This is a genomic window from Pseudorhizobium banfieldiae (assembly GCF_000967425.1).
In the GTDB taxonomy this organism is placed as follows: domain Bacteria; phylum Pseudomonadota; class Alphaproteobacteria; order Rhizobiales; family Rhizobiaceae; genus Neorhizobium; species Neorhizobium banfieldiae.
In genome coordinates this window covers 3177859-3292500 of sequence record NZ_FO082820.1, presented here as the reverse complement: position 1 = coordinate 3292500, position 114642 = coordinate 3177859, and the positions used below count along the sequence as shown (strand labels likewise).

Annotated in this window: 89 protein-coding genes, 1 tRNA gene, 2 rRNA genes and 6 pseudogenes (1 of these 98 only partly in view); 58 read left to right on the top strand and 40 right to left on the bottom strand. The window is 59.0% G+C overall.

From position 1 onward, the window contains the following. The first annotated feature begins 272 nt into the window (after positions 1–272). The 3 genes from NT26_RS16020 to NT26_RS16010 all read left to right on the top strand — a co-directional run bounded on the left by NT26_RS16020 (position 273) and on the right by NT26_RS16010 (position 3882). Positions 273–3175, top strand: a 23S ribosomal RNA gene (locus tag NT26_RS16020). A gap of 291 nt (positions 3176–3466) precedes the next feature. Next, positions 3467–3581: ribosomal RNA gene (gene rrf / locus NT26_RS16015) — 5S ribosomal RNA — on the top strand. Positions 3582–3805: 224 nt separating this feature from the next. Beyond that, positions 3806–3882: transfer RNA gene (locus NT26_RS16010), tRNA-Met, on the top strand. An 825-nt stretch (positions 3883–4707) separates the two neighbouring features. On the opposite strand, the pseudogene NT26_RS23175 reads toward NT26_RS16010, so the two are convergent. Then, a pseudogene (locus tag NT26_RS23175) lies at positions 4708–4927 on the bottom strand (winged helix-turn-helix transcriptional regulator); the annotation flags it as partial. A 51-nt stretch (positions 4928–4978) separates the two neighbouring features. Here NT26_RS23175 and NT26_RS16000 point away from each other — a divergent pair. The 4 genes from NT26_RS16000 (at position 4979) to NT26_RS22455 (ending at position 8265) form a co-directional block, all read left to right on the top strand. Then, the gene (locus NT26_RS16000; RefSeq protein WP_052640234.1) at positions 4979–5176 is read left to right on the top strand and encodes a hypothetical protein; all 198 of its coding nucleotides are present in this window, start codon (positions 4979–4981) and stop codon (positions 5174–5176) included. Positions 5177–5402: 226 nt separating this feature from the next. After that, on the top strand, positions 5403–5984 hold the full coding sequence (locus NT26_RS23430) for an FkbM family methyltransferase (protein ID WP_425287737.1): 582 nt from the start codon (positions 5403–5405) through the stop codon (positions 5982–5984). Positions 5985–6564: 580 nt separating this feature from the next. Next, positions 6565–7761 carry an IS256 family transposase gene (locus NT26_RS15985; protein ID WP_052637467.1) on the top strand — a complete coding sequence of 399 codons (1197 nt, stop codon included), beginning with the start codon at positions 6565–6567 and terminating at the stop codon, positions 7759–7761. Between the two features lie 114 nt (positions 7762–7875). Next, positions 7876–8265 carry a Ros/MucR family transcriptional regulator gene (locus NT26_RS22455; RefSeq protein WP_244467631.1) on the top strand — a complete coding sequence of 130 codons (390 nt, stop codon included), beginning with the start codon at positions 7876–7878 and terminating at the stop codon, positions 8263–8265. Between the two features lie 253 nt (positions 8266–8518). On the opposite strand, the gene NT26_RS23425 is transcribed toward NT26_RS22455, so the two are convergent. Both NT26_RS23425 and NT26_RS15975 read right to left on the bottom strand, forming a co-directional pair. Then, complete coding sequence (locus NT26_RS23425; RefSeq protein ID WP_052640228.1) at positions 8519–8779, bottom strand: DUF982 domain-containing protein; 261 nt, start codon at positions 8777–8779, stop codon at positions 8519–8521. 177 nt (positions 8780–8956) lie between these two features. Further along, a complete protein-coding gene (locus NT26_RS15975; protein WP_244467630.1) occupies positions 8957–10483 on the bottom strand; it encodes a hypothetical protein in 1527 nt (508 codons plus the stop codon). Between the two features lie 317 nt (positions 10484–10800). On the opposite strand from NT26_RS15975, the gene NT26_RS15970 reads away from it, so the two are divergent. Both NT26_RS15970 and NT26_RS15965 read left to right on the top strand, forming a co-directional pair. Further along, complete coding sequence (locus NT26_RS15970) at positions 10801–12168, top strand: O-antigen ligase family protein (protein ID WP_162197796.1); 1368 nt, start codon at positions 10801–10803, stop codon at positions 12166–12168. 130 nt (positions 12169–12298) lie between these two features. Then, positions 12299–13267, top strand: a complete 969-nt coding sequence (locus tag NT26_RS15965; protein ID WP_152338632.1) for a hypothetical protein — start codon at positions 12299–12301, stop codon at positions 13265–13267. A 14-nt stretch (positions 13268–13281) separates the two neighbouring features. Here NT26_RS15965 and NT26_RS15960 read toward each other — a convergent pair whose 3' ends face one another. Then, entirely contained in the window at positions 13282–14253 is a 972-nt protein-coding gene (locus tag NT26_RS15960) for a glycosyltransferase family 2 protein (protein WP_065814550.1), read from the bottom strand. A gap of 75 nt (positions 14254–14328) precedes the next feature. On the opposite strand from NT26_RS15960, the gene NT26_RS15955 reads away from it, so the two are divergent. Together NT26_RS15955 and NT26_RS23340 are read left to right on the top strand one after the other, a co-directional pair. Continuing rightward, on the top strand, positions 14329–14577 hold the full coding sequence (locus NT26_RS15955) for a hypothetical protein (protein ID WP_052640222.1): 249 nt from the start codon (positions 14329–14331) through the stop codon (positions 14575–14577). Between the two features lie 160 nt (positions 14578–14737). Beyond that, a pseudogene (locus NT26_RS23340) lies at positions 14738–15853 on the top strand (glycosyltransferase); the annotation flags it as partial. A gap of 47 nt (positions 15854–15900) precedes the next feature. Here the strand turns inward: NT26_RS23340 and NT26_RS22450 are convergent. The 4 genes from NT26_RS22450 to NT26_RS15935 form a co-directional block, all read right to left on the bottom strand. Continuing rightward, complete coding sequence (locus NT26_RS22450; protein ID WP_082077737.1) at positions 15901–16941, bottom strand: glycosyltransferase family 2 protein; 1041 nt, start codon at positions 16939–16941, stop codon at positions 15901–15903. After that, positions 16938–17405 carry a P-loop NTPase family protein gene (locus NT26_RS15945; RefSeq protein ID WP_152338631.1) on the bottom strand — a complete coding sequence of 156 codons (468 nt, stop codon included), beginning with the start codon at positions 17403–17405 and terminating at the stop codon, positions 16938–16940. Before NT26_RS15945 ends, NT26_RS22450 begins: the two co-directional genes overlap by 4 nt. Positions 17406–17795: 390 nt before the next feature. Next, positions 17796–19223, bottom strand: coding sequence for a GumC domain-containing protein (locus NT26_RS15940; RefSeq protein ID WP_052640216.1), 1428 nt, complete (start codon positions 19221–19223; stop codon positions 17796–17798). After that, entirely contained in the window at positions 19223–20437 is a 1215-nt protein-coding gene (locus tag NT26_RS15935; protein ID WP_280136230.1) for a polysaccharide biosynthesis/export family protein, read from the bottom strand. Before NT26_RS15935 ends, NT26_RS15940 begins: the two co-directional genes overlap by 1 nt. 522 nt (positions 20438–20959) lie before the next feature. On the opposite strand from NT26_RS15935, the gene NT26_RS15930 reads away from it, so the two are divergent. The 6 genes from NT26_RS15930 to NT26_RS15905 all read left to right on the top strand — a co-directional run bounded on the left by NT26_RS15930 (position 20960) and on the right by NT26_RS15905 (position 26720). Continuing rightward, complete coding sequence (locus tag NT26_RS15930; RefSeq protein WP_152335988.1) at positions 20960–21790, top strand: hypothetical protein; 831 nt, start codon at positions 20960–20962, stop codon at positions 21788–21790. 170 nt (positions 21791–21960) lie between these two features. After that, positions 21961–23007: a glycosyltransferase family 61 protein gene (locus NT26_RS15925; protein WP_052642268.1), complete on the top strand. Its 1047-nt coding sequence runs from the start codon at positions 21961–21963 to the stop codon at positions 23005–23007. After that, positions 23007–23639 (top strand): serine O-acetyltransferase, encoded by a 633-nt coding sequence (locus NT26_RS15920; protein ID WP_082077735.1) that lies wholly within the window; start codon positions 23007–23009, stop codon positions 23637–23639. Before NT26_RS15925 ends, NT26_RS15920 begins: the two co-directional genes overlap by 1 nt. After that, the gene (locus NT26_RS15915) at positions 23636–25258 is read left to right on the top strand and encodes an AMP-binding protein (protein WP_052640209.1); all 1623 of its coding nucleotides are present in this window, start codon (positions 23636–23638) and stop codon (positions 25256–25258) included. The genes NT26_RS15920 and NT26_RS15915 overlap by 4 nt, the downstream gene beginning before the upstream one ends. Next, entirely contained in the window at positions 25255–25488 is a 234-nt protein-coding gene (locus NT26_RS15910; protein ID WP_052640206.1) for an acyl carrier protein, read from the top strand. The genes NT26_RS15915 and NT26_RS15910 overlap by 4 nt, the downstream gene beginning before the upstream one ends. Beyond that, complete coding sequence (locus tag NT26_RS15905) at positions 25488–26720, top strand: type III PLP-dependent enzyme domain-containing protein (protein WP_052640204.1); 1233 nt, start codon at positions 25488–25490, stop codon at positions 26718–26720. Before NT26_RS15910 ends, NT26_RS15905 begins: the two co-directional genes overlap by 1 nt. On the opposite strand, the gene NT26_RS15900 is transcribed toward NT26_RS15905, so the two are convergent. Continuing rightward, positions 26717–28156 carry an exopolysaccharide biosynthesis polyprenyl glycosylphosphotransferase gene (locus NT26_RS15900; protein ID WP_082077734.1) on the bottom strand — a complete coding sequence of 480 codons (1440 nt, stop codon included), beginning with the start codon at positions 28154–28156 and terminating at the stop codon, positions 26717–26719. The two genes, NT26_RS15905 and NT26_RS15900, sit on opposite strands and share 4 nt — an antisense overlap. Positions 28157–28413: 257 nt before the next feature. On the opposite strand from NT26_RS15900, the gene NT26_RS15895 reads away from it, so the two are divergent. Beyond that, positions 28414–29991: a GMC oxidoreductase gene (locus NT26_RS15895; RefSeq protein WP_065814549.1), complete on the top strand. Its 1578-nt coding sequence runs from the start codon at positions 28414–28416 to the stop codon at positions 29989–29991. A 75-nt stretch (positions 29992–30066) separates the two neighbouring features. On the opposite strand, the gene NT26_RS15890 is transcribed toward NT26_RS15895, so the two are convergent. Beyond that, positions 30067–31269: a glycosyltransferase family 2 protein gene (locus NT26_RS15890; protein ID WP_152335984.1), complete on the bottom strand. Its 1203-nt coding sequence runs from the start codon at positions 31267–31269 to the stop codon at positions 30067–30069. A gap of 272 nt (positions 31270–31541) precedes the next feature. On the opposite strand from NT26_RS15890, the gene NT26_RS22445 reads away from it, so the two are divergent. Then, a complete protein-coding gene (locus NT26_RS22445) occupies positions 31542–32333 on the top strand; it encodes a WecB/TagA/CpsF family glycosyltransferase (RefSeq protein WP_082077732.1) in 792 nt (263 codons plus the stop codon). Here NT26_RS22445 and NT26_RS23420 read toward each other — a convergent pair. Both NT26_RS23420 and NT26_RS15880 read right to left on the bottom strand, forming a co-directional pair. Next, complete coding sequence (locus tag NT26_RS23420; protein ID WP_052640198.1) at positions 32297–32995, bottom strand: 4'-phosphopantetheinyl transferase family protein; 699 nt, start codon at positions 32993–32995, stop codon at positions 32297–32299. The genes NT26_RS22445 and NT26_RS23420 overlap by 37 nt on opposite strands. After that, complete coding sequence (locus NT26_RS15880; RefSeq protein WP_065814548.1) at positions 32982–37586, bottom strand: MupA/Atu3671 family FMN-dependent luciferase-like monooxygenase; 4605 nt, start codon at positions 37584–37586, stop codon at positions 32982–32984. Before NT26_RS15880 ends, NT26_RS23420 begins: the two co-directional genes overlap by 14 nt. Before the next feature lie 243 nt (positions 37587–37829). Between NT26_RS15880 and NT26_RS15875 the strand changes: the two genes are divergently transcribed. The 5 genes from NT26_RS15875 (at position 37830) to NT26_RS15855 (ending at position 49358) form a co-directional block, all read left to right on the top strand. After that, complete coding sequence (locus NT26_RS15875) at positions 37830–44309, top strand: type I polyketide synthase (protein WP_052640196.1); 6480 nt, start codon at positions 37830–37832, stop codon at positions 44307–44309. A 76-nt stretch (positions 44310–44385) separates the two neighbouring features. Next, entirely contained in the window at positions 44386–45867 is a 1482-nt protein-coding gene (locus NT26_RS15870; RefSeq protein WP_052640194.1) for an oligosaccharide flippase family protein, read from the top strand. Positions 45868–46135: 268 nt separating this feature from the next. After that, complete coding sequence (locus NT26_RS15865; protein WP_162197794.1) at positions 46136–47551, top strand: glycosyltransferase family 4 protein; 1416 nt, start codon at positions 46136–46138, stop codon at positions 47549–47551. A gap of 100 nt (positions 47552–47651) precedes the next feature. Beyond that, positions 47652–48431 carry a LuxR C-terminal-related transcriptional regulator gene (locus NT26_RS15860; protein ID WP_052640189.1) on the top strand — a complete coding sequence of 260 codons (780 nt, stop codon included), beginning with the start codon at positions 47652–47654 and terminating at the stop codon, positions 48429–48431. 648 nt (positions 48432–49079) lie between these two features. After that, entirely contained in the window at positions 49080–49358 is a 279-nt protein-coding gene (locus NT26_RS15855; RefSeq protein ID WP_142589511.1) for a hypothetical protein, read from the top strand. Positions 49359–49969: 611 nt separating this feature from the next. Here NT26_RS15855 and NT26_RS22440 read toward each other — a convergent pair. Continuing rightward, the gene (locus NT26_RS22440; RefSeq protein WP_082077823.1) at positions 49970–50230 is read right to left on the bottom strand and encodes a DUF982 domain-containing protein; all 261 of its coding nucleotides are present in this window, start codon (positions 50228–50230) and stop codon (positions 49970–49972) included. Positions 50231–50465: 235 nt separating this feature from the next. Between NT26_RS22440 and NT26_RS15850 the strand changes: the two genes are divergently transcribed. Continuing rightward, the gene (locus NT26_RS15850) at positions 50466–51638 is read left to right on the top strand and encodes a glycosyltransferase (RefSeq protein WP_052640184.1); all 1173 of its coding nucleotides are present in this window, start codon (positions 50466–50468) and stop codon (positions 51636–51638) included. Between the two features lie 320 nt (positions 51639–51958). Here the strand turns inward: NT26_RS15850 and rfbA are convergent, their stop codons facing one another. The 5 genes from rfbA to NT26_RS15825 form a co-directional block, all read right to left on the bottom strand. Further along, a complete protein-coding gene (gene rfbA, locus NT26_RS15845; protein WP_082077730.1) occupies positions 51959–52906 on the bottom strand; it encodes a glucose-1-phosphate thymidylyltransferase RfbA in 948 nt (315 codons plus the stop codon). Then, the gene (gene rfbD, locus NT26_RS15840; RefSeq protein WP_052640182.1) at positions 52903–53805 is read right to left on the bottom strand and encodes a dTDP-4-dehydrorhamnose reductase; all 903 of its coding nucleotides are present in this window, start codon (positions 53803–53805) and stop codon (positions 52903–52905) included. The genes rfbA and rfbD overlap by 4 nt, the downstream gene beginning before the upstream one ends. Further along, positions 53793–54869: a dTDP-glucose 4,6-dehydratase gene (gene rfbB / locus NT26_RS15835; RefSeq protein ID WP_052640180.1), complete on the bottom strand. Its 1077-nt coding sequence runs from the start codon at positions 54867–54869 to the stop codon at positions 53793–53795. The genes rfbD and rfbB overlap by 13 nt, the downstream gene beginning before the upstream one ends. Beyond that, positions 54860–55441 (bottom strand): dTDP-4-dehydrorhamnose 3,5-epimerase, encoded by a 582-nt coding sequence (gene rfbC, locus NT26_RS15830; protein WP_052640178.1) that lies wholly within the window; start codon positions 55439–55441, stop codon positions 54860–54862. Before rfbC ends, rfbB begins: the two co-directional genes overlap by 10 nt. Positions 55442–55684: 243 nt before the next feature. Continuing rightward, a complete protein-coding gene (locus NT26_RS15825) occupies positions 55685–56167 on the bottom strand; it encodes a hypothetical protein (protein WP_052640176.1) in 483 nt (160 codons plus the stop codon). 608 nt (positions 56168–56775) lie between these two features. On the opposite strand from NT26_RS15825, the gene NT26_RS15820 reads away from it, so the two are divergent. The 4 genes from NT26_RS15820 (at position 56776) to NT26_RS15805 (ending at position 64084) form a co-directional block, all read left to right on the top strand. Next, positions 56776–58476 (top strand): hypothetical protein, encoded by a 1701-nt coding sequence (locus NT26_RS15820; protein WP_052640174.1) that lies wholly within the window; start codon positions 56776–56778, stop codon positions 58474–58476. A 106-nt stretch (positions 58477–58582) separates the two neighbouring features. Beyond that, on the top strand, positions 58583–60565 hold the full coding sequence (locus NT26_RS15815; RefSeq protein WP_052640172.1) for a hypothetical protein: 1983 nt from the start codon (positions 58583–58585) through the stop codon (positions 60563–60565). A 12-nt stretch (positions 60566–60577) separates the two neighbouring features. Further along, positions 60578–62740: a type I secretion system permease/ATPase gene (locus tag NT26_RS15810; protein WP_244467628.1), complete on the top strand. Its 2163-nt coding sequence runs from the start codon at positions 60578–60580 to the stop codon at positions 62738–62740. A 9-nt stretch (positions 62741–62749) separates the two neighbouring features. Next, positions 62750–64084: an HlyD family type I secretion periplasmic adaptor subunit gene (locus tag NT26_RS15805; protein WP_052640168.1), complete on the top strand. Its 1335-nt coding sequence runs from the start codon at positions 62750–62752 to the stop codon at positions 64082–64084. Positions 64085–64115: 31 nt separating this feature from the next. On the opposite strand, the gene NT26_RS15800 is transcribed toward NT26_RS15805, so the two are convergent. The 7 genes from NT26_RS15800 to NT26_RS15770 all read right to left on the bottom strand — a co-directional run bounded on the left by NT26_RS15800 (position 64116) and on the right by NT26_RS15770 (position 72308). After that, positions 64116–65564, bottom strand: coding sequence for an efflux transporter outer membrane subunit (locus NT26_RS15800; RefSeq protein WP_052640167.1), 1449 nt, complete (start codon positions 65562–65564; stop codon positions 64116–64118). A 928-nt stretch (positions 65565–66492) separates the two neighbouring features. After that, complete coding sequence (locus NT26_RS22975; protein ID WP_244467627.1) at positions 66493–67335, bottom strand: GNAT family N-acetyltransferase; 843 nt, start codon at positions 67333–67335, stop codon at positions 66493–66495. After that, a complete protein-coding gene (locus NT26_RS15790; protein WP_052640164.1) occupies positions 67332–68081 on the bottom strand; it encodes an aspartate/glutamate racemase family protein in 750 nt (249 codons plus the stop codon). Before NT26_RS15790 ends, NT26_RS22975 begins: the two co-directional genes overlap by 4 nt. A gap of 8 nt (positions 68082–68089) precedes the next feature. Then, the gene (locus NT26_RS15785; protein WP_052640159.1) at positions 68090–68908 is read right to left on the bottom strand and encodes an ABC transporter permease; all 819 of its coding nucleotides are present in this window, start codon (positions 68906–68908) and stop codon (positions 68090–68092) included. After that, on the bottom strand, positions 68909–69826 hold the full coding sequence (locus NT26_RS15780) for an ABC transporter permease (protein ID WP_052640157.1): 918 nt from the start codon (positions 69824–69826) through the stop codon (positions 68909–68911). A 53-nt stretch (positions 69827–69879) separates the two neighbouring features. Next, positions 69880–71172, bottom strand: a complete 1293-nt coding sequence (locus NT26_RS15775; RefSeq protein ID WP_052640155.1) for an ABC transporter substrate-binding protein — start codon at positions 71170–71172, stop codon at positions 69880–69882. A 47-nt stretch (positions 71173–71219) separates the two neighbouring features. Further along, a complete protein-coding gene (locus NT26_RS15770) occupies positions 71220–72308 on the bottom strand; it encodes an ABC transporter ATP-binding protein (RefSeq protein WP_052640152.1) in 1089 nt (362 codons plus the stop codon). A gap of 239 nt (positions 72309–72547) precedes the next feature. On the opposite strand from NT26_RS15770, the gene NT26_RS15765 reads away from it, so the two are divergent. Further along, on the top strand, positions 72548–73258 hold the full coding sequence (locus tag NT26_RS15765; protein ID WP_052640150.1) for a GntR family transcriptional regulator: 711 nt from the start codon (positions 72548–72550) through the stop codon (positions 73256–73258). A gap of 45 nt (positions 73259–73303) precedes the next feature. On the opposite strand, the gene NT26_RS15760 is transcribed toward NT26_RS15765, so the two are convergent. Both NT26_RS15760 and NT26_RS15750 read right to left on the bottom strand, forming a co-directional pair. Further along, complete coding sequence (locus NT26_RS15760) at positions 73304–73615, bottom strand: Gfo/Idh/MocA family oxidoreductase (protein ID WP_052640148.1); 312 nt, start codon at positions 73613–73615, stop codon at positions 73304–73306. A gap of 370 nt (positions 73616–73985) precedes the next feature. Continuing rightward, positions 73986–74936 carry an AraC family transcriptional regulator gene (locus NT26_RS15750; RefSeq protein ID WP_052640144.1) on the bottom strand — a complete coding sequence of 317 codons (951 nt, stop codon included), beginning with the start codon at positions 74934–74936 and terminating at the stop codon, positions 73986–73988. 211 nt (positions 74937–75147) lie between these two features. Here NT26_RS15750 and NT26_RS15745 point away from each other — a divergent pair, with 211 nt between their 5' ends. The 6 genes from NT26_RS15745 (at position 75148) to NT26_RS15720 (ending at position 82080) form a co-directional block, all read left to right on the top strand. Then, positions 75148–76029, top strand: a complete 882-nt coding sequence (locus tag NT26_RS15745; RefSeq protein WP_052640142.1) for a carbohydrate ABC transporter permease — start codon at positions 75148–75150, stop codon at positions 76027–76029. Positions 76030–76031: 2 nt separating this feature from the next. Then, on the top strand, positions 76032–76937 hold the full coding sequence (locus NT26_RS15740) for a carbohydrate ABC transporter permease (protein ID WP_052640140.1): 906 nt from the start codon (positions 76032–76034) through the stop codon (positions 76935–76937). Between the two features lies 1 nt (position 76938). Beyond that, entirely contained in the window at positions 76939–78054 is a 1116-nt protein-coding gene (locus NT26_RS15735) for an ABC transporter ATP-binding protein (RefSeq protein WP_052640138.1), read from the top strand. Between the two features lie 82 nt (positions 78055–78136). Then, the gene (locus NT26_RS15730; protein WP_425287736.1) at positions 78137–79336 is read left to right on the top strand and encodes an ABC transporter substrate-binding protein; all 1200 of its coding nucleotides are present in this window, start codon (positions 78137–78139) and stop codon (positions 79334–79336) included. A 51-nt stretch (positions 79337–79387) separates the two neighbouring features. Further along, positions 79388–80953: a polygalacturonase PglA gene (gene pglA, locus NT26_RS15725; RefSeq protein ID WP_052640134.1), complete on the top strand. Its 1566-nt coding sequence runs from the start codon at positions 79388–79390 to the stop codon at positions 80951–80953. Further along, entirely contained in the window at positions 80950–82080 is a 1131-nt protein-coding gene (locus NT26_RS15720; protein WP_052640132.1) for a glycoside hydrolase family 88/105 protein, read from the top strand. The genes pglA and NT26_RS15720 overlap by 4 nt, the downstream gene beginning before the upstream one ends. A 50-nt stretch (positions 82081–82130) precedes the next feature. Here the strand turns inward: NT26_RS15720 and NT26_RS22435 are convergent. From NT26_RS22435 to araD, 4 genes and pseudogenes are all read right to left on the bottom strand, one after another. Further along, positions 82131–82451: pseudogene (locus tag NT26_RS22435) on the bottom strand (TOBE domain-containing protein); the annotation flags it as partial. A gap of 419 nt (positions 82452–82870) precedes the next feature. Continuing rightward, positions 82871–83581 (bottom strand): ribonuclease activity regulator RraA, encoded by a 711-nt coding sequence (locus NT26_RS15710; protein WP_052642260.1) that lies wholly within the window; start codon positions 83579–83581, stop codon positions 82871–82873. A gap of 65 nt (positions 83582–83646) precedes the next feature. Further along, entirely contained in the window at positions 83647–84543 is an 897-nt protein-coding gene (locus tag NT26_RS15705) for a dihydrodipicolinate synthase family protein (RefSeq protein ID WP_052642258.1), read from the bottom strand. A 12-nt stretch (positions 84544–84555) separates the two neighbouring features. Continuing rightward, entirely contained in the window at positions 84556–86298 is a 1743-nt protein-coding gene (gene araD, locus NT26_RS15700) for an L-arabinonate dehydratase (RefSeq protein WP_052640128.1), read from the bottom strand. A 231-nt stretch (positions 86299–86529) separates the two neighbouring features. Here araD and NT26_RS15695 point away from each other — a divergent pair, with 231 nt between their 5' ends. From NT26_RS15695 to NT26_RS15680, 4 genes are all read left to right on the top strand, one after another. Further along, complete coding sequence (locus NT26_RS15695; RefSeq protein WP_052640126.1) at positions 86530–87573, top strand: type 2 periplasmic-binding domain-containing protein; 1044 nt, start codon at positions 86530–86532, stop codon at positions 87571–87573. 70 nt (positions 87574–87643) lie between these two features. Continuing rightward, the gene (locus NT26_RS15690; protein ID WP_052640124.1) at positions 87644–88063 is read left to right on the top strand and encodes a tripartite tricarboxylate transporter TctB family protein; all 420 of its coding nucleotides are present in this window, start codon (positions 87644–87646) and stop codon (positions 88061–88063) included. An 18-nt stretch (positions 88064–88081) separates the two neighbouring features. After that, positions 88082–89593: a tripartite tricarboxylate transporter permease gene (locus tag NT26_RS15685; RefSeq protein ID WP_052640122.1), complete on the top strand. Its 1512-nt coding sequence runs from the start codon at positions 88082–88084 to the stop codon at positions 89591–89593. 78 nt (positions 89594–89671) lie between these two features. Continuing rightward, positions 89672–90649 (top strand): LacI family DNA-binding transcriptional regulator, encoded by a 978-nt coding sequence (locus tag NT26_RS15680; protein WP_052640120.1) that lies wholly within the window; start codon positions 89672–89674, stop codon positions 90647–90649. 137 nt (positions 90650–90786) lie between these two features. Here NT26_RS15680 and NT26_RS22815 read toward each other — a convergent pair. Next, positions 90787–91379: pseudogene (locus NT26_RS22815) on the bottom strand (hypothetical protein); the annotation flags it as partial. On the opposite strand from NT26_RS22815, the pseudogene NT26_RS23415 reads away from it, so the two are divergent. After that, a pseudogene (locus NT26_RS23415) lies at positions 91377–91592 on the top strand (IS91 family transposase); the annotation flags it as partial. The pseudogenes NT26_RS22815 and NT26_RS23415 overlap by 3 nt on opposite strands. Before the next feature lie 404 nt (positions 91593–91996). Here NT26_RS23415 and NT26_RS15670 read toward each other — a convergent pair. After that, positions 91997–92674: a GntR family transcriptional regulator gene (locus tag NT26_RS15670; protein WP_152338675.1), complete on the bottom strand. Its 678-nt coding sequence runs from the start codon at positions 92672–92674 to the stop codon at positions 91997–91999. Between the two features lie 124 nt (positions 92675–92798). Here NT26_RS15670 and NT26_RS15665 point away from each other — a divergent pair, with 124 nt between their 5' ends. The 3 genes from NT26_RS15665 to NT26_RS15655 are packed head-to-tail and all read left to right on the top strand — an operon-like array spanning position 92799 to position 95645. Next, positions 92799–93365: a TRAP transporter small permease gene (locus NT26_RS15665; RefSeq protein ID WP_082077728.1), complete on the top strand. Its 567-nt coding sequence runs from the start codon at positions 92799–92801 to the stop codon at positions 93363–93365. Continuing rightward, a complete protein-coding gene (locus NT26_RS15660; protein ID WP_052640115.1) occupies positions 93365–94630 on the top strand; it encodes a TRAP transporter large permease in 1266 nt (421 codons plus the stop codon). Before NT26_RS15665 ends, NT26_RS15660 begins: the two co-directional genes overlap by 1 nt. A 25-nt stretch (positions 94631–94655) precedes the next feature. Then, entirely contained in the window at positions 94656–95645 is a 990-nt protein-coding gene (locus NT26_RS15655) for a TRAP transporter substrate-binding protein (RefSeq protein WP_052640113.1), read from the top strand. Between the two features lie 188 nt (positions 95646–95833). Here NT26_RS15655 and NT26_RS15650 read toward each other — a convergent pair. The 5 genes and pseudogenes from NT26_RS15650 to pqqB all read right to left on the bottom strand — a co-directional run. Then, positions 95834–96712 (bottom strand): annotated as a pseudogene (locus NT26_RS15650) (proline racemase family protein); the annotation flags it as partial. Positions 96713–96813: 101 nt separating this feature from the next. Continuing rightward, on the bottom strand, positions 96814–97923 hold the full coding sequence (gene pqqE, locus NT26_RS15645) for a pyrroloquinoline quinone biosynthesis protein PqqE (protein ID WP_052640111.1): 1110 nt from the start codon (positions 97921–97923) through the stop codon (positions 96814–96816). Next, positions 97920–98213 (bottom strand): pyrroloquinoline quinone biosynthesis peptide chaperone PqqD, encoded by a 294-nt coding sequence (pqqD, locus tag NT26_RS15640; protein WP_244467703.1) that lies wholly within the window; start codon positions 98211–98213, stop codon positions 97920–97922. The genes pqqE and pqqD overlap by 4 nt, the downstream gene beginning before the upstream one ends. After that, positions 98213–98971, bottom strand: coding sequence for a pyrroloquinoline-quinone synthase PqqC (gene pqqC, locus NT26_RS15635; protein WP_052640105.1), 759 nt, complete (start codon positions 98969–98971; stop codon positions 98213–98215). Before pqqC ends, pqqD begins: the two co-directional genes overlap by 1 nt. Further along, the gene (gene pqqB / locus NT26_RS15630; RefSeq protein WP_052640103.1) at positions 98968–99906 is read right to left on the bottom strand and encodes a pyrroloquinoline quinone biosynthesis protein PqqB; all 939 of its coding nucleotides are present in this window, start codon (positions 99904–99906) and stop codon (positions 98968–98970) included. The genes pqqC and pqqB overlap by 4 nt, the downstream gene beginning before the upstream one ends. Before the next feature lie 402 nt (positions 99907–100308). On the opposite strand from pqqB, the gene NT26_RS15625 reads away from it, so the two are divergent. From NT26_RS15625 to NT26_RS15600, 6 genes are read left to right on the top strand one after another with little or no spacing between them, the layout of a single operon-like run. After that, positions 100309–101514, top strand: a complete 1206-nt coding sequence (locus NT26_RS15625; protein ID WP_152335951.1) for an ABC transporter substrate-binding protein — start codon at positions 100309–100311, stop codon at positions 101512–101514. Between the two features lie 23 nt (positions 101515–101537). Further along, on the top strand, positions 101538–102515 hold the full coding sequence (locus NT26_RS15620; protein WP_052640101.1) for a YVTN family beta-propeller repeat protein: 978 nt from the start codon (positions 101538–101540) through the stop codon (positions 102513–102515). Between the two features lie 28 nt (positions 102516–102543). Beyond that, entirely contained in the window at positions 102544–103032 is a 489-nt protein-coding gene (locus tag NT26_RS15615; RefSeq protein ID WP_052640099.1) for a cupredoxin domain-containing protein, read from the top strand. A gap of 21 nt (positions 103033–103053) precedes the next feature. Continuing rightward, the gene (locus NT26_RS15610; RefSeq protein ID WP_052642254.1) at positions 103054–103839 is read left to right on the top strand and encodes an ABC transporter ATP-binding protein; all 786 of its coding nucleotides are present in this window, start codon (positions 103054–103056) and stop codon (positions 103837–103839) included. Beyond that, positions 103836–104708 (top strand): ABC transporter permease, encoded by an 873-nt coding sequence (locus NT26_RS15605; protein ID WP_082077726.1) that lies wholly within the window; start codon positions 103836–103838, stop codon positions 104706–104708. Before NT26_RS15610 ends, NT26_RS15605 begins: the two co-directional genes overlap by 4 nt. Then, on the top strand, positions 104705–105340 hold the full coding sequence (locus NT26_RS15600) for a hypothetical protein (protein WP_052640097.1): 636 nt from the start codon (positions 104705–104707) through the stop codon (positions 105338–105340). The genes NT26_RS15605 and NT26_RS15600 overlap by 4 nt, the downstream gene beginning before the upstream one ends. Position 105341: 1 nt before the next feature. Here the strand turns inward: NT26_RS15600 and NT26_RS15595 are convergent, their stop codons facing one another. Next, positions 105342–105704 (bottom strand): c-type cytochrome, encoded by a 363-nt coding sequence (locus NT26_RS15595; protein WP_162197812.1) that lies wholly within the window; start codon positions 105702–105704, stop codon positions 105342–105344. Positions 105705–106211: 507 nt separating this feature from the next. Here NT26_RS15595 and NT26_RS15585 point away from each other — a divergent pair. From NT26_RS15585 to NT26_RS15575, 3 genes are read left to right on the top strand one after another with little or no spacing between them, the layout of a single operon-like run. Then, positions 106212–107204 (top strand): ABC transporter substrate-binding protein, encoded by a 993-nt coding sequence (locus NT26_RS15585; protein WP_052640093.1) that lies wholly within the window; start codon positions 106212–106214, stop codon positions 107202–107204. Continuing rightward, the gene (locus NT26_RS15580) at positions 107201–108016 is read left to right on the top strand and encodes an ABC transporter permease (protein WP_082077725.1); all 816 of its coding nucleotides are present in this window, start codon (positions 107201–107203) and stop codon (positions 108014–108016) included. The genes NT26_RS15585 and NT26_RS15580 overlap by 4 nt, the downstream gene beginning before the upstream one ends. Beyond that, a complete protein-coding gene (locus NT26_RS15575; protein ID WP_052640091.1) occupies positions 107985–108734 on the top strand; it encodes an ABC transporter ATP-binding protein in 750 nt (249 codons plus the stop codon). Before NT26_RS15580 ends, NT26_RS15575 begins: the two co-directional genes overlap by 32 nt. 36 nt (positions 108735–108770) lie before the next feature. Here the strand turns inward: NT26_RS15575 and NT26_RS15570 are convergent, their stop codons facing one another. After that, positions 108771–109118 (bottom strand): hypothetical protein, encoded by a 348-nt coding sequence (locus NT26_RS15570; RefSeq protein ID WP_052640089.1) that lies wholly within the window; start codon positions 109116–109118, stop codon positions 108771–108773. 437 nt (positions 109119–109555) lie between these two features. Between NT26_RS15570 and NT26_RS15565 the strand changes: the two genes are divergently transcribed. The 5 genes from NT26_RS15565 to gfa form a co-directional block, all read left to right on the top strand. Further along, positions 109556–111460, top strand: coding sequence for a methanol/ethanol family PQQ-dependent dehydrogenase (locus NT26_RS15565; protein ID WP_082077724.1), 1905 nt, complete (start codon positions 109556–109558; stop codon positions 111458–111460). Positions 111461–111588: 128 nt separating this feature from the next. Continuing rightward, positions 111589–112110, top strand: coding sequence for a c-type cytochrome, methanol metabolism-related (locus tag NT26_RS15560; RefSeq protein ID WP_052640087.1), 522 nt, complete (start codon positions 111589–111591; stop codon positions 112108–112110). A 1-nt stretch (position 112111) separates the two neighbouring features. Continuing rightward, positions 112112–112972 (top strand): substrate-binding domain-containing protein, encoded by an 861-nt coding sequence (locus NT26_RS15555; protein WP_052640085.1) that lies wholly within the window; start codon positions 112112–112114, stop codon positions 112970–112972. A gap of 90 nt (positions 112973–113062) precedes the next feature. Continuing rightward, the gene (locus NT26_RS15550) at positions 113063–114190 is read left to right on the top strand and encodes an S-(hydroxymethyl)glutathione dehydrogenase/class III alcohol dehydrogenase (RefSeq protein ID WP_052640083.1); all 1128 of its coding nucleotides are present in this window, start codon (positions 113063–113065) and stop codon (positions 114188–114190) included. An 85-nt stretch (positions 114191–114275) separates the two neighbouring features. Further along, positions 114276–114642: the 5' portion of an S-(hydroxymethyl)glutathione synthase gene (gfa, locus tag NT26_RS15545; RefSeq protein ID WP_052640081.1), read on the top strand. It continues 209 nt past the right edge of the window; the window shows 367 of its 576 coding nt (coding positions 1–367); the start codon lies at positions 114276–114278; its stop codon lies beyond the right edge, outside the window.

Sequence of the window (114642 nt, the reverse complement as noted above, 5' to 3'; positions counted from 1 at the left end):
CTTGTCACTCTGGTTAAGTCGTTGTTGGCGCCCTTGTGGTGCTTCTGACGATTTGATGGATGGCCGTTGCCTGACCGCGCGGTCCCGGATTTAATCTCGAGAAGCTGGTCTTAAGATCGGCCGCAAGCGAGCTGCTCGGCGTAGCTCCAATAAAGCGGACCGATCGAACACGTCGATGGCATTGTTGAGTTGGCTGGGTTGTTAAAGGTAGCCCGGTCTGTTGCTCGTTCTGAGGAACGGTCGACTAGATGATGAGCATTGGCAATGAGAACGATTAAGTGTCGTAAGGGCATTTGGTGGATGCCTTGGCATGCACAGGCGAAGAAGGACGTGATACGCTGCGATAAGCCGTGGGGAGCTGCGAATGAGCTTTGATCCATGGATCTCCGAATGGGGCAACCCACCTTAGATGCTTGGGAAATCTGTTTAGTTGGCTAGATGGCTTGTGTGGGACTTCCCGTACAGGGGCTAGCCCGTCGGCGCTGATGCGCCGCGCCGTCCGCAGCGAAGCGATCGAAGATCGCGGCAGCGTGAGGACAGGGCCAAACAGGTTTCCAAGCATTGTGATAAGGTATCTTATTCTGAATACATAGGGATAAGAAGCGAACGCAGGGAACTGAAACATCTAAGTACCTGCAGGAAAGGACATCAACCGAGACTCCGCAAGTAGTGGCGAGCGAACGCGGACCAGGCCAGTGGCAATCAGGAATAAAGCCGAACAAGTTGGAAAGCTTGGCTATAGTGGGTGACAGCCCCGTAGGCGTAGAACACTGATTGTCCTTGAGTAGGGCGGGACACGTGAAATCCTGTCTGAACATGGGGAGACCACTCTCCAAGCCTAAGTACTCGTGCATGACCGATAGCGAACAAGTACCGTGAGGGAAAGGTGAAAAGCACCCCGACGAGGGGAGTGAAATAGAACCTGAAACCGGATGCCTACAAACAGTCGGAGCCCGCAAGGGTGACGGCGTACCTTTTGTATAATGGGTCAACGACTTAGTGTAACATGCAAGCTTAAGCCGGTAGGTGTAGGCGCAGCGAAAGCGAGTCTGAACAGGGCGATTGAGTATGTTGCATTAGACCCGAAACCGAGTGATCTAGCCATGAGCAGGCTGAAGGTTGGGTAACACCAACTGGAGGGCCGAACCCGCATCTGTTGCAATAGATTGGGATGACTTGTGGCTAGGGGTGAAAGGCCAATCAAACTCGGAAATAGCTGGTTCTCCGCGAAATCTATTTAGGTAGAGCGTCGACCGAATACCCCCGGGGGTAGAGCACTGGATGGGCTATGGGGACTCACCGTCTTACTGATCCTAACCAAACTCCGAATACCGGGGAGTACTAGTCGGCAGACACACGGCGGGTGCTAACGTCCGTCGTGAAGAGGGCAACAACCCTGACCTCCAGCTAAGGTCCCCAAGTCATGGCTAAGTGGGAAAGGATGTGAGGATCCCAAAACAACCAGGATGTTGGCTTAGAAGCAGCCATCATTTAAAGAAAGCGTAACAGCTCACTGGTCTAAATAAGGGTCTTTGCGCCGAAAATGTAACGGGGCTAAAGCCATGCACCGAAGCTGAGGATTTGCAGTTTACTGCAAGTGGTAGCGGAGCGTTCCGTAAGCCTGTGAAGGAGGACCCGTGAGGGCCTCTGGAGGTATCGGAAGTGCGAATGTTGACATGAGTAACGACAAAGAGGGTGAGAGACCCTCTCGCCGAAAGACCAAGGGTTCCTGCTTAAAGTTAATCTGAGCAGGGTTAGCCGGCCCCTAAGACGAGGCAGACATGCGTAGTCGATGGGAACCACGTTAATATTCGTGGGCCTGGTGGTAGTGACGGATCTCGTGTGTTGTTCAACCTTACTGGATTGGTTGTGCAGCGAAGAGGTTCCAGGAAATAGCTCCATCATTATAGACCGTACCCGAAACCGACACAGGTGGTCAGGTAGAGTATACCAAGGCGCTTGAGAGAACTATGTTGAAGGAACTCGGCAAATTGCACGCGTAACTTCGGAAGAAGCGTGACCCCTTTTTGGGCAACCAGGAAGGGGTGGCACAGACCAGGGGGTAGCGACTGTTTATCAAAAACACAGGGCTCTGCGAAGTCGAAAGACGACGTATAGGGTCTGACGCCTGCCCGGTGCTGGAAGGTTAAGAGGAGAGGTGCAAGCTTTGAATCGAAGCCCCAGTAAACGGCGGCCGTAACTATAACGGTCCTAAGGTAGCGAAATTCCTTGTCGGGTAAGTTCCGACCTGCACGAATGGCGTAACGACTTCCCCGCTGTCTCCAACATAGACTCAGTGAAATTGAATTCCCCGTGAAGATGCGGGGTTCCTGCGGTCAGACGGAAAGACCCCGTGCACCTTTACTATAGCTTTACACTGGCATTCGTGTCGGCATGTGTAGGATAGGTGGTAGGCTTTGAAGCGGGGACGCCAGTCTTCGTGGAGCCATCCTTGAAATACCACCCTTATCGTCATGGATGTCTAACCGCGGTCCGTCATCCGGATCCGGGACAGTGTATGGTGGGTAGTTTGACTGGGGCGGTCGCCTCCGAAAGAGTAACGGAGGCGCGCGATGGTGGGCTCAGACCGGTCGGAAATCGGTCGTCGAGTGCAATGGCATAAGCCCGCCTGACTGCGAGACTGACAAGTCGAGCAGAGACGAAAGTCGGTCATAGTGATCCGGTGGTCCCGCGTGGAAGGGCCATCGCTCAACGGATAAAAGGTACGCCGGGGATAACAGGCTGATGACCCCCAAGAGTCCATATCGACGGGGTTGTTTGGCACCTCGATGTCGGCTCATCGCATCCTGGGGCTGGAGCAGGTCCCAAGGGTTTGGCTGTTCGCCAATTAAAGCGGTACGTGAGCTGGGTTCAGAACGTCGTGAGACAGTTCGGTCCCTATCTGCCGTGGGTGTAGGAATATTGACAGGATCTGTCCCTAGTACGAGAGGACCGGGATGGACATATCTCTGGTGGACCTGTTGTCCTGCCAAGGGCATAGCAGGGTAGCTATATATGGAAGGGATAACCGCTGAAGGCATCTAAGCGGGAAACCCACCTGAAAACGAGTATTCCCTATCAGGGCCGTGGAAGACGACCACGTTGATAGGAGGCGTGTGGACGTGCAGCAATGCATGAAGCTTAGCCTTACTAATAGCCCGATCGACTTGATCGTTCTCATTGATCATGCTCATCACGCGTCGCAAGACGCCAAGATGAAGCCATGACGTGTTCAACAAGACCATCGCCAACTGTTGGCGCCCTTGCTCGATAAGAGCGCGGGGCAGCCATACAGGCCAAAGGCCGTCGCCAATCCCCGGGTCAAGCCCGAGGACTTTGGCGACCGTCCGCAGGGCCGCGACCGGCAGGTCACGATCAGCCCGTCAGGACAAAGCAAAGGCGATGAACCAAAATCCAGCTTCTCAACACATGCCAACAGAAATGTTGGTTCATTGCCCTTAATCGACCTGGTGGTCATGGCGGGGCGGCCGCACCCGTTCCCATTCCGAACACGGCCGTGAAACGCCCCAGCGCCAATGGTACTTCGTCTCAAGACGCGGGAGAGTAGGTCGCTGCCAGGTCTATTAAAGGCAATGCCGCAAAACAAAAGCGGACAATACAATCTTCTCAGAAACACGAAAAACAAGCATCCCTTCCGGACCAGAAAAGTCCGTATCCTTGGTGACGCGGGGTGGAGCAGCCCGTTCGGCCTAATATCGATCCACTGGATCGATATCTTGACGGCCTCACCTCATCAGGCTACGCCTGACTTCGCTCCCGGGCCCAAAACCCGGACTCTTGGTGACGCGGGGTGGAGCAGCCCGGTAGCTCGTCAGGCTCATAACCTGAAGGCCGCAGGTTCAAATCCTGCCCCCGCAACCAACGAGACTTGTAACCGCACCCACTCAGCCTCCTTCTCCGCAAGGAGCGCCTGACACCGGTTCAGATACTTCACCTTCTCCTGCACAGTCTTGAACTCACCAGCAGCCCGCTTGCGGACGAACCCGGCCGAATGCTGCTCACGCAGTTCCCGTGATGCTTCCCGCCACGCTTCCTGGGCTGCCAGGATGGCGGCGAGGTGGCCGTGGATCGAAAGGTCTGCCGACTTGCCATCAGCTGAGGGCTCGATGACAACCTTGCTGATGATCCGCCGCATGAAGTCGATCCAGATCTGGCTTCCACGGTCGCCGGTGTAGGAGAGCCTTGTATGCTTTAACGCTCGGATCGGCGCCTGCAGCACGCTGGAGTTGATGACGGGCGGAATGCCGCCAGATGACGTCGCTCCAGGTGGGAGTTGATCCAGTCGCTCTTGCAGGGCAAGGCGTTGCTTCTCCAGTTCATCGAGCTTGGCATCGAGCGCCGGAATCTTTCGATGGCCCGCCATCATCCGCTCGACGATCGTCTCCCCCAATGCCCTTTGCTTGACCTCAAGAGCCTTGATCTCTGCCGCCAGCCTGGTTGGTTCTGCCGAGGCTTCAATCCGCTTCTGTCCGAGCGAAGCGGACATCTCTCGGTTCAACCGGTCAACGTTGTCCGCTCCGAGGAGATTGTCCGGTATCGCCGCAACGACCCGCTTCTCCAGCTCCGGACGGCTAATCGTCTTGCTGTTGGTGCAGACGATCTTGCCCAGGTGCTCGATTGGCAGCTTCTGCTGGCGATTGGTACAGCCATAGCGGTCTTTGGGCTGTGTTTCGGCGTGCACTCCACAGTCCCATCCGACGCTGGCGCAGTCTCAAAATCCCTCGCTCGACAAGATCGCGCAGTCGAGTGGTCAACACGCCCCTGCTTATGCCGAGCCCGGTTTGGAAGTCACCGAACGTCGCTTACCATCGAAAGCATCGCGGATGATCAGGAGTGACCACCAGTCTCCGATCGCGCTGAGGGAGCCTCCGGGAAATGTGGTCCTACCTCGAAAGCATATCTTCATGCGTCCCCGAATTTGCCGAATAGTGACGTGCTAGGTTATCGGGAACGTAAAATGGCAGTTGGCGCCGACGAAAAGCTGTCCATGGTCATCAATGATAAGCTTGCACGCATACGCGACTCTGAGCAGGCGGATGACCAGCTTCGCATTCTCGCTGAAAGCCTCCATCAGCTTTCTTCTCATCGCTCGCCAGAGGAGATTTATGCCCGCCTGAAGCTGGTTCTACGGGCAAAACGGGGGCGCTCCGTCTGAAGGGTTCTTCCGCCTAAGGGAGCGGGAAGTGTAAACTTCTCAGTCTCAATGGAGGACAAGGACACCAACAAGTGGTTGGCCGAGGCAGCATATACGGAAGCTGAAGGCAGTCTAGAGATGCCACACACAAGCTACGCTCTACACAGATTGCTTGAAGAGATGTTCCTACGCCCTGCGCGAAAGAGGCGCCTGATCAAAAAGCAAAACAGCTTTGTTCACCGAACAAATGAGGGCTTTGTTTTCCACCTCGATCCGCGCGAGTATGTCGATCGCGCCATCTTCGTGGAAGATACCTACGAGAGACGGTTTCTACATTTCTTGCGGGGGCGCTTCCCGGAAGGGGCAGTTTGCGTTGGATATCGGCGCGAATATTGGCAATCATTCAATCTACCTCAGCGGCGACTTTTCCATAATTCATTGTTTCGAACCGAACGCGGAGACGTTTCGGCGCCTAACGCGGAATATCGAAGCGAACAATCTCGTTCATGTGACAGCCCATCAGGTGGCTTTGGGGGAGCGTGACGAGGTCTTGGCATTCCGAGAAAACCTCGACGGCAATCTGGGCAACAGTGGTTTCATGGGAGATGAGAAGCCCGTAGAGCGGTGTCGGATCAAGCCGATCCAGGTTCACCCGGGCGATGTTGTGGTTGATGATCTGCGACTGAGCCGACTGGACTTCATCAAGATCGACGTGGAAGGCTTTGAACCTGCGGTTTTGCGCGGCCTCCGATCCACCATATCCCGTTACCGTCCGATCCTTGCCTTTGAGTTTCACGGGCAGCATTCAGAGAACAAGGCCTTCCCTTGAAATCGGGAGCTGCTTGCCCAGCTACCTCTTCTGCGAACTCGTTTTTGCTCCAGCATCCGCTTCTCCGCTGGCGAAACTGAGGGGGCAGTTGAAGCATGGCGAGGAGCCTGTCCTAAGACAAGTCAGGGAACCTGAGCCGCGCAGCTACGAGAACATCTTGGCGTTCCCCGACCATCAGCTGCTGCGGCAGTTCGAGAAGCCGGGTGGCCGAGCAGCCAGGTCCGGGACCGCCCGTATCTGGTAACGTTGGAGCCATGACAGCTTGGCTACAAATCGGTCCTCTGCGGTAGGAAGTACTACTGCTTTGGGTGATCTTTCAGGATGCGAGGCACCCGCCTAGACTTGCCCGACAATAGGTTCCATGGCCACTCCTCCTCGGTCTTTGGGGAGGCCGAGCGAGGGAGACGCTTGCATGGGTGAGGGAGGGATCGTGTCCCGCCGAGTGGTGTAGCTGGGTGATAGCGAAGCCGCTCGCGAGTGCACCCTCCAAGGTGCTGTAGGGAGCGGGCGGCGTAGCGGTGGTCACCAGTGTTTTCCGGTAGGGTCGGGTTGCTTAGAGCCAACCTGAGGGACACCACCGATGACCGACGACATGATGAACCTGCGCTCACTCGTTGAGAAGAGCGCCGACGCCGATTTGCTGCGCGAGATGATCGGCTTCGCTGCCGAGAAGCTGATGGCGCTGGAGGTCGGCACAAAGACGGGCGCGGGTTATGGCGAGAAGAATGGCTTCCGACTTGCCCAGCGCAACGGCTATCGCGACCGGGACTGGGAGACACGGGCGGGCACCGTCGAGCTGCGCATTCCGAAGCTTCGCACAGGCAGCTATTTTCCAAGCTTTCTCGAACCACGCCGCATGGCAGAGAAGGCCCTGACGGCGGTGATCCAAGAGGCCTATATCCAAGGCGTCTCGACCCGATCCGTCGATGACCTCGTTAAGGCCATGGGCATGTCGGGCATCTCCAAGAGCCAGGTATCCCGGCTCTGCGAGGAGATCGACGAGAAGGTGAAGGCCTTCCTCGACAGGCCCATCGAAGGGGAATGGCCCTACCTTTGGATCGATGCGACCTACCTCAAGGTCCGGCGCGGCGGGCGCATCGTCTCCGTCGCCGTCATCATCGCCGTCGGCGTCAACACCGACGGTCGACGCGAGGTGCTCGGTATGGAGATCGGCACATCCGAGGCCGAGGCGATCTGGACAGAGTTCCTGCGTAAGCTGACAAGGCGGGGTCTGCGTGGCGTCAAGCTCGTCGTCTCTGACGCACATGAAGGCATAAAAGCCGCCGTCTCCAAGGTTCTCTCGGCCACCTGGCAGCGCTGCAGGGTTCACTTCATGCGCAATGCGCTCGCCCATGCCGGAAAGAGCGGACGCCGTGTTGTCTCCGCCTTCATCGCCACGGCCTTTGCCCAAGACACGTCAGAGGCTGCAAGTACCCAATGGCGCAACGTCGCCGACCAGATCAGGCCGAAGGTGCCCAAACTCGCCAGTCTCATGGACAGTGCCGAGCAAGACGTGCTCGCCTACATGACCTTTCCCAAGCAGCATTGGGCCAAACTCCACTCGACAAACCCGATTGAGCGATTGAACGGTGAGATCAAGCGACGCACAGAGGTCGTCGGCATCTTCCCAAACGACGACGCCATCATGCGCCTAGTCGGTGCGCTGCTGCTCGAACAGAACGACGAATGGGCCGTCCAGCGGTCCCGCTACATGACACTTGAGACAATCGCCACGATGAGCGATGATCCGCTCATCAGCCTGCCAGCCGCAAGCTGATCCATTCCCGGCTCTGTCCGGAAGCACGGCGACCGCCAAAGCTACACCACGCCGGGGGGCACGATCGAGGGAGGACTATCGTTTGGGTCTCGGAAAGTAGTTGCATCGGACGAGTTGGCAGTTCGCATTGTGGCGGCTTATGTTCGTGCGCACAACGTGCCGAAAGCCCAGTTGCCATCGCTCATAATCACCGTTCGCTGCGCCTTACGAAAGATTGCGTCGTCGCAGGTAACTGGAGCTATCGACGTTCGAAGTTCGGCGGTTCCTGTTGAGAATTCGCTGACTCCGGAGCATCTAGTCTGTCTTGAAGACGGATTGCCCTTCAAGTCGCTGAAACGCCACTTGCGGGAACAGCATCAGATGAGCCCGAACGACTACCGAGCGAAATGGAACCTTGTTTCGGATTATCCAATGGTTGCCCCTTTGTATTCGGAGAAGCGTTCGCAGTTGGCAAAGAAGATGGGGTTGGGGGGCACCCCTAAGTCCGGCGACAGAAGGACATAACATCCTGTGACCTTGGACAGTTCACAGGCTTTGACCGCTCCGTATTTAACACCCGATTTTGACAGTCCATCGAACATGAGATGTGAGTACGGACTTGCGGACAGGTTGGCACGTTACGAGTTTCCATAGATCAAGATCGTACAGGCTGATTTTGGATGTTCGCCTGACCAGACCAATCCAAGTGCGGGAGCCCAAGACCCGGTCGGTTTTACAGCGGTGACCGTCGGTGCAGGTTGTCTCCAGTCGCCCGGACTCAGTCAAGAAAGCCTTCTGCACTGATTGCGGCGAGGAAAGCATCGCGCACCTCCTCACGCGTAGCACGTCGACGCAGAAACTCGGACGCAAGGTGACGGGCCCTGAGATATTCATCGCTCCGACGCCCGGGCCAGCGGTTGGTGAGGAGTGAGAGGGCTTCGGCGGGATTTTTGATTGCAAGTCTACGGTGAGCGCCCAGCTTGACGAGGACGGGCGCCGACCATTCACTCCATGCTGGATCCGGATCCGGTTGCTCCATACGCGTACGCGGTGCTCTGGAATTTCTCGGCATCCTCGCTCTCCGATTCGCGATAAGGAATGCGCTTTATGTTACCATGCTAGCACAACCTGGTTAGGTTAATGAATTTTGGACCGGCACCGTGAGCCGGTCCGCTAGGCGTATCGGGCAGCGACCGCAGTAGTTCGTCCATCGCGTTCAAGCCGGCAGGAGGCTCTGAACCGCACCCCACTTGGGGTTCCAATCGCCTTCAAATTCGAGAAGCCCCCAACTTCCCCATTTGCTGGGTTCAGCCATGGATGCGAAAAAGGCGAAGAGATCTCCACCGGCTTCGTGCCAGATCTTGAGGTGACGTACATAAAGGTCGTTCATGCGGCGATCGCGGTTGGCTGCTATGAACAGATCGGTAAGTTGATCGTCATTTTCCGTTCCTCCATATCCGACCAGATGCTGGCCGCCCTCATAGGCTGCCAAGCGTAATCCATAGCGGCGTGCCATGGCTCGTTGGCTCAGGATGTGCGTGCGATTCTTGTTATCCACCTCCTCATTGAGGGCTTCAAACAGCCTATCCAGCGACCAAGTCTGAACATCTTCGGCGTGATCGGGAGCTCCGAAAGAGCCGCCGAAATAGGGTGCGATTGCTAGAATATCGGCATGATCAGCCACTCCTGGCACCGAAAGGATGGTCTCGCTGGTCCAGGGATTTTCGAACTGAGCCGCATACACCCCGAGGATGCGAGAAGCTTGCGCAGCAAAGACGCGCTCCCAGATTTTGATGATTTCCGTTGTGCGGGTCGCATAGAAGCGCAACTGGGCTTCGAAAGGGTTGGACGAGAGTCCCTCAGTCAAGCCTCGCTCCTGCGCATAGGCAGCCTGGGAAAAGATTGAATTCCACACCTCGTTTGAGTACTCTAGGTAGACAGGAAGAGCAGGGTCCAGATGCTCCAGAGTCTGCGTCGCAAACCGCTCAATATAGTCGTCATCGGCCATATGTGGAACGTTGAACCACGGAGGCACGCCTGAGCGGTTCGCCAGCTCGATCATCGTCTCCAGCGCGACTCCCTGGTGAGATCGGCCAAAGCTACCCTGGCGGACACGCTCCGACCAGGCTTTAACCGGTGAGTCGTTCGTCGCCATCCAGTCCATGAATCTCAAAACGGAAAAGCCTTTCAAGCGGCTCAGGAAGTCTCCCCGGAAGGTGTCCGCAGTGGCGGCTTCGCTTTCGACAAGTCGGATATTGCGGATTGGATCATCGGCGGCCGTATGGATGAGCCTGATGGTGAAGGCGTCATTTTTGCGCAGGTTGCGGACGTGGTCGACGCCGGGTCGGCGCTCTACGAGCTCGGCGCCTCCGATATAGGCAATATGGCCACGGCCGTCGTAGTGCAGCGACAGGGTCGGCGAGAGGTGCTTCCGATGCGAACTGTAGATCAGGAAGCTATCGACAAAGGATCCGTCCGGTATTCTGGTCGGATAGCCGTCCTCGGTCAGGGGGGGAAGGGGCTCATCCCAGGTGAATGGAGCACCTTGCACCTGAACACGCCATGGAGCTGCATTATGTGCGAGGTTGGTGAAGGGGGTCTCGCTGGCCCAGTAGCTTGTTCCGCTCAAATTCAACCCCAAGGGGACGCTGCCTGATGCCTGTCGGCGCGCTGTCATTGCCAGCGCAGAGCGTTCCAACACCCCGGCGGCAATCAGGCCCAACGCATCTCGACGAGTAAGCAAGGTGCTCTCCCTTCAGTGCTCATTCAGGCTGCGATTTACGTGTTGGGCAAGAATACCAAAGGGAGGGGAAGCTACTCCTATTGGACATGGTGCGGAGTTGTCGCCCGCGCGTGTAGCTTCGGGATCTGGCATTGGCGGTCACAGGGGACGATATGCCGGAGTACATCAAGGCACTCATCTACGTCATTGCCGTTGCGGTGCCAGCATTATTGCTGGCGAACCGGCTGGCGTCACCTCTGATAGCTTCCCGGGAGCTTTGGCTCTGGCAGGGCAGTTGGCTTGCTGCCACAGTTTTCGCCTTCCTCTCACGTGACTTCATGGTCTTCATCGTGCTGATGTCGCTGTTGAGCGTTTTTATTCATCTCCGTTCCAAGGAACCTGCGGCCCTCTACATCGTCTTGCTTTTCTCCGCCCCGTGCCTTGCTGTCGGAATAGGAATTCCCGGGGTCTTCAATCGAGTGCTGGATCTCAACCTGCCGAGGCTTCTCAGCCTGAGTCTTCTTTTACCAGTCGCCATAGGGTTATGGTCGGAACCGAGCAATCGCAGTCTGCGGGGCGTGGACTTGCCCGCGATCGGATTTTGGGCCTTGCTCACGGCGCTCGCTGCGCGACAGGATGATATCGCATCTGTACTGCGCCTCCTGCCGGGCTACTTTCTTGATATCCTGCTTCCCTATTTCGTTTTCAGCCGGATCGTGCGCACGAGGCAGCACCTGGATCGGGTCCTTACCGCAATCGTCGTTGCTGCCCTCCCTTTGGCTGCGATCGGCATGTTCGAGTTCTGGCGCTCCTGGCGAGTGTATTATGTGGTGGTCCTCGAGTGGGACATTGACCTGATCACGCCCTACCTGTTCAGGGACGGCTTACTGCGCGCGGCCGTCACGGCGATCGAGCCGATCGCCTTTGGCTTCCTGTGCATGGTGGCGGCCGCATCAGCCATCTCCATTACGGATCGAAGAATTTCATCCCGCTGGCGCAGCCTGACAGTATTGCTTCTTCTGGGCGGTCTGGGAGCCAGTATATCTCGCGGTCCCTGGCTTGGGTTCGCGTTGTTCGTACTCGTGGTACTTCTTAGCGACAGCCGCGCACGGCGTACCGGCATGCTTGCCATAACCGGCCTCCTCTTGGCGATTTACCTGCTGCCGATGCAGGTCTTCGAGCGGCTCTTCAACCTATTGCCCTTTGTCGGGTCTGCGGATCGGGGAAGTGAAACGTATCGCGAGAGGCTGTTTGAACAGTCCCTGCTTGTCATTCAACGCCAACCACTGCTCGGGTCCAAGGACTTCATTGCTGCCCCCGAGCTGCAAGTTCTCGTGCAAGGGCAAGGAATTATCGACATCGTCAACAGCTACCTACAGGTGGTGCTGGAGTTTGGGCTGTTCGGACTCGCGCTTTTCGTCTCCGTGTTCGCAGTTCTTGGCGGTCAACTGGCCGTTCGTTGGCTTCGGCGCAAGGATGAAGCAGCCTATTACCAGGGGCTCCTGGGCCTAATCGTTGCGATCGTGTTCACGATCGCTACGACCAGCAGTGTATCCTTTATCGCCCAGATCTACTGGGTCAGTGCCGGAATGATTGCGGGCCTGCTGCGTCGCCCGGAGGTCCTCAACCCGGCGCCCGATGCCGAGCGTGTCGGCCGCGACGCACCCGCGCTTCAAGGGATACGGGTTCTTGGTCGTGGGATATGACACGCGACATAGAAGTGGAGGTCTGTTCATGCGAGGCGATGCCCATAAACACCCGCGCTACGCTTCTAAGGCAATAGTGCTGGTCTGTATTCTCGTCTGTGGCAGTGGAGCCCTTGCGGGAGAAGAAGACGTGAGTGCGAAAGTGATGTTCAGCGGCCATAGTCTGCTGGACAATCCGCTTCCGGACTGGGTGGAACGAATCGTCCGCAGCAAGGACGGTTCCCTTAAGTGGGAGGAGCAGATCGTCATCGGCTCTCCCGTGCGTGTTCGCACCTGGGGGGACGGCGGCTGGTCGGGATATCGCAAAGGCAAGAACAGAGGAGGTGACGATCGCGACATCGCGAAGGAACTGCGTCAGCCACAGGATGGCGAGCCCTACGATGCCCTGGTCCTGGCGGAAAGCCACTCGGTGTTAGGTGCCATCATCTGGGAGGACGCGGTCGGATACCTCCGTCATTTCCACGACCGGTTCACCGAGGGAAATCCCGCGGGGCGGACCTTCTACTACCATGCCTGGCTCGATATCGATAAGACAGCACCCACAGCTTGGCTCGAGCATGAGAAGAATTCCGAGACCGTCTGGCAATGCATTGTCGATCGGGTCAACCTGTCACTGAGCGACGAGGAACGGCCGGCAACCCTCCAGGTAATGCCTGCGGGGGAGGCGCTTACGGAGCTTGTTCGCCGGATCCTGTCCGGTGATATACCGGAGCTTCCCGGCTCCCCGAGACAGCAGCTTGATCGAGTGTTTTCCGACGATGTCCACATGACCGAGCTTGGCGCTTACTATCTGGCAGCCCTCCACTATGCCGTTCTTTTTGGGGAAACTCCCGAGGGAGCCGCAGCGCCGTCACATGTTTCGCCAAAGCTCGCATTGGCGCTGCAAAGGCTGGCCTGGTTCGTTGCTCGACGGCATCGGGACGAAAGTCGCTCCCATAAGGCAGACATGTCCATGTGTCGAACAGAAATCGCCGAGAAAGCGTGCGCGAGCTATTGGACCTTGAAGGGCGAGCCAGCGGAAATCGGCAACTGTCGTTCCTTCTTCTCAAGTAGCCTGAAGGAGCAGGGTGGCAACCCCTTCATATGGCCCGTCGAGTGACAGCTCTGCGTCACTCATTTGTATTCGATGAGGATGGGCTTCCCCCCCGCCATTCGGCGACTAAGGAAGTTTAACGCGCCTTGAGCTTCCGCAAATTTTCCGAGCAGACTGTACAGCGCTCGCGCCCAGCTTTTCTGGCGCCGCTTGAGCCGAATGAGCTGTAGCGGGTAGACGAATCCAATCGCTGCAATCCCAGGATGGATGAAGATCGTCGCCGTGGCTGTTGCGGGAAGCAGCATCGACCAAAAGAAGGCCCTGATGAGATTGCGTCCCCAGATCGTATGCTGGCTGGTTCGGTGGATCAGGTACACCTGCATGTAAGCATGACCGGCACGGGCAGTTCGCCGCCACCACTGGCGGAGTGTCAGCAGGTTGGCGTCATGCAGCGACATCTCTTCGCTCAGTCTCCAAATGCGAAGGCCGAGTGCTCGCAACCTGACGCACATTTCCGGTTCCTCTCCGGCAATAAGGTGTTCGCGATAGCCGCCCGCCATCCTAAGGGCATCCACCCTTGCCAGAATGTCTCCGCCACATTCGCAAACCTCTCCCGCCGCGCCATCCCATTCATCATCGCAGAGCGCGTTGAAGGTAGATCGCTCAGGATAGAGTTCCCTGCGACGACCGAAGACGATGGCAATTTGCTGATTGCGTTCGAGGAAGCCGGTACCGGTTAGAATCCAGTTCGTCTGCAGGAGGCAGTCGCCGTCCAGAAACTGGACGAAGCTAAGTCCGCGATAACTCTCAAGAAGATAAGCGAGCCCAGCGTTTCGAGCACGGGCAGCGGTGAAAGGTGGCCAAGGATCGAGGCTTACGACGGCGAAGCCCTGGGCACGTGCAATTGCTGTACTGTCATCGCTGGAGCCAGAATCGACGTAGACAGCCCTGCTACGAAACTGCTGGACAGACCGCAGGCACTGAAGCAGGCGGGGGCCTTCGTTGCGGCCGATTACCACTACTCCGACGTTATCCCGTCCGCCCATGGCCATCACCTGACTTATTACCTGCCGACATTTCCTTGCTGCGAACGCCTGTGACGAAGCCTTGCCACATTAGAGTATAAAATGACGGCGAATCGGGCGGACGATCACATGATTCTGGCGTGTCTAATTGGCCTCGGCACCGGCTTGCTGTTCAAACCCTTGACGCTCGTTCCGATCGTTGTCGGCTATTGCGCGATCTCCTTGACGCTACCTCTTCTTGACGCGAACCTGGGTGCACCGTTGCTCGGAACGCTGCTGATCAAACTGGTCCTGCTCAATCTCGGCTACTTGGCCGGTGCCTTCCTTGGTCGCATTCTTCCAAGAGGATAGCCGTTCTGGCCAATCTCGACCAAGTGTGGGCCGGGGGAAAGCTAGCCAATGGTGGTAGCGGGAATTGCCGGCCTCCCCTAACTGGTAGCTGCCCGATACCTCGACATCTCGTCATGATAATCATTGTGCGTCCGGCATAGAATGGGTGGGGTGGCCCGACATGCAGATCGGCTATTTCACAAACCAATATCCCACGGTGAGCCACACGTTCATCCGCCGCGAGATCCAAGCGTTGGAGCAACGTGGCCATGTCGTCCAGCGTCTTGCGGTACGCCCCTCAAGAACCACGGTCATCGATCCGGATGACATCGCTGAGGCAAATCTCACTCACTATATCCTTGATCTGCGTGCCCTTGTTCTCCTTGGCTGCGTCGCAAGGATATTCTTCCGGGCGCCTCTCCGCTCGATGCGGGCATTGATGCTCATGGTCAATCTGGCCACTCGCAACGGGAACAGCTACGCGCGCCACATGGCGTATCTGTTGGAAGGGATGGTCCTCGCCTCCTGGTGTCGTCGCTACGCGCTGGAACACCTGCATGTCCACTTCGGCACGAATCCAGCGGCCGTGGCGCTCGTAGCCCATGCCATCACAGAAGTCCCCTTCAGTATGACCGTCCATGGCCCCGAGGAATTCGATCGTCCCGAGGCATTGAGCCTGTCGGACAAGATTGCTGCGGCGGCATTTGTTGTCGCCGTTTCTTCCTATGGCCGGAGCCAGCTGCTGCGTTGGGTGCCGATGGACTGCTGGAAGAAGATCCATGTCGTGCGTTGCGGGGTAGGTGATGACTATCTCAATGCCGCTTCGACCGTTCAAGGAGAAAATCGGCGTCTGGTCACTGTTGGGCGGCTATCGGAGCAGAAGGGGCATTTCATCCTGCTCGATGCCGCAGCAAAATTGCGCGCCCAAGGGATTCCGTTTCACTTTACCATCGTAGGGGAGGGACCCCTTCGTCGCGATATAGAGCGGCGGATCAACCAGCTTGGTCTCGATGACTGCATCGAGCTTTTGGGAGCAGCAACTCAGGATCAGGTGAAGGAGCAACTGCTAAGGGCACGCGCGCTGGTGCTGCCGAGCCTGGCGGAAGGCCTGCCGGTGGTTCTAATGGAGAGTATGGCTCTGGGACGGCCTGTTCTGGCGACCTTCATTGCCGGCATACCGGAACTGGTGACGCCGGATGTCGGTTGGCTCGTCCCTGCGGGAGATGTGAAGTCCCTGGCTCGGGCGCTGCGCCATATCCTGACCTTGGATCCGCATGCTCTGATGGTGTGCGGCGAGGCAGCACGTCATCGCATTCGAGAGCGTCACGATGTGCGCGAAGCGGCTCACTTGCTGGAGCGTTTGATCACCGCCCACCGGGCCCAGCCTGCGTCGATCGAGAGGGGCAAGGATGCCCGGGACCTGGCAGGTCGAAAATGGAACGTCACGCTGTGGCGCACAAAGTCCTTGAAAAGGTGAGGCGGGTCAACTGTTTGGCCTCTTCGAGTCAGAACAAGGCGAAGATGCCACAGGGTCTGTCCTGCGGCCCATGCAAGATCGGAAAGTGCCATGTAGCCGCGACCGTAATGCTTCACGAAGAAGCGCTGGCGCGATCGGAACCAATAGGGAGGACGGCGGCTCGGAAGCATCTTCCTGGTGACGCCGGTGGATTGGCCGACCAGATGCACGATATGGCTATCGGGAACATGCCAACATTCCCAGCCATTCCGCGCAGCGCGAAGGCATAGGTCGACCTCTTCGAAGTAGAGAAAATAATCAGGATCAAAGCCGCCGGTGTCCTCCAACAACTCCATTTTCGCAAGCAGAGCGGCGCCGGACACCCAATCCACCCTAGCCGGCAAGTCCGGTAGCTTGGGAGCAATCCTCCACATGGACAATAACCGGGAGAGCAGACCAATCCTGGCTTCACTTTCCAACTCCCCCAAGACTGTCGGGAAGCGGAATGCGCAGGCCTGGGGAGTTCCATCTGGATCCTCCAGATGAGCTCCAACAATCCCCGCTCTAGGATGGATGTTCAGAAAGTCGAGGAGCGCTTGCAGCGCGCCCGGCCGCACGAGCGTGTCCGGGTTGAGGAACAGTACGTAGCGTGGTCGTCCGAAGCGCCCGATGGCCGCTTCGAGTGCGCAATTGTTCGATGCCGAAAAGCCACGGTTGTCTTGAAGAGGCAACATTAGCACCGCTTCTGCCCAGCTGTTTTGGGAGATCGCTTTCTCGAGCGTGGGCACCGAGTCATCTCCCGAAGCCGCGTCAGCGACCACGACATAGGTTTCAGACGGCAGCGTGCCCGCAAACAATGATGTCAAGCAATCAACCGCAAGTGCGCCGGTCCGATAGTTGACGATAACGATGATCAGTCGTGCGCTCATAGCCCATGCCTGCGCGCCCTGTTAAGTACAACCTGAAGCCTCTGATCCGAAGGGAAAAATGTACGGCATATATCGAAATCGCTGCGCGTGGTGAAGTTGCTCGCGAGTACCAGCACCGTCGAATCGGCGCGGCTGACCAACTGCACCGCCTTGTCGCTACGCAGGAGTGGCGGCAGGTCGAGAATAATGATGTTTGGCGAGATTGCCTGTTTCAGGAGCTCGATGCTGTCAGCCAGTTCCGCATGCCCGGTAATCCCGATTTCACCGGGGCGCGGCCTCACGAGGTTGAAACGGACACCTGCAGCGTCGACGATGAGATGTTCGCCGCGATCGGAGCCGCCTTTGGCGGGGGGACTCAGATTGAGGAGGTTCGTCGTGGAGGATGTCTTATCACCGGTGTCGATCAGCGCGATGACGCCGGCGGCCAGACGGGCAAAACTAAACGCCAAGTTCAACGCTGTCACCGAGGACCCCGTCTTCGGCGTTGGTGCCGTAACCGCAAGGACGTGCGCGGCGGGCCCGAGTTGGTGGTTTACAATCTGATTGCGCAATACGTCGTAGGCGCGTGTGACACGGTGATCCGGGCAGAAGGCAATGACCCGGCGTTGCTGCAGATAGGTCGCTGACAGCGGATGGACATGGGTAGGCGACAGAGGAAAACAGAGTGCGTGTTCGCTTACATCTGCGCAAGATGCTGATTGTGTTGCGTCAGTCAGCTGAGGCCCCCCAAGACGATCTGCGATACGACCGCGTGGACGGATACTATTGTGCAGCTTCATCTTGCTTACCCCCGTTGACATTACCTGCGGCCACCGGGCCGATTGTTCGAGGCTGGTTCTCGGCCGGATTCCTCGTTACCGGGAAAGAGCCTTGCCCGGACGGGTTGGCTTCCAGTCCGGCACCAGCACCAGCGTCTGGCCCTCTAGTGCTTCATTCAAATCGAAGGTTCCGCGAACCCGCTGATCCAATAAGTCGGAGGCAACCAAAGTCCCGGTCCCAATCGCTGCCGAAGCCAGCAAGACGCCGGCGAGCAATAGTAGCCTGCGTGGCCCAGACGGATTTTTTGGCACGGTAGGACGCTCGAGTATGTCCACCTGAAATGCGATGTTCTTCAACTCCAGTCGCTCGCCCATCAAGGCAGTCGAAAGCCGACCTTTCATCTCGTCCAGGCTACGCTGAAGTGACTGCCGGTCCGCCTCGATGATTGCAAGCTTGCCTTCAGCTTCGGTTGCTAATGCGATGGAGTTCTTCAGCTGTGCGATCCTTGTCAGGAGGTCAGCTCGTCGGGAAGTAGATGCCTCATGGCGCGGTCGCGCCTGGTTGAGGCGCTCCGCTATCAGTGCGAGGTCGGGAGGCAGCATACCTACTGCCGGTGCTGCCGCAGTGGAAGCCGTATCATAAGCCCTTTTCATCTCCGCCGCCCTCTGCTTCAGAAGGCGAAGTTGCGGATGCTCGTCGGTGTAAAGCAGGTGCGCCTCGGCAATCTCGGCATCGATCGCTGCGATCTGATCTTTCAAACGAGCCCGGGGACTTGTCGCGTCAAGCCCCGCACGGAGCTGAGCGTCGAGAAGCTTGATCTCCTCCTGACTCGCCGCCAGCGTTTGCTGTACGGTCAAAAGCTCGTCTTCCCTGCCCTGCAGTTCAATAAGCATCGTCGGAAGGCGATCAGGCTGCGCATCCTGGTTCTCCAGCCCGAGACGCGACCATTCTTCCTCCTTGAGCTTCAGGCGGGCGGATAGATCTTCCACCTCTCTTTGCAGGAACTTGGTCGTCTCGGATGCCTGTGAGGTCCTGATGCGCCGATTTTCCTCGATCACCATGTGGATGAGCGCGTCGGCGACGGCAGCCGACGTGCTGGCGCTGGTGTGTTTGAAGCCGAGGAGCACGGTAGCACTTGCCAATCCGTCTGAGCCTTCGGAAAGGTTCGTCTGCAGGGTTATGTTGCTTCGAACCATCGTGGCAATCGCTGCTTCCGACACCGTTCCAGGCAGATCAGGGTACAGATTGAATCGATCTGCCAAGGAGACGAGATTGTCTCGAGACAGTACCCGTTGATCGATGAACCGAAGCCTGTCGTTCGCGACAGTCGGTGAGACCAGGGACGAGGATATCTGCTGGAAGTCGATGATAAGCAGCCCTTCGCTGTAGAAAGGGCGCTCGAAATTGAGGGCCAAGTAGGTCCCGCCGACCAAAGTGAGAAGGCCCGGCAAAAGCGCGACGAGCGGTCGGCGAAGAAAGAGCAGGAGGTAATAGATGGCGTTTCGCCAGATCAATTCGACCATCACTGCGTCTCCGGCACTGCAGAAGTGGAGGCACGCCCGATGGCCGTACTGGCCGAGGCGGCCAAGTTCGGCGTTGCCGCGGTAGACTGCGGGTGCTCCGCATATCGCACGCGGACGAGATCACCCGGCTGAAGGACTGAAGTTTCAGCCGCTTCCAACTCGGAGGCTATACCGTCGCGCATGCGGATTATAACGTAGCCGATGGTCCGCTCGCTCCGGTCCTGTGCCGCACTGGCGCTTGCTCCATAAATGGACATGATCCTTTTGCTGTCCGACAGACGTTCAGTAGTCTCGTCATAGGCCCGCCGCGCCGCCTGCAGATCGGTCAGAAGTTGTGTCTGGCGCTCCTGCCGGGCGGCCTGATACCGCGCTGTTTCAGCATTTGCGGCTCTTTCGGTGGCCACCATTTCCGTTGTGAGTGCACTGATCCGTCCCTCGAGTTCGGCAATCTCGGCTTCGTGACGGTTGCGTTGCGAACTCTCCGCTCCCCCGCGCGCGATAAGGTTCGAGACGCTTTTCAGTCGATCTCGGGCGAGTTCGATCCGGCGTGTCACCGTTTCCACCTGCTCCTCAAGCGCCTGCATGTTTCGGTCATTCAGTTGCTTGGCCTGCCGCTGTGCATCTTCCAAGGTTGCAACCGTCAATGCCCGCGCCTCCATGAGTGCCTGCTCCTGAACCAGCAAGGGGTCCTGCGAGGCATTGCTGTCGTCGAGGATGGAGCTTCGGCCTGCAATCTCGCCCTCCAGCCGCAAGATGCGCGCAGACAATTCGCGGAGACGCTGCTTGCCGTCATCAACTTGCCTAGCGACAATGACGGACCTGTCCTGGTCGGCAGGAAGCACGGCCGCGCGATATATGCCGCCCGCGACGGCAATGGCATGCAAGACTGTCATGTTCGATCTGTAAGGGAAGGCGCCTGGTTCGGTAACTTCGCCGACGACATAGATCACCGCATCGCGTCCGGGACGCAGCATAAGCGTCAGGTCTGCCTGCCTGAATAAAGGCCTCAGCCGCTCACGCAGAGTCTGTTCGAGCTCAAGCAGAGTCTGTCCCTGGGCAAGGACGTGACCTGCAAGAGGCAGTGATATTCCTCCATCTGGCCCGACGACGACATCCCGTCGCAGATCCTGGGACTGCGCCATCCAAACCTGAACAGTATCACCGGGTTGTAGCGTGTAGGATGCTTGCCCCACTGCCGGCGAAGGCGGGAGCATTCCGGCAAGCAAAGCTATCGCCAGGGGCGGCCATGTGACCTTTCCCAACATCGCGGATCCCTCAACCCATTACGATCAACCATACTAGGGCTCGGTTGCACACATTGAGAACCAAGCTCAAAGCGGTAATCCCACTTTGCCTATCGTATGACGCTGAGGGGAGTTGGCCCCCGGAAGTGGTACGTGCGCCGCTGATGGTCATATTGGCGGGGTCCGAAGTCCAGCCTAGCCTCGTGGCATCATCTTGAGGCATGCTGCATGAGCACGATTGGGTGGATGGTCACAACAGCGGCGGCAATCGCCATTACGGTTGCGTTGCCTGGAGCGGGAGAGCCGCTTGCAGCAGCTCCGGCGGCGGGTGCCGCGGAAGCAAAGCCGCCAGCGACGATGTTCTTGCTGATATCCGGGCACAGCCTCACCGATCATCGCCTAGCGCGCTCGCTTGAGGCGCTCCTGTCAGAACGGGGGGCCCGTATCCTATGGGATCTTCATGCCGTGGAGGGTTCCTCGATACGGCAGCGTTTGGCGAAGCACCTTAAAGATGGCAACGGCGTTCCGGACCATACTCGTTCCTCGAACACCCACGACGGGGATAGTGATGTTTCGGATGTACTGATCGTGACCGAGCAACACCGAATCCTGGATGCGCTTGCTTGGGAGGGCACCTCGTCTTCGCTTCGGCGCCTGCAGGAATGGTTCGCCACGCAGCGTCCAGATGGAAAGAGCTTCTTCCTGACGCCCTGGATAAGTCGCGCCGATCTGGACGACACTGACGCATGGGTCCGCTACGAGAGGGCAGCCCACATCATTTGGGACCACGTGATCGCCCGGGTGAACGAAAGGCTGCGCCAACAAGGCCAAAACCGAGAAATCCAAGTTATACCGGCGGCACTTGGGCTTGCCTTCGCTGTGGAAGCCCTTCGGTCGGGTGAGGAGCTTGAAGGGTTCGATGGCCATAATCGGAATGAAAGAGTGGAGGCCCTCTTTGACGATCAGGTTCACCTGTCGCCGCTCGGCGTATTCTACCTCTCGGTCCTCACTGCCATGGTTCTGACCGACACCAAATGGCATAGTGACATTTCAGAAACGGCCGCAGGTTCCGGTTTAGACGAGCGACAGGCTCGTCAGCTCGTTCGCCTGGCCGAGCAGTTCCTGGAAAGATATGGGGCGCGCCCGGCGGTCGTACCTGATCCGACTTTGACGACGCGCTTTTCTTTCATCCTCCAATACCTCCATTACACTGATCGTGCCTATGGCTGGTCAGGAACGAACCAGATGATGCGGCCTGTGCGGAAGCTCGTTCGGTTTGTGCGGCTGGGATGGCGTTTCCGCAATGGCTTCACTGATCCCTGATCTGCTTGCCGACGTGAGGCATCTCTCGTTGGCGTTCGGCCGGACGCGAGGAAAACGTACCGCAAACTAGGTAGGGAAATCACCGTTTAGGGTAGCGGTTCGGTCGGCGCAGATGTGTGATGATTGTCTTCAGATCTTCCTGCGGGGGCTACGGGGACGGGGGTATCGACTTGCTTTACTGGCGGCCACTCCACCACCATGTGCACAAGGTATTCCGGCGTCCTCAGCGCAGCTTGCAAGCGTTGGCGACAGAGCGCTGGATGATCTCGCCGGCGACGACGCGATACATTGCACCTGCCTATTTCCTTCCCGGCCAGATGGAACGCATTCGTGGCACCGAGTTCGGTCCTCCGGAAGAGATTATCCGTGGCTTGGCCGGCGGATATACGAGCGAACAATCCGCGACCTGGGGCCTTCGTCTGACTGACGTGGATCTTCTGGATGGCACCCTTTACACATCGAAGGGAGCAGCCCTCCTGAGGTCGAGAGCTTCATCCATTCCATTATATACGCGTCCATCAGCGGCGATAGGACGAGCGACAATCACAGAAAGCTGGATGGGCAACCGATGGTTCGGCATGTGGCTGCTGGACGACTGCTTGAGAGGATTGTTACCCGAGGGAGACGGGTCGGTAGTGCGCACGCGTGCCCGGCCAACGGATCATCAGCGCGACTATGAACACAGACTGCGCATCTCCGCCACTCCGGTAGACGGTACACATTTCGACGAACTCTTCGCCTTCGACGATGAAGGACATAACGACGGCAAGCGTGACCGTGCGGAGAGAATGCGACGTCTGCTCGTGGGGCCCTTGTCGGTATCACGTCATGCCGGTGTCTTCCTCCTTCGTGGCAAGAGCGGCGAGCGCCGTTTTCTCCTCAATGAACATGAGATTGCCGAAAAGCTCAGCGTCGAACGTGGATTTCGGGTCATAGATCCGACGACTTCCCCGTTGTCGACTTTAATCGAGGCATGTGCGGGCGCACGAGTGGTCGCGGGCGTGGAAGGAAGCCAACTAGCGCACGGAATGGTCGTTATGCCGCCCGACGCCAGCCTGCTCACCATTCAGCCGAGTGACCGCGTGGTTTCGGTCCTCAAAGTGTCGACTGACAGGCAAGGGCAGAGGTACGCCTTCGTCGTAGGTGACGGCGGCAGGGATGGGTTTAGAGTTCGCTGGGGCGAGGTTGCCGCCACATTGGATCTTTTGGAGGCGTGATGGGCGGACCGGCTTTCATTCCCCAACTCAAAATACCACGACTGCAGCGTCTGGCGGGCCGCCTTGACCTCGCCGGCCCGCCGCTGTTCCTGTTCATTGCTGATGTGCGGAGAGACTATCGGCGGCATGGATCGAGCATGAATGCCAGCTTCCTGGCCTTGTTCGCCTACCGGTTTGGGCGGTGGTGCGATCAGCGTCGACATCCAGCTACTCTGTGGCTGGCCCGGAAGCTTTACGGTCTGATTAATACCCCGATCGCGCTTGTCACACGGATATGGATTCCACCAACTGTGGTTGTGGGCGAAGGTTTCCACATCATCCACGCGGAGGGCTCATTGTCGATCCATCCCCACACGATTATCGGCAAGCGCTGCGGCATCATGCACAACGTCACGATTGGGACGAACATGAGAGGAGGGCCTCCGATCATCGGAGACGATGTCTTCATCGGTGTAAACGCGACGGTTCTGGGAGAGATCAAGATCGGGGATCGTGTACGGATTGCGGCGAACACGGCAGTAATGACGGACGTACCCTCGGATAGTGTTGCTTACGGGTCACCTGCGCGGATCGTCCCCAGGCTCTGTGCCTTCGAGGTCCAAACGGCAACCACCGAAAGGGCCCGGCAATGAGTGCGTTGGCGACGAGCTTCTACGATCTCCTGGCGGACAATGTTGCCGATGCCATTGATCGCGTCGCAATCGTGGAGGACGGAGTCGAGTCCACCTATGGCGAGTTGTCGGAAGTCACGGATCGTCTTGCCGACCATCTTTACGAAGCAGGCGTGTCGCGTGGAGACCGCGTTATAATCCAACTCCGGAAAAGCATAGCGGAAGTCGCGGCGATGTTCGCCGTAGCGAAACTGGGAGCGGCGATCGTGAACGTCAATTCCCAATGCACTGCGGAGCAGGTGGCCTACATTGCGAATGATAGCGGCGCGTCCTGCATCATCCTAGATCCCCGGGCAGCAACCGCTCTTTCGACGCGGGGCCTACCGACCTCGGTGACTCGGGTTCTTGTTAACGGCACGCCTCCCGTTGACGCACGGTTCACGGACTGCAGATCGAATTGTGGCTCTCGATCGCCCAACGTCGCTCGGCGAATGAGCACCGATTTGGCTATGATCATCTATACCTCGGGTTCGACCGGCATGCCGAAAGGTGTCATGCTGAGCAACAACAACATTCTCGCCGGTGCTCGCTCTGTCGCCCGCTACCTGGGACTGACGCAGGACGACCGCCTACTCAGTGTGCTTCCGTACAGTTTCGACTATGGTCTCAACCAGTTGACGACGATGATGTTGCTTGGTGGGACTGTGGTTCATCAACCGGTCCCCTTGGCGGCCGAGGTCATCAACACCATGGAGCGCGAACGAGTGTCGGGCGTGGCCGCGGTGCCGCCGCTCTGGGGGCAAATCGTGCGCGCTCTCACGGCGTCGCCACGGAGCTTTCCTTGCCTTCGACGTGTGACCAACTCAGGGGGATCTATGGCCCCCAACATCCTGGCGAAGATGCCCCTGGTCTTTCCAGGAGTCGATATCTTTCTCATGTACGGCTTAACTGAAGCCTTTCGCTCGACCTATCTGCAGCCGCACAAATTCGCGCTGAAGAGGGGCAGCATCGGACAAGCCGTTCCCGATGCGGAGGTCTTTGTCATCAAGCATGGAGTTGGTCTAGCTGGCCCTAACGAGGAGGGTGAACTGGTGCATCGGGGGCCTCTGGTAAGCCTCGGTTACTGGGGCAGACCTGAGCTGAGCGCAGAAAAAATTCGTCCCTGTGCCGAGCTGGTCGACCGGATAGGGCTGGAGCCGGTGGTATACAGCGGAGACACCGTCCGGATCGACGCAGATGGCGACCTATGGTTCGTCGGCCGCGCCGATATGATGATCAAGACGAATGGATTCAGGGTCAGCCCGGAGGAGGTCGAGGATCACATATATCGGAGCGAGTTGGTGTCGGAAGCAGTCGCCTTCGGCGTCGATGACGAAGACCTGGGGCAGGCGATTCATCTCGCCGTCACGCCATCTCAAGACAGCTCCGGCGAAGACATGCTGTTGCACTACTGTCGCAAGTCGCTGCCGAGTTACATGATGCCGAGGCACTTCCATTTTTGGCCTCAGCCCATGCCACGGACCGCAAGTGGCAAGCTTGATCGTCCTGCCGTAGTAAGCGAGTGCAGGCAACGGTTCGCCTTAACAGATGCGGTCGCACCTATTCCGCGAGCACCACTCAATGAGGGAGCATTGTCATGAAGCTGAACGAAGACACCCTGCTGAGCTACCTGCATGAGACGCTGTCGGTCTCGGATGTTCGGGTCGAAAGCACCCTGTTTTCCTCGGGGCTCCTGGATTCAGTCTCCATGGTGAACCTGCTCACGTTCATTGAGCAGGCCGGCGGAATGGTGATCCGCGCTGAAGACGTGACGCTGCAAAACTTCGACACCCCCGCGCGAATCCTGCGTTTTGTCGAGGCAGCGGCCTGATGGAACAGCCGGCGACGCTTGACTGGTGGCTGGAGAGGGCGGCCGCGGAATTTGGGACCCCATGTTATGTCTACTTCATGCCTCAGATCAGGAAACGAGGCCGGCATCTACGCGAGGCTTTCGCGCAGCAGTTCACCATCAGCTTTGCTGTAAAGAGCAATCCAAACGGTGTCCTCTTGGACCGGCTCCGCGATGTCGTCGATTATCTCGATATCTCCTCCGCAGGGGAATTCCGACGGGCTCTTGCCGCGGGGTGGCTGCCGGAGCGGATGAGTTTCACGGGTCCGGGCAAGACGCAGGCGGAGCTCCTGGAAGTCATTTCCGGCGCTCTTGGTGAGCTTGTCATCGAATCGACGAGAGAAGCAATCGAAGCCAACAGGATCGCAGCACGATTGAAGCGGCGGCAGAAGGTGCTGATAAGGCTATCGCCGACGTCGATTCCAAAGGGTTTTGGCGATCAGATGGGTGGTCGACCCTCGCCTTTCGGTATCGATGTCGAAGATTGCGATGAAGCCATACTGGCCATTGGCAAGCTTGAGTGGCTCGATGTCACAGGTTTCCACATCTACGCCGGTACACAGGGCCTCAAGGCGGATGCGGCGGTGGAGAATTACGCAAGCTTCCTGGATATCTTCAAGACAGTCTGCAGGCGTCATGGCATCGTGCCGGACAAGCTTATCTTCGGTTCCGGCCTGGGCGTACCCTACCATCCTTCCGACGTGGCGATCGAACTCGAGCGCGTCGGGACACAAACGGTGGCGCTATTTGAGACCCTGAGGGGCGAGCGCCGCTTCCGTGAGACTAAGCTGATACTCGAAACAGGCCGCTACCTAGTCGCCGAGGCCGGTTATTTCCTCACCCGCGTCGTCTCCACCAAGCTATCGCGCGGTACGTGTTTTGCCGTCTGCGACGGGGGGATGAACCATAATCTGCCAGCAAGCGGCCACTTTGGTATGGCGTTGCACCGCAACTACCGCATGCACAAGGTTGGTGGTGGAGGGCCGGTCGAGCGGGTCAACCTGGTCGGTCCGCTATGCACGTCGATCGATCGTTTGGGGTGCGACGTTGACCTTCCCCGGCTCAACGTCGGCGACATCGTCGCTCTACACAACAGTGGTGCATACGGTCCCACCGCAAGTCCCGTCAACTTTATCAGCCATGAGCCGCCGCTAGAAATCCTGGTAGATGAGACTGGGATGGTTGATGTCAGTGACGGGGCCCGGGCCGCCTAGTAAGCCGCACGATAGTCGTGAAGCTGAAAGACCGTGCGACATACGATCTTGAGATCGAGCATCATTGACCAGTTGTTGATATACCACAGATCAAGTGCGACGCGCTCCTCCATCTTCTGCAGGTTAGGCGTCTCTCCGCGACAGTTGTTCACCTGGGCCCAACCGGTCAGTCCCGGCTTGACGTGCCGGCGAAAGATGTAGGGACCGATCTGGTCGTCGAAGAAATCGTCGTGAGCCACAGCATGCGGCCGGGGCCCTACCACCGACATCTCTCCTTTCAGGACGTTCCAGAACTGCGGAAGTTCGTCAATGCTTGTGGAGCGAATGAAGCTGCCGACACGAGTAACACGAGGATCTCCCCGCCTTGCCTGTCTGACCTCGACTCCATTTTCCTGCACACTCATGCTCCGAAATTTCACAATCTGAAACGGCCGCCCGCCGTAGCCTTTTCGTACCTGCCTGAAGAATACTGGGCCTGGGCTGTCTAGCTTCACGGCGAGCGCAACTAATGTAATCAGAGGCGCCAGCGAGATCAGAGCGATCACCGAAAAGGCGATGTCAAAGAGGCGTTTCACAATGCTTTCATATGTAGTGAACGGAGGGCGTTGCGTTTGAAAGCATGACAAGCCTCCGATCTTGTGCTTTGGGTGGGAGACGACGGCTCCGATGATGGCCTCGAAAGCTATACTGACCGGAAGTGTCGAGCGTTGCAGAAGCCGAAGATGGGCATCAAGTACCCCTATCTCGGCATCTCTCCAGAGGATGACGATCTCATCGAGATGAGGCTGAGGTTTGGTGGCCACGCGCGTAAGCTGATCCTCACCGATCGAGCCATCGTCTCTTATCCGCAGGACTTCAGCCACAGTCGTTCCTGTGCGTATGGCCTGATCCTGGAACTTCCAGACCGCGAAATCCTCACTGCAGATCAGCAGCAAGCGGCGTCGACCAAATGTTCCGTGCGAGACTGCTACTGGAAGAAACCAGCGCCAGAAGGAGCGAAGGCTGATCAAGCCTATGATCCACAGCGCCGTCGACACGATGATTGATCCACGTGACAACGAAGCTCCGAGCTTCAAGAAGAAGATCACGGTCAGCAAGAAACCGAGAGCGGCGGGTATAAAAACACATATCAGCCTGATCTGCCGGCGTTGTGAAAGGATCGCTTCCGGTCGATAGCCCTGCGCGCCGTGCATCGCCAGAACGAAGCCCATAGCCATCACGAGGCCGATGCCGATATAGCGGAAGGGGTCTGCATCAAGGTTGAAACTGAACTCCTCGTAGAGGACGAACCCTGCGGCGGTCGTGGCGAGCAGGAAAAGAAAATCGACACCTGCAACAATCCAACCAATGGCGTTGTACGCCAACCCCTCGAACGGACTTGTCTGTCCGTTCGCGCGGTAGATACGCCCGAGATGCGACTGCACGTCCCCAGCCATGATTGTTACCCCAACACCCTCCTCAAACTACACTTCCCAGGTGTGGTGGAACAGACGCTACCTTCTACACCTTCCGGCGGATGGCCTTATTGCGAAGTGAGAAGTTCAGCCAAACCTCGCTATGAATCTCTCGGATGCCGCTGACCGAGCTGGTGGCCTAGAGCGGGAAGTTACGGCGGCTGACAGCTGTGATGCTACTGAGAAAAGCCTCGCCTCCCTTCCGATTGACCTGCCTATGGATTTCAACTGGGGTGCCGATGGAGTGGGATATCGCAATAGTGGGTGCGGGAATGGGCGGAGCCGCATTTGGCTACGTGCTCTCATTAGCAGGCTACCGGGTGGTTTTTCTCGAAAAGGGATACGCAGACAGACAAGACGTTGATGACGATGATCCAGACGAATCCGATCCTGAAATCCGATTGGCGCAAACTCGCTGGCCCGATCGCCTCAGTGCACTCATTGACCATCGGCCGGTAAGGTTCTTCCCACCTCTTGGCTGTGGCAGTGGCGGCTCGACATTGCTCTATGCAGGCACCTTGGAACGATTCTCGCGGTCTAACTTCCTACCTGAATGTCAGCAACGGGGCGCAGGAGGATGGCCGTTCGATTACGATGTGCTTGAGCCCTATTATCGGCGAGTTGAGGAGATGTTCGGCGTCACCGGAACAGCAGATCCATTCCACGATGGACCTGCTGCTGCGTTGCAGGCGCCCGCACGCTTAGGAGAGCCGGACCGCGACGTCTTCAACCTCTTGATGAGGAACGGGTACAGGCCATACCGTATCCATAATGCGTCCTGTGACCCTCCAAGGCAAGGCATTGTCGGGCAGTTCGGTCGAGTCTCCCCCCTTGGGGCCAAACAAGTTTTCATCGAGCCTGCACTTGCGACTGGAAACGCAAATCTGATCGACCGTTGCACCGTTGTGCGCCTCGAGGCCGGCCAGGAACGCGTTCAAAGCTTGCTCTGCCGACGAAACGATGACGTCCTGACCGTCAAGGCGAAGATATTTGCCTTGGCAGGCGGCGCTTTGTCGACGCCACATCTTCTGTTGCGTTCAGCAAACAACGTCTGGCCTGATGGCCTTGCCAACTCTTCCGGAGTGGTCGGGTGCAACCTCATGTTCCACGTCTCCGATTTCGTAGCGGTATGGCCGCGTGGGAAAGGCGGCCAAGCCCAGCGCTCGATTGCATTACGGGATTTCTATGACGGGCCGGGGGAGCGGTTTGGCATCTTGCAGTCCACGGGGATTTCCGTCGGCCCGCGTCATGTTGCGCATTTTCTTAAGCAGAGGCTCGACATGGGATGGTGGCGATTGTTGCGGCCGATAAAGCCCATTTTCCACGCCCTCGCTCTCATCGGGGCTTGGTTGTTAGGCCGCGCTACGATTTTTGCGACGGTCCTCGAAGACTATCCGTCTACCGACAACCGGGTCAAGGTGCTCGCTGACGAGCCTGACACGGTTCACTTTCAATACACGATCGACACCGAACTGCGACAACGTGTCATGAGATTCCGAGCCTTGTACCGCCGTGCGTTTCGGCATCGTCGAACAGTTCTGCTCACGCGTGATGTCAATTTGAACTTCGGTCACGCATGCGGCACCTGTCGGTTAGGAGCGGATCGCTCACTCTCCGTCGTGGACAGCGAACATCGATCGCACGACCTTGAGAACCTCTACATCGTCGATGCCTCGTGCTTCGCATCGAGTGGCGGCGTAAACCCCAGCTTGACCATTGCTGCCATGAGCATTCGAGCCGGCGAGCTCTTGCGTGACCGTCTGGATGAAGCCAAAGGCCTGTCAACGGAAGGGTCCATCGGCCGCAACCCCATTTGAGCCTGGCCGCGCCTTAAGCCGGAGTTCATCGCTCCCGTACAGGCGATGGTTCAAGAGCTGAAACGGAAGCCTCGATCAGGTTTCTTCAGTCTTCCCGGCAGTCCGGTCTGTTCGAATCCATTCATTGGTTCCATGACGCGTCAGGAACCGGTAGGACTTTAGACGCTGACAGATCATACCGGGTGTACTGGCCATTCCCGCTGCGAACTTGACACTTCTTCGACCCTGCGTGAGCCAGGCTATGGCGATCGCCGTTGCGAAGGCGATCAGGTTGGTTCCGGCCACTGCAGGTTCCCATGTCACAAAGCCGAGCACTCCCAGAATTACCATGCCCACGGCATAAGTCATCAACGCGGTCACCCACAGGGCAAGCGGGGGGATCAATGCGTCAAGGACGAGTAAAAACAGTCGCGGCCGGAGATAGGTTCCAAGATGCAAAAGCATCAGGCTCAACGAGGAGATGATCTGCAGGCGACCCTTTTCCCACCGTTGTCTTTGCGAGAGTTCTCCGGTCCGCGAGGCGGGAAACTCGCTGGTGATGATCGCATCGTCACAAAAGAGAGGAGGTGCATCCAACCGCGCGAGCTCGATACCCAGCTTGAGATCCTCAACCAGATGGCCATGAAACAGATCAACCTGGGAAAGGAGCGAGAACGGAAAGGCCATGCCCGAGCCTGTCAGCTGACAGGCAAGACCGAGGCGGTGGAGGCCCAGGGGCCGTATGCGGTTCTTGACGAGGAATAAGAATTCCGCGAGACCTTGTTCCTCGGCCCTTTCCGGTGATGCGAGCATCAGATAGCGCCCCTGGACCGGGCGCTCGGTACGATGCGCCTCGCCTGCAAGCAGGTCCAACGCCCCCGGAGCGGCCACGCAATCCGCGTCGATAACGACAAGGATTTCCGGTGGATCCTTTGCGAGGTGTCCAACACCGGCATGCAATGCATATCCCTTGCCCTTGTGAAACTCATCATTCCGAACAAGGACCTCTGCGTTGGCATCGGCCGCAAGAGTCGCCGTTCGGTCGGTGCAATTGTCGGCCACCACGAGAATCCTGTCAGCCTTGCGTAGCTGCGGTTTCAGGCTTTCGATCACCCGGGAGATATTTTCCTCCTCATCATGGGCTGGAATAAGGATTGATATCCGAGGACGCCAGGCGGGCGGTACGGGCCGGCGGCGAGCCGGGAGGCATCCCGTCACGACCTGCGAGACAAGGTAGAGATTGGCGACGGAAATACCGATCGCGACCGCTGACGACATCAGCCCTGCGATAACACCCACCGTTCCCTCCCGCCCGGCGCCCCTTCTCACCGAGCAGCATATGCGAAGCAGCGCAACCGCACATCCTGGTGACGTACCAAGTTAGCAGCAGGCCCGATCATCATTTCGAGCACCCGATAATCCCGCCAGGGACGGAGCTACGTCCTAGTGATGTGTCCCGGTGAATTGCTGTCCTCGCGAAGAAAATTAATACTTATCATAGGGTTAGCGAATGCCCTCGCGCTGTTTTCGACAGGGAGCTGCTGGGGTGTCCGATTTCGGGGGGATCTGCAATGGCCGCCATCGACACTGCCTCGTCTGTGAAGGAGCGTCTCGTTGCGCGACGATGCTTCTTCCTCGGTGCCCCCTTCAACCTGATGTCGCGCTCTACCGTTCTGCGACTTCTTGAAGACAATCCACCTGGGCGGCGCTTCCGTTATGTGGTTACGCCGAATGTCGACTACGTGGTGAGAATGAGCCGCGATGCAGAGCTCAGGCGATATATTGCAGGCGCTTGGCTCAGCCTTTGCGACAGCCGGCCGATCCGAACCCTAGCCAGGCTCATGTTTATCAAATTGCCTTTGATCACGGGTTCGGACCTGACGGCGGATCTTTTCCGTTCCGTGGTTTCACCAGGAGATGCGATCACCATAGTCGCAGCAACTGACGAAGTCGTAGCGCGTATGCGGAGCGCGTATCCGCAGCTCACGTTCCACGCGATCGTTCCGCCATACGGGGTCCGCCACAATCCTGAGGCGTTGCAGGCCTGTGTCGAGTTCGTAGCTCAGGCCGGATCACGCTTCGTCTTTCTGGCAATTGGCTCACCTCAATCGGATATGATCGCCCACCAACTGTCGTGCCACCCGCGTGCCACGGGAATAGGCTTGAATGTCGGCGCAGGGTTGGAATTCCTGGTCGGCACGAAACGCAGAGCGCCAGTATGGATGCAACGGAGCGGTCTCGAATGGGCTCACCGCTTATTTGGAGATCCAAAACGGTTATGGAGACGCTATGCCTTCTCCGTCATTCCTCTTGCCAAACTCTTCTCTCATGAACTCTTGGGGCGGTCGGCAAGACACGGGTGAGGCGCTGGGAGCGTGATGGCGGTGATGACGTGGTCATCACTTAGCCGGATCTCTCCGGTCATCCTGTAGGTGGCAGGAAGCGGAGGGAGCGGCGTTTGAAGAGTCGCCCGGAAGCGGCCTCCCGAAAAGTCGACGTCGATCAGTACAGCATCAAATCCGAAGATGAGGCCAGTTACCGGGTGGAGGCATTTGTAGAAGGCCTCCTTCGCGCTGAATATTGCGGTAAGAGCATCGCGTGATTGCACAGAAGAGAAGCTCGAAAGCCACGCTCGCTCCTCCGGAAGACAGATCATGTCAGCGAGATCAGGCGAGACCGCTCTACGCTCTTCAATGTCCATACCGATCGAATTCAGTGCTTCATTACGTTGCGCAACGGCTGCGCCACACAGCCCGCGGCAATGACTGATCGACCCTACGATCGCGTGTGGCCACACGGGCGCGCGGTATGCGTCCGACGGTATGGCGCCGGCAGCTCGTCCGAGCAGCGCAAGGCCGCGTCTGGCGCAGGCTCGGCCGACGGAGAATTCGCGCTGTCGGACCTTCGAAGAGCCGCTGATGTAGGCCCTCTCCACTTCGTATAAGGGAGTTGCGGGCTCTTGGTAATCGCTAAAGCAAGCGATCACCCTATGCGGCGGGAGTAAACCCTTTTCAAACCAGAACATCGGCGCGCGTGCGAGGATTACGTTGTTGAAGGGCTCGCCTCCGAAGGGCGGCGCGGTCGGCCGCTTTTGACAATTGCCGGCTGCTTGGATCATCACCAGATAGATGCGCGGCGAGGCCAGCAACAGTCGGGAATCGGAACAGGTCCGTGATTGTGATGCCCGGCGCTACCTTTGACCTTAGATCCCGATGCAGTTGCACTGCCAAGAGGGAATGACCACCAAGCGCAAAGAAGTTATCGTGGCGCGAGACCTGTTGGCGGCCGAGAGTTTGTGCAAAGGCAAGGCTGATTGCCTCCTCCAGCGCCCCGTCGGGAGGTAGATACGGCAGTCCGGCCGATGCGGCAGCTTTGCTCGGCGAAGGCAGACGGTTGCGATCAACCTTGGCATTGGGGGTGAGCGGGAAGGACTCCAGAAACATGAAGTCTGTCGGAATCATTGCATCAGGGAGACCTGCTCGGAGATGGTCGACAAGGTGCGTCTCAGTGAGGTTGGCGATGTCGCCTCTTACATAGGCGATGAGCCTGGTGTCTCCGTTCTCACTCTTTTGAGCAGTCACAACGGCCTCCGAGACGCCCGACAAGGTGGCAAGCCGGCTTTCAATCTCGCCAAGTTCAATGCGGTAGCCGCGGATCTTTACCTGATGGTCGTTGCGGCCGACAAAGTGTAGCGAGCCATTCTCGTCAAAGCGCGCCAGGTCGCCAGTGCGATACAGGCGTCCTGTCGAGTAGGGATCTTTGACAAACCTTTCGTCGTTCAGCTGCTTGCGATGGAGATAGCCGCGCGTCACGCCTTGGCCGCCTATGAACAGCTCTCCGACACTCCCCGGCGGAACCGGCTGTATGAAGCGGTCAAGAACATAGACCTGGGTATTCGCGATGGGTCGACCTATCGTGACGATGCCCGAAAAGGAGTTTGCTAGGGCTGAGGTCGACCAGATCGTCGTTTCGGTGGGCCCATACATGTTTTGTATCGATGCTGCAGTCAGCTGCTGCAATTCGCGAACCAGACTTCCGTGCAGTGCCTCACCGCCGATCAGGATGTGCCGAATGGCACCGAGAGCCGCCCTGTCTTCGCTCGACATCATGAAACTGCGCATCATGGAAGGCGTAGCCTGCAGATGGGTGACCTGATGCCGAAGGATCTCCTTCGCGAACCCGTCCTCATGAGACGGTGCGCCGGAGGACTTGCAGAGGTGAACGACATTCGCGAGCGGCTTCAGGCCGTCGAGCGCAATCATCTCTGGCAAGCCCCAATCGATGAGGCAGCCAATTTCATCCACGCCGGCTGCACGAACCTCTTCCAGTCTGGCCAATGCGTCCGGCACAGTCCCGAACAATCCGCTATCCTCAAAGTAGCGCAGGAAGGCGAAGTCAAGGATGGCGTCGAGTTCGTCTTCAGAGAGAGAGCGCAGGTCGATATCGGCCGGCTGAGCGAGACCTTGTGGCTTCTTGAACGCGGGGAAGTCCCAGGCGTATTGCTTGATCAGGGCCGCCGCACTTTTCAGGTATTCCTTCAGCGGAACTCTGGCTCGTTCGCGGACGGCTTCGCGATCGGCGCCGATAAGCGTATGAAGCATGAGCGTGACCTTGTAGTCCCCCGGGTCCCTGCCGAGCTTGAGAAGCTCTTGCCGATAAAGGGAGATCTTTTCAGCAAGCTCCGCGATCGACTGTCCCAAAAGATGAGTTAGGACGTGAGCACCCATTCGGGCAGCTTCGCGATAGCTTTCGGGATTTCCGGCCGTGGTCAACCAGACCGGTAGCTCCTTGCTAATGGGGCGAGGTTGAGTTGTCACGCCGATCTCCTGCTCGCCGAGCGGAAACCTCACTTCTTCCCCGCGCCAAAGCCGCCTAACGGTGTCGATGGAAGTGACCAGGTTGGTTCTGTTGAGGGGCGGTGTATTCTCAGGGCGCAGCACGAAATCCTCCGGCATCCAGCCGGAGGCGAAGGCAAGTCCTATCCGGCCATTGCTCAGGTTGTCGACCACCGCCCATTCCTCCGCGACCCGGATTGGATGGTGGAGGGGCAGAACGCAACTGCCGGCGCGGATCGAGAGGTTTCGGGTGACAGCGGCGACGGCCGCACCCGTCACGGCCGGATTTGGAAACGGCCCTCCAAAGGCATGGAAATGACGTTCTGGTGTCCAGATAGAATCGAAGCCGTGCGTGTCGGCGAACCGGGCGCCCTCCAGAAGCAAATGATACTTCTCGGGACCAACCGATGCGTCGTTGCCCCAGTAGAACAACCCAAAGGAGAGGCCGGCCAAGGCCGGATTTTGTCGTGCTCGGGCTTTCGAAACGATGACCTCGGGCGAATGAATGACAACCTTGAAGCCACGCGAGAGCGTCCAGAAGAGCTCCAGGACCGAGATATCGAACGACAAACTGGTGACGGCGAGCCAGACGTTTTGGCGGTCTTCATAAACCGGCACCCTATCGTCCATGCCGGAAAAGAAGTTCACCACATTGCGATGCTCGACCATGACACCTTTGGGGAGGCCCGTAGAGCCGGACGTATAGATCACATAGGCCAGGTCGTCAGAATCGACGTGTGGAAGTCCTACGGCGTCCAGCGATGGAGCGTCATAGTCATCGATGTATAGGATCTCAGCGCGGGTAGTGGCCGGAATTGCCCTCTGGCCGTGCTCCGCGAGAATGAGCCGTGTCTGGCTATCATCGATCATGAAATGCACGCGATCCGGCGGGAAATCTGGGTCAAGTGGAAGATAAGCTGCGCCCGCCTTCCAAACCGCAAGCACGGCCACGACCATATTGACCGATCGCGGCAGGAAAAGGCCCACGATGTCGCCAACACGGACACCTCTTGCCAGCAGGGCCTGCGCAAGCTCTCCTGCCCGTTCGTTCAGTTCCCGGTAGGTCAGGGACGTCCGACCACAACAAACGGCGTCGGCATCGGGAGTACGTTGGACCTGATTTTCGATCAGCTGGTGGACGCACACTGAGGTCTCCACCACCTTCTGGCTATCATTCCAGTGGTAGAGGATACGATCCTGCTCCTCCGGAGAAATCATAGGCAGATGCGCCAAAGAAGTGTCGAGCTGGAGGAACGCGGCCGAAAAGACGGCCAGACGCTCAATCAGAGCGTCAACCTGGTGTTCGTCTACCCGGGATGCGTCGAAGACGATGAAACAGGCGGGACCACAGATCTCAAATAGAACCGCGCATCCCGACGCTGTTGCCGAGGCCGCGCTCTGTTCACGATCGATGATTGCACAGGTAAGGGACGTGCTGTCAGGCGTCCTAAACCTCGCCGAGAGGTCGCTCAGATAGGTGAGGCTTCTTGCCAGGCACTGCAGCTGAGCCTCGACAGCCCCGACGGCCTCTTGGGGCCTCGTCGTCGGGGACCATTCGAACCGCAGTGGCACCCACTCAGAGAAGTAGCCAGGATATTTGGTGCCAAGATCCGATATCGTTCGGCTAGAATAGGCGACATCGAAGCATGACTGCTGCGAGCGCCGGGCTAGGTACGAGCAGATGACTGCAATCTGTTGGCTGTGCTGCATTCGAGAAAGATAAGGCAGCGGACGGCGTCTCCAATCCTGCCCCTCTTCTTGTTGAGCCCCCCGCACAAAGTCCAGTTCGACATCGGTCAGATCTTCGAGGCGGCGGCGAAACTCCGGCTCGTACTGGGCCACCTTGGCGACCGCCGCCGTCAATTCATCCGCGTTGATGTCCTCGCCAGAGATAACATCGCCTGGAAGGATGGAGGCAGTGGTCTTCCGAGAAAGGCTGGGAGCTGGGCTCAAGGTCATCTGCAGGCATTTATCTTGTGCCGCCACGGTCACCTGATCACCTTCGACCGACAGGACAAGGCCAGGCTTGGAGGCGGCGCTAGAGCCCAACACTGCGCACGTCTTCACGTAGTAGATGGTGCCTGCGTGGCGGACCTTCGGAAGCACAAGAGGGTTAGGGTAGGTCTCGCCGAAGTTAAGACCACGCACAAGTTGATCCAGCTCGGTCGCCGATCTGTTGAAGTCCAGCGTCCCCGCGGCCTTTGGCCGGTCTTGCCTCCGATAGACTGACCCGCGTAATGACCGCTGCTCCCACGGCGTGCAGCGATCAGCCTCGATCGCATCGAGCAACTCTTCGAACGAAGTAAGGCCGAGTTCGAAACACTTGCTGTTCAGGGTAAAGGCCGTTTCATCGGGTTCAATGCCGAAGCTTTTTTGCAGATAGATTGGGCCGGCATCCACTTCGCTGGTCATGGCATGCCAACTGATACCGTGATGCTCCCGGCCTTCGATGATTGCCCAGGCGGGTGCGTTGAGCCCTATCTGGTCGGGAAGGAGCGCATCATGGAAGTTCACTGCGCCGGCAAGTGGGGTTTCCAGAATGGTCGAGGACAGCTTCTGCAGGTTTGCAATGCTGAACAACCATTCAAAGCTCAGACCGGTAAACTCTCCCTCAAGCCTGTCTGGCTTACAGGTGCGGACCTCTCGTTGTTCCGCCCACGCCAGAATATGCGGGTTGCCGGTGGCAACGAGGGAAAGTTTGTGGCCCCTCGCCAGATACAGATCTGCGCACTGGGGCAGTAGCAGCCCATCGCCCACGAAGACGGATCTCAGTACGGCCATAGCCTTTCCCCCGCTCAAGAACCCCAGTTCGATACAACTGTTGGCAGCGCTAAAGATCAACATGCTCGCACCCCCGCCCTAGGGAGAGGCACGCGTCAAACGAAGGGTCAAAGGCTGTAGACCGTCTCACCAATGGGATGAGCCAGGTGTCGAAAGGGTTAGTTGCTTCGCTGCTGTTGGTGGCGCGAAATGGAAAGGGGAACTTGCGGGAAGGCGACTGTGTCTTCTGTGACGGAGTTGGGGATGCTCGACGCAAAGAGTCAGATGGGTGCCGGCGACATCGCGATCGTAGGGATGGCGTTGCGTGTCCCTGGCGCGGCTAACGTCGATCGATTTTGGGCGAACTTGAGGAACGGTGTCGAAAGCATTCGGGATCTTTCCGGGGACGAACTGCTGGCAAGCGGCGAAGACCCGACGCGCATCCGTCACCCACACTACGTGCCGCGCACTGCGGACCTACCCGATATGGAAATGTTCGATGCGGACTTCTTCGGCCTCAGCCCGAAGGACGCCGCTATCATGGATCCTCAGCACCGCCAGTTTCTCGAATGCGCCTGGGAAGCCTTGGAGAGCGCTGGTAAGTTTCCCTCCGCCATGTCCGAGCCTGTCGGTGTTTTCGCAGGCTGTGGAATGGGCAGCTATTTCTACTTCAATGTGTGCAGCAATCGGCGGCTGGTAGACCAAGTGGGTATGTTCCTCCTGCGTCACACCGGCAACGACAAGGACTTCCTGTCGACCAGAGCCTCGTTCCTGTTCGATCTGAAAGGTCCAAGTGTCAATATTCAAACCGCATGCTCAACCTCGTTGGTCGCCGTTCACTACGCGGTGCAGAGCCTGTTGAGCGGAGAGTGCGACATGGCGCTTGCAGGAGGCGTCACGATAGAGATTCCGCACCGCCGAGGCTACGTCTACAACCCGGGCGAGGTCCTCTCTCCTGACGGCCACTGCAGGCCTTTCGATCATCGCGCCGCTGGCACGGTTTTCGGAAGCGGCGCCGGCGTCGTCGTTCTGCGACGACTGGACGATGCCCTGCGCGACGGGGACATCGTCCATGCCGTCATCAAGGGCACGGCGATCAATAACGATGGTGGCAGCAAGGCGGGTTACCTGGCTCCCAGTGTATCAGGTCAGGCGCAGGCGGTCGTGGAGGCGCAGGCGATTGCGGGTGTCGGGGCCGACACGATCGGCTATGTGGAATGCCATGGGACGGGAACGTATCTTGGGGATCCCATTGAGATCGAAGCCCTCAGCCAAGCCTTCCAACAGGTAACGCAGAAGACGGGTTACTGCTACGTCGGTTCGGTCAAATCCAATATCGGCCACTTGGATACGGCAGCTGGCGTCGTCGGTCTGATCAAGGCGGCCTTGTGCCTGAAGCACCGCGAGATCCCTCCCACGCTTGGCTTCGAAAGGCCTAACCCGGCCATCGACTTTGTCCGCAGCCCGTTCAAGGTTTGCGATCGGTTGGTGGCATGGCAGGCTGGTTCGGGACCGCGACGAGCCAGCGTCAACTCGCTCGGTGTCGGCGGGACCAATGCGCATGTCGTGCTTGAAGAGGCGCCTGTCCGAGGCAGCGCCCTCCCAAGTTATGAGGAGACCGCGCGAAGTTCCCCGCTTCTCCTGCTACTGTCGGCGAAAAATCGGCCAGGGTTGGAGTCGGCCGGTAACCGGCTCAAGGACTGGCTAGCGGAAAACCCGGACGCACGACTCAGCGATGTCGCCCATACACTGGTACAGGGCCGTAAACCCTTCAATGAATGGATGGTCGTTGCAGCTCGGGACCTCGCAGCCGCCTTGCCTCGTCTTTCTTCCCCCAATCAGGCGATGTGGCAGTCACGACTAGATCGTCTGGAAGGCGCCGTTTTCATGTTCCCCGGCGGGGGCGCGCAGCATCCGGGGATGGCGGCAACCCTTTATCGTGAGGACAAGCTTTTTGCCAAGGTGATCGACGAAGGGCTCGGCTATCTTCCACATGACGTTTCCGCGCTCATACGAGCGATCTGGTTCGACCAGAATACGCGGGACGCCCGACAGAAGTTCCTGCGACCTTCGCTTCAACTGCCCGCGATCCTCGTTACAGAGATTGCACTAGCGCGACTGTGGCAACGCCATGCGGTTGAGCCGGTGGCACTGATCGGACACTCAATGGGTGAATATGCAGCCGCGTGTGTCGCAGGCGTGCTCTCATTCCAGGATGCGATGAACCTTGTTCACCTTCGGGGGAGATTGTTTGAACGGGTCGAGCCTAGCGGTATGCTGAGCATCCCATTGGAAGAGGCCACGCTGGTCCCTCGGCTGCCCGAGAAACTAGATCTGGCCTGCGTCAATGCACCTTCGCTTTGCGTTGTTTCGGGTCGCAATGACGATCTCGAGGCGTTCAGAGCCACGCTTGCGGGGGAGGGCGTCGAGGCGAGCCGACTGGCGATCGACATTGCTGCCCATTCAAGCCTGCTCGACCCTATCCTCGACGAATTCGAGACATTCCTGGGTTCGCTTCAGCTATCGGCACCAGATATTCCGATCATATCTAACTTGACCGGGGCACCCCTAACCGGGGACCAAGCGGTAGATCCAGTGTATTGGCGAAACCACCTTCGGCGTCCCGTAAGATTTGCCGAAGGGCTCGGCGCCTTGCATGCGCGAGAGGCGCTTGTCTTCGTGGAGGTTGGGCCAGGGCGTGTCCTCTCATCACTGGCGAAATTACAGGGAACTATCCCGGCGAATCGAGTGATCAGCTCCTTGCCTCATGGAGACGAAGAGTGGGATGACCGGGAATATCTCATTTCCGCACTCGGTCGTGCCTATGCCGCTGGTCTTGCAGTAGATCTCGAAGGGCTCGTCGGAGGACAAGATGCAAGACTGCTGTCGCTGCCCACCTATCCGTTTCAACATCGTCGCTACTTCATAGAGCCTGCGGATCGGGAGGAAGTCGCAACGATACAGCCCCCACTCCTGAAGATCCAGGACATCTCTCAATGGGGGTATCGTCCCAGTTGGAAGCGCTCGCTTGCTGACCCGGATACGGAATTCGAACCCGCAGAATGGCTTATATTCCTGGATGAGGGCGGCCTCGGTGAAGAACTCGCCCGCAGGCTGCGATCGCAGGGGCATCGAACCGTCACAGTGACGCGCGGCGATGGTATGGGCGAACGGGGTACGGATAGCTACACGCTGTGCTCGGAACTGGGGCGGGCAGGGTATGTCGCCTTGCTGGAGCGTTTGCGGTCGACCGGGCGCCTGCCCCAGAAAATCCTGCACATGTGGCTGGCCGACGCGGAGCCATCAGTCCGAGCGGGGTCCAGCCTCCTCCATGAGAATGAAGAGCTTGGTTTCGGCAGCATGGTCGGGCTCGGTCAGGCCTGGGCGGACCTGGCGGAGGAGCGACAGGTCTCTATCACCATTGTGGCGCGCCAGGTGTTGCAGGCCGAGGACCACGAACTGGTCAGTCCGGAGCGGTCCCTGATTCTAGGGCCGGCGCTTGTGCTGCCAAAGGAATTGCCAAGCGTAACCGTGAAGTTGCTCGATATCGGCCCACCGACGTCCGCCTCGGTGAGGAAAAGAGCGGCCTGGTACAGCAGACCCTCCAAGAATCCGGCGTTCGTCCCGCCGGGAGAGCTGATTGAGCGGGTCTGGGAGGAGTTGCAGACGGTGCCCCAAAACGAGATGGTCGCACTTCGGGGCGAACGCCGTTTCACCCAAACACACTCGACTTGCCCGCTTCCTCCCCTGGAAGGACAACAGGTTTCGTTGCGCAAGCGTGGTGTCTATCTCATTGCAGGCGGCATGAGCGAGGTGGCCTTGGCGCTGGCGGCCGAGTTGGCGAAACAGTACGAAGCCAGGCTTGTGCTGGTTGCCCGCCAGCATCTGCCTGCCAAGACGGAATGGGGTCTTTTTCAGCAGCGTTTGGCCGATGCACCGGTGCGACGAGCAATGGCGAAAATCAAAGCTCTTGAAGACGCTGGAGCTGAGGTTCTCTACGTCGCTGCGGATGTAACCGACGGCGAGCAGATGGCTGCAGCGGTGGCTGCAGCAATGCGGCGGTTCGGGGAGATCAACGGGGTGCTTCACTGCGCCGGTGCCCTGGATGATGGCTTGGTGCAGATGAGGACGCTTGGCGAACTTCAACAGGTGCTCTCGCCGAAGGTCACCGGGTTACGCGTCCTTCATTCCGTTCTTGAAGATGTAAAGTTGGACTTCCTGATACTCTTCTCATCGACCAGCACGGACATACCCAGAGCCGGACAGGTAGCCTATGTCGCAGGCAATGCTTACCTCAATGCCTACGCTCAATCGGCATCGCCAAAGGATGGGCGACGGGTGGTGTCCCTCCACTGGGGCGTATGGAGCGAGGTCGGATTGGCTGCACGAGCCGTCGGCCTTGCAATCTCACCCGTCGTTGAGAACTATCCCAATGAGGTGGGGATCTTCGATCGCTGGATTGCAGACAAGCAGGGCGACCTTTGGTTGGAGGTAGCGCTTTCCGCCCGTCGCCACTGGGTCTTGGATGAACACCGTCTCCCCGGGGGGGAGGCCGTGCTACCCGGCACCGCCTATGTCGATTTTCTTGCTCAGGCCATCCGGGCCTATGGTCTTGAGGGCAATCCCTGCATCACGAACCTTTCGTTCATACGCCCGTTTGTGCTGGAAGGCGAACAAGAGCGGAGATTCCGTCTTCGTTTGGTTGGTCAGGGTCCTGAGTTTCAGGTGGTTATCGGGTCTGTCGAAGCCAGCACTGATCAAGTGATCATGCATGCAGAGGCATCGGTGAGGCTTGGCAGTGACCTGCGCGGTCCATTGGATCTCGATGAAATCAGGAAATGTTTCGGGACGTCAACGATCTCCGCTGAAGGCGTTGCTCTGACATCCGCGCAAGAAGGGCGGATGCGTTTTGGGGCACGCTGGGCCCTACTGAGATCGAAAATTCTCTCTCGTAGCGAAGGACTTGCGGAACTTTCGCTCGCTGACGACTTCCGGAGTGACCTTTGCACCAGTCCGCTCCACCCGGCATTGCTCGACATCGCCACGGGTTTTTCGCTGGAGTTGCTCGACGAGCAGCAACTCGGCGACAGGCTCTGGGTACCCGCTAGCTATGGACGGATTGAGGTGCAGGGGATGATCCCGGGTTCCATCGTCAGTTGGGTAAGGAAATCCCGCTGCGATGACTTTGGTGACGGTTTCGTCGCGTTCGATGTTACGATCTGCGATCCCCAGGGAAACATCATCGTGGATATCGAGCAGTTCGTTATGCGTCGGCTGGCCGGCAACCTTTCAGCTCCTTCCAATGGTGCAGGTAGCGACTCTCCACATGCGCCGCCCGTGTCCGATGGCCCTGCACGGACGAGACTCGCGACGCAGGTTGAACTGGGGATCAAGCCGCAAGAGGGCTTCGAGGCCCTGCTTCGCGCGTTGGCGCTGCCATATCGCGAAATTGCTGTGAGTTCGATGGAGTTGGAGGCACTGCGGGCGCTCGTCGAAGAACCACGGGCACCGGTGCAACCCTCGGAGGAGTTCGAAAGACCGGATCTGGCTTCGGACTATGTAGCGCCCCGCGATGAAGTGGAGTGCCAACTCGTAGGGTTCTGGAAGGAATTGCTCGGACTTGAGCGGGTCGGCGTAAACGACGACTTCTTCCAGCTCGGCGGACATTCGCTCGTCGCCGTGCGTCTGTTTAGGATGATCAGGAGCGAGTATGGAGTAGATTTGCCCATATCGACGCTGTTTGAATGCCCCACGGTCGCGCTATGTGCCGCAAAGATAAGCGAGCTGGAGCCTTCCATGGCACAGTCACCCCTTGCTGCGAAGCCCATTGCCGAAGCAGGCGGGGAGCAGTTCCTGGCTCTCGTTCCAATGGCACTTGGTGAGCAAGGCCGGGGGGCGCCACTGTTCATCTGCGCGGGCATGTTCGGCAATGTTCTAAACCTGCGCCATCTTGCCCTTCTGCTTGGTCAGGATCGGCCGGTCTATGGGCTTCAAGCGCGGGGGCTCTATGGCGACCTACAGCCCCATACAACCTTCGAGGAGATGGCTCGAGACTATCTGGCGGAAGTTCGGACGATCCAACCCGAGGGCCCTTATCTCCTCGCCGGATACTCAGGTGGTGGGCTTGTTGCGCTGGAAATGGCGCGACAACTCGTGGAAGCCGATGAGGCTGTTGAACGGCTCGTGATGTTCGACACGCCGCTCCCGCGGCAGCCCCCACTTTCCTTGACCGACAAAGCCCTGATGAAGGTCCAGGACATCAACCGGTATAGGTCTTCCTTCATAAGCAAGTGGCTCCGCGACCGCGAAAAGACCACAAGGGACCGAGACGCCCGCGAGGCAGCACTCGCAGGGAAAGCAGCGGCAGAAGGCTTCAACAATATAGGCATAGAAGTCGCCTTCAGAGCAGCGGCGTCGGCTTATCAGGTCAGCAGCTTCACAGGTGAGGTCACGCTGTTCCGACCAAGACCATCGCCGGTCTACTATTTGCCCGGTGGTCGACAGTTGCAGGAGGGGCGCAACATCATTCTTCCCGACAATGGGTGGTCAGAGTTTCTTCGCAACCTTGATGTCGTAGAGGTCCCTGGGGATCACGACACGATGATGCTCGAACCATTCGTTCGCGTTCTGGCGGAGAAGATCCGTTCTCGATTGCCCCGGGAGGTGCCGAAGCCCGCAACTATGGCAGCAGGTGAACCGGCCCCGACGCATCTGGACAAGCAATTCTTTGAGGCAGCGCAGTAGCACAACTCGTTCCCTTGTTCGGACTGGTGGCAGTTGTGCTCAAAAAAGGAACGAGCCCTTGGTCGGCCGATCATCTATGTCACGCGCGCTTGCGCCTGCGGCTGCCCCAACCGAACCGGCCGAGCGTGCGGAGCCACAAGCACAGGCAACCGCGCCAAAAGAAGATGTTGCTCGATCTCCCGTCAAACGGTTTCGCTTGAGCGTATTGCGCGCGGCAGGATGGTCGATCGGTGGATATGTATGCATTCAACTGCTGAGGATATCGAGCAGCCTTGTCCTTACAAGACTGCTGGTGCCGGAGATGTTTGGTCTTATGGCGGTAGCGACAATGGTTCAGGTCGCTGTCGCAATGCTATCCGACCTCGGCCTTCGTCCAGCTGCTATTCAAAGTCCGCTAGGCGACCAGCGTAACTACCTGGATAGCGCCTGGACACTGCAGTTTCTTCACGGGCTGTTGATCTGGGCAGCCTGCCTCTGCGTCGGCTACTTAATTTCGGTGGCACAGTCGCAGGATTTGATGGCCGCCGGCTCCGTTTACAATGAATCGGCTCTGCCTGCAGTGATCGCCGTCAGTTCTTTCAGCAGCGTCATTGCCGGCCTGCAATCGACAAAAGTCATCACGGCGTACCGCCGTCTTGAGCTCGGTCGCCTGACGGCGATCGAACTGGTTGCGCAGTGCGCTGGCCTAGGCGTGGCTGTCGTCCTGGCAGTACAGACGAGGTCTGTCTGGTCCTTCGTTTTTGCGACACTATGCTCTGCCGCTGTGACTACCGCGCTGAGTTTCCTGTGGCTTTCCGGTCGCGGGAACCGGTTCAGGCTCGATAGGGATTGCGTGAGAGATCTGATCCGCTTCGGAAAGTGGGTGATGCTTTCCTCCACATTCACCGTGGTAGCGAGCAACGGTGACCGGATCTTGCTAGCAGGATGGGTGGGGCCGGCGACGCTTGGCCTCTATATCCTGTCATTCAACCTCGTGTCGATGTTGGAGGGCGCGGGTAGTCGCCTGTTCCACTCTGTTGCCGTCCCGGCTTTGAGCCAGATCCGCCGAGAAAGTCCGGAGGGGCTTGCTCAGGCCTATTGGAGGCTAAGACTGCCGTTTGACGTCATATTCGTCACGGCAGCCGGTGCCATTTTCGCTACGGGCGATGTCCTGGTAGCGGTGTTGTACGATTCTCGTTATGAAGCCGCCGGGTCGATGCTGAAAATCCTCTCGTTCAGCCTGCTTTTCAGCCGCTTCGGTATCTTGGCCAATGTCTATTTCGCTATGGGTGAGCCACGCATACTCACTGCCTTCAACTTTGTCCGTGGGCTCTCGATCTTCCTACTCCTCCCGATTGGATACCTCTTGTTCGACGTTATCGGAGCTGTCTGGGCTGTGGCTCTGCATGGAGCACCATCTTTCTTATTGCTCCTATTCTTCCAGGTGCGGCATCGACTGAACAATCTGAAGCTCGAGCTCTTGGTTCTTCTGGCATGGCCGCTCGGCTACGTTGCAGGGCTATTAGCCGAATGGATGCTCTCCCCGGTTGCTATCCTGCCCCAACTGGCCGATCGGTGATTCGGTAGTAGCTTAACTACTCCGATGGGCGGAGATCCTTAGCGCATCTAGTGGATTGCTCTACCCTGTACGAGCACCGTAGGATTTCTCTGGTTGGGGGATGCGTAGCGACGCCGAATTCGCGGACGTCAAGCGATTCATCCTTTTGGTCAAGATTCTGAGAAGAGGCCGCATTTCGCCAGCGCGGACTGCGGGGACCGGTCGGCTCGCGATGATGAACGCTGCAGAAATGACTTGCGCAATTCGAGCGCCAACAGCGGGAGCCGTGTTGGCAAGTGGTGACGGCAAAGCCATGCCTGACCATCGTCGCCGGGTTCTTCTCATCGCCGAGGCCGCCAATCCCGACTGGCCAAGTGTGCCCCTCGTTGGATGGAACCTCTCACGGGCGATAGCGCAACGTGTCGACGCCCTGATCGTCACGCAGGTGAGGAATAGATCTGCCTTCCTCCGCGAAGGTCTTATTGAGGGCGAGGATTTCATCGCCGTCGACAATGAAACGACGGCTAGGCTCTTTCATGGGATCGGCGAGATCCTACGGGGCGGTGACAATAAAGCATGGACGCTGGTGACGGCGCTATCGTCCTTGGCCTACTACAGCTTTGAACGAGAGCTGTGGCGAAAGCTCAAGGACAGGATTCGAGCCGGCGAGTTCGCTCTGGTGCATCGCATCACGCCGCTAAGTCCGACCAGCCAGAGCTTGTTGGCCCGCAAACTCTCGAAGATCAACGTACCATTCGTGATAGGCCCCCTGAACGGCGGCATTGCATGGCCACGAGGCTTCTCCGAGGTGCGCAGCAGAGAAGGGGATTGGCTTTCGTTCGCGAGAGGGCTCCATCGGCTCTTGCCTGGCTACCGGGCAACTCGTGCAAAGGCATCGGCAGTGATCGCAGGCTCGCGTGCCACCTTGGCCGAGTTACCGACAGCATGCTCCGACAAGAGCTTTCTGTTGGCTGAAAATGCTATAGATCCAGCGCGCTTTCCATTCACACAACGACCGCTTCGCCATGATCGCCTGCGAGTTGCGTTCGTCGGGAGACTGGTTCCGTACAAAGGGGCTGATATCCTGCTGCAGGCGATTTCTTCGCTCGAGGCGCGGGCAGATGTCGACGTGACCATTGTCGGGGATGGACCCCAACGGCCCGAACTCGAGGCGCTAGTACGGGTTCTGAAGCTTGAAAGTCAGGTGCGCTTCGCCGGCTGGGTTGCCCAGGAAAAACTCGCGATGGAACTATCCGACTGCGATCTTCTGGCCTTGCCGAGTGTGCGGGAGTTCGGAGGCGGAGTGGTCATCGAAGCAATGGCACTCGGGCTCGTTCCGCTCGTCGCGAACTACGGAGGACCGCCGGAGCTGATTGATGCCGGAAGCGGCCTTGCAATCGATTTCAGGGACCGCCAGAGTTTGGGTGCCGGCTTCACCGCCGCACTTGAAGGGCTCATGGCCGACCGAGCCGCGATATCTGCGATGAGCCGTGAAGCGGGCGCGCGCGCCCGCGCCTATTTTACGTGGGATGCCAAGGCTGAGCAGATCCTAGCTATTTACAACTGGGTCTGCGGCGATCGCAGCAAACCGCTGTTCTCCATCCACTCAGAGCAGGCGCTAATGACGACAAAGTTGACGAAGAGCAAATATTACCAATTCCTTAATAACCGTAGACAAAATCATCCCAAAGTAGTAAGCAAATAGTCTATTTGTGCCGGATCGTGCGGGAACAGATAGAGTCGGCGACATAGGAAGAACACTGTAAGCCAGATAGGTATGGCGTAACTGTCGAAAGGGGGAGACCATGGACTCGGCAGCAAGTGTACATGAAGCATCAGCCTTCGTTAGAAGGGTACCTACGCCCAAGGATGTCTCGCAGCGAGGCCGAGAGAGCAGCGCCGTGCCGACAGCCGCCGGTGATGGCTGCCTTCTTGTTCTGGACGGGCGGGTCCTTGACCGGGAGTGCCTTGCAAAGGCCTTGATCAGCCGGGGAATCCAGAAGGAGGTCCTTGCCGTCGGCTCCATTGATGAATGGAAGAAGGAGAAAGACGTCCATCCTCCGATTCAAGCCATCCTTTTCAATGTTGGCGGAAGGCGCGCAGACGATGAGACGATGGGTGCGGAGATGGAGCGGTTGATGAGCGAGATGGGGTCAATCCCCATTGTCGTTCTGTCCGACAACGATGACCTGCCTCAGGTGCTGAAGATGTTGGAATATGGGGCCCGCGGCTTCATTCCGTCATCAGTCGGGGTTGCTGTTTGCATCGAAGCATTGTCATTGGCCATGGCGGGCGGCATCTTCGTTCCGGCCAGCACAATACAAGCAATGAGCCACCTGGTTCCGGAGCCTCCATCGACGGGCCGCCGTCCTCTGTCTGGGATGTTTACTCCGCGTCAAGAGGCGGTGGTCGAGGCTTTGAGGAGAGGCAAGGCTAACAAGATCATTGCTTATGAACTCAACCTCCGCGAAAGCACGGTTAAAGTCCATATCCGCAATATCATGAAAAAACTCAAAGCAACCAACCGGACGGAGGTTGCTTACAAGCTCAACGATATCTTTGCGGACGGGAGGCAGCGGCACTGAGACATGGCAAAACAAGTGAACCGATGTCGCCACTCGTGAATAGCGGGTGGCGCTTTCATTTTGTCCGAAGGCATCCGTTCGCCGGATGACTAATCCGATACGCTATGGGCCTCGACCATAGAACCGCTTGAAAATTGGTCACATTACAGTCTCTCAGTTCTACGTCGGCGCCGCGCCCCCGGTCACCCATAACCGACCGCCGCCAGGCTCGAGCGATTTAAGGCTCCTGCCGTCGCGGCGGCTTCTAAGTACCAGCTGCAGCAAAGGTTTCGGCAAAGACCGAGGGACACCGTCTCTGGCTATTGCAGACACGCCTCGTCCCGAATCTTGGAACGAGTTGCAGCCCTTCGTCCATGTAATCGATCCGGGGAAATCTCGGGGCACGCTAGGCTTGGTCGACAGTCGTGCATGCGGAGTATGCCTTCCTATCTCTTCGGACGCGTGTTGCGAATACCAGTACATCTTAAATAGGTAGGGGGGGATCCGATTTGATACGGCCAATTTGCCCGTTAAACGAAGCTGTTTCTGTAGGAAACGGGTAATATATGGATGGGTAAGGTACGTTAAAACTATTCATTTCATTGTCGAGAACTGAAGCCTGTCAGCTAATTGAAGACTCAGTTCTGGTTGTGGCGGAATGGGGGACGCATGTCTGTTTATGTTGTCACGGTAGATCTCGATCGATTAGGAACTAACTATAGTGTACTTCGAAAGAAATTGTTTGCGCTGCATGCCTTGCAGGCTCAAGGATCGGTATGGTTGGTGAGATATGATAGTGGGGCTGACGCCTTGCGTGACCACCTGCAGACTGATCTCGATCAAAATGACCGCTTGTTCGTGGCAGCACTCAACGACGAGTGGGCGACTTTCAACATGGCGCCTTCTCGCCGCTGGCTGGAGGAAGCCGGTCCCCTTTCTGCCCCGTGAGCTGTTGCTAGGCACTGCCGTCCTTGCGGCAGGCAGGAGGAGGAGATGGGCGCAGGAAGATCTCCCCAGCAACTTGGTTTGATGCTGCGGCATCCAGCGGTGCGGTTGTTGACATTATTGCTCTTACTCCACATCGCGCTGCCGTCAGGGCAGCGGCGACATAGGCAGCTTTCCAAAGGTGATCCGGCAAGGCCGAGCTCATATCGCAGCCACTCTGGATCAAACACTACGACGGGCCGAGGATGGTCGGCCAACCGGTTCCCTCACAAGACTTTTCGACCGCGAAGGGAGCGCAGCCCACAGGGCGGCCTTTCTAAGACACGCGATCCGAGAGGCATGAGCGGCTTAACCACATTCAACAAAGTGAGGTAAAAATCTTCGCCCTAAGCCAAACAGCCGAGGCCCATACCCTCTTCGATGCCTTGAGCCAACAGCGCATCTGATGCATCATGAAATCTCAAGGTTGGGGGAAGAACGGGCCCGGGGACGCGTAGATGAGACGTCGCCGGGCTCTTCTTATGAAGGCGAGCAAGGGCCCGAAAGCGCGAAGCGGCCCTGCGGGCTCGGCAAGTGTCAATGGGCCGGCGCCGCAGAAAGAGCCACTCTGTAGGTCAATCCAGCAAGCAAGCTTCCTGAGCCGCTGATATAAAGATGTTTCGCGCTTCTTCAACACTGGCTCGCCGGTACATCGCTGCGCGGCACCTGCTTTCGGCAAGGTCGTGGTAGGTGCCACCGACGAAGGGCCAGCGGTCAGCAAGGTACCGACAGGCCTCCGCAGGTCCTTGCACCAGTTCGATCGGACCGTAGCCAATCCTTATTGCAACCGGTACCCGCCACTGGACTATGTCTTCACGAGCTGATGACGAGATCATTTTCTGCCCCCCCGACAAGAAAATGGCTTCAATTATGCCATCGCTGCCTCCTAGAAGCGATCAGTGCAGCATACCTAATCGTGCTGATGTCAGGGTTCCTCTGCCACCCCATCAGGCTGTCGTGATCGCCGGAGGTACAATACTTCCGATTGCGGATCTCATTCGAAGGAAGGATTTGCCCCGGCTGCCATCCACAGGTGAAAGTTGTTCTTGATCTGCAGGAGAGAGACTATCCGTGGCATCACATCGACTGGCATTATTCGTTACCGCTCCCGTCATCGAACTCCCTGGGAACAAAGTCGTTCTGGACAAGAAGTTCGTGCGTGGAATCGAGGCACATCTCGAATACTGGAACGGGCCCCTGCGATGTTTCTTGCGGCGGGGCGCTCGGGAAATACCTTTTGGACAGGCGTTCAAGTCCGACGCCCTCGGCTTCGACCTGTCTTTGCTGGAGCCTAACCACCGGGTGACCGATACCTGTCTGGCCAATTTCGATGTTGCATTGCTTTCGGGAGACAGTACTGCCGACCTGCTGTCGCCCACTTCCATCGCGCTGTCCCGATGCCGTCTCGCTTATGGAATCGAGTATACGCATCAAACGCGCCAGCGGATAAACCAGCTTGAGTCGATCGGTTCGATGAGAAAGGCCGTTCGTGCGCTTCGTATAGCCAAGACGGAGATGCGTCGTCGGAGCGCCTTCCGGCATGCGGCAGGTCTGCAGTGCAACGGGTATCCGGCTCACGAGGTCTATGGGTCGCTGAACGCGCGCAGCATGCTGTATTTGGACAGTCGTGCCCTCCCTGAAATGATGGCGACAGAGGAGGAAATGTACGCCCGGGAGCGATGGTTGTTGTCGGGGAAGAGCTTGCGGCTTGTCCACTCTGGCCGTCTTGAGCCAATGAAAGGCGCTCATCAACTCGTTCCCATAGCTCAGCGCCTCAAGAAGGCTGGTCTCAACTTCACATTCGACATTTATGGGGCGGGGAGCCTAGCAGGACTGATCTCAGACGCAATCAGGTCACATCACCTCAGCGATGCTGTACGTCTTCATACATCGGTAGATTACGTTCGCGAGTTGGTTCCTACCATGCGCCGCAGCTATGATCTCTTCGTGAGTGCACATCTCCAATCTGATCCTTCGTGCACCTACCTTGAAAGCCTGGCCTGCGGCGTGCCTGTCGTCGGCCATTGCAACCGAATGTGGCGCTCTTTATCTGAGGCATCGGGAGGGGGATTTGCGGTGTCGCCCGCAACGCCGGCCGCCATGGCTGAAATGATCTTAGACTTAAACAACAGACGGTGGGCCGTCGTGGAGGCAGCACGAAGAGGCCTAGCGTTTGCGAAACGCCACAACTTTGCCTCCCAGTTTCGGTCGAGGATGGAGCATCTGGCAGACCTGGCTAGATGAGTTACTGGCTCGCCTTGAAAGATCAAAGCAGTAATCCTACGAAATTCTTGGATGAGGTGTAGGGGGCGAGCCCCCAGGGTTGGGGGGGGCGGGGGCTCGCCTGCATGTCTGGCCCGGTCAGGTCAGACATGCATTTTTGGGCTGCAGCTATTGCTCCGAGCAGGCCAGAGCTAGCGTCAGTCGTAAACTCACTGCATTTTCAGGGTAGCGCGAGATTCGAGGCGATGCATCGCCCGCCTTCGGAGGCGGCAGGGTATAAATCAGGTGACATACACACCTTCAAAAGGTTTACATTTCCTTGGGTTGCCTAATTTCCGGCGTCAGTTCACCGGGGCCAGCTGTGTTTCCACCATCGATGTTCTGGTGACTTTGTCGACGGCTGTCTGACGAGATTGATCGCTTTCCAGCTCCAGTAATCGTATCAGATAACGACCGTAGGCGCTCTTGGCCTGAGCTGCTGCACACCGTTCGAATTGCCGCTCATTTATCAAGCCTCTTCTCAAGGCGATTTCCTCAGGACAGGCTATCTTGAAGCCTTGGCGGCGTTCGAGCGTCGCAACGAACTCCGCCGCCTCGAGAAGACTATCGGGCGTTCCCGTGTCTAGCCAGGCATAGCCGCGTCCCATACGTTCAACATGCAGGTTTCCCTGTTGAAGGTAGAGATTGTTGAGATCGGTGATCTCCAGCTCCCCTCGTGCGGAGGGAACGAGATCGGCGGCAAGATCGACCACCGTTTCGTCGTAGAAGTACAGGCCGGTTACGGCCCAGTTGGAACGTGGTCTCTGCGGCTTTTCCTCAATCGAGAGTGCCCGCATCGACCTGTCAAACTCGACCACACCATAGCGTTCAGGATCGCTCACCTGATAGGCAAAGACAGTCGCACCGCCCGTTGAATGAGCTGCGGTAGCCAACAATTCGGGGAGCCCGTGGCCAAAGAAAATGTTATCCCCCAGGATCAAGGCCGACCGGTTTCCAGCAACATGATCCGCTCCGATAATGAACGATTGCGCAAGCCCTTCAGGCCTGGGTTGAACAGCATATGTGAGGGTGATTCCCCACTGTGTCCCATCGGACAGTAGGCGCTGAAAACCGCCTAGGTCCTGCGGCGTGGTGATTAGAAGAATGTCGTGGATGCCAGCCAGCATCAAAGTTGTCAGCGGGTAATAGATCATCGGTTTGTCGTAGACCGGCATCAACTGCTTGGAGATGGCTTGTGTAATAGGATAAAGCCGGGTCCCTGATCCCCCGGCAAGAATAATACCTTTCATTGCGCAGTTTCCTTCGCCGGGAGTTGAAGACAGATCTCCACTATGTCCCTCGCTGAAGTCTGCCAGTGAGGCATAGTGATCCCATATCGTTCCTTGATCTTCGTGGCGTCGAGACATGAATTCTGCGGCCTCATAGCGGCGGTCGGGTATTCCCTCGATGACACTCGTTCAATCCGGATGCGTCGCGCGGTGGCCGCCTCGACAGCCCCAAAGATGAACTCGGCGAAGTCAGCCCAACTGGCGTCCCCGGCAGGCGCAAGATGAAAGACGCCTCGTAGTTCCGGATGACCATCCTGCAGGAGCCGATGTGCGAGTGCCAGGATGGCTGACGCAGCAGCAAGCGCGGAGGTGGGTCGGCCTCTTTGATCGGCGACGACGCGAACAGTATCTTGCTTCGCTGCGAGCGCCAGCATCGTCTTCAGGAAGTTCTGCCCGAAGGGAGAGTAGAGCCAGCCCGCTCGAATGATCACATGATTGGCTGTTGCCGCTCGAACTTCGGCTTCCCCAAGTAGCTTCGACGCACCATAGACTGACAAGGGCTCCGTCTGGTCCGCCTCGGTGTAGGGTGCTGGTTTGGAGCCGGAAAAGACGTAGTCGGATGATATATGGATTATCGGAATGTTAAGCGCGGAGGCCGCCGCCGCGACAGCGCCTGCGCCCTTCGCATTCGTTGCATAGGCCAGATCCGGAAGATCCTCAGCCTTGTCGACAGCGGTGAAAGCCGCTGCGGAAACTATGAGGTCGGGTTGCCTGCAAAGCACCGCCGTCATAACCGAGTCGGGCTTGAGAAGGTCAAGTTCGGGTCGCCCGATAGAGATCAGATCCAGCCCGTGAATCGGCGCAAGGTGCCGCAGGCACCGAAGCAGTTGCCCGTTGTTTCCGGTGACTAGGACACGCATAAGCTTCCTCCAACGAACTGGCCCACGCGGCGAGGAAGGGGTGGTTCGAACCTTTCGCTCAGGGGGCCCCACCACCAAGGGTTGTCCATGAACCACTTGACCGTCTTGTAGAGGCCGGACTCGAAGTCTTCCTGGGCCTGCCATCCCAGCTCATGCTCGAGCTTGAATGCATCGATGGCGTAGCGCGCATCGTGCCCGGGCCGGTCCTCAACGAACCGAATGAGGCGGCTATGCGGAGCCGCCATAGGCATGAGTTCATCCATGATGGCGCATATTTGATTGACCACTTGCAGATTGGAACGCTCGTTACGACCACCGACATTGTATCGGGCCCCCGGACGTCCGTGCGCGGCAATCAAGCCGAGCGCGCGTGCGTGATCATCGACATGAAGCCAGTCGCGCACATTCGATCCGTTACCGTAGATTGGAAGCGCCCGGCCCTGAACCGCATTGAGGATCATCAAAGGGATTAGCTTTTCTGGATACTGGAAAGCCCCATAGTTGTTGGAGCAGTTGGTCACGATGACTGGTAGCCCGTAGGTTCGATGCCAAGCAAAGGCCAAGTGATCGCTCGCCGCTTTCGATGCCGAGTAGGGCGAGGACGGATCATATGAACTTTCTTCGGTGAAGAGGCCTTCGTTGCTCAATGAGCCGTAGACCTCGTCTGTTGAGACATGGACGAACCTAAAGGCATCTGCAGCGTCCGCATCCAGGGTAGCGCGATACCGCCGTGCCGCTTCCAGGAGGCTGAACGTGCCCACGATGTTGGTCTGCACAAAATCAGCAGCACCGTTTATCGACCGATCGACATGGCTTTCAGCGGCGAGATGAAGAATGGCTTGAGGGCGGAACTGCACCAAGGCGTTCAGGACCCGTTCAGTCTCGCAAATATCGGCCCGGATGAAATTGAACTGCGACGTATGCGCAACGGCCGAAAGCGATGCGAGGTTGCCGGCATATGTCAGCTTGTCGATCACAAGTACGTGTGTATCGCAGACCTGAATGAGGTGCCGCACCACCGCCGAACCTATGAAGCCGGCTCCTCCTGTTACGACTATACGCATGGGGCAACTTCCTGATGGTGGACTGGCGCGTCGGCGTGCATCTCTTTCAGGCGTGGCTGCGACGCATCCTTTGGTGAGACAATCACCGGCCCTGCGATGGGCCATCTGATGCCGATATCCGGATCGTCCCATGCAATCCCGCCCTCATGCGACGCGCTATAGGGTGCTGTTACTTTGTAATTGGTGATTGTATCCGGCTCGAGGCTCATGAAACCATGAGCAAATCCTTCCGAGATCCAGATCTGAAATCCGTTCTCGGCGGATAAGACCATTCCGAACCAGTCCCCGAATGTCGATGAATTGGTCCTAAGGTCAACGGCGACATCGAAAATGGCGCCTCGGGGGACGGTAACCAACTTGCCCTGTTGAACCGGTGAACGTTGGTAGTGGAGCCCCCTTACCGTCGCCGGGCGGGAGCAAAGTGATTGGTTGTCCTGTACAAATCTCACGTCCGCCACCTGGGACCTGAAGAAATCCTCGCAAAAAAGCTCGCAGAAATATCCGCGGTCATCAGAATGTCTGCTTGGGATGATCACGACGACGCCTGCAAGTGTGGTGGGTTCGATCCTCATGGTGACTCCTGTTGGCGATCAGGCGCTTGACCTGATTACGGAGACGTCAATTTCGAGGATTGGCCGGATGCGGTACGTTGAGATGCACCTTCAGCTGCATGTCTGAAGCGCGCTCTCATCGATCAGTCCCAACCCTAAGCGGATGGTACCTTGGATCGGATGGCCTCGCGCAGTTGACCGTTCGGACGAATAGCAGCACCTTTCGGCTTAGAAATGGGCGAGGCCGCCGACGCTGCTGGCAGGCTACTGTGGGAAGCCGTAGCGCACGGTTATCTCCCAAAGCTCGCGATTTATGCTGACCAGGGACGCAATGCTGTCTTTGATCCGTCCCACTTCGGCATCATCAAGGGCTTCTACCTTGCCATACTTTATAGCGTCCTTGCTTTCAAAAATGCGCAGGGACTGCGTCAATCCGATTTCTCCTGCGGGATCGAATGAATAGATACAGTGATTATACTTGTTGCGCAGCTTAGCCTCGTCACCTAACCGGCGGGTCACGTCAAGGACATCTGCGCGGCAGCGCGGCTCTGTCCTTTTCATCTTTGCCAGACGCTCGACAAGATCCATGCGCGCGCGGGGCGTATTGAGGGTCAGGAAAATGACAATTGCTGTCTCTTTGTCGACACCTGCCAAGCCGGCGATCATGTGGATGAGCAGGCTCTCGGTATTGGTCCACGTGTAGTTCATCTGACCGACGAGGAGGAGTACGTCCTTGAACTTGGGCATTGTGCTTTCGATCCTGAAGACCGCGTGAATCGTATATTGCCTTGGGTATGATGAGAGCGTCCGCGGTGAGCCATTTTACTGTGCCAAGCGAGCTTCGTCATCCCGTGCTGTAGTCGGACCAAGGATTGCGACAGACGCGACCCATGAGGGCAGCCCGGCAAGAGATGACAGTGGCACATGGGCCGGCGAAGGGGAGGTTTCCCTCCCGTAGCTGAAATCCATGAGGGTCAGTCCGTAAGATCGGTTTTTCAGGCGTAGTTGAGGTCGAAGGCCCCGAAACCCTCCAGCTCCCTCTTCCGACGTAGTCGACCTTCCAATGGCTTAGTTCAAGCGGGCCAGAAGGGCAGGGGGCTAGCCCCAATTGGCAACTTATCGATCTCGCCTGACGGGCACACACTTCGGCCCGTGGATTGGCCTGCGTCCGGCGAGGAGGCTGGTGTGCCAACCACTCCCCGCAACAAGCACGGGAGGACCGTCGATCAAACCAGACACAGGTTTCGCTGCGGGCCTTTTTCGCCCGCGATTTCACAACCTCATTCGCCCGACCAAGGCCCCAAGGAGATGAAGGGTGGTCACGTTGCGGCAATGGAACGACAAGGGACATCATCATGTCGAGCAAGCGTAGCAACCACGAGATGAACCTGTTTCCGATCTTCAATGATGACGATCAGGAACAACAGCAGCAACAGCAGCAGAGGCAGAAGGAGCAGCAAGAGCAGGCTCAGGACCAGTCACAATGGTCCAATCAGAACCAGCATCAGACGAGTGAGTCGACCAACCTGAACGGCAACGGCAACCTTAATCTGAATGGTAGTGCTAATCTGAATGGCAACGCCAATTTGAACGGCAATGCCAACTTCAACGCCAGCGAGAACATCAATGAGAACGTCAATGAGACCACGGTCGATGTTGGTGTAACCGTTGATGTTGCCATGGATGGCTACCTTCCGGATGACGACGACTTTGCAGACATTGACGTCAGCGGTGGCAGCTCCGTGGAAGGCGTCTTCAACATCAAGTTCGAAGACATCCTGAACGAGGCGCTCGACGGCGAAGGCAATGACGTCGGCAATGTCCTGAGCCAGGTCGCCAACATTCAGGACGACGACCATCTTGGTTCTGCGTCCGTCAACAACAACGGAAACTTCGAGCTCCATCAAGGCGCTTCCGGAGGATTCGCGATCGCCAGTGATGGCATCGACGCCGGCGGCTCCGGAGGAGACGGTGGCAACGATGCTGATGCGGATGGCGGTGATGGTGACGACGGCGGCGATTCGACCGCCGGAGGAGCAACCGGCGGCGCAGGCACCGGGGGATCTGCTGGAAGCGCAGCGCTAGGCGGCATCAGTGTCGGCGGTCTTGCAGCCGGCGGCTATGGCGACAGTGGTGACGCCACAAGCGGTGACGCGGACGGCGCCCGTGGCGGAAGCGGCAACGGTGCCCGCGGTGGCGACGCCCTTGGCGTTGGCCTTGGGCTGGGCCTTGGCCTGGGTGCGGGTCTGGCGTTCGGTGGAGAGGGTGACTCCGGTGGAGATAGTGAAGGCGGCAATGGCGGCGACGGCGACGACGGCGGTGATGCCGACGGCGGCAACGCTGGTGCCGGCGGCGCTGGCACCGGTGGAGACGCGATCCCCGTCGTGGGCTCGCTGGGCCTGATCAACCCGATCCTGGTCGGCGGCAATGACGGCGGTGATGGCTACGGCGGCGATCCGGCTGGTGGTGCTGGCGGCGGCGGCGGTGCCGGTGGTGCCGGTGGTGCCGGCGGTGGCAGCGGCACGGCCGGGGCAGGCGGTGCCGGTGGTGCAGCAACCGGAAGCGGGAGTGGCACCGGCAGTGGCAGTGGCAGTGGCGCTGCGACCGGTGGCGCCGGTGGTGCTGGGACAGGCGGGGCCGGCGGTGACGCGGACAGCGGTGACGCGACGAGCGGAGCGGCCACAGGTGGAGCCGGCTGGGCCGGCGGCGGTGACGGCGGCGCAGCCCTCAGCGGTGCCTGGGCGGACGGCTTCGGCGGTGATGCCTTCGGCGGCTGGTCCATGGGTGGTGCCGGTGGTGCCGGCGGTGCCGGTGGCACGGCAACGACAGGCTACGGCGGCGCCGGTGGCTCAGGCGGTACCTGGGGTTCGAGCAATGGCGATGACGGCTTCGTCACCGGCACGAGCTCGGCATCGGCGGATGCAGCCATCGACACCAATGCCTTCAACCAGGAGATCGTGCTGGGAGCAAACCTGCAGCAGAACGCGATCGACATGACGATCGTCGGCGGTAGCCTGACCAGCAACGTCATCGGCGAGGATGATGACGCCGCCTAAGGGTGGCGCATCGCCCCGACATTGAAATGGATCTGCGCGATGATTTCGCGCAGATCCACCCACTGGGACCTCGCCACCGACGAGATCCAGCCAAGGAGTGCTCATCATGCTTGGTATGGACAAGACCACCGAAGAGATTTCACACTTTATCGGGATATTCCACACAAGTTTGGAGGCGGCTCGGCAAAGGGATAGTTACGATGACTTCTCCTTCTCGCTTCCTCGACAAGACGTTCAATCAAACACCAGCGAAAGCGAAACGTTCGCCACGCCGTTCGAGCTTCTAGGCTATGACCCATTCCTCTTCTACCGGCCGGTTGCGCCGCTCTTTCCTAAGGCGACTTTCTGGGAAGTTCCTTCACCTGTGATGGCGGCTCAGTCGGTGGTCGAATGGCGAGAGTCGCCCCCCCCCGACACGCAGCTGATGGTGCGAATGCCGGCTCCCGTACCGGCGGCCGAAATCGAGATGCCCCCGATTGAGCCAGTTGGCTCCGTGCTCAACTACATCCAGCAGCATATCATCCTCAGTGACAATGACGTGTTCTCGGTCGGAAACCACGCCTTGGCGGTCGTCGGGACAACAATGGCCACGAAGTCGCTGCTTGATGCGGCGGACATGATCACGTCCATGTTCCCGCTCTCGGACGTCGAAGCTCCCGGATCGGTCGATGAGATGATCTCGCTTGTAAAGACCGCCGCGGAGGCACTCGATGTTGCGGCCCAGGAGGGCGATTTTCTCGTTGCCCAGACCGGCGCTCTTTCGGGAAGCTACGTCAACGGTGAGCTGGTAACGGAGGTCCCTCGGCTTGAGGACTATCACTCATTTGAGGATGAAGAAGATGAAGGGTCAGACGATGCAGCCGGCGATGCCGGCGACCTGGCTCTAGCCAACAGTGGACCTCTTGCGGAAGCGTCGGTTACCATAGAGGCTGGCGAGAATGTGCTAGTCAACAATGCCGTACTGAAGACGCTCTGGACCGGTGCGAAGGTCACCGCCGTCCTCGGCGACCATGTGGAGGTGAATGCAATTGTCCAGATCAACGCGATCTGGGACGAGGACGATCTCGGGGTGGCATTCGCCGGCTGGAACAGCGGCGATCCGAACCAGCTCTTCAACATAGCGAGCTTTGAGCGGGAGGGTGGTTCTACTGATGGGCAAGACACCATATCAGAAGCATTTCCTGCCTTCTGGACGGTCACGAAAATCAGCGGTGACCTGATGATCGTCAACTGGATCGAGCAGTACACCTTCGTCAGCGACCAGGACATCGGGATCGTCTCCGCCTCTGGAGGGCATGCCCATATCGTCAGCGGCGGCAATACCGGCGTCAACCACGTGTCGATCTACGAGCTTGGGTTTGCCTATGACCTGATCATCATTGGCGGGTCGGTATATGACGCAAGCATCATCCAGCAGTTCAATATCCTGTTTGATTCCGACACAGTTGATGGCGCCGGCGGCTTCGAAACCTCCGGTGCGGGCACCGTTTCCTCGTCTGGCAACCTCCTTTGGAACCAGGCGACAATCTTCAACATCGGCGCGGCCGACCGGTTCGAGGGGCTGTCGCAAGACTACGTAAATGCGGCGATGTCGGCCGCCGGCGGTGAATTGGATCTATCTGCTGAGATCCTCGATGATCCTGCATTCGCGGGCTTGGCTGGCTTGCGCGTCCTCTACATCAGCGGTGATATGATCAACCTGCAACTGGTGCGGCAGACGAATATCGTCGGCGACAACGACCAGATCGCGCTGGCAATGGATGCGATGGTGCCGCGCACGGGCGCAAGCTACGTGGTTGAGACCGGTGGCAATACGCTCGTCAACAATGCTGCCATTCTAGACCTGGACTCCCTCGGCAAGACCTATGTCGGGGGCGAGCAGTATTCCCAAGAAACGCTCATACAGGCTGAGTTTATCTCCTCACGGCCGGACCTGGGCGGGCAAGATCCGACGCTCCTTGCAAGTGAAGCGGTACTTTTTCTTGATGACAGCATGCTTGAGCCGGATCCAGACCCGGCACCTGGGGTCCTAATCGTTGCTGATCATACCCAGAGCCAGGACGACGGCCTGCAAACGATACTGCACTAGGGGAGACAGGTCTTGAACATTCGACATGAGAGCTTTTCACAAGGGGGCTCGTCTTTGCCAAGGGTCGGTAACGTTGGGCTGACGCCGGCTGATCCGAAGCTCCGAGACTCCTTCGAGAAGATCGACCGTGCGGTCGAAGCCTGTCTGCGAGTGGCGGAAGGTCCGCCTGCTTCCGAGGTATTGCTTCGCGAGGTGCGGGATCCCCAAGAGCGGCCGGAGGCTTCTGATGATGATATCATTTCGGTCGACGCTGTGTCGCCCGAAGACCTGGGTATGCAGGAGACGGTCGCACGGGATGACGGTCCTCGAGCGAAGACAGTCGAGGGCATGACCACGATAGACGGAGACTGCGGTCCGATCGAAGCCAAGAGCAGTCGTGAGGATGTGGGAAAGACGTTCTCTTCTGGAGGCGGCAAGGGCTCCGGGAATGGCAATGGGACGTTTCACAAGCGTCTGGGTCCGATCGATTTTGATGCCAGTCTCAAGGCGGCACTGAAAGCGGTGCGTCATAACCTGGCAGTCGTCATGCTGTTCACGGTGATCAGCAACATCCTCGTGCTCGCCATCCCTATCTACCTGTTCCAGATATCGGACCGGGTGCTGACCAGTCGCTCGATCGAAACTCTGGTCATGCTTACGGTGATCATCGTGGGGGCGATCCTGCTGCAGGCGATGTTCGATGCACTCCGGCGCTTCATCCTGATGCGTACTGCGGTCGAGGTCGCTGCCAATCTGGGAGCGCCCATTCTTGGCGCCGCGGCACGCGCTTCGTTGCAGGGCTCGGGAAAGGAGTATCAGACGCTCGGTGACCTGCAGCAGGTTCGCTCCTTCCTCGTCTCTCGCACTCTCCTCGCCTTCCTGGATGCACCGATAGCACCGCTATTCGTGCTTGCAGTCTTCCTCATTCACTTTGATCTCGGCCTGATCGTGGTCGCCACGGCCATCGTCCTTCTCATCCTGACGCAAATCAACCAGAAGCTCACAGCTACACCGTTCACTGAGGCCAACACAGCGCAGGTGAAGGCCAATCTACATGTCGAGTCGATGTCCCGCAATTCTCAGATCATCAATGCGCTGGCGATGATACCGGAGGCGGTGCGCATATGGGGGAGAGACACCGCAACGTCATTGAGAGCACAGGTGGTTGCGCAGGATCGCAACATTGCAATTGCCGCTCTTTCCAAGGCAGTGCGTCTGCTGACACAAGTAGCCCTTCTCGGCTGGGGCGCCTTCCTGTCGCTAGAAGGGCAATTGACCGGAGGGATGGTCATTGCCGCATCTATCATTGCAGGGCGGGCCCTGGCACCCATCGAGGGTGCTATCGAGGGGTGGAACCAATACAGCCAAGCACGTTCAGCCTACGGACGGATTACTGCTCTACTGACATCTTCACCACTTGCTTTCGAACGGTTGAGCCTCCCCAAGCCGGAAGGTCGGCTGGATGTGGAGCGGCTACTATATGTCCCACAAGGCACGAAACGCGTAGTCCTGAACGGCCTGTCCTTCTGCCTGCAACCCGGTGACTCTCTCGCCATCATAGGCAACTCCGGCGCCGGCAAAACGACGCTCGGCAAGATGCTGGTCGGGTCAATCCTGCCTACGTCCGGAAGTGTTCGCCTCGACCTGATGGACCTGCGAAACTGGGATCAGCGGCAATTCGGGGAGAATATCGGCTATCTGCCTCAGGATGTGCAACTCTTTCCAGGAACGATCAAGGCGAATATCGCCCGGATGCGCACGGATGTGGACGACGAAGCAATCTATCGCGCTGCCGTGCTTGCTGACGTTCATGAAATGATCGCCAACCTGCCACACGGCTACGAAACCATGGTGGCGGGGGACGGCTCACCGCTGTCCGGTGGTCAGAAGCAGCGGGTCGCATTGGCGCGCGCCTTTTTCGGTGATCCACGCTTCGTGGTGCTGGATGAACCGAATTCGAACCTTGATAATGCTGGAGATGCTGCACTCAAGCGTGCGCTCAAGCATGCAAAGGAAAACGGTATCACCGTTGCTACCATCACGCAGCGCCCCGAGCTGCTTCACATCGTCGACAAGATCCTCCTTTTGGTAAATGGCACCGTGGCGTTGTTTGGAACGCGGGGTGACGTCCTGCAGGCTCTGGAGGGCCGCGGCATCAGCGTAACCACCGGCTCCTTCGGCCATCAGTTGCAGTAGGAAAGTGCCATGAGTGACATCGCCAAAGTTCACGACATTCAATGGTATTCCGAAGTTCCGCGCTCCATCTGGAAGCAGACGCTGATCGGCTTGCTTCTGATGGCGCTGTTCCTCGGTGGGTTTGGCACATGGGCCCTGACCGCGCCCCTCGCTGCTGCGGTGATCGCACAAGGAAGTTTCGTCGCCACAGGCCGCAACAAGATCGTTCAGCATCTGGAGGGCGGCGTGATCCGCGAGCTTCTCGTCAAAGAAGGCGATCGTGTTGTGGAGGGGCAACCGCTCGTAATTCTGGATGAGACGGCGGCCCGTGCCAAGAGCAGGGAGCTGTTTCTGCGCCGGGTCCTTCTGGAAGCCACGGCAGCACGGCTGACGGTGCAATCGGAACAGGGGGGGCGCTATGTGCCGCCGCCCCTCGTCGCTGGCCACCGCAACGATTCCGAGGTCAATTCCATCCTTCGGAGCCAGGAACTCAATTTCAAGGCCCAGCAGGTGAAACTCTCGGGAGAGCTGTCCTTGTTGGTGCAAAATATGGAGGCTCTTCGATTCAGGGCCAAAGGTTATTCGCGTCAGAGGGATGCGTACCTGCAGCAACTGAATTTGCTCAAGGCAGAACATGAGAGCAAGAAGCTGCTGCAAAAGAAGGGTGTTATACGCGCGAACGACGTCCGAACCTTGGAGCGTGCCATGGCCGATGCGACGGGGCAGATTGGGCGGCTGGAGGCGGAGGTTGCGGAAACCGAGGCCCAGATAGTCAAGACGAAGCAGGAAATGGAGAGGGCACATCAGTTATATAGGCAGGATGCTCTCGATCGCCTGCAGGATATTCAGAGTGAGCGGGACATGGTGCGCGAGCAACTTACACAGGCGGAAAACGTCTTGGAGCGGGCCACAATTCATTCTCCGGTGACCGGCGTCGTGGTACGGACTCACTACAACACGACAGGCGGGGTCATCGAGAGCGGGAAGGGAATCCTCGAGATCCTGCCCTCTGGCGTGCCGCTTATCATCGAGGTCCAGATCCCCCGCACTTCGATCGACCGCGTGAGAGCGGGACAGACGGCAACCGTCCGTCTCATCTCACTGAACCAGCGGACAACGCCGGTTTTGAACGGGAAGGTCATCTACGTCTCGGCGGACGCGTTACAGGACGCCCGCGAGGCGAGCCAGGACGTCTATGTCGCCCGCGTCGATGTGCCTTCCCAGGAATTGGCCCGGGTTCATGGCTTCAGTCCCACGCCAGGCATGCCGGCTGAAGTGATGGTCCAGACGGAATCGCGAACGTTCTTCAATTATCTTGCCAAGCCGATTACAGACAGCATGTCGCGGGCATTCACGGAGCGATAGGTCGGGGCAGAGGAGTTCGCGCCGTGGCCGCTTATTTGCTTGGCATAGGTGCGGCGGATGCGAGGAGGGTGGCCGTCGGAGGGCTATAGGCGTAGCCACCTCCGATAGCGATGTTCAGCGACACGAAATCCTGGGCCATCTGCCGCACAGCCTCTGCGAGGTTCGCCTGAGCCGTGGATACCTGGCGTTGGGCGTCCAGAACGTCAAGCAGGGACGAGGCGCCATCGCGATAACTTGCGGTGGCAAGCTCCAACGCTTCCTCATAGGAGCGCACGGTATCGCGCAGGGCCGCGACGATGCGGGTGTCCCTCGCCACGGCGGCGAGAGCATTCTCGACTTCCTCGACAGCATCTAGAACAGTCTGCTTCCACGCGAGATAGGCTTCGCGTGCTATGGATTCCGATGCGCTTACGTTGGCTTTCAGAGCGCCGCCGTCGAAGATCGGCAGGGAGAGGGCAGGCCCGAACGACCACGATAAGATACCGCTCTCGCCACTGCTGATGCGCGTATAAGACGGGCGGATCGAGCCGCCTAGGGTGACGGCTGGGTAGAGTTGTGCCTCGGCAACTCCAATCTCGGCAACGGCGGCTGCGAGTTGCCGTTCGGCTGCTCGAATGTCGGGTCGGTTGCGAATGAGGTCCGCCGGTACGCCAGCATTTGCCTTGAAACGGGCCACCGGCTGGCGAGCTCCCTTCTGCAGTTCAGGCAGAAGTGCGGAGGCCGGAAGAGCCAGTAGCGTGGCGACCCGATGGGTCGCACTGCGGAACTGCGTTTCAAGCCTAGGGATCTCTGCGAGTGTGGTGTTGACCAGACCTTCAGCCTGAACGACATCCAGACGCGACGCTGCACCGGCTTCAAGCTGAAGGCGCGTCAGGTCAAGTGTCTCTCGACGTGAGGAAAGGCTCTGCCGGGCGAGCGCCATACGCTCCTGGTAGTAGCGGACGTCGATGTAAGCGGCGACGACCTGGGAGAGCAGGGTGAGCCGGGCCACGTCCACGCTGGCATAGGAAGCATCGAGCTGTGCAAGCGCGCTCTCCCGCGACCGCTTATACAGCCCGAAGAGATCCAGCAACCAGGACGCGTCGAGAGCTCCGGCCACCGTCGTTTGCGGTGAGGTGGAGGTCGGGCTCAGAGAGCCGCCGATGTCTCTGGTGCCGCTCCGTTCCGCCTGTGCTCCGAAGTCGAGTGCGGGTAGTGCGCCCGCGCCGGCCTGAACCACGGCAGCCTCGGCCTGGTTGATCCGTTCAAGCGCCTGAAGAACGTCCAGGTTCTGAGACAGGCCCTGTTCGACATAGCCGTTAAGGCGGCTGTCATTGAAGGCGGTCCACCAGGCGTGCGCCGACACATCGCCATTGCTGCTGGCTGGCCCTTCCGTGAACTGCGCGGGGAGAGCGATTTCTGGCGCAGCATGCTCCGGTCCGACGACACAGCCGGAAAGGAGAAGAAAAGCGAGAGGTGCCGCTAAGTGGATGGGTTTCATGTACTGCCTGCGTTCCGCCAAACAAGATTTGTCTCCCGATGGTTATCGGGACCCGCCGGAACTCAAGGCGTTTCATTTATATTACCAATTAAGCTTAATAATAGGTTACGGCGGACCGAATAGGCCGCCCTTCCGCCGAGGTTAGCGGAGTCCAAACACTGCATTGAATGACCTGCCACGACGACCAGGATCGGAATCTATAGTGGCTCCTTCGTGATTAGCTATGCTGCTGGCTCGTTGGACGTCGTCCCGCGAAGTCGGCTCCCAGCCCTGTTGATGACCCCGCAGAAGGAGCACTTAACCCGGATTGCGCTGCCTGCCTGATCGCATCGAGGGAGCGTCGCCGACAGGGTGATCGCTGTCTCTCGTGATCAGTTCTGCAATCAGAAGTGGGCAGATCCAGTGCCGCTACCCTTTGATAGGGCGATGAACGTGCAGGGTGGATTGCCGTTTTGTTGGTTATTAAGGCCATTGCGGGCAGATCTTTTCTGTCCTCGGCCTTAGTGGCAGCTAATTGTAGTTGCCGCATCTGTTCCTCGTCCAGGGACTCTTGCGTGAGTTCTTCCCCGTTTTTGGACGTTCGGCCGACAATACACCAGGCGATGACAGCGAAAAGGCAACCTACCAGAACGAAAGCAAAAACACTATTGCCGCTCCTCCCAAAGCAGCTACTGATTGCCAAATTAATAGCGGAGGATGCGCTGCAGGAGGAGATGTCTATTAGTAGATACTACCTTTGCGGAGGTCCCGACTGGCCATCAAGGCGGACGTGGCATTCTCTCGAACACTGCAATGTCCGCTACCGACGGAGCGCCCAGTTGTCCGCTTCGCCACGATACCCACTTTTGGAAAACAAGTACGACCGCTCCTATAGTTCACCGGTTTGATGCGGCGATTATGTTGGCTTCCTTTGCCTGCCCACGGAAGACTACCCCAACTCAAGGGTTGTAAGGGCGAAGACGCCATTGGTATCAAGCCGTGGCTTGCCATTCTTGTACATTCTCGCTGTTGCGAAGCTCGGCGCCATGCCGTGCCCTTCGAGGATGCGTGAAAACGCGGTCTGCATTTCAGGAACGTCCACGTGTAAGGTCTCGTTCGGGGCGAGGTTGACGCAAGCATTCAACAACCATTCGGCATCTTCCAGGCTATCCGCGAAAAGCGGCCCGATCTTGCAGCCGTGATGACAACGGCGGACTACCGCATACCCTGTAATCGCCCCGTCATGCTCGACCGCGATCGCTTGTCTCGGCGGTTGGAGCCACGCGCCAAGGAATGCTTCCCTTCCGCAAGGGAACTTCTGCGCATCATAGGCAACAATTTCACGCACCATTTGTGGTGATATGGAAGAGCATGCTTCTGTGCTGGGGCGGAGCAAATCAATCCTGCCGCTCCAGCGGATCGTCTTGTAGGCTTCCACGAAACCTTTTCGCGCGTAATTTTCCTGCTGCTCCGGAACGCCGTCCAGACCGACAATTCGTCCCGTCAAGAGATGCATGCCGGCGTCCCACACGCGCTTGCCAAAGCCTCTACCGCGATAGTTCTCAAGGCAGATATAGAGTCCGATGAAGCCAAAGTTCCCGGTATAACGGACTGCTGAAATACCTGCGACCAGCCTGTCGTCGCTGAAGCAGCCTATGAAGCCAGCCGGGTCTGCGTTGTAGAAGGCGGTAGCGTCTGCCAATCCCGGGTTCCAACCTTCTTTTCGGGCCCAATCAAGCAGAAGCTCCACCTCCTCAAAGGTAAGCCGGCGAATGTTACAGTAATCGTTCACGTGGTGCATGCTCCGCTTACCGGGGCAAATGACTCGAGGATGCCGGCATAACGCTTCTGAAGCGGATACGCATAAGCGCCTTGCTTGGCGGTGGTAAGTCCCAGCGTGACAAGGCATTCTGCCTGTTTGACGGCGGCCGCGACCCCGTCGACGACGGGGACGCCGTATTCGGCCTGCAACTGCCTTGGCAAATCCGCCATGCCGGCACAGCCGAGCACGATGGCTTCAGCGCGGTCTTCGCGCAGTGCGCGCTCGATCTCGCGGCACAAGCGTTCGCGCGCCGACGAGGTAGGATCTTCCAAGGAGAGCACGGGAATATCGGCGGCGCGAACGGTTGCACGGCGACCGACGCCATAGCGATCCATCAGCGCTTCCAGCGGCAGCCTTGATCGTTCCATCGTCGTTACAACGGTGAAGCGCTGGGCGATGAAGGAGGCCGTCGCGACGGCTGCCTCGCAGATGCCGATCACGGGGATCGCGGCTGCGCAGCGCGCTGCATCAAGTCCCGTATCGTCGAAGCAAGCGATGATCGCGGCCTGAGCCCTGTCTCGCTCGCCGAGCCGGACTGCCTGTAGCAGTCCGGGGACGGCCAGGGCTTCGTCGTAATAGCCCTCGATCGAGGCGGGTCCCATGCTCGACGTGACAGGAAGAAGCTCCGTGTCGGCTGCCGCGACGGCTTCGGCTGCCGCTGCAATACGCTCCGTCATGCTCGCGGTCGTATTCGGATTGACGATGAGAATGCGCATGGGGACGATCAGCCCTTGAGCCGCCTCCGGTTGAGGCGAAGGATGAGTAGGACGGCTGCGACAATGACCAGGAAGGAGAAGGCGGTGGTTACCGTGCCGAGGGCATAGAGCACTGGCGTCGTCACGTTGGTCGTCATCGCGTAGATCTCGAGCGGCAAGGTGTTGTAGGTGCCAGCCGCCAGCAGGGTGCGTGCGAACTCGTCATAGGAGAGGGTGAAACCAAACAGGCCGACGCCGATCAGGCTGGGGGCGATGATCGGCAGCAGCACATGCCGGAAGGTTTGCCAGGAGGAGGCGCCGAGATCACGGGCAGCCTCTTCGTAAACGGGCGAGAATCGGTTGAAGACGGCAAACATGATGAGCACGCCGAAGGGCAGCGTCCAGGTCATGTGGGCGCCGAAGGCGGAGGAATACCACGCCGGCTGAAGCCCCAGTTGCTGAAAAAGAACGCCGATCCCAAGAGAGATGATGATCGATGGAACGACCAGGCTCGCAACGGCAAGGTAGAAGAGAGCGGAGGCGCCGAAGAAACGCCGCCGGAAAGCCAGTCCCGCCAGCAGCGAAACCACGACAGTCGCCGCCATCACCATGAGGCCCAGCGTGAGCGAGCGTCGGAAGGAGCCGCCGAAGTCGCCCACCGCCTGGGTTTCGAACAGGTTGGCAAACCAGCGCAGCGAGACCCCGTTCAGGGGAAAGGTCAAACCGCCATTGGGCCCCTGGAAGGACAGGATCAGGATTGCCGAAAGCGGTCCGTAGAGAAAAAGGACGAACAGTCCGAAGAACAGCGCCAGGATGTAGAATTCGCGGGAGCGGGCTTCTCTTTGCATCTAGAGCTCCTTGCGAATGTCGACAATGCGCAGGATGCCGGCCACCATCAATAGAACAAGGACGAGCAGCACCACGGCATTCGCGGCGGCTGCAGGATACTGAAGCAGCGACATCTGGTTCTTCATCATCAGGGCCACGGATGCGCTCTGGCCTCCGGACATGACCTGCACGGTCGAGAAGTCAGCCATCACGAGGGTGACGACGAAGATCGTCCCGATCGCCATCCCGGGTTTGGCGAGAGGAAGCACGACGTTCACCAGCGTCTGCCAACTGCTGGCGCCTGCATCGCGGGCGGCTTCCAACAGCGTCCGATCAATGCGCATGAGCGTGTTGAAAATGGGGGTTACCATGAACAGCGTGTAGAGATGCACCATCGCAAGCACCACCGCGAAGTCCGAGTAGAGAAGCCATTCGACGGGTTCGCTGACGATGCCAGTGTTGATCAAGCCGGAGTTGATCAGACCGTTCCGGCCGAGGACCGGGATCCAGGAGATCATCCGGATGATGTTCGAGGTCAGGAAGGGCACGGTGCAGAGGAGGAAGAGCACCATCTGCATGGCTGCGCTTCTGACATGGAAGGCGAGGAAGTAGGCCACCCAGAAGCCGACGAAGAGGGTGATGGCCCAGACCAGGAAGGCAAATTTCAGGGTGTTGAGGTAGGTCTTCCACGTCACCCAGGACCCCAGCGTCTCCGTATAGTTGAACGTGACGAAGTCGGGGTACATGGCCGCGAAGTCGTAGTCCCAGAAACTGACCACGCCGATCATCAGGATCGGCAGCAGCAGAAAGCCACCGAGGATGAGGGCAAGCGGTGTCGCCTGCAGGTAGGAAACCAGCCTGCCGCTCGATCCAACCCGGCGCGCCGGCTTGCTGCCAGCTCTTGCCGAGGCTGCCTGTGATGCGGTGATCGTCGCCATGTGTTGTCCTCGTCAAGGAGGCGGCCGGCAGCTTCGCACCGGCCGCGAGGTAATCAAGCTGCGATGAACTCGTTCCAGCGGCGGACCATGTAGCGGTCTTCGTCCATCACCGAGTTCCAGCAGGCGACGTGGCCCATGCGCTCTTCGAACGAGCCGCCGTCACGGACGGCGCCGGCTTTTTCCATGACCTTGCCTTCTGGGGAAAGGATATCACCTGCAGCTGGCTTGCCTTCGATCCAGTAGCCCCATTCGTCAGCCGACATGTATTCCTTGGCGGTATCCATGCAGGCGGAATAGTACCCCTGGCGGTTGAGATAGCCGCCAACCCAGCCCGAGGTGTACCAGTTAATGTACTCGTAGGCCGCATCGAGCTGTGCGCCCGACAGGTGCGAGGCGAGACCGAGGCCGCCACCCCAGGAGCGGTAACCCTCCTTTAGCGGCTGGTATTTGCAGGCGATCCCCTTGGAGCGGACGGCGGCAACGGCTGGCGACCACATGGACTGGATCACCACTTCGCCCGAAGCCATGAGGTTGACCGACTCGTCGAAGGACTTCCAGAAGGCGCGGAACTGGCCCTCCTGCTTGGCCTTGATAAGGAAATCGATCGTGGCGTCGATCTCTTCCTTGGTCATGTTGCCCTTGTCGGCATATTTGATGTTGCCCATGGCTTCCATGATCATCGCCGCGTCCATGATTCCGATCGAAGGGATGTTCAGGATCGAGGTTTTGCCCTTGAAGGCCGGATCCATGATGTCGGCCCAGGTGGTGATCTCACGGCCGACGAGATCAGGCCGGATGCCGAGCGTATCGGCGTTGTAGATGGTCGGCATCATGGTGAAGAGCTCGGTCTCGCCGGAAGCGAAGGTCTTGGCGTCCTTGGTCTCGACATAGCCGACGGTGTGCGGCGCCGTTCCCTGCGCGATGACGCTGTCCGGGGTGAGCTTGCCGTTTTTGAAGAGCGGCACGACCTTGTCGTAGTATTTCAGCTTCGCGGTTTCCATGGGCTGGATCACACCGGTCGGATAGACCTTCTTCAGGATCCAGTATTCGATGTCGGCGATGTCGTAGGAGTTTGGCTGGGTCACGGCGCGCTGCGCGGCGGCGTCAGAATCCGTCGCCGTCATCTCAAGCGTGATGCCAAGGTCCTTTTTGCACTGCTCGGCGATTGCATTGATGTTCGAGACGCCGGTTCCGAACTGACGAAGGGTGATGTTGGACTGGGCCCAGATGGTCGGGAAACCGGTGATGGCCCCCGAGCCTGCTGCCAGGCCTGCTGCTGCTGCACCCGTCTTGAGAAGGGCGCGTCGGGAGATGCCTTTTTTCTCTGCGTACTGAGTGGTGGTCATTTTTCTTCTCCTCTGTTGGCGGTGGCCGTTTTTCTTTTTCTGTGAAGTCAGTGCTGAGTGCGTCCGAGGACGATGACGTCCTCCTTTCCCCAGCAAAGAGGCAGTGCTTCGCCGACGCGGATGGGATTGGCGAAGAAATCCCGGTCACGAAGCAGGATGGTGAAATCCTCCAGACCGGCGCCGGCGACGGTGAGCTTTACCGAGGCACCGCGGTACTCGATGTTGCTCACCGAGCCCGTGAAGCCGAGGCCGTTTATGTCCTCAGTTCCGATCCGGACGCGATCGGTGCGGATGGCGAGATCCGCCGTGTCGCTGAAGGGCATCCTGTTGTCCCCGGCGACGAACGTGCCACCCTGTGGGACAGCAATGGTCATGACTCCGTTCCGGCGGTCGGTGATGCGCCCGGAGATGACGTTGTGGTCGCCCATGAACCTGGCGACGAATGCGGTCGCCGGCTGCTCAAAGACCGTCCGTGGCGGTGCGGCCTGTTCGATCCGGCCATCGTTCATCACGACGATCAGGTCGGCGAGCGCCATCGCCTCTTCCTGACTGTGTGTCACGTGAACGAAGGTAATCCCCAGCGACGTCTGAAGCTTCTTCAGTTCGGCCCGCATCCGAACCTTGAGGAAGGGATCAAGCGCGGAAAGGGGTTCGTCGAGAAGGAGTGCCTGAGGATTGGTGATGAGTGCACGTGCCAGCGCGACACGCTGCTGCTGCCCGCCGGAAAGCTGCGCTGGCTTACGTGTCGCATAGGCTTGCAGCTCCATCAGTTGGAGCATTTCCATCGCCTTCGCCCGGCGTTCGACCTTGGGTAGTCCCTTCATCTTGAGGCTGAAGGCGACATTGTCGACCAGGTCGAGATGGGGGAAGAGGGCGTAGGACTGGAACATCATAGCCGTTCCGCGCCGCGCCGGAGGGAGGTCCGTCACCACGATGGTGCCGAGGCGAACGTCGCCGCTGCTGATCGTCTCATGCCCGGCAATCATTCGGAGCGTGGAGGTCTTTCCGCATCCGGAAGGACCGAGCAGACAGCAATAGGTCCCACCAGGGATCTTGAGGCTGATGGCTTCCACCGCGGTGGTGGTGCCATAGACCTTGGTTACGGATGCAATGTCTATTTCAGATGCTTTGCTCATCGCTGTTCCCCTGCAATGACTTCTATGCAGGGACCGTGCCAGATCGGAAAAGACTGGCAGTGAGCAGCTAAAGCAGGAGGAAAACAGGCTCTTTCGAATACACAAGCACCAGGGGCTGAAGAGCTTGCGCAAAATCACGACACAGACATGATCAAATTGTATGCAATCTCAATGCTGTTTCGTGAACACTTGGCAGGTTCTGGAGGAGCCTGTAGAAGAGTGCGATCCAGGATCGCCCAATGAACATCCAGAAAGACATCAAGTCCGCCGAGTCTGCCGGTAAAGATCGCTCACTCGCTATTCGCGATGCGCTCCGCAACGCGATCATCGACAGACGGCTGGCGCCCGCGACCAAGCTTACGGAGAGTGAGGTCGGTTCGCTCTTCGGCGTAAGCCGCACCGTCGCCCGTGCAGGGCTGCAGATGCTATCTTTTGAAGGCCTTGTCCGGCTGGAGCGAAACCGCGGAGCATTTGTCGCCAATCCTTCACCAGAAGAGGCGCAGCACGTCTTTGCATCGCGCCGTCTGATCGAGCCCGGCGTGATCTCCGCGGTAATAGGACGGTTCACTTCGAAGATGGCCGATGTGCTGCGAGAACAGCTTCATGAAGAAAGCCGCTATCTCAGTGAACGAGGTGCCGTTGCTCGACGCGCGGAAATCAAGGCATCCGGCGACTTCCACCTTCTGCTGGCGTCCATGAGCGGAAACGCCATTCTGGAACGCTTCATGGATGAACTGGTGGCTCGCTCGTCGCTCGTCATCGCTCTTTATGGGCGGTCTGGTACGTCAAGTTGCGGCCACACTGAACATCTCGCCATCCTCAACGCGCTGGAGCGGCGCGACGAGCAGGAAGCCAAACGCCTTATGCTTCACCACATCGACCACATCGAAGCGGACCTTGATCTTCAGGCGAGAAGTACGACGCGGCTGAGAGATGCCCTCCTGCGGTGAGGTGTCGATCGGCATCGGCTGCTTCGGCGTCAGAGCAAAGCTCTTTTAATTGCTACGCAATGTAGTTCCGGTCCAGCTTCTGGTTAATCGATGGAGTTGCGGAGGGGTAGAAATCAGCGGCGGTACCTGCCAAGCGGTCGGGCGGCGGACAGGGTTTGATTTCATGCGAATGGAAATCGGCGTTCCAATCGCCCCTTCGTCAATGAGGTTGCGCGCCTTGAGCACGGGCGGATTGAAGATGAAGTTCTCAAAGATCTTCATCGGCCGGTCGTAAGCTTCGGCGGCTACGAGTTCATCCGCTTCTTTCAGCGGCACGCACATGGGTTTCTGCAGGGGCATGATCGACTTCTCGGCCATTGCTTGGGTCGATTGAGGGGGCCGATCGGGGAGTGCGTAGCGAGAACTGATAAAACACCGGTTCAAGCCTCGGTGCAATCAAGCCCCCGCAACCAAAGATCCCGCTACAACCGACAAGAGCCCCCTCCGCTGGGCTTTTTGCGTTTCTGGGCGCGACGAACCTGTCGTATCAGCGCGGAGTGCTGCGAAAGGACGATGTTGGCCAAGAGCCTGGGCGTTGATCACAGTCTGCGCGATTCTGCATCGTTCGCGACCGCGTCTCTCGGCCTCGGCCTGCCTGGAGAGATGCCGGTGTATGGACGGACCGCAATGGATTGCATCGGAACTGGCCGCAGCCTCGAAGTCGCCTATTGGTCTATGATAAGGATCATCACGTAACTGCCATAGCCGCATCCCCCTCCGATCGCGGCGCGTGGGCGGCATTCATCAGGCGATCCTGTTCGGGCTCGTCGAAGCCGAGGAGCCCGCCGTGGCGGTTTTGCCGGACGCGGTTGACGTGATCGCGTGGGCTGAGGCCGATGGTCCGCTTGAACATTCTGGAGAAATAATAGGGATCGGCATATCCGACCTCCGCCGCCGCCTCCGCCACGGGCAGACCCGCCTCAAGGAAGTGCATGGCGCGTTCCATCCGCTTGAACTCCTGATACTTCCTGGGCGTTCGCCCGACGCGCTTCTTGAACTCACGCAGGAAATAGTCGGGATTGAAGGGGGAAGCGCTGATCGCCTTGGCAGCGATCTCGCCATCGAGGGGATTGGCCGCGATCATGGTCGCGGCCTTGACGACGGCAAGATCCAATGCATCGGCTCCCTCCGTCTGGTATGCGGCGCGGTCACGCCAGCCCAGGAACGCGTCCTCGATGTAGGCAATCAGCAGATACATGAAGAGATGGTGCTGGCTGAGGGTGACGGAGGAGGGCGGAGCACTTTGCCGGTAATGGCGCACGAGCGGCTCGACGAGCGGCCACCGACTGAGGCGCACCTTGGGCTGAAGATCCATCTGCGAGATCAGATCATGTCGCCCATAGATATCCAGCGTGAAATGCTGCGCGATCCCGGTATAGGTGACGGTCCCCTCGTTCCAACCCTGGAAGCGTTGGCCCCGGCTGATCAGCATCGCATCTCCCGGCTCCATGGTCATGCGATGCCCGTCGATCAGGTATTCTCCTTGTCCTTCGAGGCAGATCACCAGATCGTCGACCGGATTGATCTTGTCGATCCTCCAGGTTTTGGAATGCTCCATCCGAATGGTGGCGCGGGTCATGGTCAAGGTCAAAGCCGTGGCAGGGATGCTGGCCAGGATGCCGCCTTCGATTTCGTCCATCTTTTTCCCCATCTTTGTTTATTTATTCTGGCGGAGAATTGGGGTCTAGTCACTGGTGCAATGCTCGGAGGAGCGAATTTCGATCTGGGAGGAGATCAGAAGGTGGTTGCCGGACATGGATGTCCTGTTGCCCCTGCTGGTCCGGGAGCCATGATTTGTACGAAAACGTGAATCATTGCACCGCCGCGCGAAGCATCTCAGGATGGTCGCGATGAGGGGACAGCGGCTGCTGGGATACGGATATCTGACGCCATACGTGATCGGCCTGGTGGTGTTCACGGCGGTGCCGTTCCTGACCTCCTTCTATCTCAGCTTCACGAAATATGACCTGATGAACACACCGAACTGGACCGGTTGGTCCAACTACGAGCGTCTGTTCACGAGAGACCGGACCTTCATCAAGTCCCTGAACGTGACGCTGATCTATGTATTCCTGACGGTGCCCCTGAAGCTTGCATTCGCGCTCTTCATCGCCGCAATCCTGAACTACAAGCTGAAGTTCATCAACCTGTTCCGCACGGCCTTCTACGTGCCTTCCATCCTCGGCGGGTCGATCGCCATCGCGGTCCTGTGGCGCTACCTGTTTGCGAGCGAGGGACTTGTGAATATGGCGCTGGCCGGCCTCGGGCTTGCTCCGGTGGACTGGTTCGGCGATCCCACGAACGCGCTCTTCACGATCAGCCTGCTGCGCTGCTGGCAGTTCGGATCCGCGATGGTGATCTTCCTTGCGGCCCTTCAGTCCATCGACAAGTCGCTCTATGAGGCGGCAGCCATCGATGGCGCGGGCAAGGTCACGACCTTCATCTTCATCACCCTGCCGCTGCTGACGCCGGTCATCTTCTTCAACCTGGTGATGCAGATGGTCCAGGCGTTCCAGGAGTTCAACGGCCCTTACATCATCACGCAAGGCGGACCCCTGAAGTCCACATATCTTCTCCCGCTCTACATCTATGAGGAGGCGTTCAAGAAGTTCAACATGGGCTACGCCTCGGCGATTGCCTGGGTGCTCTTCGTCATCATCATGGCCCTGACCCTCGTCGCCTTCTGGTCCTCCAGGAAGTGGGTCTATTACGCTGGCGACAAGAGGAGCTGACCATGGCCGATGTCCACCTGAACAAGGCAGCCGTCGACGCCTCCGACGAAATGGCGGCAATGCGTCGTGCAAGATGGGATCTCATCTCCGCGACCATTCGCTACGCGCTCCTGTTTGCCGTCGGGTTCCTGATGCTCTATCCGCTGATCTGGCTGGTCGGCGCGAGCTTCAAGACCAATTCGGAGATCTTCTCAGGCGCCGGCTTTCTGCCGGAAAGCCCGACGCTGGATGGCTACGTGAAGGGCTGGCAGACGTCGACGCCCTATACCTTCGGCCGCTTCTTCTGGAACTCGTTCCTGATCATCCTTCCCAAGGTGATCGGCACGGCCATTTCCTGCACCATGGCCGCTTACGCCTTCGCCCGCTTCGACTTCCCGTTCAAGAAGGTCCTGTTCGGCTCGGTCATTGCGGTCCTGTTGCTGCCGAACGTGGTCACCCGCATTCCGCAATACATCCTGTTTCGCGATCTCGGCTGGCTCGATACCTTCCTGCCGCTGTGGGTGCCTTCGGCGCTCGCCGGCGATGCATTCTTCGTCTTCATGCTTGTTCAGTTTCTACGGTCGCTCCCCCGGGACATGGAGGAGGCAGCGCGCGTCGATGGCGCCAACAGTCTGCAGACGCTCGTGTTCATCGTCGTGCCGATGCTCGCCCCGGCGTTGATTTCAGTCTGCCTCTTTCAGTTCATGTGGACGATGAACGACTTCCTCGGCCCGCTGATCTACATCTCCTCGGTCGACAAATACCCGGTGAGCCTCGCTCTCAAGCTCTCCATAGATACAACCGAAGCCTTCGAATGGAACCGCATCCTGGCGATGTCGGTCCTGACGATCACTCCTGCACTGGTCGTCTTCTTTGCCGCCCAGCGGTACTTCATCGAAGGCATTTCTGCCGGAGGTAGGAAAGGCTGACATGGCACGCGTTCAATTGCGAAACCTCGAGAAGGTCTACGGCGGCACGCTGAAGGCGGTCCACGGCATCAACCTCGACATTAGGGACGGCGAGTTCATGGTCCTGGTTGGACCTTCGGGGTGCGCCAAGTCGACGACGCTTCGGATGATCGCGGGGCTGGAGGAGATCAGCGGCGGCGAGATCATCATTGGCGACCGCCGCGTCAATGATCTGCCTCCGGCCAAGCGTTCTATCGCCATGGTGTTCCAGAACTACGCGCTTTATCCGCACATGAAGGTCAGGGGAAACCTCGCCTTTGGCCTCCGGATCACCGGTCGACCTCGCGCCGAGATCGATGCGGCGATCGAGCAGGTCGCCCGCATCCTGGAGATCGAGCCGTTGCTGGACCGGCTGCCCAAGCAGTTGTCTGGCGGGCAGGCGCAGCGCGTCGCCCTGGGGCGGGCCCTGATCAAGAAGCCTGGCGTATTCCTGTTCGACGAACCCCTTTCCAACCTCGATGCCAAGCTTCGCGCCTCCATGCGTGTCCGCATCACCGATCTGCACCGGGAGCTGAAGGCAGAGGGTCTGTCGTCTACCGTCGTTTACGTCACCCATGATCAGACGGAAGCAATGACGATGGGAGACAGGATCTGCGTCATGGAATCGGGTCGCATCATGCAGGTGGCGACGCCGAAGGAACTCTACAACAATCCCGCCAATCTGTTCGTTGCAGGCTTCATTGGAATGCCGGAGATGAACCTCATGGACGGCGCGATGGAGGGCGGCGATTTCGTCGTGGGCAGTCAAAGATTGCCGATGGGCGGCGATCTGGCCGGGCGTCTGTCGGTGCGGCCGCAACAGGTCGTACTGGGCATCCGGCCTCAGCACCTTTCCCTGGCGGACGGTGGACCGGCGTTGAAAGCGCGACTGACCAATGCGGAGTTCATGGGCCACGAAGTCTATCTCCATGCCGATTGTGAGGGGCACCGGCTGGTCAGTGTGGTGGGAGCCCCGGAATTCGAAGACATCGGACGGAGGGAGTTTATCCACCTCCGCCCCAGTTTCGATAGCCTGCATATTTTCGACAAATCCGACGGCCGCAACGTCTCGCTGCGAGGAGGCAGCCTGGCGGCCTGAACCAAAGGAGGAAAGCATGTTCAATCGTAGAGTCTCATCAGTGCTCGCAAGCACAGCTATCATCACCCTCAGCCTCACGACCATGGCAACGGCCGCTGACTTGCGGATGTCATGGTGGGGCGGCGAGAGCCGGCACGTCGCCACCCAGAAGGCGCTTGAGGCCTGTGGCGCCAAACATGGACATACCGTGAAGGGTGAGTTTACCGGCTTCGACGGCTATCTTGAGAAGCTGACGACGCAGATGGCTGGTCGTACGGAGGCCGATATCGTCCAGGTGAACTGGCCGTGGCTGCCCTTGTTTTCCAAGAATGGCGACGGGTTTGCCGATCTTCGAAGCTTGAAGCCTCTCGATCTGTCGAACTGGACAGACGCAGAGTTGGAGTCGGGCTCCATGAACGACGTCCTGCAGGGAATTCCAGTCTCGACCACTGGACGCGTCTTCTTCTTCAATACCACGACGTTCGAGAAGGCAGGGGTGGCCATACCGACGACCTGGGATGAGCTTTTAACGGCCACGAAGGCGGTCAAGGAGAAGCTCGGCAACGACCACTACACCTTCAACGCGGTGAAGGAGACGGCCCAGCTGGTAACCACGATGGTCGTCGTGCAGAAGACGGGTAAGGACATGGTTGATGCGGAGGCAAACCGCGTCGCATGGACACCGGAAGAGCTGGCCGAGGGGATTGATTTTCTGGGAACGCTGGTCGCCGAAGGCGTAATGCGGTCACAGAAGGAGGAGGCGGCCGATGGCAACGTCAACCTCTTTGAAAAACCTGAATGGGCTGACGGTCGGATCGCCGGTTCCTACGAGTGGGACTCCACATTTGAGAAATACTCGGCGCCTCTGAAGGAGGGACAGGTCTTGAAGCCTTTCCCGCTGCTCAAGGTGGAAGGTGCCGTGACCGACGGCATTTACCGTAAGCCGTCCATGGTTTTCTCGATCTCCAAGCATTCCAAAAACCCAGATGCGGCGGCCGAGATACTCAACTGCCTGCTAAACGAGCCGGAAGGTATCGATGCTCTCGGCACCACAAGAGGCATCCCGGGTTCCAAAGCAGCATCCGCGCGGCTTGGGAACGAAGGCGATGCCGAAGTCCGGGAGGCGAACGCCATCGTCATGGCATCGTCGGGTCCGACCGTCTCGCCGTTCAACGAGAACCCCGAAATCCGCGGCATCTTCCTCGATACCCTCGAAGAATACGCCTACGGGCAGCTCGATGCGCAGCAGGCTGCGGAACAGATCATCGAGGGCGTGAACGACGTTCTGGCGGAATTCGACTGAGCATTGAAATCGCCCGCCGCGTGAGCGGCGGGCCTCTTCAGAGACGAGAGCATGACGGACCTTGTTACCGTTGCGGTTTCCGCGAGGATGGCCGCGATACGAATTGCCGTGCCCGGTGCACGCTATTATCTACCCGACCCGGTATCGTGGCGTCTGCGCGCGACGAACGGCGACAACCTCGCCTGGGAGGGCCGGACCGACAGGGCGGTCACGCTCCTGGACATGTTGAGCCCCGGTACCGCCTACCTGCTTGAGGTCGAAGGTCTGGGCTCATTGCAGTTCCGAACAAGGGAGTGCAGCGGGCTCGTCGAGGCGGCGGCCTATGGCCTGCTTCCGTATGTCTCGGCGCAGGACACTGCTGCGGCGTTGAGAAACGCCGATGCATTGCAGGCTGCGATTGCCGATCTGCCCGTTGGCGGCACCTTGCGAATTGGTCCCGGCCGATGGACGGCGCTGCCGGTCACCTTGCGGTCGGACATGACCCTCCACCTGGCGGAGGGTGCGGAACTGTGCTCACCCAGCAGCCGCGACAGCTGGTCTGTTTTCCCCGCTCGGGACAATGCTGGACATTTGCTCGGCAGCTGGGAGGGAGAGCCGGCTGCCTGCTTCGCCGCGCCCTTGCATGCCATCGGTGCGAGGCGACTGGTCCTGGAGGGAAAAGGCATCCTGGATGGCGCGGGCAATGCGGGCGACTGGTGGGGCTGGGCGAAGGAAACCCGTGACGGTGCCCGCCGCGCCCGCGGCCTTCATCTTATAGACTGTTCCGACGTCACATTGTTTGGCTTCACGATCCGTAACGCGCCGTCCTGGATAATTCATCCACAAGGCTGCCACCGACTGGTCGCGGCGTGCCTGTCGATAGAGGCGCCGCACGACAGCCCGAATACCGACGGCTTCAACCCCGAGGGATCGTCAGAGATTCGGGTCGAAGGGGTGCGGTTCACGGTGGGAGACGATTGCATAGCCATAAAGGCCGGCAAGCGAGGGCCATGTGGGGAAGCGGCGCATCTGCGCGAGACGCGCGATGTGCAAATTCGGCACTGCCTCATGGAACGGGGCCACGGCGGAGTGGTCATCGGATCGGAGATGTCCGGCGGGGTGCACGATGTCCTGGTCGAGGATTGTGAAATGATCGGCACGGACCGTGGGCTGCGCCTCAAGACAAGGCGCGGCCGGGGCGGCTCCGTCTCTGGCATCACGATGAGGCGGGTCCGGATGGAGGGTGTTCTGACGGCATTTTCCGCCAATGCTCATTACCACTGCGATCCGGACGGACATGACGAGTGGGTGCAATCGCGGCAGCCCGCAGCGCTCGACGAAGGAACGCCTGAGATAGATGGCATCGCCGTGGAAGATATCGATCTCCACGAAGTCGGGCATGCCGTGGGTGCCTTTCTCGGCCTGCCGGAAGCGCCGATCCGCAATGTTTCCATCCGCAACCTGCGTGTCCATTCATTCGACCCGGAAGCTGCACCCGCGCCTCCCATCATGGCCGACGGCGTGCAGGCGATGCGTCACGAAATGATTGTGTATGAACACGCGCACGTCGAGTGTGACGACCCCACCCTCCTGTCGCCGTCAAGGCTTTCGGTCTCCAACTTCCAGGCTGCATCATGATGTACAAGGACTATTTCGACCACTTCTGCCAGCGGTACAACCCCTACAAGGACGGCGCCTGGTGCTATGAGGACGGCTGCATCTATCGCGGCTTGATGCTTCTCTACCAGTCAAGCGGCGAGGCGCGCTGGCTTGACCACCTAATGAGGATGGTCTCGCGACAGGTCCAGGACGATGGTGCGTTGGTTGGGTATGATCCCCGCGAATTCAACATAGACAATATTCTGCCCGGCCGTGTTCTCCTTTTCCTCGATCGGGAGACGAAGGACGCGCGCTACATGGCCGCGGCCCGGCGACTGATCGGCCAGTTGGATGGTCATCCGCGGATCCTGGCCGGCAACTACTGGCACAAGGCGCGTTATCCGCATCAGGTCTGGCTTGATGGCCTCTACATGGCGCTTCCTTTCCAGGTTGAATACGCACTTGCCGCCAACGAACAGCCGCGCATTACCGATGCCCTCCAGCAGCTGGCGACGGCTCTTGTCCTTACCGCGGCTCCAGGCGGGCTGCATGTCCACGGGTATGACGAGAGCCGGCAGCAGGCCTGGGCCGACAAGGAGACCGGAAAGTCTCCCGCAGTATGGGCGAGAGCCATGGGCTGGATGGTTATGGCCCTGGTCGATGTCCTGGCCGTTCTGCCCAACGACGCGGCGACCAAGGTTTTGCGGAAGCGAACGCGCTCCGTGCTGCTTGCCATCCTGCAGCACCAACAGGAATCAGGGCTCTGGCTCCAGGTTCTCGATACGCCGGACCTCGTCGGCAACTATGAAGAGACCTCCGCATCGGCAATGTTTGCCTACGCATCCCTCGCGGCATGCCGCCTCCAGCTTCTGGCACCGGAGGAGACCAAGCGTCTTGAGAACGGCGCACGCCGAGCGCTTGACGCACTTCTTGGGACGCGCCTCCTGGAAGAGGGCGGTTTGATACGGCTTACCGGGATCTGCCAAGTGGCGGGTTTGGGGGCGCTCTCCGGGCCTTATCGCGATGGCACGCCCGCATACTACCTTTCCGAGCCAGTTGTGGCCGATGATGCGAAGGGGGTGGGGCCGCTTATGATGGCGGTCGCCGAGCTTGAGCTTGCCGCAGCGGCTGCAGGCGGCTACACGATCGCTGCGGGGAGCAGATGATAGGTCGGGTCATCTCAGGAGAAATCCTCGTTTGCCTTTTCAACGCTTAGTTAGTTTAACCTGCGCCCGGAAGCTTCCTCGAACACATGAACAGCGTCCAAATTTGGACGCACGTGGATCAGATCGCCAACGCTGATGGTGGTGTCACGAGGAAACTCCACCGTGAGCATGCGTGCGTCGCCAGTCTCGAGATAACCGTAAGTCTGGCTACCCAATCGCTCAGCAACAGCAAGTTTCCCGCCGAACCAGGCGTCCTCGGGATTACAGACGACCAGATCCTCGGGTCTGACTCCGACGGTTGCCTCCCTCACGATGGCGCGGCCCATGGCGACGCGTTGGCGCTGGCCGCCGGAAAGCTGGGCAGGCCGCCGAAGTTCCGGCTATCAAAAAATGCCGGCTGTGCTGCGCCACAGGAAGTGGCGCAGCACAGGGCCGCTCCGTCGCAGTCCGCCGCAATGCGAGTTGCAGCTCATGGGTAGACGCGTTGATCTGGGGGGCGGGGCACGGCTGCCGACGGCGGGGAGCCGTGCTGGAAGGCGGATTTCATCGGCGAGTCATTAGAGATGGTCTCTGTATGCGCTCGCTTGGAACTCGTTCGTTGCACCGCTGAAGTCCCTTAGATTGGTCCCTCCGCTTCTCTGCCATAACCGGATCACGTCGCCAGTTCAGGCAGCGACAGGTCCCACTTGAGCCTCTGCGAGGAGCCGCCTAAGTGCAAATGAAGCCACTAGACTAGAGCAGCGCTTGGTCTAGGGAATCGTCTCAGACCCTGCTATCTGGCGTGCTTCACCTATCGTCTGTTTGACGCTCGCCACTTGGCAAAATCCTCCGCATGCACGTCCTTCGTGCAAGGGTAAAGCCCAATGATAGCCGCGCCCTCTTTGACTCGCTCCACTACGAAGTCCTCGTAGGCGGTCATTTCAACTGCTTCGTCGGCCACTTCTGCGGCAATGTCCTGAGGAATGACGATCACGCTGTCATCGTCGCCCACGAGGATATCGCCGGGGAAAACTGGAACGTCACCACAGCCGATCGGGACATTCAGGTCCAACGCTTCGTGCAGTGTCAGGTTGGTCGGGCTGGAAGGTCGGGTGTGATAGGCAGGAATATCGAGATCACCGATCGTTGCGGCATCGCGGAAGCCACCATCGGTGACGACGCCCGCCACGCCGCGCATCATCAAGCGTGTGACGAGGATGTCTCCCGCCGACGCAGCGCGCGGATCCTTGCGGCTGTCCATAACCAGCACATGCCCCTCGGGGCAAGTCTCGATCGCGACGCGCTGCGGATGGGTCGGCTTGCGGAACTCGCTCAACTGGTTACGGTCTTCTCGGGCCGGGATATAGCGGAGCGTGTAGGCGGGCCCTACCATGTTGCGGCCCTTCTGCGCAACGGGACGTACATCCTGAATAACCTGATTTCTTAGACCCCGCTTATAGAGCGCGGTGGCGAGCGTGGCGACGGAGACGCCCATCAGTTTCTGCCGCAGTTCCTCGTTCATGATAGTTCCCTTCTTCATTATCTGGGAAAGCTTGGCGGTTCTCGGCGCCGCCCCGACCTATGGGGTCAGGTCAGCGCGTTACGCGCTATGAAGTGGTCGAGCTTGTCTTGCTGCGAAGGCGTCAACGGCCATGCGGACGGGGGGCGGGTTGGCCCGCAGTCACGGCCAAGCGCCAGCAGCGCCGCCTTGACTCCCGTCACGTTGGTGCCATTCATTTCCTCGGCCCGAACCTCTTCGAACGCCTTCATCTCGGAGATCAGACGGTTGGCCTCAGCATAACTCCCCGCTTCGAGTGCCGAGTGGATCTGGAGTGAGCGTTCCGGCCAGACATTGATGAGGCCGGAGGTGAAGCCCCTCGCACCAACTGCGTAGAAGGCCGGGGCCCAAACTTCCGCAAGTCCACCGACCCACACAATGGTTGGATCGCAAGCGGCCTTGGCTTCCGCGAGCTTGAGCGGGTTTGGTGTGGCCCATTTCACGCCCTTCACCCCCTCTACCGCGCATAGTTCAGCAATCGCCGCCGTCCCAATGGCGTCGTTGCGAAGATAGAGCATCATGGGAAGCCCGGCGGCATCCGCCACAGCCTTCAAATAATCGACTATACCGCGCGGAGCCACAAAAGGATCCGGGGGCTGGTGTATCATCAACGCTGCGGCGCCGGCGTCTGCTGACACCTTTGCGAGGCGGCATGCGTCACGCACGCTGCGCCCCACGCCGGCAAGGACCGGAGCGCGGCCGTTGACGATGCCGGACACCTCCCTGACCATGGTGCAAGCTTCATCCGTGGTCAGCGAATAGAATTCGCCGGTATTGCCGTTGACAACCGGCATGTGCAGCCCTGCTTCCAGGGCACGATCCACGATGGGAACAAGACGCTGCGGCGCAAGCTCGCCATCCCTACCGAAAGGCGTGACCAGGATGCCGGAAATGCCGGTCAGCGCGTGTTCAAGAGAATGAGCCATGATCATGCACCTTCAGAAGATGGAGGGTTCGGCCGTTGCGCCACCGAACTGGCGCTCCAGGAAATCGAAGTCGCAGCCCTTGTCGGCCTGCGTGACATGGCGGGAGAACAGATAGCCGTAACCGCGATCGTAGTGCGGAGCGGGCGCGGTCCAGGCGCTTCGACGCTGGGCAAGTTCCTCCTCGGGGACCAGCATGTCGAGCCGCCGGTTTGGCAGGTCGAGCCGGACGCGATCGCCGGTTTTCAAGAGCGCCAAGGGGCCGCCGATATAAGATTCCGGTGCGACATGCAGCACGCAGGCGCCGTAGGAAGTGCCGGACATGCGTGCATCGGAAATGCGCAGCATGTCACGGTGTCCCTGCTTGATGAGCGCCTTCGGAATAGGCAGCATTCCCCACTCCGGAAAACCGGGGCCGCCTTGGGGGCCAGCATTGCGCAGAACCAGCACGTGGTCCGGCGTGACGTCCAGATTCTCGTCGTCGATGGCCTTCTTCATCTCGGGATAGCTGTCGAAGACAATGGCGGGGCCTTCGTGGAGATGAAACTTCGGATCGCATGCTGCCGGCTTGATCACGGCGCCGTCGGGGCAGAGATTGCCCCTGAGGACCGCGAGCGACCCCTCGTGGTAGACGGGGTTAGACAGGGGGCGGATGACATCCTCGTTATAGACCTGCGCACCCTGAAGATTCTCGCCGAGCGTGCGGCCCGTAACCGTCATACAGGAGACGTCCAGCCTGCTCTCGATCTGTTTCATCAATGCCGCAAGGCCACCGGCATAGTAGAAGTCCTCCATGAGATAGTCCTTTCCGGAGGGCCTCACATTCGCGATTAATGGCGTGGTCCGGCCAAGCTCGTCCAGGTGGTCCAGTGTGAGGTCGACGCCGGCCCGCCTCGCCATGGCGACCAGGTGAACGACGGCGTTGGTCGAGCACCCTGTCGCCATGGCGACAATCGCAGCATTCCTGATCGCTTCCTCGGTCACGATCTTGTCCGGCGTAAGGTCCTCCCACACCATTTCCACGATACGGCGTCCGCAGGATGCCGACATTCGCACATGGCCTGAGTCGACTGCGGGGATGGAGGATGCACCGGCGAAGGAGAGGCCCATAGCCTCGGCAATCGCGGTCATAGTCGAGGCGGTGCCCATGGTCATGCAGACGCCGGCGGAACGGGCAATTCCGCCCTGGAGGCCCACCCATTCCGCATCCGTCACGTTTCCGGCTCGCCGCTCGTCCCAGTATTTCCAAGCATCCGACCCCGAGCCCAGGATCTTGCCGGCGTAGTTGCCACGAAGCATAGGCCCGGCGGGAAGGAATATCATCGGCACTCCAGCAGACAGTGCCCCCATGACCAAGCCTGGCGTGGTCTTGTCGCAGCCGCCCATCAGCACAACACCGTCGAGCGGGTGGGAGCGGATCATCTCCTCCACCTCCATGGCGAGCATGTTGCGGTAGAGCATGGAAGTTGGTTTGGTGAAGCTCTCGTCAACCGAGAGAGATGGCATTTCGACGGCGAAGCCGCCAGCCTGAGCGACGCCCCGTTTCACGTCCTTGACGCGTTCCGGAAAGTGTCCGTGGCAAGAGTTCAATTCGGACCAGGTGTTGAGGATGCCGATGACCGGCCTCCCCATGAAATCCTCTTCTGAATAGCCGAGTTGCATGAGGCGCGAGCGGTGGCCGAAGCTGCGCAAATCATCTGGCGCGAACCAGCGCGATGAGCGCAGGGTGTCGGGAGTTTTGCGGACCTTGTCTTTCATATCGCTTCCTCAGTTTCCTCTCGATGTATGCGCATACATTTTAGACTGTCAAGAAGGTATGTCGGCGTGAGTGCCTCAATAAAATTAGCCGCTGGGGGCTACTTGACAATGCAGAACTGAAGAGGGCAACACTATGAATGCGCATTCATTGCGCCCGCGAAGTGAACGGGAGGATCATCGTTCACCGCAATCAAATAGTTCGCGTACCGCGAATAAGGAGGAGATTTTCAGATGTTTACACGCAGGACCCTATTGGCGGCCGTTAGTGTCGCGGCATTGGTGGCGCATCCCATTGTAGCGGCTGCGCAGGAACTGCCTCGCAATATCCGGATGGTGATTGGATCGACCTCGACCGGCGGCGACACCTATCAGAACGCGGCACTGGTTGCTGATGCGCTTTCCCAGCACCTCGGAGTCAACGTCAAGGTGGATCCAGTCGGCACCAGTGAAGGCCTCAAGGCGCTCGGTCGCGACAAGCGCGGCACGACGATCATGCTCCATCATGATCAGGTCTATCTGTCTTACCTGTACGGCGTGCCGGGCAACGAAGATCCGTTTGCAAACTACTCCATCGGGCCAACCGTTGCGATCAATCCGGGCGATGCGTTCCTGGTCCCAGCGGATTCGCCCTACAAGACCATGGAGGACGTGTTCAAAGCTGCCGAAGAAGGCAAGCAGATCCGGGTTGCCATTCAGCCGGGCGGCGTCTCCGAGATCGGATTCACTGCCATGCGCAATGCAGCCAAAACGCGTGCACCCGGCTCGGAGAAAAACTTCGTTCCGGTCAATACCGGATCTCAGGCCGACAAGAACCAAGCTATGTGGGACGGGTTGGCCGATCTGATCAACGGCTCGATCCAGGCAAACGAGCAGTTTACCCAGTTGCCGGGCGACGACGCAAAGGCGATGCGCTTCATCTGGATAACCGCACGGCCCCAGACACTCGAGCAGGCGCCCGAACAGGGCATGGGCAACACGACTCGCGACCAGTTCCTGCAATATGCTAGCCCCGAGACGAGTGTAACACTAGACGGGGAAAAGGACTTTGTCTTCGATAAGGAGTTCTTCCTGATCTACAACAAGGAGATGGATCCCGCGCAGATGGAGGCCATCGACAAGGCGTTGGCTGAAATCTACCAGAAGGGCGATCTAGAGAAGCGGCAGAAGGAAGCCTTCTTCATTCCAAACTACTTGTCGCAGGCTGAGGCCCAGGCGCATCTGAGCGAGAAGAGCAAGACGATCGGCGGCCTGATCGAGCAGCTCAAGACTGAATAGCGATCTCATGCGTGCCCCGGCCGGCGGTGCCGGCCGGGAAAGTCATGCCTCACTAGAACTGGAAACGGCCATGGGCGGATTGACCAAAGTCGAGATCGACTTCGCGACCTCGCATCTGATTTTCCCTACGCTGATCGGCATCGCTCTGCTGATCCTCGGCGTGGTAATCGTTGTCACGCGCAATCGTGAGATTTTGGGCGCCGGGGCCATGTGGCGCGACACGTTCATCCGCATGGACAAGACGCGGTTCTTCGGAGCCCTGGTGCTGACGGTACTCTATTTCGTCCTGATGGTTCCGGTTGGGGACCTCTGGCCAAATACCGGCATGGGTTTTCTGCTGTGCTCCATTCCTTTCGTGGCCTTGAGCGGCATCCTGTTCACCCATGATCGTCGCCTGTCCCGACTTGTTCCGCTGCTGATTGTCGCCGTCATCGCGCCGCTGCTGACCTGGTGGCTCCTCAGCGAAATCTTCTTCCTGACGCTCCCGTAAGCAGAGGTCTCTAAGATCATGGAAGTTTTTGAACTGATCACACCGCTCTTCGTGGCGCTGGTCGTCGGGGGAACCTTTGTAGGTCTGATCTTCGGGGCCATCCCTGGAATGACCGCGACGATGGCTGTGGCAGTCTGTTTGCCGCTGACCTACTCGCTGGGCCTGGAAAACGGTTTGGCGCTACTTCTGGGTTTGTATGTAGGCGGAATATCGGGCGGCTTGGTACCGGCCGTACTTCTTGGAATTCCCGGCACCCCGTCATCGATCGCAACTTGTTTCGACGCCTATCCCATGGCCCAAAGGGGGGAAGGGGAAAAAGCACTGCGCATCAGCATCATTGCGTCGCTCGTCGGCGGAATGCTGTCGCTGATCGCGCTCTATTTCTTTGCCCCGCTGCTGGCGGATTTCGCCATCCAGTTCTCCTATGTGGAGAAGTTTCTGATCATTCTGTTCGCCCTTACGGTCATGGGTGCTCTCTCGAGCAACCTGCTTCTGGGCATCTTTTCCGGCTTCCTCGGCATCTTTGTCAGCCTCGTCGGTGTCTATGATGTCACCGACGGCGGGAATGGGCACTTTCGATTGATTCCGCCGGGGACGGAATACTGGCTGGAAGGTGGCTTCTCGCTGCTGCCCGTCCTGATTGCACTTTTCGGGGTGAGCGCCATCCTTGAGGAAGCCGAAACCGGGATGCCGCAGAGCATGTCGGTCCGGGAGATCAAGGTTGGCAAGAGCTCGCGCTTTTCCTTTTCGATCTTCAAGGGACAGATTCGAAATCTCCTTCAATCATCCGCGATCGGCACCTTTGTGGGCATTCTGCCGGGTGTAGGTGGTTCGGCGGCATCGATCCTCTCGTATACAGCGGCGAAGACCACTTCGCGTCATCCCGAGGAATACGGCAAGGGCTCCGCTGAAGGCATCATTGCGACCGAGGCAGGTAACAATGCCTTGACCGGCGGCGCTCTCGTGCCCTTGTTGTCTCTCGGGATTCCAGGCGACTCTACCACAGCACTCCTGGTGGGGGCATTTGCACTCCAGGGCATCCAGGTGGGGCCATTGTTCATCGGCAACAATCCGGGAACATGGAACGCGATGATGATTGCTATGATCATTGCCAACGTCGCTATGTTTATACTGATGTACTTCGCCATCCGCTGGTTCGCCATGGTGGTGACAGTTCCAAAGCACATCCTCTATCCGGTCATTCTTATGATGTGCGTGATCGGTGCCTATACGATCAACTACGGCATCATGTTCGACGTGTGGACGGTACTCATCTTCGGTGTGCTCGGCTGGATCTTCGTCAAGCTGAAGATCGAAGTCGCACCCTTCATCATCGGCTTCATTCTTGGCCCGTCGGCGGAAATCTACTTCGTCAAGAGCCTTGAGTCGTTTGGAGACATCTCAATCTTCTTCACGAAAAGCTGGATTGCGGTAGTCCTGTGGCTTCTGATAGCAGCTTCACTGGTAGCCTCGGCTATACTCGCGAGGAAAGCGAAGCAGCTTGAGGCAATGGCACAGCCGGGGACTTGAACAGGCATGGGCAGCCGCGAAGGCCAAGAAAGCATAACTGGCAGGCGAACTCCCAGGGCGAGTGGCGGTAGTGTAACCATGGCTGATGTCGGGCGCCTTGCCGGGGTCTCGCAGGTGACGGTCTCGCGTGCGCTCTCGGACCCCTCGATGGTCTCTGCGGAAACGCTGAAGCGTATTCAGGATGCCATCCGTGTCACCGGCTATGTGCCCAATGCCCTGGCCGGTGCGCTTGCCTCCAACAGAAGCAATCTGATCTCAGCGCTTGTGCCCTCGGTGACGAACATTGTCTACGCCAGTATGCTTCATGCATTCTCGAAGATCATGCGGGCGCGGGGTTACCAGTTGATGGTTGGCGAAACAGGATTCGACCTCGCCGAGGAAGAGGCTGTGGTCGCGACGCATTTGTCGCGGCGGCCCGACGCGATGTTGTTGACAGGGATCCACCACTCGCCGGCGGTCCGACGCATGCTGTTAAGCGCGGCCATACCGATCGTGGAAGTCTGGGATATAACCGAGACTCCGATAGATTGCTGCGTAGGCTTCTCACATGTCGCAGCAGCCGCTGCCGCTGCCAATTATGCACATTCGCACGGCTACCGACGCGCCGCCGCCGTTACTGCTGGAGATGAGAGGGCAGCGCGACGCCGGGATGCCTTTGTCAGACAGTTCGAAGCTTTGGGCGGTACGCCAGTGGCGACAGTCGATTTTCCAGGGCATGCATCGCTAGGTGGAGGGCGACAGGCATTGGCGACCCTGATTGCCGAGCATGGGTTCTCGGGCGGCGTCATATTCTGCAGCTCGGACCAGTTTGCCCAAGGGATCTTGGTTGAAGCGAAGGCTCGAGGTCTGGCGGTGCCAAGTGAGGTGGCGGTGATCGGATTTGGTGACCAGGAGTTTGCACCTCACACGGACCCACCGTTGACCAGCGTTAGAGTAGATCGGGAAAAGCTCGGAACTGCGGCTGCAGATGCGCTGCTGGCGCGTTTTGCGAAAAAGACCATGACCAATCCCGTCACTGACATCGGATTCCAGATCATAGAACGCGAAACCTCTTAGGCTAGCTACGTTGCAATACCAGGCTACTAGGTTCGACTTTCATCAAAGCGGAAACGACCGTCGTTGGAGCGGCCGAGGCGTATACACTTTCCCAATTGACTGCGTGACGCGGATAAGGCGTGCTTCCGGGTAGGCCATGCTGCCTCCCACACCTTATTGAGGATCCGCGCTGCCAATGCTGCCTTGTCCTGCGGCAGAAAGCGTCCGTAATGCTGTTGGACGACGTCGGGCGTATCTTGGATCGCGTAGCTTGCCTGCTCGTAGGATCCTGTTTGCTTCAGAATATGAGTGGCCAAGACGTCTCGGACGTTATGAGGACCGTGGGGAAGGAGCCCTTTGATGGCAGCGCGGCCGGTGTAAGGATTGTAGATGCCGTATATCGCTGGATCGCCAGCCGCCAAGCCTCATAGAACGTCGTTTCATTGTAAGCGGCGTCAACGCTGGTCGTCTTTACTGTCTTGACGAACAGCGTGCGCGGATCGGGTGCGCGACCCAGCAGCACCTTCCGATGTCGCTCTATGTAAGCGTTGAGATGGGTGTAGAGATCAAGCAGATCCGGCAGCACCAGTCGAAACGGCTTCTGCCCGAAGAAGGATGAGCCGGAGTTCTTGAACGCGTTGGACGGGATGAAGACCTCCCACCCACGCTCTCGTTCGTTCCAACGCAGTTCGCCGCGCTTCATGTCTTCGAGCCGGCGTTCTGCCGTCGGGAATTGTCCGCGCGGGCATCCGGCGGTTCTCGGAAGATGAGCATCGCTCGTGCCCGCGAGCTCCTCAACGCTGCCCCGCCGCCCTCTGACGAGGCGGACGACGAACCGATCGACATCCGGCCGCCATGCCCATGCTGCGGTGGACGCATGGTCGTCATCGAAGTGCTCAAGCGCTGGCGGCAACCGCGTGGACCACCAGACGAGACAACAATGAACCGGGAGTGTGCATCATGACCCAGCATGGCCGATCCATAGATATGGTCTACTCACAGCAGAGCAGGCCAACTGGTCTGTGCCAGTCCCTATGGCGAAGGCATTCAGCGCGGCAAACGTACGCTCATCCACTCCAAAAATCCGCAGAACTATACCCGCAAGGCCCGCCCTCGAGGCGGCGGGACTGGCAACTGTCCCTGCGATTAGCCGCCCGATGAAAGCGACGATCCACAAAACCCCATAGCTCAGAGAATGCCGCCCGCGGGTTCCTGCATGAGAGGCTTTCGGACGCCTGACGACACCCGAAACCCTTCACCAACTCGGTCATTCCAAATTGACCAGTTGCTTGCTCTGCAGTGTTTGTCTGCCGGCTCACATCCGACCCGCGCTCCCGCTAGCATCATGGCTAGCTGGCACGCGCAGCTTTACGCAGGGGTCTCTACCGGCTCTGTCATTGCCAGTGTCATCACAAGGTCGTTCTGGACGGCCGCCACGTGTTGCGCGAGGAAGCTGGCAGCACTCTCGTAACGACGTGAGCGGCACAGTTGAATCAATTCCGCGTGCTCGGCCATTGCTCTTTGCATAGCGGCGGCATTGGACAGCTGGATGCGGGTGTAGCGATCACTGGTTTCAAGGAGCGACGTCACGATCTGCTGCGTTCGCGGCAGGTTTGCGCGGCGGTAGAGTGCAAGGTGAAGATCGGCGTTCAGTTGGCCATATTCATTGACGGCGTTCGCGGAGATGGCTTGCACGTAATCTGCGTGCTTTGCTTCGACACGTTCATAGTCACCTTCAGTCAGATGAGGCGCAGACGCCAAAAGAAGGCGTGGTTCCAGCAGGACGCGAAGCTGGAACACGTCTTCGATCTCTTCGCGGGAAAGGTCGGAGACGACCGCACCCCTTTGGGGCATGATTTTCACCAGCCCCGCGGCCTCAAGCTGAAACAGAGCCTCTCGGATCGGGATCCGGCTGACCCCATAGGACTCTGCCAAAGCATCCTGCCTGAGCTGCGTTCCGGCCTTGTAACGGCCCGACAAGATATCCTGGCGGATTTCCTCCAGAAGCGCGCCCGACAGTGTGCGGTGTTTGATTGATGGTTTCACAAAAAACATCCAGCAGGCATTGACACCAAAAATGTATAAAATCTACTTTATATGAAAACAAGAGGGGCAGATGGGACCAGACGCGTTTACAACGGGCGGGGCGTCGGCAGTGCCGGTTCGTCTAATGATCGGCCTTTCCGAAGCCGTCCTGGTTGCCGAGAAATTCTTCGCCAGTGTATTCATGGCGCTCGTCCTTGGGCTCATTCTCCTCAACGTGATCACCCGCTACACCGGCATGCCCCTTTACTGGGTCGACGAAGCCGCTGTGTATGCAATGGTCTGGCTGGGCTTTTTGGGAGCGTCGGCCCTGACGCGGCTTAGGCTGGACTTCTCGGTGACCTTGCTCTCCGACAAGCTGTCCGAAGTCCATGCGCGACGAATGAAAGCAGTGGCCAGCATGCTGGTGGCGGTATTCGCCTTTGCTCTTGGCTATATGTGCTGGCGCTGGATGGATCCGCTCGGCATTGCTGCAGCGGGCTTCGATGCCAAGGCCTATGCCGGGCAGACCTTTAACTTTCTTTACACGGAGCAAACGCAGACATTGCGTTGGCCGACCTGGCTCGTGAGTCTGATCATCCCAATCTTTGCGGTCACCATGCTGATCCATGCGGTTGCCAATATCCTGGAGGATCTGGGCTTTTCTCCAATACGCCCACGGCCGGGATTCGATCATGCGGAGGGCGTGAACTAATGGTCACGACCTCGGTTTTTCTTCTTTTGATGCTCGTCGGCGTGCCGATCGGACTGTGCCTCATGCTTGTCAGCATGGTCTACATTCTCGACAGCGGAAACCTCCTTCTGTTTGACAGCCTCCCGGTCCAGTTATTCGGCGGCGTCGACAATTATGGACTGATCTCTATTCCCCTCTTCGTGCTGATCGGGGAGGTGATGAACGGCGGCGGGATTACGCGCCGGATCATCGACATGACGATGGCCTTCATCGGCTCGCTGCGCGGCGGGCTGGCCTATGTGAACCTGTTCGCCAACATGTTTGTCTCCTCCATCCTGGGCTCAGCGACGGCACAAGTGGCTATCATGGCGCAGATGATGGTGCCTGAGATGGAAAAGAAGGGCTATGACAAGACCTTCGCGGCTGGCCTTACCGCCTATGGCGGCATGTTGGGTCCGATCATTCCCCCCTCGATCATGTTCGTTGTCTATAGCGTCCTTGCCCAGGTGCCCGTCGCTGACATGCTCATGGCAGGGATGGTTCCCGGTATCCTGTTGACGGCGATCTTCTGTGTCATGATTGCGTTGATGGGCTTCGTCTATGACTATCCGAAGGGAGAGAAGCAGACGATCCGGGTACGTGCGAAGATCGTTCTTAACGCACTGCCGACACTGCTAATTCCCGTTATCATCGTTGGCTCCATCCTTGCCGGTATCGCGAACCCGACTGAGGCCGCGGCCGTTGGCGTGGTGGCGGCTTTTGTCGTCGGGCGATACTGGATCGGCGATTTGTCCTATCGTGACATTCCAAAAATGCTGCTGCGCTCGGCGGTCTATTCCGCAGTGGTGCTCTTTCTCGTCGCGGCGGCGGCGGTATTCTCCTGGGTCCTCGTTTACGGAATGGTGCCCCAGAATGTCGCCGCGTGGGTTCAGACCGTTGCATCTGACCCAATCACCTTCATGCTGCTGGTCAACGTCATCCTGCTGGTCATTGGGACAGTGATCGATGGCGCCCCGGGCCTCATCATGACCGTGCCCATCCTGCTACCGATTGCGACGGAAGTGTATGGCATTGACCCGATCCACTTTGGCGTGGTGGTTGTCATCAACCTGGTTCTGGGCTTTCTGTCGCCGCCCGTCGGCCTGTGTTTCTTTGTGGCGTCAGCGGTGACTGGTGCCAAGCCCGGCAAGATGTTCATCGTCACCCTGCCGTTCTTCTTCGCTTCATGCGTGCTGCTCGTCCTTCTTTCAATCTTCCCCCAGCTCTCCACTTTCTTTGCCGGATAGCCGACAACTCCAGAGGAAAAGACACATGAACATTACCCGTAGAACACTGCTACGCAGCGCCTCAGCCGGAGCGGTTTTGCTCAGCACCCCCTTCATCGCACGCGCACAGGAAAGCCGAACCTTGCGTCTCGGTATCACGACGCCTCCCGGCCACCCGTGGAACAATGCGGCCTTGAAGGTCGGTGAACTGCTCAAGGCAGAGACCAATGGACGGCTGGACATCGCAGTCTTCCCAGCCAATCAGCTCGGCACTGAGGCGGCCATGTTGCAGCAGATGCAGGCCGGATCGCTGGACCTGGGCTGGATCATGACAGCCGAGCTTGGCTCACGCATCCCTTCGATCGCTGCGATCAATGCGCCATGGGTGGTGGATTCTACGGCGAAGGTGGCGAAGCTCGTGCGTCAGCCGATCGCTATGCAGATGCTCGATGTTCTTCCCGCGGAGACAGGCACTATCGGGCTTGCATGGGGCATCACGACAATGCGCGTCGTGTTTACAGCAAAAGAGATAGCAGGTCTGCAAGACCTTAACGGAATGAAGCTGCGCATCAACACAACGCCTGCCTATAAGGACTTCTACGAGCTGCTAGGCGCAGCCCCCACGCCGATCCCCACGCCAGCGGTTTTCGATGCCATGTCCAACGGTCAGGTTGATGGTCTTGAGGCTGACCTGGACTTCTCTTGGAACCAGCGGTTCGACAAGGTGTCGAAGACAATGCTGAAGATGAACGCGATCTTCATGCCCTGTGTTGCGCTCGCATCAGGCCGCGTCTGGCAGCAAATGCCGGAGGCGGACCGTGAGCTCATTGCCCGTTTGACCAAATCGGCGCTCGATGAGCAGATTGACGCAACGGTCGCAAACGAGTCAAAGCTCCTGGACGAATTTGGGAAGGTCATCACGATCAAGGATGTCGAAGTAGCCGATGCCGGCAAGATCATTGAGGCCTATGACAAGATCTGGCTGCCAAAGGCACCAATCCTCGCTGATCTGCGAAAGGTTGGGGCTTCCCTCTAAGCCACGCAGAACCGCCCGCTCGTCGGGCGGTTCCTGCTCGGGCGGCACGTTTTGCTGTCACGGTGTAAGGCTACCAGCGCCTGAAGTCATGGCGGGTAGGTCCAGCTTTCTCGGTTTGGATCGGACAGCGACCTCGTGGGCCTCTGCCTGCCCGACCGCATTGCCGATGGCATCTGCTGGTGCGGGCGTCAGCGCCCGCCCACGCGCAGCCAGGTGTCGGCAAGACGGTAGCCAGTCGGCCAGGGATCATCAGGGTCGAGCATCACCTGATGGGTGCCGGTGATCCGTGCACGGCCGGAAATTTCTGGTATGATTGCAGGGCGGCCACCTATGGTCGTCCGATCGACGATGCGACATTCGAATCGTGAGTCGATTATTGAATATCCGTAAAAGAGCTGCTCTAGATTGATCTGGCTGCGGGCGTGAAGCAGAGCCATGCGCGCCGAGCACCCGGTACCCGTCGGCGAACGGTCAAGTTTGGCAGGCTGGATCACGACGGTGTTGCGGCCGTGCAGCGCGCCGGCTTGCTCTTCAATCGGCAGCGTCAGCTGGCAAAAGGAGATGTGGTTCCATTCCGAATTGTCTGGGTGGTTAAATCCCAATTGCTCGTTTGCCGCATTCGTGATGCGGATGCCCGTCTCAGCAAGTTCGCGTGCCTCGTCCGGGGTGACGGCAAAGCCGAGCGCGCGGGCATCGGCGAAGACGAAACTGTCGCCGCCATAGGCGGTGTCGACGGTGAGCGTACCGATCCCTTCCACTTCGAGCGTCGCATTCAACTTGTCGGCGAAAGCAGGCACATTGGTGAACGTGATACGCTCCGCCTTGCCGTCACGGCAGGATGCGACGACGTCGAACAGCCCACCTGGCGCCTCAAGGACCATTCGTGTTTCCGGCTCGACCATTGGCACAATGCCGCTATCGAGCAGGACGGTTGAAACGCAGATGGCATTGGACCCCGACATTGGGGGTGTATCTTCAGGCTCCATGATAATGAAGCCCATGGTCGTACGCGGATCCTTAGGCGGCACGAGCAGGTTGATATGCCGGAAGACGCCACCGCGAGGCTCCTGCTGCGCGGATAGACCGCCATCTCATACTCGACAGCTGCACGACGGGTTCGACGCGATCGCGGGGCTGCGAAACGAGGCTATTTCTGAAGGGGCCGCAGTCACTGACGTTCGAGAACCGGCGAACCGATACGCCGATACCGGAATTCCTCGCGATCCGCTGCCATGGCCTCATCGATCAGCGCGGCCATCCGGGCGTGGAGCGGAGATTTCGCACAGGCGGGATCGGTTTCCGCAGCACTACCGGCGATTGCCATCGCCTGGCAGCGGCATCCGCCCCAGTCGATCTCCTGCCTTTCGCAACTGCGGCAGGGCTCGCTCATCCAGTCGGTCCCGCGAAAGGCGTTGAAGGCCTTTGATTGAAGCCAGATCTCCGCGAGGCTCTTGTCTCCGAAGCGGTCGAAGACGAGATCCGGAATGGTGCCGGCGGCATGGCATGGAAGGACGCTTCCGTCCGGTGCTACCACGAAGGCATCGCGTGCCCATCCGCCCATGCAAGGCTTTGGATACATGGCAAAATAATCCGGGGTGACGAAATCGATGGCCAGGACGCCGTAGAGGTCTTCCTGGGCCTTGCGCACCGTCTCAACCTGGCGCTCGACCGACGCACGGTCCGGCATCAGGGCGTTGCGGTTGAGGAGCGCCCACCCGGCATACTGCACATTGGCAATCTCCAGCCGCTCGGCGTCGAGGGCCAGGGCGAGATCGATGAAGGCCGGCACTTCCTCGATATTGTGCCGGTGGATCGGCGCGTTGATTGTCAGTGGCAGGCCGGCGGCGCGCACCTGCCTTGCCGTTTCCATCTTCTTCTCGTGAGCGCCTCGATGGTTGCCGATCTTTTCGGTCGTTGGAGCAAATGCGCCCTGGAAACTCACCTGGACATGGTCCAGTCCCGCCTGTGCCAGTGCTTCCATCCGTCCCTCGGCGATGCCGACGCCGGCCGTGATCAGGTTCGTGTAGACGCCGCGACTCGCCAGGCGTTGCACGAGCACCTCCAGGTCCGGTCGAAGAGTCGGCTCGCCTCCCGACAGGTGGATTTGCAGCACGCCGAGATCTGCTGCCTGATCAAACAACGCAAGCCAAGCCTCGGTTGCCATTTCCCGGTTTGCCTTCAGGAGTTCGACCGGGTTGGAGCAATAAGCGCATTGTAGCGGGCATCGATGCGTCAGTTCTGCCAGCATTCCGATCGGCGGAAGTATCGCTTGGGTCATAGCGTCACCAAAGATCTATCTGACCATTCCTGGAGAAAGCCTTCAACGTCCTCTGCAATCTCTTCGGGCGGGGCTTCATAAACAGACGCCAGGTGATCCAGGATCTGCCTGACCGAGTGCTTCCCATCGCACAGCCTCAGAATGTCTAGGCTGATCTCGTCGGGCCAGAACACCTTTTCCGGAGATAGGAGGGCCCAGGCCTGTCGGACCGGATCATATTGCAGGCGTACATGGCGCTTCAGCACCGGGATGGAGCTTGCAGTCACGATCCTGCGCTCCCGCCGCGGCATCATTGTGGCCGTTTCGGATCGAAGGCGCCGGGCGGCACATGGCCGTGATCCCCATAGGCCTGCTCAAGGGCATCCAGCATGGCCCAGAGTACGTCGCACTTGAAGACGAGGGCGTCGATCACCGCCTGCTGCTTTTCCGGCGTGTCGGACTTCGCCAGTACGTAGGCTAGGGCGAAATCCGAATCGCGCGAGGCCTGCGCCGGCCTTGGCCGGAAATATTCAAGGATATCCTCTGTCACGTAGTCGTATTTCGCCAGCATGGCCGGAACGCGCTCGCCGATGATCACTGGGGAGAAGAGCTCGGTCAGTGACGAGGCCACCGCCTCCAGCAGCGTACGATCCGTGCAGAAGGACAGGTAAGCGCCGACGGCGAAGCGTGTGGCCGGCAGTGCTGACTTCTGGCTCTTCACGAGGTCGGCATCGAGGCCGAGGCCGGTCGCCAGCTTCAACCAGCGCGCGATGCCGCCGTTCCAGCCGTCCGTGCCATCGTGATCCTCGACGCGTTTTCGCCATTCAGCACGGAAAGCAGGATCTTCGGCGCGGGCGATAATCATGGCATCCTTTCGAGGAATGACTGATTGATAGCAGTAGCGGTTCAGCGCCCAGGCCTGCAATTGTGCCTTCGACAGCGAGCCTGCCGTCATCTTGTGATGCAGCGGGTGGCGGTTATGGTAGCGGCTGACGCCTACCTCGCGCAGAACCTTCTCCAGCGCTTCGGGCGAAAGACCGTCTCTTGCTGCATCCGCAAACTCGTTCACAGCACCACCTCCATCCCGTCATGAGCAATCTCCCAGCCGCGTCCACGTACCGTCTCCGCTTCAGCGGAATTCTCGTCGAGGATGGGGTTCGTGTTGTTGATGTGGAGGTAGATGCGGCGGCCGATCTCCACATCGGCCAAGGCTGCCGCCGAGCCGTCCGGGCCGGAAATACGCATGTGACCCATGCGCTGCCCCGTCTTGGATCCGACGCCGGATGTGAGCATCTCGTCATCGGTATAGACGGTGCCATCGAAGAGGAGGCAGCGCGCTCCATGTAGACGTGTCTTCAGGTCGCTGTCGACGGCGGCGCATCCCGGAACGTAGAAGGCCGCGACGTTCTCAGCATCCGTTGCAATCCGGACGCCGATCGTGTCGCCCGCCTGCGTCCCGAACCCGGTGTTGGCCTTGCTTTCGTCTTCCATGAACAGCGCCACTTTGCCCGGAACGGGGAAGGGCTCTACCGTAAGGCCCGTCGGTTTGTTTTGCCAATCGAGGACCTGGGTGGTGACGTTTAGAGGTAGCTCGCGTCGTTGAACGACCCTCGGATCGAGGACGTTGAAAATCGAGTTTTGATCCAGCACATCGAGCACGCGCCGCGTCGCATAGATGACGAAAGCTTGTCGCTCCCGCAAGCTGAGAAGGCCGGCGATGTGGTCGACGTCGGCATTCGTCAGCACGACTGCCGCGATCGGCGTCGAGCGGAGCGGTGCATCCTCGGCGGGTTGCAGTTCCGGCGTGGCGGCGATCTGCTGGCGGATGTCGGGGGAGGCATTGAAGATCACCCAATCAACGCCATTGGCAGAAGCGGCCAGACTGGATTGCGTTCTTGCCTTCACGCCTTCGGCGCCCATCCGGGCCGCCCGGCTCAGGCGGAAATTGCAGTTCCACTGGGGGAAACCGCCGCCAGCGGCGGATCCCAGGATCTTCAGCCGCATCAAATGCTTCTCCCCGCCAAGGCAGACGCCGTGGCTTTCCTGAGCATGCGAGGCCCGTCTCACCCGCTGGGCGGGTGAGACGGTGATCGTCAGTTATTTCTTCGCAGGCAGTTGGGCAGGAAAATAACGCGACATTTCCATCCCCACAGCGACGGTGCACATCGCTGGCTTCTTCCATGTCTTCTTCATGTTTCCTCCTTCCAGGTGGCCCATTGTTTGAGCCACGGTCATCATACGCTGTTTGGCGCAGCATCCAAGCCCCGCGTGGCTCACGAAATCTTGGGAGCCCGCCTCCAGATTGAGGGGTTGATTAAATCCTGTCGCGGGATAGTCTTCGCTTCGGCACCGAAAAGACGTTAGTTCCGAACCACTTCGGGACTGGTTTATCCGTGGAGGGATCCGGTGCCTGCTGTCTTCCTGCCGTTCATTGCTATCTTTCTCGTTCTGTTCGGTGTCTTCCCGACTGCGGCGCAGCAATCGGCCGTGCCGCAGGTACAGGTCAAGCTGGGCTACCTTCGCGCCTATGAGCCACAGCTCGCGCTCTCCGTACTCGATGTCGCGCCACGCGACGAAGGGGTGGCTGGGGCCGACGTGGCAATCGCCGACAACAACACGACCGGTAAGTTCCTTGGGCAGACCTACACGCTCGACGTGACCGAGGTAAAACTTGATGCGGATGTGAAGGCGGCGACAGAGGAACTCATCTCGAAGGGGGTGAACTACATCCTGGCGGACCTGTCCGCCGAGCAGCTTCTATCGATCACCGATCTCGCGCGGGATCGGGATGTGCTGATCTTCAACATCGGTGCCACGGATGATCGGCTGCGCGAGGAGGCTTGCCGTTCGAACGTCTTCCACACGGCTCCTACCCGCAGCATGCTAGCCGATGGGCTGGCGCAATATCTCATATGGAAGCAATGGCCTCGCTGGGTGTTGATCCATGGCTCCCATGAGCGGGACAAGCTTTTTGCCGATGCGCTTCGTCGTGCCGCAGAGCGCTTCGGCGGTGAGATCCTGCTGGAGAAGGAGTTCACTGATACCGGGACCGCCCGCAGGACGGATTCAGGCGTCGTCCAGATCCAGCGCCAGATGCCGGTCTTCACGCAGGATTTTCCCGAGCATGACGTCGTTCTGGTGGCCGACGAGAGCGAGGTATTCGGTACCTATGTCCCCTACCGAACCTGGACGCCTCGGCCCGTCGCCGGCACCGCCGGCCTCATTCCGTCTGCCTGGCATCCCGCCAGCGAGCAATGGGGCGGCACGCAGATCCAGAACCGGTTCGCCAAGGCGAACGGGCGGCGGATGCTGTGGAAGGACATGGCCGCCTGGACGGCGGTGCGGGTCGTCGGCGAAGCCGTGACGCGTATTAACAGCGCCGAGGCCGCGAAAACTGCAGATTACCTGCGAAGCCCTGATTTTTCGATTGCAGCGTTCAAGGGGCAGAAGCTGACCTTCCGGACCTGGAACGGGCAGCTGCGCCAGCCGATCTTCCTTGGCGACGGGCGGTCGGTGGTATCGACCTCGCCGCAGGAGGGGTTCCTGCATCAGGTGTCGGAGCTGGACACGCTCGGGGTCGATCAACCGGAAACGACATGCGTTCTGGACTGAAAACGTGTGAGGAGGGATCTGGAATGCTTGGAAGACAGAGTTGTTTGTCAGGCGCGCTTGTATTCGCGGTTGGCCTTGCCACGCCCGCGTCAGCCTACATGGTCTATGTCTCCAACGAGAAGGACAACACGGTAACCGTCGTGGACTCCACCACCATGGAGGTGGTCCACACGATCAGTGTCGGCCAGCGGCCTCGCGGCATCACGATCTCGCATGACGGCAAGTTCATCTACCTGTGTGCCAGCGACGACGACACGATTGAGATCATCGATACAGCCACCAATCAGATCGTCGGCTCACTGCCTTCGGGACCGGATCCGGAGCTCTTCGTGCTCTCGCCCGATGGCAAGATGCTTTATGTCGCCAACGAGGACGACAACCTGGTCACGGTCATCGATCTCGCCAGCAAGAGCGTGGTGGCCGAAATTCCAGTCGGCGTGGAGCCGGAGGGGATGGGGATCAGTCCGGACGGCAAGACGATGGTCAATACGTCCGAAACAACCAACATGGCGCATTTCATCGACACGGCCACGAACGAGATTACGCATAACGTGCTGGTCGATTCCCGTCCGCGCTTTGCCGAATTCAAGCCGGACAATTCCGAAGTGTGGGTGAGTGCCGAGATCGGCGGCACCGTTTCGGTGATCGACAATGAAAGTCGCGAGATCACCCAGAAGATCTCCTTCGAGATCCCCGGTCTGCGATCGGAAGCGATCCAACCCGTCGGGGTCCGGATTACTGCGGACGGCACCAAAGCTTACGTCGCGCTCGGTCCCGCCAATCGCGTCGCTGTCGTCAATACGGAGACCTATGAGGTTGAGAAGTATGTGCTGGTTGGCCAGCGTGTCTGGCAGCTCGCCTTCACGCCGGACCAGAAGACGATCATCAGCACCAACGGCGTCTCCAACGACATCACCTTCATCGATGTCGCCACCGACGAGCCAGTCCAATCGGTGACGGTCGGGGCGCTTCCGTGGGGCGTGGCTGTGTCGCCGCAATAGTTTCAGCGTTTTCAGGAGGAGGATTGAAATGAACTATTATCGCAGACTGTCTCTCGCAGCCTTCATGGGGCTCGCCGTCTCCGTGGTGCCGGCATTCTCGCAGGATGCCGATGATGGTGACGACGATGATGCGCCGGCACCGGCGGCCGCGGCGACGGAGAAGGTGACGCGGGCCAGCAAGGACGTCCCGGAACTGGTCCTGGGGTCGGCGGAAGACAGTTTCACCGTGAACCAGAAGGACTTCGAACTGATCGCCGGGCAGGGGTATCGTTGGAAGATTAGCTCTGCTGCCGGACTGGAGTATAAATTTCACACAGACCTGTTCCGCAATGTCTGGATGAACCAGATCGTCATCAACGATCTTGAGGTTCACATGAACGGGGCACCTGCTTGGCTGGAATTCGACGCGGAAGGGACGATGCAGGTGCAGTTCACGACGATCCGTCCCGGAACCTACACCTGGTCGGTGCCGGACTTGGCCGACAAGGGAATGCAGGGCACGATCATCATCAAGTAGCGGAGAACGGAAGGCGGGATGATGCAGCATGTGAAGGCGGATGAAGCCATGGTCCCGCCCGCCGCTCTGGAAGTGTCCGGCGTAAGCCACGCCTATGGTCGCAAACGGGTGCTTTCAGATGTGTCCTTCACGATCCCGCAAGGCCGCTTCACGGTCTTGCTCGGCCTCAATGGTGCCGGAAAGACAACGCTGTTTTCACTGATCTGCCATCTTTACGATACCCGGCATGGCGCGATCCGCATCTTCGGGCATGACATCGCAAGGCAGCCGGGCCAGGCGCTTCGTCGTCTCGGAATTGTGTTCCAGGCCCGTACGCTGGACCTCGACCTCAGTATCGATCAGAATCTTGCCTATCACGCGTCCCTGCACGGGATCGGCCGGGCTGCGGCGAGGGAGCGGATAGGGACGCTTTTGCAGCAGGTCGGTATGAGCGATCGCCTGCACGACAAGGTCCGGGCGCTGTCGGGCGGCCAGATGCGTCGCGTCGAGATCGTCCGCGCCCTGCTGCATCGGCCGCCGCTGCTCCTGCTGGACGAAGCCACGGTTGGTCTCGATATCCAGTCCCGTGCCGATATCCTGGCGACCATAAGAACCCTGGTGGCGGAAGAGGGGATCAGTGTCCTGTGGGCGACGCACCTGATCGACGAAGTCGATGTCCGCGATCGTGTCGTCCTGCTCCACAAGGGCAGGGTGCTGGCGGATGGCCGTGTTTCGGATGTCGTTTCGGCGACCGGCGCCGAGAATATCGGTGAAACCTTCGGAATACTCACTCAATCCGAGGTGCAGGCGGAGGAGGTGCTGCGATGACGTCGCAAGTTCAGGCCGAGATGCTCGCCGCCGCCGGCGGCCGCAGGTCCGGCTTCAGTCTGCGCCACTACCTCATCTGCTTTCGCGGCATCGTGTTCAGGGAGGCGTTGCGCTTCCTGAACCAGCGGGAGCGCTTCATCTCCTCGCTCGTGCGCCCGCTGTTGTGGCTGTTCATCTTCGCGGCTGGCTTCCGGCAGGTCCTGGGCGTCTCGATCATTCCACCCTACAAGACCTATGTCCTCTATGAAGTCTATATCACGCCTGGTCTATGCGGGATGATCCTGCTGTTCAGCGGCATGCAGTCCTCGCTCTCCATGGTCTACGACCGGGAGATGGGCAATATGAGGACCCTACTGGTCAGCCCTTTCCCGCGCTGGTTCCTGCTCGTGTCGAAGCTGTTGGCGGGTGTCACGGTTTCGATCCTGCAAGTCTATGTCTTCCTGGCAATCGCCTGGTTCTGGGGCGTGAAGCCACCGCTCATCGGTTACCTGTTCATCCTGCCGGCGCTTTTTCTCGCGGGAGTGATGCTGTGCGCACTCGGCATGCTACTTTCCTCGATGATCAAGCAGCTGGAGAATTTTGCGGGCATCATGAACTTCGTGATCTTCCCGATGTATTTCGCTTCTTCGGCGCTCTACCCTCTGTGGCGCATCCAGGAGGCTAGTCCGCTTCTTCACAAGATCTGCCTCGCCAACCCCTTTACCTACGCCGTCGAACTGGTGCGCTTCGCGCTCTACGGGCAGATCGAATGGTATTCCCTATCGGTCGTGGTCGGGTGCATCCTGCTCTTCCTGGGCGGCGCCATCTTTGCCTATGACCCATCGAAAGGCCTGCTCAGCCGCAGGCAGGATGGAGGAGGAAACACATGAGGTTCTCGGCGCGCGTGATGACATACCTCGGAGCCTTCCTGTTGCACGGCGCTCTCGTCGGGCCGGCTCTAACGGCTCAGGGAGATGATCCCGAGTGGCCCTGCATCCAGCGCAAGGTGCCAGAACTCTCACTTGCGCAGATCTGGACCGGACCGGAACTGCCGCCATCGGCAAGCGAATGGGCAGATGATGCCGACGTTTCATATCTTGTCGCAGAGGTCGCGGCCAGGCGCGTGCCCTTGGCCGATGCAGAGCAGATGATCCGCGATTTTGCCACCAGGCTGACGCCGGAAGAGCGGCAGATGCGGCTTGCAAAGCTGGTGAGGGGGCTTTTCGATCACATGAACCGCGAGCGTTCGCAGGTCATCAGCGGTATCGGCCGGTACGCCCATAAGCAGAGGGACTTGGCAGACGCACTGCGCAAGGAAGCTTCGGCTGTCGATGCGTTACGGGCGAAAGCGGACGCTGATCCCAACGAGGTCGCTGTTCGCAACGGCCGGCTCGTCTTCCAGACGAGAATCTTCCAGGAACGGGTCCAGTCTCTCACCTTCGTCTGCGAGGTGCCGACCTTGATCGAGCAGCGCTTGTACGCGCTCGTCAAGACCATCTCGCAGACGCTGGAGAACCGCTAGTTTACGGGAACTGCTTGAGGTAGGCGATCACGTTTGCGAGGTCCTCATCCTTCTTCAGCCCGACGAACGCCATCTTATTGCCCTTGATGTAAGCTTTCGGGTCGTGAAGATACTCCGCAAGCGTTTCGTCGTTCCAGACGAGACCCTTCTCTCCTGCCTCGGCCATGGCTTTGGAGTATTTGAACCCTTCATGCGTGCCTGCGGTGCGACCGACGACGCCCTTGAGAGAGGGACCAATCTTGTTTGTGTCGCCTTCGACGACGTGACATGCCTTGCATTTGGCGAATACTTTCTCGCCGGCTGCAGCGTCTTGGGCAAGACACTGACCGGCCATCGCGATCACGAGGCCCGCCGCCCCAACCATTACCGTAAGCTGCATTCCACATCCTCCCGGAGGTCCAGTTTTTCGTGTAGTGGTGCGCTCCGATCGGATGCGCTGTACACGCGGAGAAAGGTAGACCTTCGTTTGAGCGAGTCAACATAGTCGCGTGGTCCACGCGGTACACTTAGTTGACGCATATCCGCGCAGGGCATACTCTGCTCGAAGCTTTTCATCGGGCACCTTGAGGAGCTTCTGTCGGGTACGTGCGCTCGGCCTTCGATATTGCGCATTCACGCAAGAAAGGTGCTTCCTTGAACCTCGTCGATCTTGTCCTGACAGTGTGTCTGTTCGCCAGCCCTACCAGTTGCCGCGACGAGCATCTTTATTTCGAAAGCGAAGGCTCTCTCATGCAATGCATGATTTCGGCGCCCAGCCGCATCGCGCGATGGTCGGAAGGTCGCCCTGCGTTGAAGATTGTACGCTGGAAATGCGTATATCCCGATGGGAGCCGTGATATCTGACGGGCAAACCTACTTCAGGGGGAGTGACATGGGGATATCGAGACGAGGATTTGGTGGCTTGGGGCTTGCTTTGCTGGCGACCAGCTTGGGCTTTCCGGCGATCGGGGCATCCGACCTGCCGAGGATCAAGGTCGGCGTCCTCAAGTTCGGCACCGTCAGTTGGGAACTCAATACCATCAAGCATCATGGTCTGGACCGGAAGAACAGCGTCGAGGTCGAAGTTCTAGACTTCGCCGGCGAGGACGCAACCAATGTCGCCATGCTGGCCGGCGATCTCGATGTCATCGTGTCCGACTGGCTCTGGGTCTCGCGACAGCGGTCGGAAGGGGAGACGCTGACACTGGCGCCCTACTCAACGGCAGTGGGGGCCCTCATGGTCGAGAACGACTCCGCCCTACGTCAACTGCCCGACCTTGTCGGCAAGAAGATCGGAGTCGCGGGTGGGCCGCTGGACAAGAGCTGGTTGCTGATCCAGGGCCTTGCCCAGCAGGATCACCAACTCGACCTCGCCAAGGAAGCAGAGATCGTGTACGGCGCCCCGCCACTCCTCGCCGAGAAGGCGCTCTCGGGCGAACTGGATGCTGTCCTGAACTTCTGGCATTTCTGTGCTCGCCTGGAAGCGGAGGGCTTCCGACGGCTGGTCGGCGCCGACGATGCGGCCCGGGGCCTCGGAGCATCCGGACCAGTATCGGCTCTCGGTTATGTGTTCCGTGAGGAATGGGCCGACCAGAACCAGGAGGTGGCGCTGAACTTCATTCGAGCAAGTTCAGAGGCAAAGGCGCTGCTCGCCAGTTCCGATCCGGAATGGCAGCGGCTTGCGCCGTTGGTGAGGGCAGAAGGGCGAGCGCTTGAGGTGCTGCGCGATCGGTATCGCGAAGGTATTCCGCAGCGTCCTGTTGCCGAGGAGGAGCAGGATGCCGCCAAACTCTACGAAGTCCTCGCCACCCTGGGCGGCGAGAAGCTCGTCGGGAAGGCACGGCGAATGGCGCCCGGCACTTATTGGGCTGCATTGAAGGCATGAACGTTGACGAGGATGCCAGGGCCGGCTTGGTGTCCGAGCGTCGCGGCGGCGGGCGTGGCGCCTTGCTGCCGCTGGCGAGCACCGCGGCATCCCTGATCGGCCTCCTGCTGGTGTGGAGCCTGGTTGCGGAACTCTGGCCGAGTCGCGCGCTGCCACCACCAGCGGCGGTATGGCGTGTCATCGTCGCCGAATTGATCAGTGGCGATCTCGTCTACCATCTGATAATGACCTTGTGGCGCGTCGCTGCCGCTTATGTCATCGCCATGGTGGTCGGGACCGTGATCGGCATTCTGCTCGGCCGACGACGACGGCTCAACTCATTCTTCGATCCCTGGCTCGTTCTCTTCCTGAACATACCGGCCCTGGTGATAATCGTGCTTGCCTATATCTGGTTCGGCTTGACGGAAGCAGCCGCGATCGGCGCCGTGGCGGTCAACAAGATCCCGAACGTCGTTGTCACGATGCGCGAAGGGGCACGCGCACTCGACGACCGGTTCATGGAAATGGCACAGGTCTACCGCCTGACCAACTTAGATAGGGTCCGGCATATCCTGGTGCCGCAACTCCAGCCCTACTTTGCCGCGGCATCACGTTCAGGCATCGCATTGATCTGGAAGATCGTCCTCGTGGTGGAACTGCTTGGTCGCTCGAATGGCGTCGGCTTCCAGATCTACCTCTATTTCCAGATCTTCGATGTCGCCGGTATCCTGGCCTATACCCTGGCCTTCGTTGCCATCATGTTGATGATCGAACTCGTTGTGGTGCAGCCCGTTGAACAGCATGCAAGCCGTTGGCGTCGCCGCGCCGCTTAAGGTCGAGATCCGTGAAAAAACTTTCCGCTCGACGGAGGGCGTAGGCGTCGTCGCTCTACGAGACCTCTCCTTCGAAGTCGGGTCGGGCGAGTTTGCATGCCTCCTCGGTCCGTCAGGATGCGGCAAGACTACGACATTGCGCATCCTGCTCGGTCTTGATCGAGCCTATTCAGGCAGCATCCGGATGCCGGCCGGAGACAGTCACCGCATCGCGGCTGTCTTTCAGGAGCCGGTGCTCCTTCCATGGCGGACGGTGGAGCAGAACATCCGGTTGACGCTGCCTCCGTCCCTGAAGAAGGTCGTGCTCGACGAACTGTTCGAGGCTCTTGGCCTGTCTGGGCTGGAGACCCTTTATCCTTCCGAACTGTCGCTTGGACTTGCGAGACGTGTCGCTCTTGCCCGCGCCTTTGCGACTGAGCCTTCCATCCTCTTCCTGGACGAGCCGTTCGTATCGCTTGACGAGGCAACCGCCGAAAGACTGCGAAGTCTTCTCGTAACGATCTGGTCGACGCGACCGACCACGGCGTTGATGGTGACGCACAACTTGCGCGAGGCCCTCTTGCTTGCCGACAGGATCATCGTTCTATCGCCCAGGCCAGGAAAAGTCGTCGGCATTTTCAACGTCGGTTTGCCCCGGCCGGAAAGGGATGCGGACCATCTGGACCGACTGGTTCGCGCCTTCAAGCAGCAGTTTGCCGGCGTGGATGGCTTCGCCTGATCATTCATATAGTGCGTAAGGGAAGGTGCGTCCGTATCAGAAGCAGCGGACGTCTGCCTCTGCCTGCGCTCGTCGCAGATCTGCCGTCGCGGACCGTGCAGGCGCACTTTGGCGAAACAGGACGCCTCGTTCACCTGTGATCAAACCAAGGCTTCGAAAGGTCTCCGCCTCCTCATAACGGGTATAGGGTATGATGGAGGAAATGACATCTATGGAGCAGGAACAGCTTTCCAGAGCCTGCCGGGAATTTCCGTTGGCCTTCATGCATCCATAGACGTAGTCGGCGACAGCGATCGTTGGATAATCCTGCGCGGCAGAGGCTCCGGCCGCATACATGATAGCCGCGAAAAACAACACCGAGCGGCGTTTCTGGGCGAGCGTCATAGGTGATCTCCGAGGGGCTCGGGAAGCGATGGGTAAGGTTCATGCTTCAAATACCTAAGTATTATCATAGCAATTGATGGGGCTGGATTAAAGAAAAATCCCGGCCGTGAGCAGTATGCTTTGATACTGCGCCGCAGCAATTCTTTCGCAACGCACCATTCTGATGTATTTAATCTTGCCTATACGGCTATTGTATCCTATCGTCATCTTTGTCATCCGGCTTCAAGGTTTTGTCTTATGGGAGGGACGAGGCTTCGCAGGTGAAAATCGGTACGGCAGCAACGGTGCCCGCTGCTCAAGCCGACAGACATCGTGACACGCTGACGGAAGACGATCCCAGACAGCATGAACGTCCATGACCGGCAAACCAGGTCTTTGGGACCAGTTGTGCCGCGATGACGTGCCTCGGGTGAATAACTGCATCGGGAGGACTACGCATGCGCCTGACCAAAACCTCTGCCTGTCTGTCTCTGACTGCTGCTGGATTTCTGGCAGCTGCCCTTGCCAGCACGGCACTTGCCAATGACGAACTGACTGCCCTCGCGGCAGATTCGAAGAACTGGGCAATGCCCACCGGCGACTACGCCAATCACCGGTATTCGAAGCTCAACCAGATTACCAAGGACAACGTGAAGGATCTGCAGGTCAAGTGGACCTTTTCGACCGGCGTCCTGCGCGGGCACGAGGGTGGCCCGCTGGTCATCGGCGATGTTATGTACGTCCATACGCCGTTTCCGAACATCGTCTATGCCCTCGACCTGAAGAATGACGGGAAGATTCTCTGGAAGTACGAGCCGCGGCAGGATCCCAATGTCATCGGGATCATGTGCTGCGATACGGTGAACCGCGGCGTGGCCTACGGCGACGGCAAGATCATCCTGAACCAGGCGGACACCACGGTGGTCGCTCTGGACGCCAAGACGGGTGAAGTCGTGTGGTCCGTGAAGAACGGTGACCAGATCGACGGCGGCAAGGGTGAGTCCGGTACGGCTGCCCCCATGGTCGTCAAGGACAAGGTCATCATCGGGGTGTCGGGTGCCGAATTCGGCGTACGGGGCTGGACGGCCGCCTATAACCTCAAGGATGGCTCGCTGGCCTGGAAGGCCTATTCGATGGGACCCGATTCAGAGACGCTGATCGATCCCGAAAAGACCACCCACCTGGGCAAGCCCGTCGGACCGGATTCAGGGACGAATACCTGGGAGGGGGAACAGTGGAAGACAGGCGGCGGGACGACATGGGGATGGTTCGCCTATGACCCCAAGAGCAACCTGGTGTTCTACGGTACCGGAAACCCGTCGACATGGAATCCGGTGCAGCGCCCCGGCGACAACCGCTGGTCCATGACCTTGATGGCCCGTGATGCCGATACTGGTGTTGCCAAGTGGCTCTACCAGATGACGCCGCATGACGAATGGGACTATGACGGGGTGAACGAAAACATCCTTGTCGACGCGATGGACATCAATGGCGAGAAGCGGGACGTCCTCGTTCACTTCGACCGTAACGGCTTTGCCTATACGCTCGATCGCAACACCGGCGAACTCCTGGTTGCCAAAAAGTACGATCCGAAGGTCAACTGGGCGACGGAAGTCGTGATGGATCCGAATAGCGACCAGTACGGCCGACCGCAGGTAGTGGCGCAGTATTCGACCCATCAGAACGGTGAGGATACCAATACCACCGGGGTTTGCCCGGCGGCTCTCGGAACGAAGGACCAGCAGCCTGCCTCCTATTCGCCCAAGACCGGCTTGTTCTATGTGCCGACGAACCACGTCTGCATGGACTATGAGCCCTACAGGGTGAGCTATACGGCGGGACAACCCTATGTGGGTGCCACCGTGTCAATGTATCCGGCACCGGACAGCCATGGCGGCATGGGCAACTTCATCGCCTGGGATGCCGCCAAGGGCGAGATCGTCTGGTCGAAGCCCGAGCAGTTCTCGGTCTGGTCGGGTGCGCTCGCAACGGACGGCGACGTCGTCTTCTACGGCACGCTGGAAGGTTACATCAAGGCGGTCGATCTCGACGGAAACGAACTCTACAAGTTCAAAACTCCGTCGGGGATCATCGGCAATATCAACACGTATGAGCATGAGGGTAAGCAGTATATCGCCGTTCTGTCCGGCGTCGGTGGCTGGGCCGGCATCGGATTGGCCGGCGGTCTGCTTTCTCCGGAAAACGCTGCGGCGTGGCATGGTGCCGTTGGCCAGGGCCGTGACGCAGGCGAAGAAGCTCAGGTGGTCGGAACGGCCGGACTGGGTGCTGTGGGCGGCTATGCGGCATTGGCCGACTATACCACCCTCGGCGGACAATTGACCGTCTTCGGTCTTCCTGACTGACAGGCTCAATCAGCAATCAGGCTGCCTCGCGTGGGCGGCCTGATAGCAGCCCAGTCGGCAGTCGCGTTTCTGATTGCCAAATGTGGATCCAGAGGATCACCGCCTTCTTGTGAGCATGAGGTTGCTTGATGAATTCCCGCCTTCTTGCCTTAGCCGTTGCCGTGACGCTCCCTGTTCTCAACCCAAGCCTTGTCCTATCAGCCGACACGAAGGAGAAAGCTGCCGCAGTCAGCGAGGAAGACGGCAAGTTTTTCGACGCGGAAGGCACGCCGACCTTCAAGATCGAGAACGGAACCGTCGACTGGTATACGTTCAGCGGTTATCGGCGTTACCATTCGGATTGTCATGTCTGTCATGGCCCTGACGGGGTCGGATCCAGCTACGCGCCTGCTCTGGCGGAGAGCATGAAGAACATGGACTATCCGACCTTCCTCTCGATCGTTGCCGAGGGAAGGCAGAACGTTGGAGGCGGCAAGGAAAACGTCATGCCGGCATTCGGCGACAACAAGAACGTCTACTGCTATCTCGACGACATCTACATCTATCTGCGGGCACGTGCCGTGGACGCGGCACCGCGGGGACGTCCACCCAATAAGGCGGACAAGCCTCAGGGGGCGAAGGATTATGAAGCGTCCTGCATGGGTGGGTGAGATGGCCAGTACGTCCTCCCCCAGCCTCCTGAAGCCCGTCCTCCTTGCCTGTGCCCTGCTTTTACCATTGCAGGCGCAGGCCCAGACCGCGGGACTGGGTGCCGCCGGCGAACTGGTCGACCCCGACGTCCTGCGCGTCTGCGCCGACCCGTCCAACATGCCCTTCACAGACCAGAGCGGCGAAGGCTTTGAGGACAAGCTTGCAAAAATGGTCGCGACTGCGACGGGGCGAAGCTCGGTGGCCTATACCTGGTTTCCATCGATCACGGGCTTCGTGCGCAATACTCTGGGGGCCAATCGCTGCGACATCATCATGGGTTATGCGCAGGGGGATGAACTGGTCCAGAACACCAACGCCTATTACCGTTCCTCCTATGTGATGCTTTACAAGAAGGACGGCGAACTGGCGGGCGTGGAAACGCTGACGGATCCGAAGCTCGCTGACAAGCGGATCGGGGTGGTCGAGGGGACGCCCCCGTCCGCCAACATGGCAGCCGCCAAGCTGATGCGCAAAGCCAAGGTCTACCCGCTCATGGTGGATACGCGTGTTGCTCCGTCCATGGCCGAAGTGATGATCCGGGACATGCTCGACGGCGTGATCGACGCGGCTGTAGTTTGGGGACCTATGGCCGGGTATTATGCGAGCAAATCCGGTGCAGACCTGGCGATGGTGCCGTTGATCAAGGAGAAAGGCGGTCAGCGGATGACCTATCGCATTACGATGGGGGTGCGGCCATCGGATCAGGAGTGGAAGCGCACGCTGAACACCTACATCCGTGAGCATCAGGGCGAGATCAACAAGCTCCTTTTGGAGTACCACGTCCCGCTTCTTGACGAGCGGGACCAGGCGATCACGCAGTAGGAAGTCGCGACCGCCTGCGACGGCGGGTGCTTCGGACATCAGGCAGCCGTATTTAGCCGGCTGAGCGAGAGATCAAGGAGAGAAAAGACCATGGACGTTCGCGCCGCCGTTGCCGTTCAAGCCGGCAAGCCGCTGGAGATCATGACAGTTCAGCTGGAGGGGCCTCGGGCGGGCGAGGTGCTGGTGGAGGTGAAGGCGACCGGCATCTGCCATACTGATGATTTCACCCTGTCGGGCGCCGATCCGGAAGGCCTGTTTCCGGCGATCCTCGGCCATGAGGGTGCAGGCATCGTCGTCGACGTCGGCCCCGGCGTCACCTCGGTGAAGAAGGGCGACCACGTCATCCCGCTCTATACGCCGGAATGCCGCGAATGCCCCTCCTGCCTCTCGCGCAAGACGAACCTGTGCACCGCCATCCGCTCCACCCAGGGCCAGGGCGTCATGCCGGACGGCACCTCGCGCTTTTCCATCAACGGCGAGAAGCTGCACCACTACATGGGCTGCTCGACCTTCGCCAACTATACGGTCCTGCCGGAGATCGCCGTCGCCAAGGTCAATCCCGACGCTCCCTTCGACAAGATCTGCTATATCGGCTGCGGCGTGACGACCGGCATCGGCGCCGTGATCAACACCGCCAAGGTGGAGATCGGATCGACCGCGATCGTCTTCGGGCTTGGCGGCATCGGCCTCAACGTCATCCAGGGCCTGCGCCTTGCCGGCGCCGACATGATCATCGGCGTCGACCTCAACAACGACAAGAAGGAGTGGGGCGAGCGCTTCGGCATGACCCATTTCGTCAACCCGAAGGAGGTGGGCGACGACATCGTCCCTCACCTCGTCAACATGACGAAGCGCGGCGCCGATCAGATCGGCGGGGCCGACTACACCTTCGACTGCACCGGCAATACCAGGGTCATGCGCCAGGCGCTGGAGGCCTCGCATCGCGGCTGGGGCAAGTCGGTCATCATCGGCGTGGCCGGCGCCGGCCAGGAAATCTCCACCCGTCCCTTCCAGCTGGTCACCGGCCGCACCTGGATGGGCACGGCCTTCGGCGGCGCCCGCGGGCGCACCGACGTGCCGAAGATCGTCGACTGGTACATGGAGGGCAAGATCGAGATCGACCCGATGATCACCCACACCATGGGGCTGGAAGATATCAACAAGGGCTTCGAGCTCATGCATGGCGGACAGAGCATCAGGAGCGTCGTGGTGTATTGAGGAAGACGGCCGGCGCGCGGCTTCAACGCCGAAGGCAGTCCGGGAAGTGGACCTTGCTTCGGCTCAACAGGGGAGGTGGCATGCCATGGAAAGTGCAATCCGTATACATCCGGCCGTGGATAATGGTATCAAGCCGGCCGATCCCGGCTTTTCGGGCGGGACGCTCGTCTGTGCCTGCACGGACCGGCCGGTCAAGGTGAAGATCGAGGGGCAGGTCGCACATAATCATGTGTGTGGCTGCACGAAATGCTGGAAGCCGAAAGGGGTCGTTTTCTCGGTCGTCGCCGTCGTGCCCCACGACAAGGTGACGGTACTTGAAAATGGAGACAAGCTGCAGGTCGTCGACAGTTCGGCGCTGATCCAGCGTCATGCCTGTCGGGAATGCGGCGTCCATATGTACGGGCCGGTCGAGAGGGAGCACGCCTTCCAGGGGCTCGACTTCGTGCATCCGG

Bases quoted from the DNA above. Each gene is read 5' to 3' on its own strand.
- NT26_RS16000 (WP_052640234.1), top strand. From the start codon at position 4,979: ATGGCAGTTGGCGCCGACGAAAAGCTGTCCATGGTCATCAATGATAAG.
- NT26_RS23430 (WP_425287737.1), top strand. From the start codon at position 5,403: ATGAGGGCTTTGTTTTCCACCTCGATCCGCGCGAGTATGTCGATCGCG.
- NT26_RS15985 (WP_052637467.1), top strand. From the start codon at position 6,565: ATGACCGACGACATGATGAACCTGCGCTCACTCGTTGAGAAGAGCGCC.
- NT26_RS23425 (WP_052640228.1), bottom strand. From the start codon at position 8,779: ATGGAGCAACCGGATCCGGATCCAGCATGGAGTGAATGGTCGGCGCCC.
- NT26_RS15970 (WP_162197796.1), top strand. From the start codon at position 10,801: ATGGTCTTCATCGTGCTGATGTCGCTGTTGAGCGTTTTTATTCATCTC.
- NT26_RS15960 (WP_065814550.1), bottom strand. From the start codon at position 14,253: ATGGCCATGGGCGGACGGGATAACGTCGGAGTAGTGGTAATCGGCCGC.
- NT26_RS15955 (WP_052640222.1), top strand. From the start codon at position 14,329: ATGACGGCGAATCGGGCGGACGATCACATGATTCTGGCGTGTCTAATT.
- NT26_RS22450 (WP_082077737.1), bottom strand. From the start codon at position 16,941: ATGAGCGCACGACTGATCATCGTTATCGTCAACTATCGGACCGGCGCA.
- NT26_RS15940 (WP_052640216.1), bottom strand. From the start codon at position 19,223: ATGGTCGAATTGATCTGGCGAAACGCCATCTATTACCTCCTGCTCTTT.
- NT26_RS15935 (WP_280136230.1), bottom strand. From the start codon at position 20,437: ATGCTCCCGCCTTCGCCGGCAGTGGGGCAAGCATCCTACACGCTACAA.
- NT26_RS15920 (WP_082077735.1), top strand. From the start codon at position 23,007: ATGGGCGGACCGGCTTTCATTCCCCAACTCAAAATACCACGACTGCAG.
- NT26_RS15915 (WP_052640209.1), top strand. From the start codon at position 23,636: ATGAGTGCGTTGGCGACGAGCTTCTACGATCTCCTGGCGGACAATGTT.
- NT26_RS15910 (WP_052640206.1), top strand. From the start codon at position 25,255: ATGAAGCTGAACGAAGACACCCTGCTGAGCTACCTGCATGAGACGCTG.
- NT26_RS15905 (WP_052640204.1), top strand. From the start codon at position 25,488: ATGGAACAGCCGGCGACGCTTGACTGGTGGCTGGAGAGGGCGGCCGCG.
- NT26_RS15900 (WP_082077734.1), bottom strand. From the start codon at position 28,156: ATGGCTGGGGACGTGCAGTCGCATCTCGGGCGTATCTACCGCGCGAAC.
- NT26_RS15895 (WP_065814549.1), top strand. From the start codon at position 28,414: ATGGAGTGGGATATCGCAATAGTGGGTGCGGGAATGGGCGGAGCCGCA.
- NT26_RS22445 (WP_082077732.1), top strand. From the start codon at position 31,542: ATGGCCGCCATCGACACTGCCTCGTCTGTGAAGGAGCGTCTCGTTGCG.
- NT26_RS23420 (WP_052640198.1), bottom strand. From the start codon at position 32,995: ATGTTCTGGTTTGAAAAGGGTTTACTCCCGCCGCATAGGGTGATCGCT.
- NT26_RS15880 (WP_065814548.1), bottom strand. From the start codon at position 37,586: ATGGCCGTACTGAGATCCGTCTTCGTGGGCGATGGGCTGCTACTGCCC.
- NT26_RS15875 (WP_052640196.1), top strand. From the start codon at position 37,830: ATGCTCGACGCAAAGAGTCAGATGGGTGCCGGCGACATCGCGATCGTA.
- NT26_RS15870 (WP_052640194.1), top strand. From the start codon at position 44,386: ATGTCACGCGCGCTTGCGCCTGCGGCTGCCCCAACCGAACCGGCCGAG.
- NT26_RS15860 (WP_052640189.1), top strand. From the start codon at position 47,652: ATGGACTCGGCAGCAAGTGTACATGAAGCATCAGCCTTCGTTAGAAGG.
- NT26_RS15855 (WP_142589511.1), top strand. From the start codon at position 49,080: ATGTCTGTTTATGTTGTCACGGTAGATCTCGATCGATTAGGAACTAAC.
- NT26_RS22440 (WP_082077823.1), bottom strand. From the start codon at position 50,230: ATGATCTCGTCATCAGCTCGTGAAGACATAGTCCAGTGGCGGGTACCG.
- rfbA (WP_082077730.1), bottom strand. From the start codon at position 52,906: ATGAAAGGTATTATTCTTGCCGGGGGATCAGGGACCCGGCTTTATCCT.
- rfbD (WP_052640182.1), bottom strand. From the start codon at position 53,805: ATGCGTGTCCTAGTCACCGGAAACAACGGGCAACTGCTTCGGTGCCTG.
- rfbB (WP_052640180.1), bottom strand. From the start codon at position 54,869: ATGCGTATAGTCGTAACAGGAGGAGCCGGCTTCATAGGTTCGGCGGTG.
- rfbC (WP_052640178.1), bottom strand. From the start codon at position 55,441: ATGAGGATCGAACCCACCACACTTGCAGGCGTCGTCGTGATCATCCCA.
- NT26_RS15825 (WP_052640176.1), bottom strand. From the start codon at position 56,167: ATGCCCAAGTTCAAGGACGTACTCCTCCTCGTCGGTCAGATGAACTAC.
- NT26_RS15820 (WP_052640174.1), top strand. From the start codon at position 56,776: ATGTCGAGCAAGCGTAGCAACCACGAGATGAACCTGTTTCCGATCTTC.
- NT26_RS15815 (WP_052640172.1), top strand. From the start codon at position 58,583: ATGCTTGGTATGGACAAGACCACCGAAGAGATTTCACACTTTATCGGG.
- NT26_RS15805 (WP_052640168.1), top strand. From the start codon at position 62,750: ATGAGTGACATCGCCAAAGTTCACGACATTCAATGGTATTCCGAAGTT.
- NT26_RS15800 (WP_052640167.1), bottom strand. From the start codon at position 65,564: ATGAAACCCATCCACTTAGCGGCACCTCTCGCTTTTCTTCTCCTTTCC.
- NT26_RS15790 (WP_052640164.1), bottom strand. From the start codon at position 68,081: ATGCGCATTCTCATCGTCAATCCGAATACGACCGCGAGCATGACGGAG.
- NT26_RS15785 (WP_052640159.1), bottom strand. From the start codon at position 68,908: ATGCAAAGAGAAGCCCGCTCCCGCGAATTCTACATCCTGGCGCTGTTC.
- NT26_RS15780 (WP_052640157.1), bottom strand. From the start codon at position 69,826: ATGGCGACGATCACCGCATCACAGGCAGCCTCGGCAAGAGCTGGCAGC.
- NT26_RS15775 (WP_052640155.1), bottom strand. From the start codon at position 71,172: ATGACCACCACTCAGTACGCAGAGAAAAAAGGCATCTCCCGACGCGCC.
- NT26_RS15770 (WP_052640152.1), bottom strand. From the start codon at position 72,308: ATGAGCAAAGCATCTGAAATAGACATTGCATCCGTAACCAAGGTCTAT.
- NT26_RS15765 (WP_052640150.1), top strand. From the start codon at position 72,548: ATGAACATCCAGAAAGACATCAAGTCCGCCGAGTCTGCCGGTAAAGAT.
- NT26_RS15760 (WP_052640148.1), bottom strand. From the start codon at position 73,615: ATGGCCGAGAAGTCGATCATGCCCCTGCAGAAACCCATGTGCGTGCCG.
- NT26_RS15750 (WP_052640144.1), bottom strand. From the start codon at position 74,936: ATGGACGAAATCGAAGGCGGCATCCTGGCCAGCATCCCTGCCACGGCT.
- NT26_RS15745 (WP_052640142.1), top strand. From the start codon at position 75,148: ATGAGGGGACAGCGGCTGCTGGGATACGGATATCTGACGCCATACGTG.
- NT26_RS15740 (WP_052640140.1), top strand. From the start codon at position 76,032: ATGGCCGATGTCCACCTGAACAAGGCAGCCGTCGACGCCTCCGACGAA.
- NT26_RS15735 (WP_052640138.1), top strand. From the start codon at position 76,939: ATGGCACGCGTTCAATTGCGAAACCTCGAGAAGGTCTACGGCGGCACG.
- NT26_RS15730 (WP_425287736.1), top strand. From the start codon at position 78,137: ATGGCAACGGCCGCTGACTTGCGGATGTCATGGTGGGGCGGCGAGAGC.
- pglA (WP_052640134.1), top strand. From the start codon at position 79,388: ATGACGGACCTTGTTACCGTTGCGGTTTCCGCGAGGATGGCCGCGATA.
- NT26_RS15720 (WP_052640132.1), top strand. From the start codon at position 80,950: ATGATGTACAAGGACTATTTCGACCACTTCTGCCAGCGGTACAACCCC.
- NT26_RS15710 (WP_052642260.1), bottom strand. From the start codon at position 83,581: ATGAACGAGGAACTGCGGCAGAAACTGATGGGCGTCTCCGTCGCCACG.
- NT26_RS15705 (WP_052642258.1), bottom strand. From the start codon at position 84,543: ATGGCTCATTCTCTTGAACACGCGCTGACCGGCATTTCCGGCATCCTG.
- araD (WP_052640128.1), bottom strand. From the start codon at position 86,298: ATGAAAGACAAGGTCCGCAAAACTCCCGACACCCTGCGCTCATCGCGC.
- NT26_RS15695 (WP_052640126.1), top strand. From the start codon at position 86,530: ATGTTTACACGCAGGACCCTATTGGCGGCCGTTAGTGTCGCGGCATTG.
- NT26_RS15690 (WP_052640124.1), top strand. From the start codon at position 87,644: ATGGGCGGATTGACCAAAGTCGAGATCGACTTCGCGACCTCGCATCTG.
- NT26_RS15685 (WP_052640122.1), top strand. From the start codon at position 88,082: ATGGAAGTTTTTGAACTGATCACACCGCTCTTCGTGGCGCTGGTCGTC.
- NT26_RS15680 (WP_052640120.1), top strand. From the start codon at position 89,672: ATGGCTGATGTCGGGCGCCTTGCCGGGGTCTCGCAGGTGACGGTCTCG.
- NT26_RS15665 (WP_082077728.1), top strand. From the start codon at position 92,799: ATGATCGGCCTTTCCGAAGCCGTCCTGGTTGCCGAGAAATTCTTCGCC.
- NT26_RS15660 (WP_052640115.1), top strand. From the start codon at position 93,365: ATGGTCACGACCTCGGTTTTTCTTCTTTTGATGCTCGTCGGCGTGCCG.
- NT26_RS15655 (WP_052640113.1), top strand. From the start codon at position 94,656: ATGAACATTACCCGTAGAACACTGCTACGCAGCGCCTCAGCCGGAGCG.
- pqqE (WP_052640111.1), bottom strand. From the start codon at position 97,923: ATGACCCAAGCGATACTTCCGCCGATCGGAATGCTGGCAGAACTGACG.
- pqqD (WP_244467703.1), bottom strand. From the start codon at position 98,213: ATGCCGCGGCGGGAGCGCAGGATCGTGACTGCAAGCTCCATCCCGGTG.
- pqqB (WP_052640103.1), bottom strand. From the start codon at position 99,906: ATGCGGCTGAAGATCCTGGGATCCGCCGCTGGCGGCGGTTTCCCCCAG.
- NT26_RS15620 (WP_052640101.1), top strand. From the start codon at position 101,538: ATGCTTGGAAGACAGAGTTGTTTGTCAGGCGCGCTTGTATTCGCGGTT.
- NT26_RS15615 (WP_052640099.1), top strand. From the start codon at position 102,544: ATGAACTATTATCGCAGACTGTCTCTCGCAGCCTTCATGGGGCTCGCC.
- NT26_RS15610 (WP_052642254.1), top strand. From the start codon at position 103,054: ATGCAGCATGTGAAGGCGGATGAAGCCATGGTCCCGCCCGCCGCTCTG.
- NT26_RS15605 (WP_082077726.1), top strand. From the start codon at position 103,836: ATGACGTCGCAAGTTCAGGCCGAGATGCTCGCCGCCGCCGGCGGCCGC.
- NT26_RS15600 (WP_052640097.1), top strand. From the start codon at position 104,705: ATGAGGTTCTCGGCGCGCGTGATGACATACCTCGGAGCCTTCCTGTTG.
- NT26_RS15595 (WP_162197812.1), bottom strand. From the start codon at position 105,704: ATGGTTGGGGCGGCGGGCCTCGTGATCGCGATGGCCGGTCAGTGTCTT.
- NT26_RS15585 (WP_052640093.1), top strand. From the start codon at position 106,212: ATGGGGATATCGAGACGAGGATTTGGTGGCTTGGGGCTTGCTTTGCTG.
- NT26_RS15580 (WP_082077725.1), top strand. From the start codon at position 107,201: ATGAACGTTGACGAGGATGCCAGGGCCGGCTTGGTGTCCGAGCGTCGC.
- NT26_RS15575 (WP_052640091.1), top strand. From the start codon at position 107,985: ATGCAAGCCGTTGGCGTCGCCGCGCCGCTTAAGGTCGAGATCCGTGAA.
- NT26_RS15570 (WP_052640089.1), bottom strand. From the start codon at position 109,118: ATGACGCTCGCCCAGAAACGCCGCTCGGTGTTGTTTTTCGCGGCTATC.
- NT26_RS15565 (WP_082077724.1), top strand. From the start codon at position 109,556: ATGCGCCTGACCAAAACCTCTGCCTGTCTGTCTCTGACTGCTGCTGGA.
- NT26_RS15560 (WP_052640087.1), top strand. From the start codon at position 111,589: ATGAATTCCCGCCTTCTTGCCTTAGCCGTTGCCGTGACGCTCCCTGTT.
- NT26_RS15555 (WP_052640085.1), top strand. From the start codon at position 112,112: ATGGCCAGTACGTCCTCCCCCAGCCTCCTGAAGCCCGTCCTCCTTGCC.
- NT26_RS15550 (WP_052640083.1), top strand. From the start codon at position 113,063: ATGGACGTTCGCGCCGCCGTTGCCGTTCAAGCCGGCAAGCCGCTGGAG.